The 115,343-nt window shown below is 31.5% G+C and carries 119 protein-coding genes, 1 tRNA gene and 1 riboswitch (1 of these 121 running past the window's edge); of the genes, 59 read left to right on the forward strand and 61 right to left on the reverse strand.

Translation table 11 applies throughout. The features are described 5' to 3' along the window. Positions 1 to 102: 102 nt before the first annotated feature. From dnaA to gyrB, 4 genes are read left to right on the forward strand one after another with little or no spacing between them, the layout of a single operon-like run. A complete protein-coding gene (dnaA, locus tag M9C80_00005; protein URQ69577.1) occupies positions 103 to 1,395 on the forward strand; it encodes a chromosomal replication initiator protein DnaA in 1,293 nt (430 codons plus the stop codon). Between the two features lies 1 nt (position 1,396). Beyond that, the gene (gene dnaN / locus M9C80_00010; protein ID URQ69578.1) at positions 1,397 to 2,500 is read left to right on the forward strand and encodes a DNA polymerase III subunit beta; all 1,104 of its coding nucleotides are present in this window, start codon (positions 1,397 to 1,399) and stop codon (positions 2,498 to 2,500) included. After that, a complete protein-coding gene (recF, locus tag M9C80_00015; GenBank protein URQ69579.1) occupies positions 2,500 to 3,567 on the forward strand; it encodes a DNA replication and repair protein RecF in 1,068 nt (355 codons plus the stop codon). The genes dnaN and recF overlap by 1 nt, the downstream gene beginning before the upstream one ends. A 2-nt stretch (positions 3,568 to 3,569) precedes the next feature. Further along, entirely contained in the window at positions 3,570 to 5,489 is a 1,920-nt protein-coding gene (gyrB, locus tag M9C80_00020; GenBank protein ID URQ69580.1) for a DNA topoisomerase (ATP-hydrolyzing) subunit B, read from the forward strand. A 4-nt stretch (positions 5,490 to 5,493) separates the two neighbouring features. On the opposite strand, the gene M9C80_00025 is transcribed toward gyrB, so the two are convergent. Both M9C80_00025 and M9C80_00030 read right to left on the reverse strand, forming a co-directional pair. Further along, positions 5,494 to 6,198, reverse strand: coding sequence for a 1-acyl-sn-glycerol-3-phosphate acyltransferase (locus tag M9C80_00025; GenBank protein ID URQ69581.1), 705 nt, complete (start codon positions 6,196 to 6,198; stop codon positions 5,494 to 5,496). A 3-nt stretch (positions 6,199 to 6,201) separates the two neighbouring features. Further along, positions 6,202 to 7,533 carry a glycine--tRNA ligase gene (locus tag M9C80_00030; GenBank protein URQ70212.1) on the reverse strand — a complete coding sequence of 444 codons (1,332 nt, stop codon included), beginning with the start codon at positions 7,531 to 7,533 and terminating at the stop codon, positions 6,202 to 6,204. 135 nt (positions 7,534 to 7,668) lie between these two features. On the opposite strand from M9C80_00030, the gene M9C80_00035 reads away from it, so the two are divergent. After that, complete coding sequence (locus tag M9C80_00035; GenBank protein URQ69582.1) at positions 7,669 to 8,523, forward strand: lipid A biosynthesis lauroyl acyltransferase; 855 nt, start codon at positions 7,669 to 7,671, stop codon at positions 8,521 to 8,523. On the opposite strand, the gene M9C80_00040 is transcribed toward M9C80_00035, so the two are convergent. Genes M9C80_00040 through def form a run of 4 tightly spaced genes read right to left on the reverse strand, consistent with a single transcriptional unit; the run spans position 8,524 to position 12,837 of the window. Then, entirely contained in the window at positions 8,524 to 9,957 is a 1,434-nt protein-coding gene (locus M9C80_00040) for a TrkH family potassium uptake protein (GenBank protein URQ69583.1), read from the reverse strand. Positions 9,958 to 9,962: 5 nt separating this feature from the next. After that, positions 9,963 to 11,312: a Trk system potassium transporter TrkA gene (trkA, locus tag M9C80_00045; protein ID URQ69584.1), complete on the reverse strand. Its 1,350-nt coding sequence runs from the start codon at positions 11,310 to 11,312 to the stop codon at positions 9,963 to 9,965. Positions 11,313 to 11,369: 57 nt separating this feature from the next. Beyond that, entirely contained in the window at positions 11,370 to 12,290 is a 921-nt protein-coding gene (gene fmt, locus M9C80_00050) for a methionyl-tRNA formyltransferase (protein ID URQ69585.1), read from the reverse strand. 52 nt (positions 12,291 to 12,342) lie between these two features. Beyond that, the gene (def, locus tag M9C80_00055; protein URQ69586.1) at positions 12,343 to 12,837 is read right to left on the reverse strand and encodes a peptide deformylase; all 495 of its coding nucleotides are present in this window, start codon (positions 12,835 to 12,837) and stop codon (positions 12,343 to 12,345) included. A 64-nt stretch (positions 12,838 to 12,901) separates the two neighbouring features. Between def and purE the strand changes: the two genes are divergently transcribed. From purE to M9C80_00100, 9 genes are all read left to right on the forward strand, one after another. Continuing rightward, positions 12,902 to 13,402 carry a 5-(carboxyamino)imidazole ribonucleotide mutase gene (gene purE, locus M9C80_00060; protein ID URQ69587.1) on the forward strand — a complete coding sequence of 167 codons (501 nt, stop codon included), beginning with the start codon at positions 12,902 to 12,904 and terminating at the stop codon, positions 13,400 to 13,402. Continuing rightward, positions 13,403 to 13,960: a Sua5/YciO/YrdC/YwlC family protein gene (locus tag M9C80_00065; GenBank protein ID URQ69588.1), complete on the forward strand. Its 558-nt coding sequence runs from the start codon at positions 13,403 to 13,405 to the stop codon at positions 13,958 to 13,960. 2 nt (positions 13,961 to 13,962) lie between these two features. After that, a complete protein-coding gene (hemF, locus tag M9C80_00070) occupies positions 13,963 to 14,868 on the forward strand; it encodes an oxygen-dependent coproporphyrinogen oxidase (protein URQ69589.1) in 906 nt (301 codons plus the stop codon). Further along, the gene (aroE, locus tag M9C80_00075; protein ID URQ69590.1) at positions 14,861 to 15,676 is read left to right on the forward strand and encodes a shikimate dehydrogenase; all 816 of its coding nucleotides are present in this window, start codon (positions 14,861 to 14,863) and stop codon (positions 15,674 to 15,676) included. Before hemF ends, aroE begins: the two co-directional genes overlap by 8 nt. Then, the gene (locus M9C80_00080) at positions 15,669 to 15,869 is read left to right on the forward strand and encodes a YheV family putative metal-binding protein (protein ID URQ69591.1); all 201 of its coding nucleotides are present in this window, start codon (positions 15,669 to 15,671) and stop codon (positions 15,867 to 15,869) included. Before aroE ends, M9C80_00080 begins: the two co-directional genes overlap by 8 nt. 128 nt (positions 15,870 to 15,997) lie before the next feature. Next, complete coding sequence (gene coxB, locus M9C80_00085) at positions 15,998 to 17,149, forward strand: cytochrome c oxidase subunit II (GenBank protein ID URQ69592.1); 1,152 nt, start codon at positions 15,998 to 16,000, stop codon at positions 17,147 to 17,149. 16 nt (positions 17,150 to 17,165) lie between these two features. Further along, the gene (gene ctaD, locus M9C80_00090) at positions 17,166 to 18,746 is read left to right on the forward strand and encodes a cytochrome c oxidase subunit I (protein ID URQ69593.1); all 1,581 of its coding nucleotides are present in this window, start codon (positions 17,166 to 17,168) and stop codon (positions 18,744 to 18,746) included. Further along, the gene (locus M9C80_00095; GenBank protein URQ69594.1) at positions 18,746 to 19,312 is read left to right on the forward strand and encodes a cytochrome c oxidase assembly protein; all 567 of its coding nucleotides are present in this window, start codon (positions 18,746 to 18,748) and stop codon (positions 19,310 to 19,312) included. The genes ctaD and M9C80_00095 overlap by 1 nt, the downstream gene beginning before the upstream one ends. Further along, a complete protein-coding gene (locus tag M9C80_00100) occupies positions 19,309 to 20,223 on the forward strand; it encodes a cytochrome c oxidase subunit 3 (GenBank protein URQ69595.1) in 915 nt (304 codons plus the stop codon). The genes M9C80_00095 and M9C80_00100 overlap by 4 nt, the downstream gene beginning before the upstream one ends. Here the strand turns inward: M9C80_00100 and M9C80_00105 are convergent, their stop codons facing one another. Beyond that, the gene (locus M9C80_00105) at positions 20,224 to 20,442 is read right to left on the reverse strand and encodes a DUF2909 domain-containing protein (protein URQ69596.1); all 219 of its coding nucleotides are present in this window, start codon (positions 20,440 to 20,442) and stop codon (positions 20,224 to 20,226) included. A 34-nt stretch (positions 20,443 to 20,476) separates the two neighbouring features. Between M9C80_00105 and M9C80_00110 the strand changes: the two genes are divergently transcribed. Genes M9C80_00110 through M9C80_00130 form a run of 5 tightly spaced genes read left to right on the forward strand, consistent with a single transcriptional unit; the run spans position 20,477 to position 24,183 of the window. Then, on the forward strand, positions 20,477 to 21,175 hold the full coding sequence (locus tag M9C80_00110; GenBank protein URQ69597.1) for an SURF1 family protein: 699 nt from the start codon (positions 20,477 to 20,479) through the stop codon (positions 21,173 to 21,175). Continuing rightward, positions 21,165 to 21,716: a hypothetical protein gene (locus M9C80_00115; protein ID URQ69598.1), complete on the forward strand. Its 552-nt coding sequence runs from the start codon at positions 21,165 to 21,167 to the stop codon at positions 21,714 to 21,716. Before M9C80_00110 ends, M9C80_00115 begins: the two co-directional genes overlap by 11 nt. Continuing rightward, entirely contained in the window at positions 21,716 to 22,690 is a 975-nt protein-coding gene (locus M9C80_00120) for a COX15/CtaA family protein (protein URQ69599.1), read from the forward strand. Before M9C80_00115 ends, M9C80_00120 begins: the two co-directional genes overlap by 1 nt. Further along, complete coding sequence (gene cyoE / locus M9C80_00125; protein ID URQ69600.1) at positions 22,687 to 23,547, forward strand: heme o synthase; 861 nt, start codon at positions 22,687 to 22,689, stop codon at positions 23,545 to 23,547. The genes M9C80_00120 and cyoE overlap by 4 nt, the downstream gene beginning before the upstream one ends. Further along, complete coding sequence (locus M9C80_00130; protein ID URQ69601.1) at positions 23,548 to 24,183, forward strand: SCO family protein; 636 nt, start codon at positions 23,548 to 23,550, stop codon at positions 24,181 to 24,183. On the opposite strand, the gene M9C80_00135 is transcribed toward M9C80_00130, so the two are convergent. The 4 genes from M9C80_00135 to M9C80_00150 all read right to left on the reverse strand — a co-directional run bounded on the left by M9C80_00135 (position 24,180) and on the right by M9C80_00150 (position 28,948). After that, positions 24,180 to 25,178: an NADPH:quinone oxidoreductase family protein gene (locus tag M9C80_00135; protein ID URQ69602.1), complete on the reverse strand. Its 999-nt coding sequence runs from the start codon at positions 25,176 to 25,178 to the stop codon at positions 24,180 to 24,182. The two genes, M9C80_00130 and M9C80_00135, sit on opposite strands and share 4 nt — an antisense overlap. A 9-nt stretch (positions 25,179 to 25,187) precedes the next feature. Next, the gene (gshA, locus tag M9C80_00140) at positions 25,188 to 26,681 is read right to left on the reverse strand and encodes a glutamate--cysteine ligase (GenBank protein URQ69603.1); all 1,494 of its coding nucleotides are present in this window, start codon (positions 26,679 to 26,681) and stop codon (positions 25,188 to 25,190) included. Next, positions 26,674 to 28,227, reverse strand: coding sequence for a phosphoenolpyruvate carboxykinase (locus M9C80_00145; GenBank protein URQ69604.1), 1,554 nt, complete (start codon positions 28,225 to 28,227; stop codon positions 26,674 to 26,676). Before M9C80_00145 ends, gshA begins: the two co-directional genes overlap by 8 nt. Before the next feature lie 202 nt (positions 28,228 to 28,429). After that, positions 28,430 to 28,948 carry a disulfide bond formation protein B gene (locus M9C80_00150; GenBank protein URQ69605.1) on the reverse strand — a complete coding sequence of 173 codons (519 nt, stop codon included), beginning with the start codon at positions 28,946 to 28,948 and terminating at the stop codon, positions 28,430 to 28,432. 30 nt (positions 28,949 to 28,978) lie between these two features. Here M9C80_00150 and polA point away from each other — a divergent pair, with 30 nt between their 5' ends. Beyond that, positions 28,979 to 31,651: a DNA polymerase I gene (gene polA / locus M9C80_00155; protein ID URQ69606.1), complete on the forward strand. Its 2,673-nt coding sequence runs from the start codon at positions 28,979 to 28,981 to the stop codon at positions 31,649 to 31,651. 23 nt (positions 31,652 to 31,674) lie between these two features. On the opposite strand, the gene M9C80_00160 is transcribed toward polA, so the two are convergent. The 3 genes from M9C80_00160 to yihA are packed head-to-tail and all read right to left on the reverse strand — an operon-like array spanning position 31,675 to position 33,717. Next, positions 31,675 to 32,583 (reverse strand): alpha/beta hydrolase, encoded by a 909-nt coding sequence (locus M9C80_00160; protein ID URQ69607.1) that lies wholly within the window; start codon positions 32,581 to 32,583, stop codon positions 31,675 to 31,677. Between the two features lie 54 nt (positions 32,584 to 32,637). Next, positions 32,638 to 33,135: a hypothetical protein gene (locus tag M9C80_00165; GenBank protein ID URQ69608.1), complete on the reverse strand. Its 498-nt coding sequence runs from the start codon at positions 33,133 to 33,135 to the stop codon at positions 32,638 to 32,640. A 3-nt stretch (positions 33,136 to 33,138) separates the two neighbouring features. Continuing rightward, positions 33,139 to 33,717 (reverse strand): ribosome biogenesis GTP-binding protein YihA/YsxC, encoded by a 579-nt coding sequence (gene yihA, locus M9C80_00170; GenBank protein URQ69609.1) that lies wholly within the window; start codon positions 33,715 to 33,717, stop codon positions 33,139 to 33,141. Positions 33,718 to 33,782: 65 nt separating this feature from the next. Between yihA and M9C80_00175 the strand changes: the two genes are divergently transcribed. Genes M9C80_00175 through M9C80_00185 form a run of 3 tightly spaced genes read left to right on the forward strand, consistent with a single transcriptional unit; the run spans position 33,783 to position 35,480 of the window. Further along, positions 33,783 to 34,442, forward strand: a complete 660-nt coding sequence (locus M9C80_00175; protein ID URQ69610.1) for a cytochrome c4 — start codon at positions 33,783 to 33,785, stop codon at positions 34,440 to 34,442. A gap of 52 nt (positions 34,443 to 34,494) precedes the next feature. After that, positions 34,495 to 35,055: a thiol:disulfide interchange protein DsbA/DsbL gene (locus tag M9C80_00180; GenBank protein URQ69611.1), complete on the forward strand. Its 561-nt coding sequence runs from the start codon at positions 34,495 to 34,497 to the stop codon at positions 35,053 to 35,055. A gap of 8 nt (positions 35,056 to 35,063) precedes the next feature. Beyond that, a complete protein-coding gene (locus M9C80_00185; GenBank protein URQ69612.1) occupies positions 35,064 to 35,480 on the forward strand; it encodes a c-type cytochrome in 417 nt (138 codons plus the stop codon). Here M9C80_00185 and M9C80_00190 read toward each other — a convergent pair. The 8 genes from M9C80_00190 to metK form a co-directional block, all read right to left on the reverse strand. Beyond that, complete coding sequence (locus M9C80_00190) at positions 35,475 to 35,708, reverse strand: hypothetical protein (GenBank protein URQ69613.1); 234 nt, start codon at positions 35,706 to 35,708, stop codon at positions 35,475 to 35,477. The genes M9C80_00185 and M9C80_00190 overlap by 6 nt on opposite strands. Continuing rightward, positions 35,698 to 36,408: an HAD family hydrolase gene (locus M9C80_00195; protein ID URQ69614.1), complete on the reverse strand. Its 711-nt coding sequence runs from the start codon at positions 36,406 to 36,408 to the stop codon at positions 35,698 to 35,700. Before M9C80_00195 ends, M9C80_00190 begins: the two co-directional genes overlap by 11 nt. After that, positions 36,405 to 37,301, reverse strand: a complete 897-nt coding sequence (locus tag M9C80_00200; protein ID URQ69615.1) for a tyrosine recombinase XerC — start codon at positions 37,299 to 37,301, stop codon at positions 36,405 to 36,407. Before M9C80_00200 ends, M9C80_00195 begins: the two co-directional genes overlap by 4 nt. A gap of 4 nt (positions 37,302 to 37,305) precedes the next feature. Beyond that, positions 37,306 to 37,929, reverse strand: a complete 624-nt coding sequence (locus M9C80_00205; GenBank protein ID URQ69616.1) for a DUF484 family protein — start codon at positions 37,927 to 37,929, stop codon at positions 37,306 to 37,308. Continuing rightward, positions 37,922 to 38,704: a diaminopimelate epimerase gene (gene dapF / locus M9C80_00210; GenBank protein URQ69617.1), complete on the reverse strand. Its 783-nt coding sequence runs from the start codon at positions 38,702 to 38,704 to the stop codon at positions 37,922 to 37,924. Before dapF ends, M9C80_00205 begins: the two co-directional genes overlap by 8 nt. Beyond that, complete coding sequence (gene lysA / locus M9C80_00215; protein ID URQ69618.1) at positions 38,697 to 39,935, reverse strand: diaminopimelate decarboxylase; 1,239 nt, start codon at positions 39,933 to 39,935, stop codon at positions 38,697 to 38,699. Before lysA ends, dapF begins: the two co-directional genes overlap by 8 nt. Positions 39,936 to 40,085: 150 nt before the next feature. Then, entirely contained in the window at positions 40,086 to 41,480 is a 1,395-nt protein-coding gene (locus M9C80_00220) for an adenosylhomocysteinase (GenBank protein ID URQ69619.1), read from the reverse strand. A gap of 21 nt (positions 41,481 to 41,501) precedes the next feature. After that, the gene (gene metK / locus M9C80_00225) at positions 41,502 to 42,656 is read right to left on the reverse strand and encodes a methionine adenosyltransferase (protein URQ69620.1); all 1,155 of its coding nucleotides are present in this window, start codon (positions 42,654 to 42,656) and stop codon (positions 41,502 to 41,504) included. Positions 42,657 to 42,765: 109 nt separating this feature from the next. Between metK and tkt the strand changes: the two genes are divergently transcribed. From tkt to M9C80_00250, 5 genes are read left to right on the forward strand one after another with little or no spacing between them, the layout of a single operon-like run. After that, positions 42,766 to 44,748 carry a transketolase gene (tkt, locus tag M9C80_00230; GenBank protein URQ69621.1) on the forward strand — a complete coding sequence of 661 codons (1,983 nt, stop codon included), beginning with the start codon at positions 42,766 to 42,768 and terminating at the stop codon, positions 44,746 to 44,748. Beyond that, positions 44,741 to 45,895, forward strand: a complete 1,155-nt coding sequence (locus M9C80_00235; GenBank protein ID URQ69622.1) for a phosphoglycerate kinase — start codon at positions 44,741 to 44,743, stop codon at positions 45,893 to 45,895. Before tkt ends, M9C80_00235 begins: the two co-directional genes overlap by 8 nt. Before the next feature lie 3 nt (positions 45,896 to 45,898). After that, a complete protein-coding gene (locus tag M9C80_00240; protein URQ69623.1) occupies positions 45,899 to 46,915 on the forward strand; it encodes a fructose-bisphosphate aldolase class I in 1,017 nt (338 codons plus the stop codon). Positions 46,916 to 46,918: 3 nt separating this feature from the next. Further along, the gene (dtd, locus tag M9C80_00245; GenBank protein ID URQ69624.1) at positions 46,919 to 47,356 is read left to right on the forward strand and encodes a D-aminoacyl-tRNA deacylase; all 438 of its coding nucleotides are present in this window, start codon (positions 46,919 to 46,921) and stop codon (positions 47,354 to 47,356) included. Then, positions 47,353 to 47,934, forward strand: coding sequence for a TIGR00730 family Rossman fold protein (locus tag M9C80_00250; protein URQ69625.1), 582 nt, complete (start codon positions 47,353 to 47,355; stop codon positions 47,932 to 47,934). Before dtd ends, M9C80_00250 begins: the two co-directional genes overlap by 4 nt. A 15-nt stretch (positions 47,935 to 47,949) precedes the next feature. Here M9C80_00250 and tatC read toward each other — a convergent pair whose 3' ends face one another. The 7 genes from tatC to rsgA are packed head-to-tail and all read right to left on the reverse strand — an operon-like array spanning position 47,950 to position 52,641. Further along, on the reverse strand, positions 47,950 to 48,651 hold the full coding sequence (gene tatC / locus M9C80_00255; protein ID URQ69626.1) for a twin-arginine translocase subunit TatC: 702 nt from the start codon (positions 48,649 to 48,651) through the stop codon (positions 47,950 to 47,952). After that, positions 48,644 to 48,889 (reverse strand): Sec-independent protein translocase protein TatB, encoded by a 246-nt coding sequence (gene tatB, locus M9C80_00260; GenBank protein URQ69627.1) that lies wholly within the window; start codon positions 48,887 to 48,889, stop codon positions 48,644 to 48,646. The genes tatC and tatB overlap by 8 nt, the downstream gene beginning before the upstream one ends. Positions 48,890 to 48,891: 2 nt before the next feature. Next, the gene (gene tatA / locus M9C80_00265) at positions 48,892 to 49,029 is read right to left on the reverse strand and encodes a twin-arginine translocase TatA/TatE family subunit (GenBank protein ID URQ69628.1); all 138 of its coding nucleotides are present in this window, start codon (positions 49,027 to 49,029) and stop codon (positions 48,892 to 48,894) included. Between the two features lie 38 nt (positions 49,030 to 49,067). Next, a complete protein-coding gene (gene ubiB, locus M9C80_00270) occupies positions 49,068 to 50,549 on the reverse strand; it encodes a 2-polyprenylphenol 6-hydroxylase (protein ID URQ69629.1) in 1,482 nt (493 codons plus the stop codon). Next, on the reverse strand, positions 50,546 to 51,052 hold the full coding sequence (locus M9C80_00275; protein ID URQ69630.1) for a hypothetical protein: 507 nt from the start codon (positions 51,050 to 51,052) through the stop codon (positions 50,546 to 50,548). The genes ubiB and M9C80_00275 overlap by 4 nt, the downstream gene beginning before the upstream one ends. After that, positions 51,042 to 51,782 (reverse strand): bifunctional demethylmenaquinone methyltransferase/2-methoxy-6-polyprenyl-1,4-benzoquinol methylase UbiE, encoded by a 741-nt coding sequence (gene ubiE / locus M9C80_00280; protein ID URQ69631.1) that lies wholly within the window; start codon positions 51,780 to 51,782, stop codon positions 51,042 to 51,044. Before ubiE ends, M9C80_00275 begins: the two co-directional genes overlap by 11 nt. Then, positions 51,775 to 52,641: a ribosome small subunit-dependent GTPase A gene (gene rsgA, locus M9C80_00285; protein ID URQ69632.1), complete on the reverse strand. Its 867-nt coding sequence runs from the start codon at positions 52,639 to 52,641 to the stop codon at positions 51,775 to 51,777. Before rsgA ends, ubiE begins: the two co-directional genes overlap by 8 nt. Before the next feature lie 41 nt (positions 52,642 to 52,682). Here rsgA and orn point away from each other — a divergent pair, with 41 nt between their 5' ends. Next, on the forward strand, positions 52,683 to 53,234 hold the full coding sequence (orn, locus tag M9C80_00290; GenBank protein ID URQ69633.1) for an oligoribonuclease: 552 nt from the start codon (positions 52,683 to 52,685) through the stop codon (positions 53,232 to 53,234). Between the two features lie 3 nt (positions 53,235 to 53,237). On the opposite strand, the gene M9C80_00295 is transcribed toward orn, so the two are convergent. Then, entirely contained in the window at positions 53,238 to 53,564 is a 327-nt protein-coding gene (locus M9C80_00295; GenBank protein ID URQ69634.1) for a DUF1820 family protein, read from the reverse strand. A gap of 50 nt (positions 53,565 to 53,614) precedes the next feature. Between M9C80_00295 and miaB the strand changes: the two genes are divergently transcribed. Genes miaB through M9C80_00325 form a run of 6 tightly spaced genes read left to right on the forward strand, consistent with a single transcriptional unit; the run spans position 53,615 to position 59,220 of the window. After that, positions 53,615 to 54,940, forward strand: a complete 1,326-nt coding sequence (gene miaB / locus M9C80_00300; GenBank protein URQ69635.1) for a tRNA (N6-isopentenyl adenosine(37)-C2)-methylthiotransferase MiaB — start codon at positions 53,615 to 53,617, stop codon at positions 54,938 to 54,940. Next, complete coding sequence (locus tag M9C80_00305) at positions 54,940 to 55,902, forward strand: PhoH family protein (protein URQ69636.1); 963 nt, start codon at positions 54,940 to 54,942, stop codon at positions 55,900 to 55,902. The genes miaB and M9C80_00305 overlap by 1 nt, the downstream gene beginning before the upstream one ends. Further along, positions 55,899 to 56,348 carry an rRNA maturation RNase YbeY gene (gene ybeY, locus M9C80_00310; GenBank protein ID URQ69637.1) on the forward strand — a complete coding sequence of 150 codons (450 nt, stop codon included), beginning with the start codon at positions 55,899 to 55,901 and terminating at the stop codon, positions 56,346 to 56,348. The genes M9C80_00305 and ybeY overlap by 4 nt, the downstream gene beginning before the upstream one ends. Beyond that, on the forward strand, positions 56,349 to 57,203 hold the full coding sequence (locus tag M9C80_00315) for a CBS domain-containing protein (protein URQ69638.1): 855 nt from the start codon (positions 56,349 to 56,351) through the stop codon (positions 57,201 to 57,203). Further along, a complete protein-coding gene (gene lnt / locus M9C80_00320; GenBank protein ID URQ69639.1) occupies positions 57,203 to 58,660 on the forward strand; it encodes an apolipoprotein N-acyltransferase in 1,458 nt (485 codons plus the stop codon). The genes M9C80_00315 and lnt overlap by 1 nt, the downstream gene beginning before the upstream one ends. After that, positions 58,642 to 59,220 carry a L,D-transpeptidase gene (locus tag M9C80_00325; GenBank protein URQ69640.1) on the forward strand — a complete coding sequence of 193 codons (579 nt, stop codon included), beginning with the start codon at positions 58,642 to 58,644 and terminating at the stop codon, positions 59,218 to 59,220. Before lnt ends, M9C80_00325 begins: the two co-directional genes overlap by 19 nt. A 25-nt stretch (positions 59,221 to 59,245) precedes the next feature. Here the strand turns inward: M9C80_00325 and M9C80_00330 are convergent, their stop codons facing one another. Then, positions 59,246 to 61,399, reverse strand: a complete 2,154-nt coding sequence (locus M9C80_00330) for a 3-hydroxyacyl-CoA dehydrogenase NAD-binding domain-containing protein (protein ID URQ69641.1) — start codon at positions 61,397 to 61,399, stop codon at positions 59,246 to 59,248. Between the two features lie 334 nt (positions 61,400 to 61,733). Between M9C80_00330 and M9C80_00335 the strand changes: the two genes are divergently transcribed. After that, positions 61,734 to 62,255: a glutathione peroxidase gene (locus tag M9C80_00335; protein URQ69642.1), complete on the forward strand. Its 522-nt coding sequence runs from the start codon at positions 61,734 to 61,736 to the stop codon at positions 62,253 to 62,255. A 1-nt stretch (position 62,256) separates the two neighbouring features. Here the strand turns inward: M9C80_00335 and rpiA are convergent, their stop codons facing one another. Beyond that, positions 62,257 to 62,895 carry a ribose-5-phosphate isomerase RpiA gene (gene rpiA / locus M9C80_00340; protein URQ69643.1) on the reverse strand — a complete coding sequence of 213 codons (639 nt, stop codon included), beginning with the start codon at positions 62,893 to 62,895 and terminating at the stop codon, positions 62,257 to 62,259. Positions 62,896 to 62,991: 96 nt separating this feature from the next. Here rpiA and ilvA point away from each other — a divergent pair, with 96 nt between their 5' ends. Continuing rightward, a complete protein-coding gene (ilvA, locus tag M9C80_00345; GenBank protein URQ69644.1) occupies positions 62,992 to 64,485 on the forward strand; it encodes a threonine ammonia-lyase, biosynthetic in 1,494 nt (497 codons plus the stop codon). Positions 64,486 to 64,487: 2 nt separating this feature from the next. Here the strand turns inward: ilvA and M9C80_00350 are convergent, their stop codons facing one another. The 4 genes from M9C80_00350 to M9C80_00365 all read right to left on the reverse strand — a co-directional run bounded on the left by M9C80_00350 (position 64,488) and on the right by M9C80_00365 (position 68,038). Continuing rightward, positions 64,488 to 66,767 (reverse strand): DUF5916 domain-containing protein, encoded by a 2,280-nt coding sequence (locus tag M9C80_00350; protein URQ69645.1) that lies wholly within the window; start codon positions 66,765 to 66,767, stop codon positions 64,488 to 64,490. A 31-nt stretch (positions 66,768 to 66,798) separates the two neighbouring features. Beyond that, a complete protein-coding gene (locus M9C80_00355) occupies positions 66,799 to 67,368 on the reverse strand; it encodes a 5-formyltetrahydrofolate cyclo-ligase (GenBank protein URQ69646.1) in 570 nt (189 codons plus the stop codon). Positions 67,369 to 67,575: 207 nt separating this feature from the next. Continuing rightward, positions 67,576 to 67,836 (reverse strand): cell division protein ZapA, encoded by a 261-nt coding sequence (locus M9C80_00360; protein URQ69647.1) that lies wholly within the window; start codon positions 67,834 to 67,836, stop codon positions 67,576 to 67,578. Positions 67,837 to 67,840: 4 nt separating this feature from the next. After that, positions 67,841 to 68,038 (reverse strand): hypothetical protein, encoded by a 198-nt coding sequence (locus tag M9C80_00365; protein ID URQ69648.1) that lies wholly within the window; start codon positions 68,036 to 68,038, stop codon positions 67,841 to 67,843. A gap of 58 nt (positions 68,039 to 68,096) precedes the next feature. On the opposite strand from M9C80_00365, the gene M9C80_00370 reads away from it, so the two are divergent. Next, positions 68,097 to 69,392, forward strand: coding sequence for an aminopeptidase P N-terminal domain-containing protein (locus tag M9C80_00370; GenBank protein URQ69649.1), 1,296 nt, complete (start codon positions 68,097 to 68,099; stop codon positions 69,390 to 69,392). Between the two features lie 4 nt (positions 69,393 to 69,396). Continuing rightward, positions 69,397 to 70,545, forward strand: a complete 1,149-nt coding sequence (locus M9C80_00375) for an FAD-dependent monooxygenase (GenBank protein URQ69650.1) — start codon at positions 69,397 to 69,399, stop codon at positions 70,543 to 70,545. 2 nt (positions 70,546 to 70,547) lie between these two features. On the opposite strand, the gene rpmB is transcribed toward M9C80_00375, so the two are convergent. Then, on the reverse strand, positions 70,548 to 70,784 hold the full coding sequence (gene rpmB, locus M9C80_00380) for a 50S ribosomal protein L28 (GenBank protein ID URQ69651.1): 237 nt from the start codon (positions 70,782 to 70,784) through the stop codon (positions 70,548 to 70,550). A gap of 54 nt (positions 70,785 to 70,838) precedes the next feature. On the opposite strand from rpmB, the gene M9C80_00385 reads away from it, so the two are divergent. Both M9C80_00385 and dut read left to right on the forward strand, forming a co-directional pair. Continuing rightward, positions 70,839 to 71,333, forward strand: a complete 495-nt coding sequence (locus M9C80_00385) for a histidine phosphatase family protein (protein URQ69652.1) — start codon at positions 70,839 to 70,841, stop codon at positions 71,331 to 71,333. Next, complete coding sequence (gene dut / locus M9C80_00390; GenBank protein ID URQ69653.1) at positions 71,330 to 71,785, forward strand: dUTP diphosphatase; 456 nt, start codon at positions 71,330 to 71,332, stop codon at positions 71,783 to 71,785. The genes M9C80_00385 and dut overlap by 4 nt, the downstream gene beginning before the upstream one ends. A 5-nt stretch (positions 71,786 to 71,790) precedes the next feature. On the opposite strand, the gene M9C80_00395 is transcribed toward dut, so the two are convergent. Next, on the reverse strand, positions 71,791 to 72,039 hold the full coding sequence (locus tag M9C80_00395) for a type B 50S ribosomal protein L31 (GenBank protein URQ69654.1): 249 nt from the start codon (positions 72,037 to 72,039) through the stop codon (positions 71,791 to 71,793). Between the two features lie 58 nt (positions 72,040 to 72,097). On the opposite strand from M9C80_00395, the gene priA reads away from it, so the two are divergent. Further along, on the forward strand, positions 72,098 to 74,086 hold the full coding sequence (gene priA / locus M9C80_00400; GenBank protein ID URQ69655.1) for a primosomal protein N': 1,989 nt from the start codon (positions 72,098 to 72,100) through the stop codon (positions 74,084 to 74,086). Positions 74,087 to 74,090: 4 nt separating this feature from the next. Here the strand turns inward: priA and M9C80_00405 are convergent, their stop codons facing one another. Genes M9C80_00405 through M9C80_00420 form a run of 4 tightly spaced genes read right to left on the reverse strand, consistent with a single transcriptional unit; the run spans position 74,091 to position 77,667 of the window. Next, positions 74,091 to 75,350, reverse strand: coding sequence for an N-acetylmuramoyl-L-alanine amidase (locus M9C80_00405; GenBank protein ID URQ69656.1), 1,260 nt, complete (start codon positions 75,348 to 75,350; stop codon positions 74,091 to 74,093). Next, positions 75,337 to 75,798: a tRNA (adenosine(37)-N6)-threonylcarbamoyltransferase complex ATPase subunit type 1 TsaE gene (gene tsaE, locus M9C80_00410; GenBank protein URQ69657.1), complete on the reverse strand. Its 462-nt coding sequence runs from the start codon at positions 75,796 to 75,798 to the stop codon at positions 75,337 to 75,339. The genes M9C80_00405 and tsaE overlap by 14 nt, the downstream gene beginning before the upstream one ends. Further along, complete coding sequence (locus M9C80_00415) at positions 75,795 to 76,634, reverse strand: NAD(P)H-hydrate dehydratase (protein URQ69658.1); 840 nt, start codon at positions 76,632 to 76,634, stop codon at positions 75,795 to 75,797. The genes tsaE and M9C80_00415 overlap by 4 nt, the downstream gene beginning before the upstream one ends. Next, positions 76,627 to 77,667 carry a hypothetical protein gene (locus M9C80_00420; GenBank protein ID URQ69659.1) on the reverse strand — a complete coding sequence of 347 codons (1,041 nt, stop codon included), beginning with the start codon at positions 77,665 to 77,667 and terminating at the stop codon, positions 76,627 to 76,629. The genes M9C80_00415 and M9C80_00420 overlap by 8 nt, the downstream gene beginning before the upstream one ends. Positions 77,668 to 77,752: 85 nt before the next feature. Between M9C80_00420 and M9C80_00425 the strand changes: the two genes are divergently transcribed. Further along, a complete protein-coding gene (locus M9C80_00425) occupies positions 77,753 to 77,986 on the forward strand; it encodes a hypothetical protein (protein URQ69660.1) in 234 nt (77 codons plus the stop codon). 19 nt (positions 77,987 to 78,005) lie between these two features. Here M9C80_00425 and M9C80_00430 read toward each other — a convergent pair whose 3' ends face one another. Beyond that, positions 78,006 to 78,896, reverse strand: coding sequence for an alpha/beta hydrolase (locus M9C80_00430; GenBank protein URQ69661.1), 891 nt, complete (start codon positions 78,894 to 78,896; stop codon positions 78,006 to 78,008). Between the two features lie 32 nt (positions 78,897 to 78,928). On the opposite strand from M9C80_00430, the gene M9C80_00435 reads away from it, so the two are divergent. Together M9C80_00435 and M9C80_00440 are read left to right on the forward strand one after the other, a co-directional pair. Beyond that, complete coding sequence (locus M9C80_00435; protein ID URQ69662.1) at positions 78,929 to 79,720, forward strand: NUDIX hydrolase; 792 nt, start codon at positions 78,929 to 78,931, stop codon at positions 79,718 to 79,720. 8 nt (positions 79,721 to 79,728) lie between these two features. Next, positions 79,729 to 80,535 carry an MBL fold metallo-hydrolase gene (locus M9C80_00440; GenBank protein ID URQ69663.1) on the forward strand — a complete coding sequence of 269 codons (807 nt, stop codon included), beginning with the start codon at positions 79,729 to 79,731 and terminating at the stop codon, positions 80,533 to 80,535. Here M9C80_00440 and M9C80_00445 read toward each other — a convergent pair. The 8 genes from M9C80_00445 to hemG are packed head-to-tail and all read right to left on the reverse strand — an operon-like array spanning position 80,510 to position 88,196. Further along, positions 80,510 to 80,881, reverse strand: a complete 372-nt coding sequence (locus tag M9C80_00445; protein URQ69664.1) for a hypothetical protein — start codon at positions 80,879 to 80,881, stop codon at positions 80,510 to 80,512. The two genes, M9C80_00440 and M9C80_00445, sit on opposite strands and share 26 nt — an antisense overlap. Beyond that, positions 80,881 to 82,788 (reverse strand): acetate--CoA ligase, encoded by a 1,908-nt coding sequence (gene acs / locus M9C80_00450; GenBank protein URQ69665.1) that lies wholly within the window; start codon positions 82,786 to 82,788, stop codon positions 80,881 to 80,883. Before acs ends, M9C80_00445 begins: the two co-directional genes overlap by 1 nt. Further along, positions 82,789 to 83,454, reverse strand: coding sequence for a deoxynucleoside kinase (locus M9C80_00455; protein ID URQ69666.1), 666 nt, complete (start codon positions 83,452 to 83,454; stop codon positions 82,789 to 82,791). It lies immediately after the preceding gene. Positions 83,455 to 83,482: 28 nt separating this feature from the next. Then, on the reverse strand, positions 83,483 to 84,718 hold the full coding sequence (gene pcnB / locus M9C80_00460; GenBank protein ID URQ69667.1) for a polynucleotide adenylyltransferase PcnB: 1,236 nt from the start codon (positions 84,716 to 84,718) through the stop codon (positions 83,483 to 83,485). Positions 84,719 to 84,754: 36 nt separating this feature from the next. Further along, a complete protein-coding gene (gene dksA, locus M9C80_00465; GenBank protein ID URQ69668.1) occupies positions 84,755 to 85,339 on the reverse strand; it encodes an RNA polymerase-binding protein DksA in 585 nt (194 codons plus the stop codon). Between the two features lie 56 nt (positions 85,340 to 85,395). After that, on the reverse strand, positions 85,396 to 86,397 hold the full coding sequence (locus M9C80_00470) for an adenosine kinase (protein ID URQ69669.1): 1,002 nt from the start codon (positions 86,395 to 86,397) through the stop codon (positions 85,396 to 85,398). Then, positions 86,398 to 87,687 (reverse strand): glutamate-1-semialdehyde 2,1-aminomutase, encoded by a 1,290-nt coding sequence (hemL, locus tag M9C80_00475; GenBank protein ID URQ69670.1) that lies wholly within the window; start codon positions 87,685 to 87,687, stop codon positions 86,398 to 86,400. It abuts the gene before it with no gap. Next, positions 87,684 to 88,196 (reverse strand): menaquinone-dependent protoporphyrinogen IX dehydrogenase, encoded by a 513-nt coding sequence (hemG, locus tag M9C80_00480; protein URQ69671.1) that lies wholly within the window; start codon positions 88,194 to 88,196, stop codon positions 87,684 to 87,686. The genes hemL and hemG overlap by 4 nt, the downstream gene beginning before the upstream one ends. A 95-nt stretch (positions 88,197 to 88,291) precedes the next feature. Here hemG and erpA point away from each other — a divergent pair, with 95 nt between their 5' ends. After that, a complete protein-coding gene (erpA, locus tag M9C80_00485; GenBank protein URQ69672.1) occupies positions 88,292 to 88,636 on the forward strand; it encodes an iron-sulfur cluster insertion protein ErpA in 345 nt (114 codons plus the stop codon). On the opposite strand, the gene M9C80_00490 is transcribed toward erpA, so the two are convergent. Both M9C80_00490 and M9C80_00495 read right to left on the reverse strand, forming a co-directional pair. Next, positions 88,629 to 89,723 carry an anhydro-N-acetylmuramic acid kinase gene (locus M9C80_00490; protein URQ69673.1) on the reverse strand — a complete coding sequence of 365 codons (1,095 nt, stop codon included), beginning with the start codon at positions 89,721 to 89,723 and terminating at the stop codon, positions 88,629 to 88,631. The two genes, erpA and M9C80_00490, sit on opposite strands and share 8 nt — an antisense overlap. A gap of 4 nt (positions 89,724 to 89,727) precedes the next feature. Beyond that, the gene (locus M9C80_00495) at positions 89,728 to 90,960 is read right to left on the reverse strand and encodes a peptidoglycan DD-metalloendopeptidase family protein (GenBank protein ID URQ69674.1); all 1,233 of its coding nucleotides are present in this window, start codon (positions 90,958 to 90,960) and stop codon (positions 89,728 to 89,730) included. Positions 90,961 to 91,038: 78 nt separating this feature from the next. On the opposite strand from M9C80_00495, the gene tyrS reads away from it, so the two are divergent. After that, entirely contained in the window at positions 91,039 to 92,226 is a 1,188-nt protein-coding gene (tyrS, locus tag M9C80_00500; protein URQ69675.1) for a tyrosine--tRNA ligase, read from the forward strand. Here the strand turns inward: tyrS and M9C80_00505 are convergent. Next, positions 92,216 to 94,315, reverse strand: coding sequence for a prolyl oligopeptidase family serine peptidase (locus M9C80_00505; GenBank protein URQ69676.1), 2,100 nt, complete (start codon positions 94,313 to 94,315; stop codon positions 92,216 to 92,218). The genes tyrS and M9C80_00505 overlap by 11 nt on opposite strands. A gap of 28 nt (positions 94,316 to 94,343) precedes the next feature. On the opposite strand from M9C80_00505, the gene M9C80_00510 reads away from it, so the two are divergent. From M9C80_00510 to M9C80_00535, 6 genes are all read left to right on the forward strand, one after another. Next, a complete protein-coding gene (locus M9C80_00510) occupies positions 94,344 to 95,021 on the forward strand; it encodes a hypothetical protein (GenBank protein ID URQ69677.1) in 678 nt (225 codons plus the stop codon). A gap of 47 nt (positions 95,022 to 95,068) precedes the next feature. Then, positions 95,069 to 95,146 (forward strand) — tRNA-Ile (locus M9C80_00515). Between the two features lie 27 nt (positions 95,147 to 95,173). Then, positions 95,174 to 96,484: an MHS family MFS transporter gene (locus M9C80_00520; GenBank protein URQ69678.1), complete on the forward strand. Its 1,311-nt coding sequence runs from the start codon at positions 95,174 to 95,176 to the stop codon at positions 96,482 to 96,484. 36 nt (positions 96,485 to 96,520) lie between these two features. After that, positions 96,521 to 96,620, forward strand: a riboswitch (TPP riboswitch). Continuing rightward, on the forward strand, positions 96,608 to 98,710 hold the full coding sequence (locus M9C80_00525) for a TonB-dependent receptor (protein URQ69679.1): 2,103 nt from the start codon (positions 96,608 to 96,610) through the stop codon (positions 98,708 to 98,710). (Overlaps the previous riboswitch by 13 nt.) A gap of 50 nt (positions 98,711 to 98,760) precedes the next feature. Next, entirely contained in the window at positions 98,761 to 99,294 is a 534-nt protein-coding gene (pnuC, locus tag M9C80_00530) for a nicotinamide riboside transporter PnuC (GenBank protein ID URQ70181.1), read from the forward strand. Next, the gene (locus tag M9C80_00535) at positions 99,281 to 100,105 is read left to right on the forward strand and encodes an aminoglycoside phosphotransferase family protein (GenBank protein ID URQ69680.1); all 825 of its coding nucleotides are present in this window, start codon (positions 99,281 to 99,283) and stop codon (positions 100,103 to 100,105) included. The genes pnuC and M9C80_00535 overlap by 14 nt, the downstream gene beginning before the upstream one ends. On the opposite strand, the gene M9C80_00540 is transcribed toward M9C80_00535, so the two are convergent. Further along, complete coding sequence (locus M9C80_00540; protein ID URQ69681.1) at positions 100,086 to 100,256, reverse strand: hypothetical protein; 171 nt, start codon at positions 100,254 to 100,256, stop codon at positions 100,086 to 100,088. The genes M9C80_00535 and M9C80_00540 overlap by 20 nt on opposite strands. Positions 100,257 to 100,385: 129 nt before the next feature. Between M9C80_00540 and M9C80_00545 the strand changes: the two genes are divergently transcribed. Further along, complete coding sequence (locus M9C80_00545; protein URQ69682.1) at positions 100,386 to 101,582, forward strand: NAD-dependent formate dehydrogenase; 1,197 nt, start codon at positions 100,386 to 100,388, stop codon at positions 101,580 to 101,582. Between the two features lie 2 nt (positions 101,583 to 101,584). Here M9C80_00545 and M9C80_00550 read toward each other — a convergent pair whose 3' ends face one another. After that, entirely contained in the window at positions 101,585 to 102,553 is a 969-nt protein-coding gene (locus tag M9C80_00550) for a nitronate monooxygenase family protein (GenBank protein URQ69683.1), read from the reverse strand. Between the two features lie 124 nt (positions 102,554 to 102,677). Here M9C80_00550 and M9C80_00555 point away from each other — a divergent pair, with 124 nt between their 5' ends. Further along, positions 102,678 to 103,391: an SDR family NAD(P)-dependent oxidoreductase gene (locus M9C80_00555; protein ID URQ69684.1), complete on the forward strand. Its 714-nt coding sequence runs from the start codon at positions 102,678 to 102,680 to the stop codon at positions 103,389 to 103,391. A gap of 57 nt (positions 103,392 to 103,448) precedes the next feature. On the opposite strand, the gene M9C80_00560 is transcribed toward M9C80_00555, so the two are convergent. Then, positions 103,449 to 104,201 (reverse strand): bacteriorhodopsin-like, encoded by a 753-nt coding sequence (locus tag M9C80_00560; GenBank protein ID URQ69685.1) that lies wholly within the window; start codon positions 104,199 to 104,201, stop codon positions 103,449 to 103,451. A gap of 196 nt (positions 104,202 to 104,397) precedes the next feature. After that, a complete protein-coding gene (gene katG, locus M9C80_00565) occupies positions 104,398 to 106,542 on the reverse strand; it encodes a catalase/peroxidase HPI (GenBank protein URQ69686.1) in 2,145 nt (714 codons plus the stop codon). Positions 106,543 to 106,644: 102 nt separating this feature from the next. Between katG and M9C80_00570 the strand changes: the two genes are divergently transcribed. Both M9C80_00570 and coaD read left to right on the forward strand, forming a co-directional pair. Beyond that, entirely contained in the window at positions 106,645 to 107,550 is a 906-nt protein-coding gene (locus M9C80_00570; protein URQ69687.1) for a LysR substrate-binding domain-containing protein, read from the forward strand. Between the two features lie 50 nt (positions 107,551 to 107,600). Beyond that, positions 107,601 to 108,086, forward strand: coding sequence for a pantetheine-phosphate adenylyltransferase (gene coaD / locus M9C80_00575; protein ID URQ69688.1), 486 nt, complete (start codon positions 107,601 to 107,603; stop codon positions 108,084 to 108,086). 1 nt (position 108,087) lies between these two features. Here coaD and mutM read toward each other — a convergent pair whose 3' ends face one another. Together mutM and M9C80_00585 are read right to left on the reverse strand one after the other, a co-directional pair. Beyond that, positions 108,088 to 108,897: a bifunctional DNA-formamidopyrimidine glycosylase/DNA-(apurinic or apyrimidinic site) lyase gene (mutM, locus tag M9C80_00580; GenBank protein URQ69689.1), complete on the reverse strand. Its 810-nt coding sequence runs from the start codon at positions 108,895 to 108,897 to the stop codon at positions 108,088 to 108,090. Between the two features lie 3 nt (positions 108,898 to 108,900). Then, positions 108,901 to 110,229 carry a TolC family outer membrane protein gene (locus M9C80_00585; GenBank protein URQ69690.1) on the reverse strand — a complete coding sequence of 443 codons (1,329 nt, stop codon included), beginning with the start codon at positions 110,227 to 110,229 and terminating at the stop codon, positions 108,901 to 108,903. Positions 110,230 to 110,371: 142 nt separating this feature from the next. On the opposite strand from M9C80_00585, the gene parE reads away from it, so the two are divergent. Together parE and parC are read left to right on the forward strand one after the other, a co-directional pair. Further along, positions 110,372 to 112,264, forward strand: a complete 1,893-nt coding sequence (parE, locus tag M9C80_00590) for a DNA topoisomerase IV subunit B (GenBank protein ID URQ69691.1) — start codon at positions 110,372 to 110,374, stop codon at positions 112,262 to 112,264. A 2-nt stretch (positions 112,265 to 112,266) separates the two neighbouring features. Next, positions 112,267 to 114,525, forward strand: coding sequence for a DNA topoisomerase IV subunit A (gene parC, locus M9C80_00595; protein ID URQ69692.1), 2,259 nt, complete (start codon positions 112,267 to 112,269; stop codon positions 114,523 to 114,525). On the opposite strand, the gene M9C80_00600 is transcribed toward parC, so the two are convergent. Next, positions 114,503 to 115,343 carry the 3' portion of an aspartate aminotransferase family protein gene (locus tag M9C80_00600; protein ID URQ69693.1) on the reverse strand. It continues 350 nt past the right edge of the window, so 841 of the gene's 1,191 nt are visible here — the last part of the coding sequence; its start codon lies off the right edge, out of view — the gene reads right to left on this strand; its stop codon occupies positions 114,503 to 114,505. The genes parC and M9C80_00600 overlap by 23 nt on opposite strands.

The raw sequence follows: 115,343 nt of genomic DNA on the forward strand, positions 1-115,343 counted from the left end.
TATCCACAGAAAATTCATAAACTTATACTGTAGATATCTTGTGGATTTTTTTATAGACTAGTTACTTCAAACTAAATCATTAATCCAAGCAGGGGAAACAGATTGAAACTTTGGAATAAATGTTCAGAAAACTTAGAAAACAAACTTTCTCAGGAAGAATTTAACACATGGGTAAGGCCTCTAAAAGCCAATTTTGATAAAAATATACTTGAAGTTTTAGCCCCCAATGATTTTATATTAAATTATGTAGAGAAAAATTTTGCAGATGATATTAAATTTATATTAAACAAACAATCAAAAAAAGACATAAGTCTGGTTTTTAAAACTCTTACAAAAGAAACATTTGTTGACAAATATAAAGATTCTAAATCTTCAAACTCGCAGCTTGTTGATAAATATGTCTTTGAAACCTTTGTGGAAGGTAAATCTAACCATTTAGCCCTTGCAGCTGCAAGACAAGTTGCATTAAACCCAAAGGGTGATTATAACCCGCTTTTTATTTACGGTGGCGTTGGTTTGGGTAAAACTCACTTGATGCATGCGGTTGGCAATGAAATCTTAATAAACGAACCAAACAAAAGAATTGTTTATGTGCATTCAGAAAAATTTGTTTCAGATATGGTAAAAGCCCTACAACTTGGCGCAATGAATGAATTTAAGACATTTTATAGAAACGCCGATGCATTGTTAATCGACGACATTCAATTTTTTGCTGGTAAAGAACAATCACAGGAAGAGTTTTTCCACACTTTTAATGCATTGTTAGATAGAAACAACCAAATGATTTTAACCTGTGATAAATATCCCAAAGAAATTGAAGGTCTTGAAGAAAGACTTAAGTCAAGGCTTGGCTGGGGTCTTCCTGTTGTTATTGACCCTCCAGAGCTTGAAACAAGAGCCGCTGTTTTGTTAAGCAAAGCATCGTCGATGGGTGTTGTTCTTCCAAATGACTGTGCAATTTTTATTGCTCAAAGAATAAGATCAAACATCAGAGAGCTCGAGGGGGCGCTAAAAAGAGTTGTAGCCAATGCTAGATTCACCAATCAAGAAATTGATTTAACACTAGTTAAGTCAGCGTTAAAGGATTTGTTTGTTATATCAGCAAAAATGATAAGTATTGAGAATATCCAAAAAACTGTTTCGGAGTATTATAATATTAAACTCTCAGACCTTTTATCTAAAAGAAGGAGTCGCTCTATAACAAGACCAAGACAGCTCGCTATGGCTTTAACTAAAGAGCTAACCAACCATAGTCTACCTGAGATAGGGGAGGCCTTTAATGGCAGAGATCATACAACAGTACTTCATGCGTGCAAAAAAATATTAGAGCTAAGAAAAGAAAGCCCATCTCATGAAGAGGATTATAGAAACCTTCATAGGGCTCTTACTAATTAAAATGGATTTCTTTATTGCAAAAGAAGAAATAGTTAATTCTCTTAATACTACTCTGGGTGTGGTCGAAAAAAGACAGACTCTTCCAATACTTTCTAATGTATTATTTGAAGTCGATGAATTATCTTTAAAACTAACAGCAACTGATTTAGAATCAGAAATTCTAACAGTTTCTACAATTTCTAATTTTAAAAGTGGTGGCAAAACTACTGTACCAGCAAAAAAAATAAGTGAATTATGTAGACTTTTGCCAGAAAATTCTGAAATACATATATATCTAGATGGAGAAAGTCTTAAAATTGAAACAGCTTCAGGAAAATATAATTTAGCAACATTGCCAAGCGAAGATTTTCCCGTTTTTGACCAAGAAGAGGCCTCATCGCCTATAAATATAACTTCTAAAAACCTTAAACGCCTTATAACAAAGACTTCTTTTGCGATGGGCAATCAAGATTGGAGGCATTATTTAAATGGTCTGTATCTATCTGTTGAAGACACTTATATTACAAGCGTTGCAACAGATGCACATAGACTTGCAACAGCTTCATTAAGTTTAAATGAGTCTGTCTCAGAGAGCATATCAGGAATAGTTCCAAGAAAGGCTATTAACGAAATAGCAAAACTAGTTAGTGAGGAGGGCGATAATATAATTCTAAGCCTAGGAAGCAACTCTATTAAAGTAGTTTCAGGCGGCACCACATTTATAAGTAAGTTAATTGAAGGAAAATTTCCAGATTATGAACAAGTTATTCCCTCTGGTGAAAGCTCTACTCTTAAAATAGGCAGAAAACTATTTTCAGAAAGCTTAAGCAGAGTAAGCGTTTTATCTAGTGAGAAATATAGAGGTGTTCGAATAGTTACAAAAAGCGATGAAATTAATTTATCAGCAAACAATCCAGACAAAGAGCAGGCTGAGGAATCTTTGGTATGTAATTATGCTGGCGAATCAATAGATATAGCTTTTAATGTAAATTATTTGCAAGAAATTCTTTCTAATGTTGATGATGATGAAATAGAGGTGCATTTTTTTGGTTCAGATAAAAGCTGTTTATTGACTTGTCCAAATTCTGAAACTTATAAATATGTTGTAATGCCTCTTCTGATATAGTGGCTTTATCAAAAATATCACTTAAGAATTTTAGGTGTTTTTCTTCTTTAAGTATTGATCTGTCTCCTGGAACTAACTTTTTTTATGGAAAAAATGGTTCAGGTAAAACATCAATCCTAGAAGCTATATATCTTTGCTCAAGTGGTAGCTCCTTTAAGAGTAGCAATATTCAATCATTAATATCACATTCTAAAAACGCTTTCGATATTGCTGGCTATGATGAAAGCTCAGGATACATATTAAATATTACCAAAAACAGAATTCAACCTATAAGCATTTCGTTAAATAATTCAAAGGCAACCCGTGCCGATCTAACCAAAGAATTTCCTTGTATGGCAATTCATAACAATACCTATTCTTTTGCATCCGCTTCACCAGATTTTAGAAGAAAGCTGTTAGATAGATCTTTATTTATTTGCGAACATGAATTTTATGAAGCGTGGTTTTCTTTTTATAGAGCTTTAAAACAAAGAAATGCTTTACTTAAATCAAACATGTTACAGGAGCTCGAGGCTTGGAACGAAAAGTTTTGTACTCTTGGAAAAAACCTTACGAATCTTCGTAATGTTTTTTTCCGTTCAACACTTTCAGAGTTAAAAATTCTTTTAGAAAAAATATATGAATTAACTAATAATAATATTTTAAATAAGATTTCTTTTGATTTTTATCAAGGATGGCCTATTGATAAATCTTTGGAGGATTCTTTAGATGCGGTTTACAGAAAAGATTTGGTAAGACGCACCTCGGCCGTTGGACCACATAAAGCTGATATAAGATTATTAATTGAAGGCCTTGATGCCAGGCAAATTCTTTCAAGGGGCGAACAAAAGCTCTTATCCATAATGTGGTGCTGTGCTCAAAATGAAGTACTCAAAAAAAAATATAATCTTAGCCCCACTCTTTTAATTGATGATATTAAATCTGAGCTTGATAGTCTTTCATTTGATAGCTTTTTATCAGTATTAAATGAGCTAAATAATCAAATTATCTTTTCCTGTATTGATGACCTTTTTAGTAGTAAAATAAGAACAAATATTAAAAAGTTCCACGTAGAACAATTCAAGTAAAAATGTCTAAAAAATCTGCTGATAACAAATACGACTCAACCAATATACAAGTACTCAAAGGCCTTGAAGCAGTAAAAAAAAGACCAGGAATGTATATAGGAGACACGGATGATGGTTCAGGTCTTCATCATATGGTTTTTGAAGTGCTTGATAATTCTATTGATGAAGCAATGGCAGGACATTGCTCAGAAATTTATGTGATAGTAAATAAAAATGGGTCAGTAACTATAAAAGACAATGGAAGAGGCATTCCTGTTGATAAACATAAAAAAGAAGGGGTTTCAGCCGCAGAATTAATATTAACCACACTTCATTCAGGTGGTAAATTCGATGATAATAGTTATAAAGTTTCTGGAGGTTTGCATGGAGTTGGAGTATCAGTCGTAAATGCATTATCAGATAAACTAATTCTTAAAGTGCATCGTGATGGCGGTGAATTTTTTCAAGAATATCAGAATGGCAAACCTAAGGCCAAACTAAAAAAAATTAAAACATCAAAATTATCAGGTACAGAAATAACTTTTTATCCATCAAGTAAAATTTTTACCTCAATTAATTTTGAAATAGATAGAATCTACAAACGAATTCAAGAATTATCTTTTTTAAATGCTGGAGTATCAATCAATGTCGAGGATATTCGAAGCGGTAAAAGCAAAAAGTTTAAAAACAATGGCGGCCTTTCTAGTTATGTAACTCATTTAAAAGGAAGGAAGCAAATTGTTTCAGAAATTTTTGAATGTTCAGCAAAGGAAAATGACGTTGGAGTAGAAATCGCTTTGCAATGGACAGATTCTTATTCTGAAAACGTATTATGTTATACAAATAATATTCCACAAAAAGATGGCGGTACTCATCTTGCTGGTTTTAGGGGTAGCTTAACAAGAGTACTAAAGGCTTTCATAAAAAAAGAAAATGCAAAGAAAGTCCCCTTAGATCTTCTTGGAGAAGACGCTAGAGAAGGTCTCACAGCAATAGTTTCAGTAAAAGTACCGGACCCAAAGTTTTCATCTCAAACAAAAGAAAAACTTGTTTCTTCTGAAGTTGAAAGTGTTGTAAGTACAATATTTAGTAAATACTTTAATGAATTCCTTCTTGAAAATCCTAAAGATGCCGCAGCAATTTTAGGCAAAGTTGCAGAAGCGGCCTTAGCAAGAGAAGCTGCAAGAAAAGCAAGAGAAATGACTAGAAGAAAAGGTGTTCTTGAAATTGCCGGCCTTCCTGGAAAGCTTGCAGATTGTCAAGAAAAAGACCCAGCTTTATCAGAAATATATATTGTTGAGGGAGATTCAGCTGGCGGATCTGCAAAACAAGGAAGAAATAGAAAGAATCAAGCAATCCTTCCACTAAAAGGAAAAATTATTAATGTTGAAAAAGCTAGAATTGATAAGGTGCTAGGCTCCCAAGAAGTTGGAACATTAATTAAGGCTCTTGGGTGCGGAATTGGTAAAGAAGATTTTGACATTGAGAAACTAAGATACCATCGAATTATAATAATGACGGATGCCGATGTTGATGGTTCTCACATACGGACCCTTCTCTTGACTTTTTTCTATAGACAAATGTATGAAATAGTAGATAAAGGCCATATTTACATAGCCTTACCTCCACTATATAAACTTTCAAAAGGAAAGGATTTTTTTTATGCTTCTAATGAAGAGGAAAAAGAAAAAGCTGTAAAAGAGCTTTCAAAAAATGGGACAAGAGGCCTAGAAGTTCAAAGATATAAAGGTCTGGGTGAAATGAATCCAGAGCAGCTATGGACAACTACAATGGATCCTAATAATAGACGAATGATGAGAGTTGACATCAAAGATGTTGTTGACGCAAATGAATCATTTGAAATTTTGATGGGTGACGATGTTGAGCCAAGAAGAGAGTTTATAGATGCAAATGCATTGTCTGTCACTGACTTAGATATTTAGACTACTACTTTAAAGCACTATACTGGCTTTTAACCCATTCTTCAGTAAGAGCTGTCATTTTTTTTATATCATTTGATTCAATTGGTTTGCCAATAACAATATCGATAATGCCAGGAACTTTACTAAATTTTCTATTTTTCCAATATTTGCCTGAATTGTGACATATTGGTATTAACGGCACATTATTTCTTAAAGAAAGCACCGAGCAACTTGATGAGAAACTTTTTATACCCTTTTCCGGCCTAGCTCTAGTGCCTTCAGGAAATATTATTATTGAAAAACCAGAAGATAATCTTTTTTTTCCTTCAGATAAGACTTTTTTAATACTTTTAATTTTATTTGATCTAGTAAGCGATATGGGTTTCAAGCATAATAAAGCCCATCCAAAAAAAGGTATTAGCAATAGTTCTCTTTTAATTATGCTAGAGCACGGTATAAAAAGTGTTTGCAAGAAAAGAGACTCCCATGGCCCTTGATGATTAGAAACCAAAATACATGGAGTTGAAGGTATATTTTCTATTCCTTTTATTCTCCATCTAACACCACAAATTTTTTTTAATGATTGTAAGATAAAATAAATCCATTTTGAGGTCACTATTTGAAGTTGTTTTGTCGAAAATAAAGGATACAAGAATAGAATACAAATAGAAGTTAATACTAATGTTGAATAGAAAATTAGATTAAAGAGAAGGCTTCTAATAACTTGCACATTTTATCCAATAATTAATTTTTTAAAAATATCACTAATTTCTTCTATTTGAACCCTTTCCTGTTCCATTGTATCTCTCGATCTGATTGTTATGGAGCTGTCCTCTAGACTATCAAAATCAATAGTAATGCATAAAGGAGTGCCTATTTCATCATGTTTCCGATAGCTCTTTCCAATATTTCCAGTATTTTCAAGTATTACACGGCCTAAAGATAATTTTTGTAGACTATTTTTTACTTTTTTTGAAAGTTTAACAATCTCCTTATTATTCTTTTTTAAAGGTATTACAGCTGCTTTTATAGGCGACAAATGAGGCATAAGTTTTAATAGAGTTCTTTTTTTTCCATCCTCTAAATCCTCAATCGTATATGATTCATTAAGAATTGCTAAGAACCCTCTTTCGACACCAGCCGATGGCTCTATGACATATGGCACAAGCCATTTACCAGACTCGTCTTGTATTGCTAATTTACTATTGGAATGTTTATTTTCAGTCACAGAAGCAGTTAAATTCAGATCTTCTTGATTTTTTGAATGTGACCCAAGATCAAAGTCAGTCCTATTTGCTATACCTTCAAGCTCTTCTAATCCATGTGGAAATTTATACATTAAGTCTATAGTTTTTTTTGAATAATGCGCAAGTTCATTTGATGGTACATCATATAACTCTATAGATTTTCGTGATATACCTTGATTTTCCCACCAATCAAGTCGTTTATTTACCCAATCATCATGAGCATTTTCATCATCTCCAGGCTTAACAAAATACTCTAGCTCCATTTGTTCAAATTCTCTTACTCGAAATATGAAGTTTCTTGGTGTTATTTCGTTTCTGAATGCTTTTCCAATTTGAGCTATGCCAAATGGTAAAGATTTTGAAGACGAATCAATAACATTTTTAAAATTTGAGAATATACTTTGGGCTGTTTCAGGTCGTAAGTATCCATAACTTGTATCATCCTCAATAGGACCAACATTTGTCTTAAACATTAAATTAAATTGTCTAGGCTCTGTTAGATCATCTTTTTTACATTTTTCAGGTACCTGATCAGCTCTAAATCTCAAATTACATGATTTACAGTCAATCATTGGATCAGAGAAAGTTTCTTCATGTCCTGAGTATTTTAAAATTAGTGGGTTTGTAAGAATTGAAGCGTCAAGACCTTCAATATTGTCATTTTCATAGACCATTGAGCTCCACCACGCATTTTTTATATTATTCTTGAGCTCAACCCCTAAAGGACCAAAGTCATAAATTCCTTGAAAACCGCCATATATCTCACTAGATTGATAAATAAAGCCCCTTCTTTTACATAAAGAAACAAGTTCTTCCATTGATTTAGCAGTCACAATTCGCATTCCTCATATTAAAGCAACAAATGTTGCTAATTAATTATATTGATATTATTTATTTATAAATAGGTTTATTAATCAATATTAAGTAAAATCATGTTTAAATTATAATATTACATGAAGTTACTATTTTATATTCTAACAGTTCCACCGATAGAATTTATCAATTTTATTTTAAATATAATATTTAGTTTAAATTTTGTTAAATCTACTGAAGCCTTTAAAGTTTCAAAAGTTAATTTAAAGATTGCTTATCCAAGCTTAAATAGTATCGAATTAGACAAGCTTGCAATTAAAAGTGTAAAGGAATCAATCATAAGCGGATTTGAGTCGATGTATTCATGGTCACGAGAGTCTAATAAATTATTATTTAGAATTGATAACAATTTTATATTGCAAAATAAAAAAAAATCGAACAAAGGATTAATGATTTTATCCCTTCATAACAGAAGTGTAGATACGCTTTTAAAATGGATCTGCTCTTTTCAACCAACAATAACACTTTATAAAAAAGTAAAAATTAACTTCTTAGACTCTTTCATAAAAAAACAAAGACAGCACAATAATAGTCAAGTCTATGAAACTAATATTAATGGTGTGAGACAGCTTTACAAAGCCTTGCTAAAAAATAAAGTTATTTGCATGGCTGTTGATCAAGTTCCACAAAAGGGTATGGGCGAATATGAAAACTTTTTTAACAGACCCGCTTATACAAATACACTAATGAGTTCGTTGGCTGTAAAAACAAATAAAGATGCAGTATATTGCAGTCTAAATAAACTTTCAAATAATAGACTCCATGTAGTAATAAAAGATAATAATAAAGGTTTATTTGACAGTAGTAAGTGCACACTATCTATGAATCTGACTCTTGAAGAACTTATTAATAATAATCCTTCTGATTATTGTTGGGAATATAAAAGATATAAAAGGCCACCAAATGGATTTAAAGATCCATATAAAGATTTATAATTATTTTTGCCAAAACATTGGTGTTAATAAAATCAAAAGAGTAAATATTTCTAACCTCCCTAATATCATAGCAAAAGATAATATAATTTTTCCGACAGAAGAAACGCTATTATAGTTTTGTGAGACCTCACCAAGTCCTGGACCTAAATTATTTAAACAAGCTCCAATTGCAGAAAACGCAGATTCAAAATCTAGTCCAGTTACCAGCAATGCTCCAAGTAAACATACAAATAAAATTACATAAATAGAAAAAAATCCCCATACAGAATTAGCAACGTCGTCTTCAACAGTTTTTGATCCTATTTTTAGTGATATTACTGAATTAGGATGAATTAAGCGCATCACGTTGACATATGCATAGTTGATCATTATTAATACTCGCCAAGACTTTATACCTCCTCCAACAGAGCCCGAGCAGGCACCTATAAATGCACCTATAAGAAGAATAAATCCAATTGAGACTGGCCATGACGCTGAATCTGTAGATGTAAAACCAGTTGTTGTAACAATAGAAACTGAATGAAATAGAATATCACCTATATTTATAATATTTTGGCTACCAAATATAGAGATCAACAAAGTTATAGCAATAATTATTAGTAATACTGTTATAAAAAACCTTAATTCCGCATCTTTTAAATATTTTAGAGGTTTATTTAAATATATTGCAAAATAATGCAAAGTAAAACTTAAGGCAGACACGAGCATAAAAATCATACATATAATTTCAATGCTAGCACTATTAAAATACCCAATGCTTTCGTCGTGTGTTGAAAATCCACCAATAGATACAGTGCTAAAGCTATGTGAAATAGCATCAAATAAGGGCATTCCTGCAAGATAATATAAAATTGCGCATAAAACGGTAAGTGATAAATAAATCAACCATAATGCTTGAGCAGTTTCTTTAATTCGGGGAGTTAATTTTTGATCTTTCATCGCACCAGGTATTTCGGTCTTATATAGCTGACCACCTCCTATACCTAGTAAAGGCATTATTGCAATAGCAAGAACAATTAAGCCCATTCCGCCCATCCATTGAAGCATTTGTCTGTAAAAAAGTATTGATTTTGGCAAATTTTCTAAATTAACAAGAGTAGTCGCACCTGTGGTTGTTATTCCTGACATTGATTCAAATATCGAATCAACAACATTCATGCCACTAAAAATAAAAGGTATGGCTCCTATTAAAGACAATACTAACCAGAAAAATGTAATTACTATAAAGCCATCTTTTGTATTAAGTTCTTTGGTATTTTTTCTTGTAAGAATCCATCCAATCCCGCCTGTAAACGAAACAATTAAAAATGTTTTGATAAACATATATATATTTGTTTCTGAATAAAAATAAGCTATTAATATTGGAAATATAAAGGAAAAACTGAATACTAAAATAAGTATGCTAAATAAATTAATAACAGATTTTAAATTCATTATTCTTATTTAAATAAAGCCTCAACCTCTTTTAGTTTGGTTTTGTCAGATAGAAAAATAATTAAATGATCATTTAGAGCTAAGTCTACATTTGAGCTAGGCATTATGACTTCGCCATGTCTTAATAAGGCTCCGATAGAAGCACCTTCGGGTAATGGGATATTTTCTATAGATTTGCCAAACAAGTCTGATGTAAGGGTATTTGCATGAACAATGCCTTCAAGCGCTTCAGCTCCGGTGTCTATCTTCAACATAACGTCCTGTGTAACATCCGATTCTCTAAGGTCTTGAAGAACAGAAGAAACAGTTAATCTATATGGCGCTACATATATATCTATAAATCCTGGCACCAAACCAAGATAGGAGGGATTGTTGAGAATAATCATAGTTTTTTTTGCACCCATTTTTTTTGCAAGCAAAGATGACATAAGATTTGTTTCATCGTCATTTGTTAATGCGCAAAAGACATCAATATTTGAAATATTTTCACTTTTCAAAAGATCTTCATCAGTTGCAGAACCATTTAAAACAATTGTTTTATTTAGTTTTTTAGATAATTTTTTACATATTTCAATGTCAGATTCAATAAGTTTTACTTTATAGTTTTCTTCAATCTGCTCTGCTAAGGATGAGCCAATCTTGCCCCCACCAATTATCATTATTCTTGAATGTGCATCTTCATGATGTCTGAATTCATCAACAATTTTATTTATATTTTCTGATGATGAAATAAAATATACCTCATCATTTTCTTTGATGACAGTATTCCCGTTTGGTATAAAAGGCTTATTTTTTCTATATATGGATGGTATGAAAGAATCAATATCTGGCATATCTTCTCTAATACCCTTGAGCTCTCTTCCAACAAGTTTACCCTTCTTTTTTGCTTTAACAGAAACTAATTTAATTTTTCCGGCTGCAAATTCTTCTATTTGTTCTGCACCAGGATGAACTATTAACTCTTTTAGATGATTAGTTACTTCATTTTCAGGATTAATTGCAACGTCAAGAGTATTTTCACCAAATGTAGATAAGTTATCTAAATATGATGAATCACTAAATCTACAAATGGTTTTTTTAACATTGAAGATTTTTTTGGCAATTTGACATGCAACAATGTTCACTTCATCATTTGAAGTAACTGCAATCACAATAGATTCTTCATTAATGCCAGACTTTTTGAGCGTTTTTGGATGAGACGCATAACCTTCAACGGTCATTAAGTCATGCTTATCGCCAAGTTCTTGAAGTACTGTTTTTTCACTATCAATAATGACAATTTCATAATCACTTGATGATAAATTTTTAGCTAAACTGCTACCAACACGCCCAGCCCCCAAAATAACAATTTTCATATATGCTAAATTAAACCTCTTTTGAGGTAATTAAAAGACTTACTCTCAAAATTTTTTTTAAATAAAAAAATCTCTATGTGAATTATATGCGTCTGAGGATGAAATTATATTTTTATTTGGGAATTGTAAGTAAGTAATTACTATTACTTTATCTATTGTATTTACGTATATTCCATCTGTTGAAAACTTATGAATCGTACCGGGCTTATCACTTGATTTAGTATCAGATATATGTAATTTATGTATTTTAATTAATATATCACTAAACAAAAAATTTGTTCCAGGCCATCCTTCAAACGCTCTATACCTGTTATAAATTTCAATAGAACCTTTACTAAAATCAATCATTGAATCATCTTTTACAATTTTTTTGCAGTAGGATGATTTGTTATTATTTTGTTTTTTGAGCTTGTATTTGTTTGATTTAATTAAATCAAATACTTCAGGAAATTTTTCAATAGATAGATCGCACAATTTTTTTTCTAGAGTAGACTTTTTATCTAGGAAATCTATTGCACATTTATAGGATTTAATTATTTCTCCAGAGTCTAATTCTGAATTTAACTTAATGAAAGTAACACCAGTTTTTTTATCATTATTAATTAATGCACTCTGTATTGGAGAAGCTCCTCTATATTTTGGTAGTAAAGAAAAATGAAGATTTATTGATAATAATTTTGAGCATTCAAGCAACCAATCTGGAATTTTTTTACCATAAGCAATAACCACTAAGCAATCAATCTCCATATTAATAATACGCTTTGTAAATTCATCATCATTTAGGTCAGTTGGTTTAAAAAGATCAATATTATTAGCTTTAGCAATTAACGAAACATTAGATTCAAGAGTTTTATTTCCCCTTTTTTGGGGTTTATCGGGCTTAGTTATTACCCCAATAACATTAATTGAGTTATTTTTTATTATGTTTTTAAGAATCTCGGCTGAAATTTGAGGCGAACCTGCAAACAAAATGTTCATATTTATCATTAATTTACGTTAAAATCTATCAAAATATCTTAATATCTTCTATTTACCTAGAAAGTTTTTTTCTAATTCGGTCTCTTTTTATAGGGCTTATGTAATCTACCATTAATTTACCTTCAAGATGATCAATTTCATGTTGAATACATACAGTGAGAATGCCTGAAGGCTTGTTCTTATGGGATTTTCCATCCAAATCTTGCCATTCAAGAATTATATTGTCAGGTCTGGTTATTTCTTCATTGAATCCGGGAACAGAAAGACAACCTTCTTCAAACGATAGTGTAGTATCAGTGCTAATGACCTTAAACTCCGGATTTACAAAAAATAAAGGATCATCTTTATTTTCACTTATATCAATAACAATTAGTCTAATATGATGATTTACTTGTGTGGCTGCTAAACCTATTCCATTTTGTTCGTACATAAGTTTAAGCATATCATTTGCTAGTTTTTTTAGACTTTTGTCGAATTTTGTTACTTTCTTTGCAACAGTTCTCAATCTAGGATCTGGAAAAGTCAAAATCTTAAGTTTTTCTATCATAAATGTAGTATTTCTATTATAATTTTGATGATTATAATCTATATTTTAAACATTTTTACTTAAAATGACTGATAACAGCTTAGATATTGCGATTTTAATGGGCTCAGACTCAGATTTGCCAATTGTAGAGGCTATTTTCCCGATTTTAGATGAATTTGAGATAAATTATACAAAAAATGTCCTTTCAGCCCATAGAACTCCCCATGAGGTAATGGACCTGATTAAAAAATCAGAACAAAATGGTTGTAAAGTTTTCATTGCCGCTGCTGGAATGGCTGCACATTTGGCTGGAGCCATAGCTGCTCACTCAATTAGACCAGTTATTGGTATACCAATCGAGTCTGGAGGTATGGGAGGAATAGATTCACTTCTCTCAACTGCAATGATGCCGCCAGGTGTTCCAGTTGCAACAGTTGCAGTAGGCAAAAGTGGAGCCAAAAATAGCGCAATTCTAGCGGTTCAAATACTTGCAACTTATAACGAAACTCTTTCAAATAAGTTACTAGATTATAGAAATAATATGAAAGAGGAAGTTCTTAAAAAAGACAAAGCACTAAATTCATAATTGAAACAAAAATTATTTAATTTAGATCAATCCATCGCTTGGTTGAAGCAATCCAATATCCTTATACATCCATCAGAATCTATTTGGGGTATAGGCTGTGATGCAGAGAATGAAAAATCAATTGATAAAATATATAAATTAAAGAAAAGGTCAAAAAATAAAAACTTTATTTTATTAACTTATTCAATCGAAAAAGCACTATTTTTTGCCGATAATATTAATGATGACAAATTGAATTTTATTTCATCTAAATGGCCGGGGCCAAATACATTACTAATCAAGTTTAACAACAAATTACCTAGTCATTTAAAAAATGAAACAGGAAAAATAGCAATAAGAGTAAGCGATTACTATCATTTAAATGCACTTGGTAAAGGTTACAAAAATTTTATGATTTCAACGTCAGCTAATATTTCGGGTAAAAAAGCTATCGCAAATCCAATTGATATTTTAAAAACTTTTGATGATCCTACCATTGCATATTATGATGCACCCTTGGGTGGAAACTTAAAACCATCTAACATTATTGATTTAGAAACAAGAAAAATTATTAGGTAAATATGAATAAAAATGTTGAATTGCTTTTTAGGCAAAATCATCAGTCTATTATTGATACTTTTTTATCTATAGAAGGTAAATCAAAAGCTATTATTACAAAAGATAGATGGAAAAGATCAGAAGGCGGCGGCGGAGTAACATTTGTTATTCAGGATGGGAAGTTCTTTGATAATTGTGCAGTAAATTTTTCTTCAATCAAAGGTAGATCACTACCAAACTCAGCTTTAGGCAATAAAATGATTCAATCTTCAAAATATGGTTTTCATGCAATAGGAATATCTGTAATTGCACATCCAAGAAATCCATATGTACCTTCAAGTCACATGAATATTCGTTTATTTTGTACTTTAACTAAAAATAAACAAATTAAAGACTGGTGGAGTGGAGGAGGTTATGATTTAACACCATATTTTGGCTTTAAAGATGATTGCGTCAAATGGCATAGCTCTGCAAAAAAAACTTTGGATAAGTATGATAAGCGTTTATATAAAAAGTTCTCTAAAAATTGTAATGAATATTTCTTTTTACCACATAGAAACGAAAGAAGAGGAATAGGCGGCATTTTTTTTGACAACTTTAAAAGAAAAACACTTAGTGAAACATCTGACATGCTTATGTCTGTCGCTAATCAATATAAAGAGTCTTATTTAAAAATTGTAAATAATAGAAACAAATTAAAATATGGTAAAAATGAAAAAGAATTCCAAAAGATTAGAAGAGGAAGGTACGTAGAGTTCAATTTGCTTAATGATAGAGGAACTGCTTTTGGACTTCAGTCAAAAGGAAGGACTGAATCAATACTCGCATCATTGCCAATTGAAGCAAAATGGAATTACAGTAAAAATGAGTATGTTACTAAAAATGAACGAAAGCTCTTAAAATTTTTTAATAAGAATTGGAATGACTAAGAAATATAAGTTGGGGGTTATAGGATCACCGATCGAACATTCCTTATCGCCTTTTATACAATCAAGATTTGCAAGACAAGAAAATATTTATATTGACTACAGACCTTTCAAGGTTGAACCAGATGATTTTGAATATTTTGTAAAAGATTTTTTTGCAGATAGTTCATCAAAAGGACTAAATGTTACTTTGCCATTAAAATCATTAGCATATAATTTGAAAGGAACTCTTTCTAAAGAAGCTTCGCAAATACAAGCGGTAAATACTATTAACAAGAAAGACAGAAAAATTTATCTTGATTCAACAGATGGTATCGGTTTTGTTGAGGATTTGAACAGAAAGAAGATTTTATTAGAAAATAAAAATGTGCTTATTATTGGTGCAGGTGCTGCAGTAGAAAGCATACTTTTTAATATTATCCAAAAAAAACCAAAAACTATATTTCTTATGAATAGAACAAAATCAAAGGCTGCTAAGCTCATAAAAAAATATGAGAAAAGCTTTGGCTTAAATATTTTTGACGATCATGAAAATTTATTTGATGTAATTATAAATGGAAGTTCTGCTGGTTTGACTGGTGAATTTAAGCCACCTAAATTAAAAGTTAGTAATAAACCAAGTTTTTATGATCTAAATTACTCATTAACATCAACACCATTTTGTCAGTGGGCAAAGGAAAAATCAGAATTTGTATTTGACGGAACAGGAATGCTTGTTAACCAAGCAGCGTACTCATTTAAAATATGGTTTGGCATAATGCCTTCTATTGATAAAGTATTGAACGATATGAACAATCTAAAAAATGACTAAATTCATTCAATTCATTGCTGGAGCTATATGTCCATCATGTAAAGCCATGGATAGCATCGCAATTAATAGAGAAAATGATCAGATTTATTGTGTTAAGTGTGATTATAAAGAAGATCGCCCAAAAGAAAAAAATTCCAAACAAGCAAACATCAATGTTATTAATCTTGAAGATTACAAAAAAACTAAACGCTAGTAATATAATCGACAAAAAGATATTATAAGCACCAAATTATTTAACAGAAAACTTTGGTTATTATATATAGATAGTTTATAATACATTATCATTAAACTTTATTTTTATAGCACTTTATATTGAGAAACATGAGTTATATAACTAAATCGATAAACAATCATATTGTAAAAATATTTGTTGTTCTATTATCTTACACAACAGATATTAATGCTGATTGGTCTGCTCTAAACATGACAAGAGGCGTCACAGGTGTAAGTAACGAAGTTTTTGAACTTCATATGCTTATATTCTGGATATGCGTTGCAATTGGTGTTGTTGTATTTGGAGTAATGTTCTATTCGATGTATGCGCATACAAAGAAAAAAAATCCAGTTGCGTCAACATTTCACGAAAGTACGAAAGTTGAAATTGCTTGGACAATAATTCCATTTTTAATATTAATTGCTATGGCAATACCAGCATCTAAAACCCTGGTTAAGATATACGATGATGAGGCTGGCGACATAAATATTCAGGTAACCGGTTATCAGTGGAAGTGGCAATACAGGTATTTAGAAGATGATGTAAGTTTTTTTGCAAACCTTTCTACTGACCTTGATGAGATATATAACTTAGTTCCTAAAGGTGAAAATTATCTTCAAGAAGTTGATGAGATGGTTGTCATACCTGTTGGAAAAAAAATAAGGTTTTTGATTACAGCAAATGATGTTATTCATTCATGGTGGATGCCAGCTTTTGCAATTAAACAAGATGCAATACCTGGATTCGTCAATACAGCTTGGACTATTGTTGATGAGCCTGGCACATATAGAGGTAAATGTACTGAGTTATGTGGAAAAAATCATGGCTTTATGCCAATCGTTGTAAAGGCCGTTGAGCAAGAAGAATATGATCAATGGATAAATGACAAAAAGCAAGCTGCAATGAAACTTGCAGAACAAACTACCAAAAATTGGACTACCGAAGAACTAATAGCAAAAGGGCAAGATGTGTACGCTGTTAATTGTGTTGCCTGTCACCAAACCAATGGAGAGGGCATAACAGGAATCTTCCCCGCCTTAGCAGGCAGTGATATTGTATTAAACAATAAACCAAGAAACATTGAAATACTAATGGAAGGAGTTCAGGGCGCAGCTATGAATTCTTTTGATTATTTATCAGAGGTAGAATTGGCATCAGTCATAACTTACACCAGACAGAGTTGGGGAAATGACGCTAAAGGAGATGGAACTGTTGTTTTACCTCAAGACATTGTGACATATAAAGAACCAAAAATTTAGATAAAGGAATTATATTATGAGTGCAGTAATAGAAAATCATCACGATGATCATCATGGACCAGCTAAAGGTCTTACACGATGGCTTTATACAACAAATCATAAAGATATAGGAACCCTATATTTGTGGTTTAGTTTCGCAATGTTCCTGATTGGTGGAGCCATGGCCATGGTTATTAGAGCAGAACTTTTCCAACCAGGAATGCAAATTGTTGAGCCCGAGTTCTATAATCAAATGATTACGCTCCATGGCTTAATTATGATCTTTGGAGGTGTTATGCCTGCATTTGTTGGTTTAGCAAATTGGTTAGTACCAATGATGATTGGTGCACCAGATATGGCTTTACCGAGAATGAATAACCTTAGTTTCTGGATTTTACCTTTTGCATTTTTTATTTTGTTGTCTTCACTATTTATGGAAGGAGGTGCGCCTAACTTTGGATGGACATTCTATGCACCGTTATCAACAACGTATGCTCCACCAAGTGTTACTTTCTTTATATTTTCAGTCCATATTATGGGAGCATCTTCAATAATGGGAGCCATTAATGTTGTTGTAACAATTATGAATATGCGAGCACCTGGAGTTACTTTAATGAAAATGCCATTATTTGTATGGTCATGGTTAATAACTGCTTATCTTCTTATAGCTGTAATGCCAGTTCTAGCTGGAGCAGTGACAATGATGCTTATGGATATTCATTTTGGCACAAGCTTCTTTAATGCTGCCGGAGGTGGAGATCCAGTTTTATTTCAGCATATATTTTGGTTTTTTGGACATCCGGAAGTTTACATAATGATATTGCCAGCATTTGGTATTGTTTCTCACATAATTGAAACATTTTCTAGAAAACAGTTATTTGGGTACTCCTCAATGGTATGGGCTATGCTATCAATTGCTATTCTGTCCTTCGTAGTTTGGGCTCACCACATGTTTACAGTTGGGATGCCATTAGCAGCTGAATTATTTTTTATGTGGGCTACTATGCTTATTGCAGTCCCCACAGGAGTTAAAGTATTTAATTGGGTCGCTACTATGTTTAGAGGGTCAATTACATTTGAAACGCCTATGCTTTTTGCTTGTGCCTTTGTTGTTCTTTTCACAATTGGTGGCTTTTCAGGCTTGATGTTAGCAATAGTTCCTGCAGACTTTCAATACCATGACACTTATTTTGTTGTAGCACATTTTCATTATGTTTTAGTGCCAGGAGCAATTTTTTCTATTATGGCTGCTGTATATTATTGGATTCCTAAATGGTCAGGGAATATGTATGACGAAAGATTAGGTAAACTGCATTTTTGGTTATCATTTATTGGCGTAAATGTTACTTTTTTTCCTCAACATTTTATAGGTCTTGCTGGCATGCCAAGAAGATACCCTGACTATTCACTACAATTTGCTGATTGGAATATGGTTTCTACAGTGGGTGCCTTCTTATTTGGATTCTCTCAATTATTGTTCTTATTTATAGTGCTTAAAACTGTTATGGGTGGTAAAAAAGCTACTGATCAGGTTTGGGAAGGCGCACAAGGTTTAGAGTGGACTGTTGCTTCGCCTGCGCCGTACCATACTTTTTCAACACCGCCAAAAATTGATTAATGAATAATAAAGGAAAAAAAACTTTAAGGAATCTTTTAATTGCAGTGCCCTTAATGTTTGCATTTGCTTTTGCACTTGTACCTTTATATGACGTTTTTTGTGAAGTTACTGGGATTAATGGAAAAGTTTTTCAATCAGAAGAAAACGATAAATTAGTTATCACAAACGGCAGAGACCTTTCCTTGCAATTTATTTCAACTAATAATGAAATGATGCCATGGGTATTTAAACCATCAGAAGAAGTAATGAAGATTAAAACCGGTCAATATTATACTGCCTCCTTCTATGTCAAAAACCCAACTGATAAGCCTATGATTGCTCAAGCAGTTCCAAGTGTTGCTCCATCAAATGCTGCTGCACATATGAAAAAACTTGAGTGTTTCTGTTTTGAACAGCAAGAACTAATGCCTGGTGAAGAGGCTCTTCTACCTGTAAGACTTTTAATTTCTGATGAACTTCCTAAGAATATTAAAAATGTAATACTCTCATATACTATTTTCGACATTACTAATTACAATGATGAGACTTTAGCTCATCACAAATCAGATATGGACCAAAAGTTATGAGTGGAGGAAGTTATTATGTGCCTGACCAAAGTAGGTTTCCAATCTTCATGGCAGTATCACTATTTATACTTGTTATGGGTGCCTCAAGCACAATTAATAATTTAGATAATCCCTCTAGTAATTCAGTTTATATACTTTATTCAGGTTTAGGATGCTTATTTTTGACTATGTTTTTTTGGTTTAGACAGGTCATAAAAGAACATCTTGCTGGACTAGATTCAAATCAACTTAAACAATCATATGTCTATGGCATGGCTTGGTTTATTTTTTCGGAAGTCATGTTTTTTGCAGCCTTTTTTGGTGCATTATTTTATGTAAGAACGCTTGCAGTTCCATGGCTAGCTGGTGAAGGTGAAAAAGGAATTGGCATTTCTGCAATAGAACTATGGCAGGGTTTTGAATCAACATGGCCTGTAATAGTTACACCAGACCAAGGTGATGGGTTTGTTCTCGCTGAAAAAAGTATGGCTTGGCCAGGATGGAATCATGCTCTCGAATGGTTACCTCTTTGGAATACAATAGTTTTGTTGAGCTCAAGCGTAACTGTACATTTTGCTCATTTAGGACTTAAGAATGGAGACAGAAAAAAATTTAATAGATTTTTAGGTGTAACAGTTACTCTAGCGCTTATTTTTGTAGGTTTGCAGGCAGCTGAATACTATGAAGCTTATGCTCACTATGGATTAACTTTAAATTCTGGTATATACGGTTCAACCTTCTTTATGCTTACTGGTTTCCATGGATTTCATGTAATGATGGGTGGTTTTATGTTAGCAATTATGCTTGGTAGATCTGTTTTTGCTGGTCATTTTGAAGAGCATGATCATTTTGGGTTTGAAGCTGCCTCGTGGTATTGGCATTTCGTAGATGTGGTATGGGTTATGTTATTTTTATTTGTTTATATTCTCTAATTAAGAATCTTCCCAAGGAACACTATTTCCAAGCTCTCCAGTGTAAAGACCAATTGCCACCAATGTTACTAATAAAGCTGCAAAAAATACTCTTAGACCGAGCAAATATACTGTCCTTTTTCTACCAGTATCACCTTTATCGACGAGTAAAAAAAATAAACCTCCAGCGAGAGATAGCAGTAAAAGTGTTAAAACAATATAGATAAGAATGGTAATCATAATAAAATTTTAAAGCATATATACTTTAATAGATATGAAAAAAAATAAATTTAATCCTGGAATAAAAGTCACAATATTTTTTGTATTTTTTTCCTGTGTATTTTTTTCATTGGGTTTATGGCAAATCGAAAGAGGTCAAGACAAACAAAGTATCTTAGATCAATTTGAGAATAATACTTCTAAAGCACCTTCAGTAATATCAGACAAATCACAAAAATGGGACAGAGTGAGAGTCAAAGGCACTTGGCAAAAGGAAAAACAGATTATTATTGATAATGTTATAAATAAAGGACTCGCTGGATATAAGGTTTTGACACCATTGCAAATTGCTAGTTCCAACCAATTTATTTTAGTTGATAGAGGGTGGGTGCCTCAGAATAAAAATAGAAATATAAAACCAAATATTAGTATAAAAAACGAAGAAGTAGTTGTTACAGGATTGCTTGAAAATCATGAATTAGGTTTTGTTCTATCTGATGATCTTGTTTACGGAGATTGGCCAAAAATATCTCAAACGAAAAATTTAGGTGTTATAAATAAAGCTTATGAAGTAGATTTAGTTCCATACGTATTATTGGCAGAACCTATTTTAAAAGATAGTCTTGAATACATTAAGCCAGTGCCAACTAACATGCTTCCTTCAAAGCATTATGGATATTCAGCGCAGTGGTTTACTATGTTAATTGCACTTGCTGCGATGTATTTATGGTGGGGATTTAAGAATGAAAAATAAAATATTCTTAGCATTGATTTTGTTAACACCCATCATTGTTGTTTCTTTATCAACACTATTTTTTTCATATGGATATGCCCCAGAAAATACAAAAAACAATGGTATTTTTTTTAAGAGTTATTTTAATTTTGATCAGTTTAATAATATTAGCTCAGAGAATCCTATATTGTCTTTTGAAGATGGAAAATGGATAGCTGCTGTATACATTACAGATACAGAAAAATCTGCTAAGTCATTGTATTTAATGAGGCAATTAAATATTGCGCTAAATAGAGATATTAATAAACTTAAGAGGGTTGCATTTTATTCAAATGCATCTATATCTAGTGATATTGAAATGTTAATAACAGAATTTCCTAGAACAGAATTAGTAAATGACGCGAATGGAGTTTTATTATCAGTGCTTCAAAAGAATTCTAAAATAGATATGAATATTGAGAATCCAATATTCATAATTGATCCATATGGAAGGGCAGTGATGTATTTTGATCCAAACATAGATCCAAAAAAAATATTAAAGGATCTAAAGGTATTAATTTAATGAAAAATATACAAAATTTATCTTTTTTTGGTGTTTGTTTGGCTTTTGTAGTTATTGCACTTGGTGCATGGACTAGGCTTGTTGATGCAGGATTAGGTTGTCCAGATTGGCCAGGATGTTATGGTTTTGTTGTATTTCCAACAAATGATGCTGAGATAGCGCTTGCAGAGTCAAGATATCCGTCCTTTCCTTATGACATAAATAAAGCAATACCAGAAGTTGTTCACAGATACTTTGCGGCATCTTTAGGCTTACTTGCAATTTTTTTAACTTATTTTTCGTTTAAGTTAAAAGAGAAAAACAACATAAAATGGTGGTCTCTTGGGCTTCTAATTTTCATATGTTGCCAAGGACTATTTGGTTATTTAACAGTTAGCTTAAAATTACTACCTATAATTGTTACTCTTCATTTATTTGGAGGGTTTACTACATTAACTTTATTTTTTTATATTTTTTTAAGATCTGGAAATTTCAAAAGCGTGGATGTTATGAAGATACCACACCTTAAAGTAATTTCAGCAGTTGCCTTTGTTGCTTTACTAATTCAAATATTTTTAGGAGTATGGACCAGCACAAATTATGCTTCATTGGCGTGTGCGGATTTTCCTACGTGTCAAGGTACTTATATTCCAGAAATGGATTTCAAAAATGGATTCAATCTTAATCAAGAGGTTGGACCTAATTATTTATATGGCCTCCTTGATAATCCTGCAAGAGTGGCAATTCATTATTCCCATAGGGTTTCTGCTATTTTATTAACAATAATCTTTTTAATTTTGATGTCTAAGCTGTGGTTTAGTGTTGCAGCTCCAATGGCTTCCACACTCGGTATACTCCTTTTAACTCAAATAACACTGGGTATTATCAATGTAGTTTATGTGTTGCCTCTATATGTTGCAATAGGACATAATCTTGTGGCCGCTTTATTATTGCTTGCAGTATTTTCAGTAAATCATTTAGCTTGGAAAAAATGAAAGTTATTAAAAGTTACTACGATTTGTGCAAACCAAACGTAGTATACATGATGCTCATTTGTGCTCTTGTCGGTATGTTATTAGCAGAAGATTCAGTGGCATCATACTCTTACTTATTAGTTTCATTGATTGGCATAGCTCTTTGCTCAGGATCGGCAGCAGCAATAAATCAAGTTATAGATAGAAAAGCAGATGCTGCAATGACAAGAACTGACCAAAGACCTATTCCTCAAGGGGAATTAAGCCCATTTCATGCTTCATGTTTTGCATTTTTTATTGGATCTTTAGGATCTCTCATTTTATTTATGTTTGTTAATACTTTAACAATGGTACTAACAATAGCTTCTTTAATTGGCTATGCATTTGTTTATACCATTTATTTAAAAAGAGCAACGCCACAAAATATTGTCATAGGAGGTCTGGCGGGTGCTGCTCCTCCTTTACTTGGTTGGTCAGCTGTGTCAAATACAATTGATCCATACGCTTTACTGCTTGTCTTAATAATATTTGTATGGACGCCTCCACACTTTTGGGCTTTAGCAATTTATAGAAAAGATGAATATGCAAAAGAATCAATTCCCATGTTGCCAGTAACTCATGGAGTTGCTTTTACAAAACTTCAAATAGTTTTATATACATTAATTTTATTTATAGTAAGCCTTTTACCATATGTAGTTTTAATGTCAGGTTTTATATATTTAATCTCAGCGATCATTCTTGGATTAATTTTTCTTTTCTATAGTATAAAATTATATTTAAGTGATGATATTGAAATTGCTATGCAAACATTTAATTTTTCAATTTATTATATTTTCTTAATATTCTTAAGTCTTTTGGTTGATCATTTTGTCTCATAAATGAACGCTATAAAAAAAAATATAATAATAATAATTCTTTTTATATTTGTGGTTCTTGCTTTATTCATAAATAAATTAACAACACCTAGAACTTTAAGTACAAATGACTTGTTAATAAATGGGCTTTATATTTTTGATGAACCTAAACAAATCTCTAATTTTGAATTTTTTACTTCAAACAATAAATCTTTTACAAAAGAGGACTTAATCGGTAAGTGGACATTAATGTATTTTGGTTTTTCCAGATGTCCAGACGAATGCCCAACTACAATGTACGAACTATCGAAACTAATAAAAATCTTAAGAGAAAAAGGCTCTAAACTTGACGACAAACAATGGATTTTAATTAGCATAGATCCAGAGAGAGATTCGCCTAACGAGATAGATACTTATGCCAAAGGATTTGATAGCAGTTTTATTGGAGCAAGCAGCTCAAGAGCTATGTTGCTAAGTTTAGCTACTCAACTTTCTGTTAATAATATTAATCCATCAAAAAATAGTACAGATCATTCTCATTTAGATAATCACGTTAATAATATTATTTTATTCAATCCCAATGGTGAATATGTTGGTATATTTCGACCACCATTCAGCACTCCAAGACTTTCCCTAACATACCAATCAATAACAAATTAAATTTTTATTATGACTTTGCCTTTTGCTTTCCTATCTTTTAAATGAGCAATTGCACTTGCACCATCCTCTAATAAAAATGAATCTGAAACTTCTGGATTAATTTTTCCTTGTGAATGCAGTTCAAAAAGCTCTTGAAAATTCTGTTTATTTTCTTCTGGGAACATTCCAACCCATGCACCCCAAAATACTCCAACAATCTTCATACCTTTTAAAAGAGCAAGATTAATCGGGATCTTTGGAATTTCCCCAGCTGCAAATCCAATTACTAAATATCTTCCATCCCAAGCCGTTGCTCTTATGCATGGCTCAGAATATGCGTCACCAATTGGATCATAAACAACATTCACACCAATACCTCCGGTTAATTCTTTAATCTTTGAAGAAAGTTTTTTTTGTTGATCTCTATCAAGATTTCCACTTGGGTAGATAAAACCCTCATCAGCACCATGCTTTATGCATAAGTCTATTTTTTCTTGAGTAGATGCTGCAGCTATAACCTTAGCACCCATAGCTTTTCCGAGCTCAACTGTTGCAAGCCCAACGCCTCCAGCAGCACCAAGAACAAGTAACGTTTCTCCTTCCTTTAATTCTGCCCTTTGTTTTAGAGCATATAAAGAAGTTCCATAGGTCATAGGAAGAGCTGCAGCAGTTTCATAATTCATTGTTTCCGGAATCCTTACCACTGAACTTTTGTGAACAACAATTTTCTCTGCAAAAGCTCCAAGACCAGTCATTGCAAATACTCGGTCACCAATCTCTATATTCTTTACCCCTTCGCCAATAGCAGAAACAATTCCTGAAGACTCGCCACCCGGGCAGAAGGGAAGTTCTGGTTGAAACTGATATAACCCTTGAATCATTAAAACATCAGGAAAATTTACACTTGCAGCTTTGTTATCTATTACAACATGATCTTGAATAGCTTTAGGTTCTGGAACGTCATTAACTTCTAGCTTTTCAGGCCCACCTAATTCTGTACATTGTAATGCTTTCATACCAACCCCCTACAATTTTGAATTGTATGTTTCTATAAATTTATCGATACTAATTTCATTTGAATTATTTATCTTATCAAATTTTTTAAGGGATTCATTAACCTTAATCTTGATATCATCATTAATATTAGATATTTTTTTTAATTCATTGAAATGCTCTTTTGATTTTTTCAATGCGTGATCATGGAAGCTAGTTCTTATTTTTAAATTGAATTTATTTATTGAAAGTTTTGCTACGGCTTGAATATATTTTTCATCTAAATTATTAGCAATAATACTTAGCTCATTTATATAATCTTCTCGCGCACTACTTAACTCTATATTTTTACCTTTATAAAAAGTTTTTATATTTTGCAATCTCCCAGAATTAATAATTTTTTCATCACTTTCTTTTATTTTTTGCATTTCTTCATTTGAAATTGAAGGACTAGGCAATAAAAGACAATGAAGAAGAATTAAATCTAGTATTCTAATTTGATCTTTTGAAATACCAATAATACTTTCTGAAGATAAATCAATCCCACGAACTTCAACGTATCCAATACCTTTTTCTTTCAAAAGCTCATAGGGTCTTTGCCCACTTTCGCCAGATCTTTTTGGCCTAATGGAATCATAAAATTCATTCTCAATTTGTAAAATACCCGATGAAATTTGTTGAAATTCCATATTTTTATCTCTTAATTTTAAATCATAAAATTTTTTGTATGGCGCGAGAATAGCTTCTTTAATCTTTATTAAAAATTCATCAAGAGAATTATATTTTATATTTAAATTTTTTTGAGCTTCACTTTGATAGCCAATTTCACTCATTCGTAGAGAGGTAGCACCTTCACTAAAAACATCTCCAAATTTGTTTATGTCTAAATTATGGTTTCGATTTTTTACAAACGATCCGTCAGCAATACTAGAATCACCAAATTCACTTAAAATAAACCAATAAACTCTTTTAAAATTTCTTATTAAGCTTAAATAAGCACTATCAATATCATCTTGTTTGTTACTATTAATTAACTTAACCATTGATTGCTCACTTATTGAAAAATTATAGTGAATACCTGCAACGCATTGCATGGTAGCTCCATACCGAACCTCTAGACCTTTTCTGTAAATATTTTTTAACTTTCCAATGTTACTGGTTCCATATTCAGCTATTCTTATTGAGCTTTCATCAGAAATTTTAGGTGGCATAGAAAATGCCCATAACAGTTCTCCATCTTTTAAATTTTTAACTGTATAAGAATGCAGTGAAAGTAAGAATTCATATAACTCATTAATGTCACTAAAAACTGGCGTAACAAATTCTATTAAAGCTTCGGCAAAATCAGTTGTTATATATGGATTTGTTAAGGAAGAACCAAGCCCGATCGGATGAGTCTTTTCAGAAATAGCACCATCTTTGTCAACACGCAAAGATTCTTTTTCAATTCCCCTTTGAATCTCTAAAGTACTAAAGAAGTCAATACTCTTTAAGTAGAGTAGTTTTTTTTTAAGTTCACTAGACATCAAAGCCAGGACCAGCAGATACTATCTCTGTCCCAACTTCGAACTTTTTAAAATTTTCTTGGAATTTAGCAACTAGTTTGCTGAGATATTCATTATACTTTTCTTGATCTTCCCATGTTTCGGCTGGATTTAAAAGAGATGATTCCACACCGTCTATAGCAACAGGTACTTCTAGGTTTAAACCTTTTATAAATTTTGTTTCAACTCCTTTAAGTTCTCCATTTTGAACAGCATTGATTATTCTTCTTGTTGTAGGAATATCAAACCTCGATCCAATTCCATAAGGACCACCAGTCCAGCCTGTATTAACTAAGTAAACTTTTGAACCAAACTTTTCAATTCTTTTCATTAACAATTTCGCATAAATTCCAGCGGGTCTTGGAAAGAAAGGCGCACCAAAACATGTTGAAAATGTTGACTCAATTGCACTACTTGAACCAATTTCTGTAGAACCTACTTTAGCTGTATAACCACTTAGAAAATGATATGCTGCTGCTTCTTTTGAAAGTATGGACACAGGAGGAATTAATCCTGTTAGATCACATGTCAAAAATATCACTGTTTCTGGCTCGCCTGCTGCATTTTCTTTTATGGCATCTTGGATATGTGTTCTTGGATAACAACATCTACCATTTTCTGAGAGAGATGTATCATCGTAATCAGGATTTAAATCGTCACTTAAAACAACGTTTTCAATAATACTGCCATGCTTAATGGCCTTATAAATAACTGGTTCATTTTTTTCTGATAAGTTTATTGTTTTGGCATAGCAACCGCCTTCAAAATTAAATACAGAACCTTCACTCCAACCATGTTCATCATCGCCAATTAAAGAACAGGATGGATCTGCAGACAATGTAGTTTTACCCGTGCCAGATAGACCAAAAAATAAACAAACTTTTGAATCTGCATTTACGTTTGCGGAACAATGCATTGGCAGAACATCTTTCTCCGGCAATAAGAAATTTTGTGCAGAAAACATAGATTTTTTCATTTCACCTGCATATTTCATTCCAGCAATTAAAACCTTTCTTTTTGCAAAATTTAATATTACACATCCCTCTGAATTAGTACCGTCTATTTCAGGATTACATACAAAGTTTGAGGCACTTAAAATTTGCCATTCCTTCTTATTAGAAGAATTGTATTGTTCAGGTACCACAAAGATCAATCTAGAAAATAGACTATGCCATGCAGTTTCAGTTTTAACATTAACTGGCAAATAATGATCTTCATGAGAGCCTACATGCACTTTTGACGTATAGCGATCTTTTTCTGCCATGTATCTCTCAACTTTATCCCACAAAACGTCAAATTTAACTTCATCGAAAGGTTTATTTACTTCACCCCAATCAATTAAATCAGATGTCGTACTTTCTTTTACAATAAATCTATCATTTGGACTTCTACCAGTTCGAGCACCTGTTGCTGTTGAGAAAGCTCCGTTATCTGCTATAACACCCTCATTGTTATCAACAGCTTTTTGAATTAGTTCGTCATTTGTAAGCTCATACACTATTGAGGTCGAGCTATTATCATCAGTCATTTATTATGTTTTTAATCCTTAAGGGGTGAGTAATTATAAGCAAGTAAGTCTAAATATGCTTGTATTTCAATAAATTTTATTAATTAATGTAGTGAAGTAAAGATTATTAACTAAAAAAAGTCAATATTTCTAATTAATAGCCTAGAAATAGGATATATCTATGTAATTTATGTAGTTTAAATACAAATATAGATGAGCTGCATTATTTAAAATGTGTCATGGTCTTAAATAGATTAGCAATAAAATAAACGCAAAAGAATATTAAACCCCATTCAGCAAAATTAAATATGAATCGCCATACTTCCAAAGCGCATGATGGACCACCTTTATAAACATTTGCAAGACCTTCAAAGAGTCCAAAATATTCAATCTGTGTTGCGAGGGGCATATCGCATCCTGGAGTTAACAACGCTATTTCCTCAGAGCTGAGGTTTTGCAGATAGATTAATTTAGATGAAATAACTATACCGTAAATAGATAAGCTTAATATCAAAAATCTAACTACATAATTCAATTTCTTTACAAAAAAGCCTACTAATGAAATCAAAGCTATCAACCCAAAAATATATCTTATTAAAATACACAATGGACATGCATTTAAATTTAGAAGATTGTCTAACAAAAGTGCTATCAAAATTATTAATGTTGCACATAAACAAGACGCTATTTCAAAATAGTTTTGGTAAACTATTTTAATTAACTTTAAAAGTTTCGTTATCATTATTCGGGAGTATACATATAAATTTTTATTATGAAAGATAGAATATTTGTAATTGATGGGTCTTCATATTTGTATAGGGCTTTTCATGCTATGCCACCACTTTCTACATCTACAGGTATTCCCACTGGAGCAATAAAAGGCGTCACAAATATGTTGATGACACTTAAAAAGGATTCTGAAGGGTCGCCTATCATTGTTGTATTTGACGCAAAAGGTAAAACATTTAGGAATGATATTTTTTCTTCATATAAAGCAAATAGACCACCTATGCCAGACGATCTTCGATCACAAATAGAACCAGTCAAACTAATTTGTAAGGCAATAGGATTTCCATTACTAATTATAGATGGAGTTGAGGCAGATGATGTAATCGCAACTGTTGCAGAAAAGGCAAAGAATAGAAATTTAAAATGTGTTATTTCTTCACTTGATAAAGATTTAATGCAATTAGTAGAAGATCCCAAGGTATCAATGATGAATACCATGACTCATCAAATTTTTGATGAAGAAAAAGTTTTAGATAAGTTTGGGGTAAAACCCACACAAATTAGGGACTTGTTAGCATTAACTGGCGACTCTTCTGATAATATTCCAGGCATACCAAAAGTAGGTCAGAAAACTGCTGCCAAATGGCTAAATGAATTCGAAAACATTAAAAATATTAAGTCCAATGCAGATTCCATAAAAGGCGTTGTTGGAGATAATTTAAGAGGATTTATAACTGATTTAGATAGAAATATTGAATTGGTGTCCTTAAAAAGAGATGTTGACTTAAAAGTTAAGTTTGAAGATCTCTTGATTGCAAATCCAAATGAAGACGAACTTGAACGAATTTTTAAAGAGTTAGAATTTACGAATCCTAATTCAGTTAAAGAAGCTCCTGCTACAAAGAAAGATAATAAATACGAGACAGTTTTAACTGAAAAAGAGCTAAATAATTGGATTTTAAAAATTAATGAATGTAATTCATTCGCAATTGATACAGAAACAGATTCTGTTCAAACTGTGTCAGCAAATCTTCTTGGTATTTCTTTATCAGTTTCTGAAAATGAAGGATGTTATATACCCTTAGGTCATCAATACGATGATTGTCCCAAACAATTGGAAATGGATTATGTGATAAAAAGCCTTGGCTCCGCGATAGAAGATAATCAAGAAAAAGCAATAGGACAAAATCTTAAATTTGATATTCCCATACTTGCAAGACATGGAATTAAGATTACAAAATTTCTAGCAGATACAATGCTTATGTCATATGTATTAAATAGCACCGCTACTAGACATGGAATGGATAGGCTGGCTGATTTTTATTTAAATTACAAAACAACAAAATATACTGATGTTACTGGAACAGCCTCAAAGCAAATAAGTTTTGCTGAAGTTAAGCTAGATGTAGCTACTGATTATGCTGCTGAAGATGCTGATATTACTCTAAGACTTTATAAGGTTCTTAATAAGTTGTTAAAAGAAAAACCAACACAGCAAAAGTTGTTAAATGATCTTGAATATCCTCTTGTACACGTTCTTTCAAGAGTCGAACAAAACGGAGCAAAAATTGATAAAAAAAAGCTATCCAATCATTCAAAAGAATTAAGTGAAAAAATTTCTGATTTAACATCACAAGCATTCAAAATTTCTGGAGAAGAATTTAATTTAGACTCTCCAAAACAGCTACTAGAGATCTTATATGAAAAACAAGGACTACCCGTTTTAAAAAAAACGCCGAAGGGTCAGCCCTCAACAAATGAAGATACACTTCAAAGATTATCTGAGGACTATGAACTCCCTAAGATTATTTTGCAATACAGAACATTGGCAAAATTAAAATCTACTTATACTGATAGTTTAATTAACATAGAAAATCCAAAAACAAAAAGAATTCATACGTCTTATCAACAAGCAATAACATCAACAGGAAGACTTTCGTCAACAGAACCAAATTTACAAAACATTCCAATCAAAACAGCTGAAGGAAGGAGAATTAGAGAGGCTTTTGTGCCTGAAAATGGAAATGTTTTAATTTCTGCTGACTATTCTCAAATTGAATTAAGAATAATGGCACACTTATCTGAAGACAAAAATCTTACGCATTCTTTTAATAATAATATAGATGTTCATTCATCAACTGCTGCAGAAGTATTTGGCGTATCAATTGATGATGTTAGTCCAGACCAAAGAAGAAGTGCCAAAGCAATTAATTTTGGATTGATGTATGGCATGTCAGCTTTTGGTCTCACGAGGCAATTAGGAATACCAAGAGGAGAAGCTCAAGAATATCTTGATACTTATTTTGCCAGATATACAGGGGTTAGGGACTACATGGACAATATAAAAGCTCAAGCAAAAGAAGATAAATATGTTGAAACCATCATGGGTCGTCGCCTTTATCTAAACGAAATAAATGCAGCTAATGGTCTTAGGAGACAAGCTGCAGAGAGAGCAGCTATTAACGCACCACTTCAAGGATCAGCGGCTGACATCATCAAAAAAGCAATGTTAGATATAGATGAACTTTTATTAAATGAATTGCAAGATGTACAAATGATAATGCAGGTTCACGATGAATTAGTTTTTGAGTGTCCAAAAAACAAAGCAGATGCAGTTATGAAAAAGATGAAAGACACTATGGAAGATACAGTAGAACTGAAAATTCCTTTAATAGCTGATGCAGCAATTGGTTTGAATTGGAATGAAGCTCATTAAAGCTCTTTTTATTATTACGCTTATTATTTTTTAATACTGTCTATGAATTCTTGAGCTATCTTTCTTTCAATACCAGTAGAAAAAAAATGACCACCAGAATATTTTTTAACTATTGGATTACTGTAGTTTTTAATAGCTTCTTCAATTAGTTTCGAATCTATTTCCATATCGTCTTCTGCATAGGCAAAATAGCTAGGGATAAAATTACTCCCAATAATATTATGATCGTAGAGCCTATTCCCCATAGCATTACCTAAAAAGAACTCTTTAAAAAAATTCTCTGTTCCTTTAACATCAAATTGTCCAATGTAATGATCTAATAACTTTTTATCCATTAAATCCTCATATTCATCTATTCTTTCTAAAACACCAGGAACTAAAAATCCTCTAACTAATAAGTCACCATATAAAGGAATTTTTACTATTGATAACAAAGGGACATTTGCAGAATTAATAAGTGGAACTTGGTAACCAATAAAGCTAATGTTTTTTAGGTTATTTGAGGCATATTTGGCTACAACTGCAGCACCAAAAGAGACCCCATACAATATTACATCTTCAACCTCACAATGCTCAATCAGCTCTCTAAGTTGTTGTTCCATAAGTTCAATGCTTACATTGTTTCGAACTCTATCTGAATAGCCTCTTCCATATTGATCATAGGTTATGACTCTATAGTTATTATTAAGAAAGACATTTACATATTCTTCATATGCAAGTGATCCAAAAGTAGCACCATGAACTAAAACAATAACTTTGTTATTTTTATCTCCAATATCTTTGTACGAAGTAATGCCCGCACTTAATTTAACCTCTTGATAACCAGAATTTAATCTAAATTCATCAATATCAATATTTTCCCTATCAAGAGCGAAATATAAAAAAGCTGGAATAACAATAAATATTAAAAAAAGATAGAGAATTTTTTTCATAAATATATTTCTTCAAATGACTTACTAATCATATTCAAAACATCTACCTTCATCTTATCTTTCTATATGCGTATAATTTAATTCTTCAGGAAGAAGAATTTTAATGCCATGCTCACTTCTTAAATCTGATATTTTTGCACCTAGATATTCCTCAGGCATTTTAAAGGGCCATTTCTTTTTCATCTTAAAAGCCCTAAACATAGTTTTTCTTTTGATTCCTCCAAGTTTCCAATATATTTTTAGAAAACCAAAAATACCAAACTCTTTAAAGAGATCTTTAAAAAGTTGCTTTATTTGAGGAAGACTTCGATAACCCCATATGTATTTCAATTTCCATTTACTACCCCAAATAACCCAAGTATCTAAAATAGCCTCTTGTTCAATAGAGGTATCAAGTCCAAAAATTACATGCGTACAGTCATGATCTCTTAACAAAGTTCCAGACTCTTCGTCATCTTCAAATATTTTGGTAGTGTTAGGAAAAGCTTTGTAATAACACTCCAAACCTTCTTGGAGGGTTAAATCACAATTCTGATTTTGATATTCCAACATTAATTAAGTATAACTTAGTATTTGTTTTGAGAGTTTTTCAAAGCCTATCTTATCTTTTGATGATATAGCGACAGGCTTTGATTCAGGGATCTTTTCTTTTATAAATGATACTGCTTTAGCAATATTGTTATTTGATAATTTATCACTTTTAGCAAGAGCTGGAATGAAAGGAACATTATAGTTCCTGCACAAATGAATCATCTCCCAGTCGCTTTCTTTGAGTGGATGACGAATATCCATAAATATCACCACAGCACCTAATGCTTTTCGTTTTTGAAAATATTCTCCAATTAACGGACTCCAATCTTTCTTTTTTGCTTTACTAGACTTTGCATACCCGTATCCAGGCAAATCAAGCAACATAAGATCATCATTAACTTTAAAAAAATTTATTTCTGTTGTTCTTCCAGGTGTTTTGCTTATTCTTGCTAATTTTGAGTTATCAGTTAATACATTTAACGCACTTGATTTACCTGCATTTGATCTACCAGCAAGCAATATTTCAAATCCTTGGTCATCCGGAAGATCTTTATATTTTGTAACACCAAAAACAAATTCTGTATTTTTAAAAAGGTTTTTCATTTTATTGTTTATATCATATCAAGCTACGTTTATAATACATTCACCTGTAGTAACACTTTTTTGACATGAGAATATCGCAAGTATTAATTATATCCTTTTGTATATCTTTTTATGCAATGTCGGCTGACAATTCTTTGAAAGAAATGCCAACCGATCTCAAATCAGGAGACCCTGATAACGGATCACAGCTTGTCCAAACATGTGCTGCATGTCACGGTCAAGATGGAAATAGCATTAATACAGAGTGGCCAAACTTAGCCGGACAAAATCAAAAATATTTGTATGAACAACTACTTTATTTCAAGTCAGGAGATAGAAATAACGTTCTCATGATGAGTGTTACGCCATATTTGAATAGCATCTCAGATGAAGAAATATTAGACATTGCAGCATATTATGCTTCACAAAAATCAAACATAGGTCAAGCTAAAGACGATCCAGATTTATTGAAATTAGGACAAGCTCTATATAGAAATGGAAATTTAGAAAAAGGCATTCCTGCATGCACTTCATGTCATTCAGTATATGGAGATGGTAATAGTCAAGCTGGCTTCCCAGCCATTGCTGGACAACAAGTTGGCTACTTAATATCTACTTTAAAAGCATATAGATCCGAGGAAAGAAACGCAGGCGAACAAGCTTTGGTAATGCAATCTATTGCTAAAAATTTAAACGATCAAGAAATTGATGCTCTTTCAAACTATATGCATGGACTTTATGAATAATTTTTTTCAAAAACATCTTTTTACTTTTCTAATAATATTCTCTATTAATATTATGTCAGACTATAAACTAGGAGTTGATTATAGACTTGTTGATAATCCTCTGCCTGTAAAACAGGATGGAATTGTTGAAGTGACTGAAGCATTTTGGTATGGCTGTGGCCATTGTTATTCTCTTGAGCCTGCTATCAATCAATGGAAATCAAATCTTGGTGACGATGTAAAATTTACTAAAATGCCAATTACATGGGGAGCAGTTCATCAACTTCATGCAGGATTATTTTATACAATAGATGCATTAAATTTAGATCAAACAACACATAAAGCTGTATTTGTTAGAATTCATAAAGAAGGTGATTTTTTACAAAATCCAAAAGCTATAGAAAATTTTTTGAAAAAGTTTGGCATTGCTCCAGAAATAACAAAACAATATCTAAATTCTTTTTCTGTTAGACAGAAAGTTAACAGAGGAATTAAAGTTGCTAAGCAATTAAAAATTTCAGCTGTCCCCATGATGATTGTTGACGGTACATATATTATTGAATCTAAAAGATCTTTTGAAGAGATGTTAAATGTAGTTGAGCATGTAATTGAAATTCAAAAATCAAACTCTTAGGATTGGATATGAATAGAAAACTTATAAATTCAAGAATATATTTGCTAGTGTTGCCATTAATAGTACTCTTTGTTTTTAATGGAAAAAAATACGATGCTGCTGTCATAGATAGAATTAATATACCTGTAAGAGTTTGTATTCAAGGTGAAGATTGTGGAGCCCCTCTCATTTCTGCATCTGACATGTTAGTAGACTCAAAGGGTACTAAGTTATACGCAGGGTGCATCGCATGTCATGGAACTGGTGGAGAAGGTGGAATAGGTCCATCATTTACTGGAAGAAGCGTTGATTATATTTCTGCAGCATTAATACAATATAAAAATAAAGAAGAAAGAGGCCCGCAGAGTGTTTTAATGTATGCTCAAGCAGCAGCTTTATCAGATAGTGATATACAAGAATTATCTGAATACATAATTACTCTATAATTTTTTTTCTAAATCAGATATTCTCTTTTCAAGATCCTTTACTAACTTATTTAAAAAATCATATTTTTCTTTTTTTATATACCCGCCTTTCTCAATAATTTTATCTATTTCTGGACCTAATTGATTTTCAATTCTTTTTAATAAATCATTTGGAAAAATTTTTACAAATCGAGAAGTTTCTTTTTCAATAATCTTTAAGATTATTTTTGTAAGATCATTATTTTTCATTTAAATCCTTAATTAATTTATAGCAATCATTCCAGTTTTTAAATTCATTAGGCTTCTTAAAATTTTGTTTCCATGTATCATTTTTTTTGTTGAACCATAAATGCTTAATGCCCAGCTCATACGCACCCAACATGTCATTTTTTTGATGATCTCCAATGTGAAGTACCTCCTCTTTTTTAACTCCAGCGTTCAATTCAAATATTCTAAGAAAATGTCCGCTATCTGGTTTATTGCTTTTCACATCGAAAGAACTAACATGGAACTTAAAAAAATTGTCTATGTTTAACTTTTTAATATTAGCATTACCATTTGTTAAAACTCCCAAAATATATTCTTTATTAAGTTTCTCAAGACACTCTAATACTCCATCATAAAAACTTATATCATGTCTTTTATCGATAAAAAAATCGTACGCCTTTGTAACTATTTCTTCACATTCATGTTTTTTATCCAAAATGGGACTTAATTTATATCTATATATTTCTTTTCTAAGAGAACTAATATCCCATTCAAGATTTGGATTTTTGAAAATTAACTCTTTTCTATAGCTTAAAAAATCTTCGAGATCACCCCATTCAATCTTTTTATTAATTTTTTTTTCAATCCAATTCCTTGTTTCGTATTCTGCTTTAAAAATTACTGATTCTATATCCCAAAAAGTGTCGTCAAGATCAAATGTTATTATTTTAATTTTGTTCATTTTTTAGCTCTTGGATGAGATTTATCATATATTTTAACTAAATGCTGATAATCTAACTTAGTATATATTTGAGTTGTTGATAAAGAGCTATGCCCAAGAAGTTCCTGAATAGTTCTAAGATCTCCACTAGATTCAAGCATATGCGTTGCAAAACTGTGTCTAAGCATATGCGGATTTACAGGTGGTAAACCTTGTTTTGTTGCTAATCTTTTTAATCTTAATTGAATACTTCTAACACTTAATCTCGAACCTTTTTTATTTATAAATAAAGCATTATCATCATTAGAATATTTGTCTCTTTCATCTACCCAATTATTAATAGCATTTATGGCATATCTTCCAATAGGCACAAGTCTTGTCTTCGATCCTTTTCCAAAAACACGCAAAAAAGCTTTATTTTCTTCAAAATGATCTATATTAATATTAATTGTTTCAGATACCCTTAATCCAGAAGAGTACATCAATTCAACTATCGCCAAATCTCTTATTTCTAAAGAATCTTTTGGTTTAAAATTAAGAAGTTGCTCTATATCTTCAGGCGAAAGGACTTCAGGCAAGTAACTTGGTGTTTTTGGAGATTCAATCAGTTCAAATGGAGAGCTAGAGATGACACCATTTTTTTTTAAAAATCTAAAAAAGCCTTTAGCAGAAGAAATATGCCTTTGAATAGTTCTAGGATTATTATTATTTGAAAACAAACTGCCAATCCAACCCATACAGGTATCATCATTAATAACTTTGTAGCTCTTTACTCCAATATCTTCAAGATAACTTGATAGCTTTTTTAAATCTCTTTTATATGAATTAGAAGTATTAGAGGATAGATTTTTTATTTCAGCAATATATTTTATATAGTTATCAATATCGTTTCGAACAAAGTATTTAATTAGCATTTATCTAAAATGAGTCAAATCTCTTTTCTAATATATCCCTAACATATTTTATAAATGTAGTATCTTCATCACCAAGATATCTCTGGCGATCATAGCTTCCAAGTTTGAGAAGGCCTATACCTTCTTTTGCTGCTACAACAGCAAGCACCATCGATTGTATTTTTGATGTTTTAAACAAAAATTTCATTTTTTCTTTTGAATAAGACCCACAATATATAGCACCTTTGTGAACTGACATGCTTGTTATCTCTTCAATTTGCTCAAGATCGTTTTTAGAATAAAAATTCATAAAACACTCATCTACGTTAAAATCTTTAATGAAGCATTCTTCAACTTTTTGCATAATTTCTTCCTTAGAATTCGCCTCTAAAATCGACAATGTCAGTTTTTTTGATTTATTAAAAAGATCTTCATTAAGATTTGCAGTTTTAACAAATGATTCAAGTAAAGCAATTAAATCTTTTTGTTCTTCTCTTAGTTTTTTTATTTGTCTTTCAAGCAAGGATGATGCTGAACTTGATGAATGTTTAAATTTAAGCTCAGAAACCAGGGCCTCTTTCTTTTCAAAAAAGTCCAAATTATCTAACAGATAAAGCTCGACTTCTTTTTCATTAATTTCTTTAGTCATTAATTATTCCAGAGCAAACGTTTTTCGCAGGTCCTATCATAATCATTTGCCCATTAACTTTCTTAAATTTTAGTTTACCGCCTTTTGAGCTTATAGTTACATAGTTATTTTTATTTTTAAGAGCTAGCATAGCAACTGATGCTGACGCAGAACCGCATGATAAAGTCTCACCAACACCATTTTCATAGGTTCTAATTTCAAAATTATTACTGTCTAATTTGTTATATATCGATAAGTTGACGTTATGTGGTTTAATTAAAGTTTCTAATGAGAAATATAAATTTTCAAGATCAAATTTCTGAATTGATTCCTTTTTAATACAAAGATGAAGGTTGCCTGCATTAACAAAAGTGAAACTATCTTTACATATTTTTTTTATTGCTTTTTTTATATCTAATTTTTTAAGTTCTAAAGGTTCATCAAATAATACCTTAATGTTCTTGTTATGACTTTCACATCGAAGGACACCTTTTTTGGTATTAAGATTAAGAACTGTTTTTGGATGAAACTTTTCCTCCCAAACATAACGAGCAGCACATCTTATTCCATTAAGACACATGTCTGCTTGACCACCATCTGCATTATAAAATGCTATATCAAATGAATGATTTTCATTTTTTGGAGGTGATATTAAAATAAGTTGATCGAAACCTATTCCAAGTTTCCTTTCGCCATATTTTTTTATAAATGATTTTTTTGGTTGGAAACCTGTTTCCAAAGAATTAATCATTAAAAAATCATTGCCGTTTCCATGCATTTTTTGGTACTTAATCATTTGGAATTGTCTCCATTCCAATTAGATCTTGAATATTTTCTCTTCTTCGAATCAAATTAAAAGTTTTACCATCCACAAGCACTTCAGCAGATCTTAATCTAGAATTGTAATTTGACGACATTACAAATCCATATGCTCCTGCAGTTTTTATACATAAAAGATCATCTTCAGCGATATCAAGTAAAATATCTTTTCCTAAAAAATCTGAGGACTCACATATTGGACCAACTACATTATACTTTTTCATAGCATTGGTTTTATTTTTAAGGTTCCAGATATCATGTTTAGCACCATAAAGAGCAGGTCTTATTAAATCATTCATAGCGGCATCAACTATCGCAAAGTTATCTTTGATATATTCAACTTTGGTTAATAAGACACCTGCATTGGCTGATATACTTCTGCCAGGCTCCAATATTAACTTTTCATTTCTATTAACGAAAACCTCTTCTAGCATTGATATTAGTTCTTTAGGGTGAGGCGGCGATTCATCTAAATAAGGAACACCAAGACCGCCACCCATGTCAAAAAACTGGAGATCAATTCCAAGCTTATTTATTTTAGTAGCAAGATCTATAGTTTTTTTTGAAGCTATTTCATAGCTTTTTAGATTTAAAATTTGTGAGCCGATATGACAAGCTAATCCAACCATTTCAAGGTTTTTTGAATCTCTTATGTATTTTGCTAATTCAATAGTTTCATCTAAATTATTAATCCCAAACTTATCACCTTTTCTTCCAGTTGTAATATAGTCATGACCTCCTGAGTCTATATCTGGATTGAATCTTATTGAAACTGGTGCAATTTTCTTTAAATTACTAGCTACGGTCTCTATTTTTTTTAATTCAGCTTTTGATTCAATATTAAAAGATAAAATCTCATTTAAGATTCCATCTTCTATTTCATTTTTTGATTTTCCTACTCCAGAAAAGATTATTGATTTAGGATCTGCGCCAACTGAAATAGCTCTATGAAGCTCGCCGCCAGAAACAATATCAAACCCGCATCCTTTATTCTTAAGAATATTTAAAATGGCAATATTGCTTAAAGATTTTACTGAAAAACATATTTGATAATCTTTGCTTGTAAATGAATCCATATAGGCATCTATATGAAGATTTAACGTTTTTGAAGAATAAACATAAGTAGGTGTTCCAAAATTTTCTGCAATTTCAATAAGATTTACTTCTTCACAAAAAAGCTCATCCTTTTTGTATTCAAAAAAATCCATTTAAATTATCCTTGTATTGTCTTCCGATACGACAGGACCTTTAACACCGCATGATACTAATGACATTAGTATTAAGATAGAAATTATAACGTTACATGTTTTCATAGTGCGTATTATGGGCAATTATGCCCATAATTGCACAAAATTAAATTAATATTTGTAGCTTTCTTCTTTAAATGGACCGTCTTGAGGAACGTTAATATAATCAGCTTGATCTTTTGTAAGCTTTGTCATTACTCCACCGAACCCAGCAACCATTAATGAAGCAACTTCTTCATCAAGTTTCTTTGGAAGAACTTCAACTGTTATCATCTCTGCTTTTGTTTCAGCATCATTAATATTTGCAAAACCTTGTTTGTACAAATGAATTTGAGCCAAAACTTGGTTTGCAAAAGAACCATCCATAATTCTACTTGGATGCCCTGTAGCATTTCCAAGATTTACTAATCGACCTTCAGCCAAAAGAATAAGATAGTTTTTGCTTGACAAGTCAGGCGTTCCATCAGGTTTAGTATCTCTGAAGATTCTATGAACTTGAGGTTTGATTTCATCCCAGTAGTAATTATCCCTCATAAAAGCAGTATCAATTTCATTATCGAAATGACCGATATTACATACTACCGCTGTATTTTTTAATGTACTTAGCATTGCTGAATCACAAACATTTACGTTACCAGTTGTTGTAACTATTAAATCAGTATTGCCCATAACCTGCATATCAATATCCTCTACATTTCTTGAAACGACGCCATCTTTATAACAGGATACTACTGTGAAGCCATCCATACAGGCTTGCATAGCACATATAGGATCAGACTCAACAACGCTTACTATCATTCCTTCTTGAGCAAGACTAGCTGCAGATCCTTTTCCAACATCTCCATAGCCTATTACAAGACCTCTTTTACCCATGAGAAGCATATCTGTTCCTCTTTTAAGAGCATCATTAAGACTGTGTCTGCAGCCATATTTATTGTCGTTTTTGGCTTTAGTAACTGAATCGTTTACATTGATTGCTGGAACCTTCAGCTCTCCTTTTTCAAGCATTTCTTTAAGTCTATGAACCCCAGTCGTTGTTTCTTCTGAAACACCATGAATAGTATCTAACATGTCAGGAAATTTTTCATGAACCATAGCTGTTAGATCACTTCCATCATCAAGAATCATATTTGCATCCCAAGGTTTCCCATCCTTACAAATTGTTTGCTCAATACACCATTCAAATTCTTCTTCTGTTTCGCCTTTCCATGCAAAAGTTGGAATTCCTTTTGCAGCCATAGCAGCGGCAGCATGATCTTGGGTTGAAAAGATATTGCATGATGACCATCTCAGCTCAGCACCAAGATCAATCAGTGTTTCCATTAATACAGCTGTTTGGATCGTCATGTGTATGCAGCCCATGATTTTAGCACCAGCAAGCGGTTGCTCAGATCTATATTTGTCTCTTAAAGCCATTAATGCAGGCATTTCATTTTCTGCAAGTGAAATTTCTCTTCTTCCAAATTCTGCAAGATTAATATCAGCTACTTTATAATCGTTTTCCATTTTTTTTCCTTAATTTTTTTATTATTGTGAAATATCTGAAGCTTTATCAGTTCTTTCCCATGAAAGATCAATGTCAGATCTACCAAAATGACCATAAGCTGCAGTCTGCAAGTATATAGGTCTTTTTAGATCAAGCATATTAATTAAGCTTTTTGGCCTTAGATCAAATTCTTCTTCAACAATTTTTACTATAGCTTCTTTAGATATCTTTTCACTATTGAAAGTTTCTACGTGAATAGATGTCGGTTTTGCTACACCAATAGCATATGAGACTTGAATTTCACAATAATCTGCAAGTCCAGCAGCAACGATATTCTTAGCAACATACCTTGAAGCGTAAGCTGCAGATCTGTCTACTTTTGACGGGTCTTTGCCAGAAAAAGCTCCACCTCCATGCCTTGCCATTCCTCCATATGTGTCTACAATTATTTTTCTTCCAGTTAGCCCACAATCACCAACGGGACCACCGATAACAAATTTACCAGTAGGGTTGATATAAATATTTGTAGAGTCAAGAATCCATTCTTGAGGAACAATTGGTTTGATAATTTTATCCATTACTTCTGATTTGATTTCTTCTTGTGAAACATCTTCATCATGTTGAGTAGATAGAACAACAGCTGATAATCCCTCTATTGATTTACCATCATCTGAGTAAATTACGCTTACTTGACTTTTAGCATCTGGTCTCAGCCATTTAATTTCTCCACTTTTCATAACATCAGCTTGTTTTTTAACTAGTCTATGAGATAGATCTATTGGAAGAGGCATTAATGATTCAGTCTCTTTACAAGCATAGCCAAACATTAATCCTTGATCACCAGCACCTTGTTCTAGATTTTCCCCCTCACCTTCAGTTACTCCTTGAGAGATATCAGGCGATTGCTCAAAAACAAGATTTGTAAATTCGCAAGTGTCACCATTAAAGCCATATTCATCAGAGTTGTAACCGATATCATTAATCGTTTTTCTAACAATTGGCTCAAGATCTGGACTACCAAGTGATGTGATTTCACCAGCTATATAGACCATGTTATTTTTTATCATCGTTTCGCAAGCTACTCTACTGTTTGGATCTTCAGCAAGATAAGCATCTAAAACAGCATCTGAAATTTGATCACAGACTTTGTCTGGATGTCCACCTGAGACAGACTCGGATGTAAAAATATAACTCATAAAATACCCCTAAAATAAACAGTTCTACATTTTATAATAAAAAGGTAACACTAAGCTATGCTTTGTATGTAAAATATTAATAGTCAAAAATCTAATAGGAAGTATCTAGTTGTCAGAATCAGTAAATGCGCTAAGATTTTTATCTATCGACGCAGTTCAAAAAGCAAATTCCGGTCATCCAGGAATGCCAATGGGTATGGCTGAAATAGCAACAGCCTTATGGAGTAATCATTTAAGGCATAACCCATCAAATCCTCGCTGGTTTAATAGAGATAGATTTGTGTTATCTAACGGACATGGCTCAATGCTTTTATATAGCCTGCTTCACCTAACAGGTTACAATTTGACAATAGAGGATATAAAAGATTTTAGACAGCTAAAATCAAAAACTCCTGGACATCCGGAGTATGACATTGAAATTGGAGTTGAAACTACAACAGGTCCATTAGGTCAAGGTATTGCAAATGGAGTTGGAATGGCAATTTCAGAAAAAATACTAGCTGCAGAATTCAATGAAGAAGATATAAAACCTGTTGATCATTTTACATATGTATTTCTTGGCGATGGCTGTTTAATGGAAGGTATTTCTCATGAGGCATGCTCATTTGCTGGAACTCATAATCTTGGAAAGCTAATATGTTTTTATGATCAAAACGGAATTTCAATAGATGGAGAAATTAAACATTGGTTCACAGATGACTCTGTAAAGAGATTTGAAAGCTATGGATGGCAAACCATTTGTGTAGACGGTCACAACATCGAAGAAATTGATAAAGCTATTTCTGAGGCAAAAATTGAATTAAATAAGCCATCGATGATTTTTTGTAAAACAACAATTGGTTTTGGTTCACCAAACAAACATGGAACAGCAGATGTTCATGGAGCACCCTTAGGAGAAGAAGAAATAATAAAAACGCGAGAATCTCTTAACTGGAAATATGAGGCTTTTGAGATACCACAAGATATTTATAATTTTTGGAATGCAACTGAAAAAGGAAGTGCATTGAATTCAGATTGGGATTCACTTTTGAAAAAATATGAAGAAAAATATCCTGAAAAATCAAATGAACTTCAAAGAAGAATTAAAGGATTACTCCCTAAAAATTTTAATAAAAATTTCGAAGATTTTTTATCCAGCTGTAACTCAAATAATTCTTCAATGGCAACAAGGAAAGCTTCTAAATCATGTTTAGATTTCTTTGTTCAAGAATTGCCTGAACTGGTTGGCGGCTCTGCAGATTTAACACCATCTAATAATACTTTTTCTTCGTCAAGTTCTACATTTTCAAATGAAAATCCTGCAGGTAATCATATTAATTATGGGGTAAGAGAATTTGGAATGTCTGGCATTATGAATGGAATGGTGCTTCATGGCGGTATTAAACCATATGGAGCAACATTTCTTGTCTTTACTGACTATGCAAGAAATGCAGTCAGATTATCCGCATTAATGGGACTACCAAATATATTTGTTTATACACATGACTCAGTAGCGCTTGGTGAAGACGGACCTACCCATCAACCAATAGAGCACATGGTTACATTGAGAGCAACTCCAAATTTAAATAATTGGAGGCCTGCTGATTTAGTTGAGGCTGCCGTAGCTTGGAAAGAAGCAATTACTTCAAAAGAAACTCCAACATGTTTAATATTTAGTAGACAAAGCACATCCCCAATATCGCGAACCCCGAAAAAAATATCTATGATTAGTATGGGTGGTTACTTGCTTGAAGAAAATGACAATCCTGATATCACTATCATTGCTTCTGGCAGCGAAGTACAATTAGCTCTTGATGCAGCAAAAGATTTAAAAAATGATTCAGTTTTGGCTAATGTTGTATCAATGCCTTCACTAGATATTTTCTTGCAACAATCGAAAGAATTTCAAAACGATGTTATCAAGCAGGATAAACCTATACTTGTTGTTGAATGTAGCCATCCAAATTCTTGGTATAGGATTTTAAATAGAGATGATAAGGTAATTGGAGTCGAAGGTTTTGGAGAATCTGCTCCAGGCAGCGAGTTGCTTGAACATTTTGGCTTTAATAAAGCAAATGTTGTTAACACGGCTAAATCATTGCTTAATGATTAATTTATCATCTTTAAATATAGCAAATAAAAACCTTGTTATTCGGGTTGATATGAATGTGCCAATAAAAGATGGCAGGATTCTTGATTCAACCAGGATAGAAGCTTGTATACCCACAATTAATTATGCGCTGAAAAATAATGCAAAAGTTTTATTAGTAAGTCATTTAGGTAGACCATTGGAAGGTAATTTTGAAGAAAGCTTTTCTTTAAAACCTGTAGCAAATTTTTTGGGTGAAGTAATTAAAAGTTCTATAGATGTAATTGATAAATTGGACTCGGTAGATTTTTTTAAATCTTCATCAAATATTCAAATCTTAGAAAACGTAAGATTCTTTGATGGAGAAAAAAGAAACTGCGAGAAATTAGGAAAGAAATTAGGCTGTCTTGGAGACATATATGTCTTTGATGCATTCGGAACAGCACATCGAGAACAGGCTTCAACACACTCAGCAATTGAAAATGCTTATATTGCCTGCGCTGGCCTATTGTTAGAAAAAGAAGAAAAATTTTTATCACAAGCTCTAAAAAAATATGACAGGCCTTATCTAGCAATTATTGGTGGAGCAAAAGTCTCAACTAAGCTTGCGCTATTAAAACAAATCAATGAAGTTGCTGACTATATTATTGTGGGCGGCGGCATTGCAAATACTTTCTTAAAATCTTCAGGTTTAAATGTTGGTAATTCACTTGTTGAGGACTCAATGCTAGAAACAGCTAAGACAATTCTTGAAAAAGGTAAGATTGTGCTTCCAAAAAAAGTAGTTACATCAAAAACATTTGAAGGAGAAAACATAAAAGAGGCTACGATTAACGAAGTGAATAATGATGCAATGATCTTAGATTTATTTCTAGAACAGGAATCAAAAGCTTTAATTAAAAATGCCAAGACTATACTTTGGAATGGTCCTATGGGAGTATTTGAAAATATTTATTTTGAAAAGGGTACTAAAGAGCTTTCTAAAGAAATAGCAAAGTCTGACGCTTTCTCTTTGGCTGGAGGTGGCGAAACATTATCCGCAATTAATAAATATATTAAATTAGATGATGTATCATACTGTTCAACAGGTGGAGGAGCCTTTTTAGAATTTATGGAAGGCAAAATTTTGCCGTCAATTAAAGCATTAAACGCAAAACAAACTGGGAGTTAAACTATGTCACTAAACAGTATAGAAGATATTGCAACTTATATAGTTGCAGATGGTAAAGGAATACTAGCTGCAGATGAAAGTAATCCAACCTGTGGAAAAAGATTTGACTCTATAGGAGTCGAATCAACTGAAGTTAACAGAAGAGATTACAGAGAAATGCTTTTTAGATCTAAAGGAATGAAAGGAAATATAGGTGGAGTTATATTATTTGACGAGACTATTAGACAGTCAGCTGATGATGGAACTTTGTTGAGAGATTTAATATCAGATCAAGGCGCCCTTCCTGGAATTAAAGTTGATAAAGGCCTTCAGCCTATTGAAGACTGCCCAGGAGAAACGGTAACAGTAGGTCTCGAAGGACTTGACGAAAGGCTGAAAGAATATTCAACTATGGGTGCAAAATTTACTAAATGGAGAGCTGTAATAAATATTGGGGATGGAATTCCAACTAATAAATGCATCGATGCGAACATGGAAGCTTTAGCAGATTACGCAAAATGCGCTCAAGATAATGGTATGGTGCCTATTGTAGAGCCCGAAGTGCTCATGGATGGCAATCATTCTATTGATGAATGTTATGACGCAACTGAGCGCTCATTGAAATCTCTATTTTCTTACCTTAAAAAAAAAGGTGTCAACATCAAGGGCACGCTATTAAAGCCAAACATGGTAACTTCTGGAAAAGACGCTGAAGAGCAAGCTGGAATTAATGATGTTGCAGAAAAAACATTAGACTGTTTAATAACAAATGTTCCGTCGAGTCTTCCTGGAATAACATTTTTATCTGGTGGTCAGTCTGATGTCTTAGCCACTGCCCATTTAGATGCAATGAACAAAATTGGTGGCTTTTCATGGAAATTAAGTTTTTCTTACGGAAGAGCACTTCAAGCACCTGCTCTAAAAGCTTGGGGAGGAAAGTTAGAAAATATATTTATTTCTCAAGATGAACTATCACATAGAGCAGAAATGAATAAATTAGCTTCTCTTGGTCAATGGGAAGAAAAATTAGAAGATAGATAGAATTTGTTAGCAACTGTTCAAAGGGTTTTAAGTGCAAAAATAATTATTGATGATCAAGTTTTTTCATCTATAGATGAAGGATGTTTAGTATTTATTTGTTTTGAAAAAAATGATCTCTCTCAAAACATAATTAAAATGGTGAAAAAGATTATAAATTTTAGAATGCTTGATGGACCAAAGGGGTTAACATCTCTGGCACTTCAAAGTTCCAATGAAGAAGTTCTAATAGTTAGTCAATTTACTCTAGCCGCCATTACAAATAAAGGGAACAAGCCTAGTTTTCATAAAGCTGCAAAACCAGAGGATGCTAAATTGATGTATGATAAATTTGTTAGTGAATTTAAGAATTTATTGCCAAAAGTTAAAGAAGGAAAGTTTGGATCATACATGCAAATAAGTTTGGTAAATAAAGGTCCTATGACATTTAATTTTAAGATATGAAAAATATTTCTATTTTTTGTGGAGCTCATAAAGGTAAAAATCCTAAATATGCTGAATCAGCCAAGACTATTGCAAAATATATAGCTAAAAAAAACATTAATATAGTTTTTGGTGGAGGCAATGTTGGACTAATGAAAATCATCTCTAACACCGCCATAGATAATGGAGTTGAGGTTCTAGGAATTTCTTTAAAGTCTCTACATGCTTTAGAATTAGCTAACCCAAGGCTAAAAGAGATAGTTGTTTCAGATACTCTGCTTAATCGAAAACATGAATTTATATCAAGATCAGATGCATTTATTGTTCTTCCAGGTGGCGTTGGATCACTAGATGAGCTAGCAGAAATTATGGCAAGCAATCAATTAGGGATAATTAATAAACCTATTGGTATTCTAAATACAGATGGATACTATAATCATCTTTTAAAATGGTTTGATAAGGCCGTTGATGAAGGATTTATATCATCAGCAAATCTAAAAGAGCTAATAGTTTCTGATGATCCTTGTAAGCTTGTTGAGATGGTAGTTAATCATAAAAAACCAACAGATGATAATTGGACTAAAAGACTTGGTCTTTAACAACTGATTTTGTAACTATTTATTTTTAGATAGCAGTATGCCAATCTCAAATAGAAGCCACATAGGAAATGCCAAAAATAATTGTGAGAATATATCGGGTGGCGTCAGTAACATTCCTATAATAAGAAACACTACTATTAAATAAGGCCTTGCTTTTGTTAATGATCTTTTGGTTACAATTTTACTATTTACTAAAAGAACAGTTGCTACTGGTATCTCAAAAGCTATACCAAAAGCAAAAACTAGCTTAAATATAAAACCAAGGTATTCGTTTATGTCAGTCATAACTTGTATCGAGCTTGGCGCCATTCCAATAAAGAACTTAAAGATAATTGGACAAACTATAAAAAACGCAAAGCTTACTCCACAAAAAAATAAGATGATTGTTGAGGCCATAAGTGGAGCAGTAAAGCTCTTTTCGTTTTCATACAATCCAGGAGATATAAACATCCATATTTGAATAAATAACCACGGCATTGTAAACAACAAAGCTACATATAAAACTAGCTTTATGGGAGCCATGAACGGTGATGCAACTCCAGTTGCAATCATGGAAGTGCCTGCAGGCAGAGTTGCAACTAGTGGATCTGCAACAAAGCTATAAATTTCAGCAGCAAAAGGAATTCCAATAATCGATAGTACACTAAATAAAATAATTACCTTTAGTAGTCTTGATCTTAATTCAAGCAAATGACTTGAGATTGAATCGTTAGTCATTATTAGATTCTTTCGTTTCTTCTAGCTCTTCCATTCTAAGCTCATTAAACACATCTTTCTTAATTTCATCTGCTCCAATATCTTCTTCAATGTCTTTTTTAAAAGCATTAAATTTATTTTCAATCTTTTTATAGATTTTTATAGTTGTTTTAATTACAACAGGAAGTCTTCTTGGACCGATAATTAAAAGGCCAAATATTAAAATGATTAGAATTTCTAAAAAACCAATTTGAAACAATTTTAATCTTCTTTTTCTTTAGAATCTTCGTCTTTTACTGATTTCTTAAAGCCTTTTATGCTTGAGCCTAAATCTGAGCCGAGTGATTTAAGCTTTCCACTACCAAATATAAGAACAACAACAAGTAAAATTATTAACAATTGCCATATACTTATTCCACCAAAACCCATAAATTCTCCTAACTAACTATCAATATAATAGATATAACTACTATTATACCAATACCAAACGCTTTATTAATTATATTTTGTTTATATAATTTTCTTTCTAATTCTTTAACCCTGTCATCGTCCTTTTTTTTGCTATTAGAAAAGCTTCTTATTTCATCTAAAGTTTCAAAAATAATTGATGGAATCTCTGACGCTTTAAGAAATATATCCTCTTTATTTTCTAAAATATAGTCCTTTAATTTTAATGGACTAAATTGTTCATTTAACCAACTATCAAGATAAGGTTCAGCGATTCCCCAAAAATCTAAATCAGGATATATCTGCCTACCCATTCCTTCAATATGAATTAATGTTTTTTGTAACAATACTAGTGAGGTTTGAAGAGACAAACCATATTGTCTTGTACTTTGAAAGAGATATAAAAGCAATTTACCAAATTCGATCTCGGATAATGGTTTTTCAAATATAGGTTCGCAACATGCTCTTAATGTATTCTCAAGTTCAATATTATTTGTTTTAGCATTAACCCATCCTGAACTTATAAATAAATTTGCTAAATTTTTGTAATTTTGTTTAAGAACAGATTGCAACATTCTTGCGAGGATGTATCTTTCTTCATTAGACAGCGAACCCGTTATAGCGCAATCTACTGCTATATATCCTGGATTTTCAGTATTCTTTTTTGAAACAAATATATTTCCAGGATGCATATCAGCATGAAAGAAATTATCTCTAAACACTTGATTGAGAAATATCATTACTCCATTCTCAGCAAGTAATTTTTTGTTTATCCCATGCTTTTCAATTTCCTCGATATTGGTACAAGGAATTCCATCTATTTTCTCAAGAACCATAATATTAGAAGTTGTGAAATCCCAATAAACTTTTGGTATGTATAGTTCATTTGAATTCAAAAAATTTTTTCTAGTGAGATTTGTATTAGATGCCTCAAGCTTCAAATCTAGTTCTTTCATTATTGTAGATTCATAATCTTGAACAACCTCATTTGGTTTTAACCTATAACTTTCCTTATATATATAAGAAAAAATTTTTGCAGCTGATTTAAGAAGACGAAGATTTTTTTTAACTTTCTTCTTTATGTTTGGCCTAAGAACTTTTATTACAACATGATCACCATTTTTAAGAATTGCTGAATGAACTTGAGCAAGCGATGCTGCTGCGAGAGGCTTTTCATCAAACGATTTAAAAATATTATTAATCGAATCACCAAGCTCTGATTCAACAATATTTTTTAGTGTATTAACATCAAAAGGATTACAGTTATCAGTTAAGCTTTCTAGTTCTTTTGCTGTTTCAACATCAAGAACATCGGTTCTAGTGGAAAGAAGCTGACCAAATTTTATAAAAATTGGCCCTAATGCTTCTAAATATTTTGATGCTTTCTTTCCATTAGGTTTTATGAATATGTTAAATCTGATTCCTAATAGAATCATTCTTAATAACTCAACTATCAAAATAATAGCATTCATAAATTTTTTGAAGCCTCCATCCTGTCAACTTTTATAGAAAGCTCTCTTATTTTTTTATGAATTTTATTGTTATTAGTATTTATTTTAGTTTGTCTTGATTGAGAAATCTTTTTCTTAGCAAAATATAAAATTAACGCTGTTGAGCTCCCAAAATATTTATCAATTAGATATGTTAAATCAATATCAGATTTCAACACGGTGTTTATTAAAACAAAAGCTAATTCAATATCCCCTTTTATTAGCTCTTTTTTAATTTTTCTTGAAGAGATAGCTAAAACTAAATCTTCAATACTAGCTTTAATTTCGAAATCAATATGATTTAGTTTGTCTAGCGATATTTTTTTTGAATTTTTTTCCAAATTAACATATATATTTCCATAATTATTCAAATTTAATTTAAATTTTACTGGATATATTTCTTTCAACTTTTCTTTAGCATTAGGAGCAGAGTTCTCAATATCTTTAATGAAGCTGTTTAAATATTTTTCTAATTTATTTTTCATAAGCAATATGTATGGAAACTATACCGTTTAGAAGATTATAAAATTGACACTTTTTAAAGCCTGTAGATAAAATCATTTCTTTAAGTTTTTCTTGATCAGGATGCATTCTTATCGATTCTGCTAAATATCTATAACTATCTGAATCATTTGCAATGATTGAACCAAGTCTTGGCAAAATATTAAAGGAGTACCAATCATAAATTTTTGAGAAAACATGGTTTTTAGGTTTTGAGAATTCTAAGATAAGTAATTTACCATTCTGCTTTAGGCATCTTCTCATTTCCTTAAGGCCTTTTTCTTTATCTGTAAAATTTCTTAATCCAAAGCCAACTGTTATCAAATCAAATGTTTTATTTTTGAATGGTATTAATTCACCACTTAGCTGACAAAAATGACAATTAGAGGAAAAATTTTCATTTATAGCTCTATTTCTTCCCTCTAGGAGCATATCAATATTTATATCAGTCATAAATATTTCAGTATCTTTGTAGTTTGAATTTATGATTTTTGGAATATCTCCAGTACCACTTGCAATATCCAAAATAACATCATTTTTTGAAATGCCACAAAGCTCAACAAGCACTTTTTTCCACAATCTATGCATGCCCATCGACATTGCATCATTCATCAAGTCATAATTAGTTGCTACCGAAGTAAAAACATTTCCAACATGTTCTTCTTTATCCTTAATATCTACATCTTTAAAACCAAAATGTGTTTTTTTATTCATCAAGAAAGTCCCTAAATTTTATGAAATTATTGTATCTAGTTTCATGAATTTCTCCATTTTTTAAAGCTTGAAGTACTCCACAACCTTCTTCTGAAGTATGACTGCAATTTTTAAATTTACAATTTTTTGCGTGTTCAAATATTTCTGAAAATCCTATAATAATTTTTTCTCTTCCCCATCCTGCTATGGTTACATCTCTCACTCCTGGACTATCTATTATTTTAGTATTACCAGGAATTTCATAGAGAGTAGATAAAGAAGTTGTATGAACACCCCTATCATTTGAAAGAAAATTAGTCTTAATATCCTTACCAGTAATAGATTTGGTGAGAGTTGACTTACCAGCCCCAGACTTACCAACAAATAAAACGCTCTCGTTCCTGAGAAAATCTTTTAATTTAGCTAAATTTATTTCTTCTTTAGAGGATATATCGATAACTTTAATATTAATTTCTTTGTATATGTTAATTTTAGATCTATATTCTTTATCCTGATTAAGATCAATTTTGTTATTTATTATAAATGGTTCTATATTTGAAAGTTTGGCTGTAATTATCCATTTATCAATAAATTTCTCATTTGTTATTGGTTTTGGTGAAACTATAATCCCAACTTTGGAAATGTTAGCAGCAAAAATTTTTGATCTATACCCATCTTTTTTTTTAATAGATGATATTCTAGGAAGCAAATTAATGATTTTTCCTTTAATTTCATTGCTGTCTTGAATAACTTCAATCTCAACCATATCACCAACAACCACTCCTTTAATCGCAATACATTTTAAATTTGTATCACCAACCTTAACCAAACAACTATTTGAATAGAACTCAATAACTAATCCTGTTTGAACTTTTTTCATATAAAGCACAAAATACACTAAACAGAGTAATATAAAAAGCTATGAAAACCATGCAATCAAAACAAAATCTTATTTGGATTGACCTTGAAATGACAGGATTAGATCCAGAATCTGAAAGAATTATCGAAATAGCGACATTAATTACGGATTCTAATCTAAATCTTGTTGCAGAAGGCCCTAATTTAGTTATTTCCCAGCCCGGAAGCTTAATTGATAACATGGATGATTGGAATAAATCCCAGCACAGTTCATCTGGTCTAATCGAAGAGGTCAAAAAAAGTATAATTACTGAGCAAGCAGCAGAAATAGAGACACTAGAATTTGTATCTAAATATGTTTCTGAAAAACAATCTCCAATGTGTGGAAATACTGTTTCCCATGACAGGCGCTTTTTAATAAAGTACATGCCTCGGCTAGAATCATATTTTAATTATAGGCATATTGATGTGTCTTCATTTAAAGAGGTCGCCGTTAGGTGGATGAATGAAGCACAAACCTATGAAAAGAATGGATCTCATAGAGCTTTAGGAGATATAAAGGAATCCGTTGAAGAATTAAAATTTTACAAAAAATTGTTTTTGCCTGAGGATTAAATTTTACTCTTTTTTATTTGCAGGTTGAATATTTAAAGGAAAAGGACTTACCTGACTGCTATTTTTTTTAATTTTTGCTTCTCCAGATTCAGAAACTTCATCTATTCTTATAATTGCATTGATGGGGATATAACTTCTCTCAACATTTACAAACTCATTCTTTAATTTTTCAGAAGATGGATCGACAACTAGCTGTTTATCTTTATTAAATATATACTCTTCAACCTCTATGAAACCATACATATCACTTTGGTAAATCTGTTTAGCAAATACTTCATAGATTTCGCCAAGTTGAATGAATATAATTTTATATATATTGTTGGATTTCATAATTAATTATATGGGTATATTTTTTTATAACAAAAGATAAAAAGTAAATTATGTCAAAAAAATTATTTGTAAAAACTCATGGCTGCCAAATGAATGAGTATGATTCAGCAAAAATGATTGATCTTTTGCAAGAAAATGAAAAATTTGAAATTGCTGAATCAGAAGACAAAGCTGATCTTTTAATACTAAATACCTGTTCGATTAGAGAGAAAGCTCAAGAAAAAGTATTTCATCAAGTTGGAAGATGGAGGAAATTAAAAGAAAAAAATCCAAATATTAAAATTGCTATTGGAGGTTGTGTTGCCTCACAAGAAGGCAAAGAAATTATTAAAAGAGCGCCTGCAGTTGATATTGTATTTGGCCCTCAAACATTACATAAACTTCCTGAGCTATACAACAATAGAATTAAAAATGATGAAAAACAGATTGATATATCTTTTCCTAAGTTAGAAAAATTCAATTATCTACCTATAAAAGGCATTGGTGAACCATCTGCATTTGTTTCAATTATAGAGGGATGCAATAAGTATTGTTCATTCTGTGTTGTTCCAAAAACTAGAGGTCATGAAGTTTCAAGAAGTGTAGAGGATATTCTCAATGAAATTTCAAAGCTTGCAGACAACGGAACAAGAGAAATCCATCTTTTAGGCCAAAATGTAAATAATTTTAAGGGCACATATAAAAATGAAAAATCATCACTAGCGAAACTTATTGAACTAACTTCAAAAATTGAAAATATTGAGAGAATAAGATATACGACTAGCCATCCATATGAATTTAAAGATGATCTCGTAGATATTTACGATAAAGTTCCTGAATTAGTAAGCCATGTTCATTTACCTGTTCAAAGCGGCTCAGATAGAATATTAAAATTAATGAGAAGAAGATATACGATAGACAGCTATTTAAGTTTAGTTGATAAAATTAAGAAAGTTAGATCTGACATGAGCTTTTCATCTGATTTTATTGTTGGATTTCCAGGAGAAACAGCAAATGATTTCGAGTTAACAATGAATTTAATCAATGAAGTCCAGTTTGATGAATCATATAGTTTTATATATAGCCCACGCCCAAACACAACTGCCTCTGATATGGACGATGATGTAACAAAAGATGAAAAAAAAGAAAGATTAGATATTTTACAAAATAGATTAAATCAACTTTCTTTTGGGTATAGCAGAAAAAAAGTGGACACACTTCAAACTTGTCTAGTGTATGGCCAATCAAAAAGGGACCCTGGCCAACTTCAGGCTAGAACAATTTGTAACAGAATTGTTAATTTTTCATCATGTGATATTGATTTAATTGGCCAAATGGTTAATATTCAAATTAATGAAGCATTACCAAATAGTCTTAGAGGCACATTAAGTAATTAATGCCAAAAGATTCATCTTTAAAAAAAATAGAACTTAAACCTTCAAATGCAGATGCATTGGTTAGGTTTGTGGGTGAATTAAACCAAAATCTAAAATTTGTTGAAAAAACTTTTGACGTAAAAATATTTCAAAACGGTAATAATTTAAAAATTAAAGGCAAAGAAAAAGATGTTCAACTATCTGCCGATGCGCTTAAAAGACTTTATGAGGCAGCCGGACAAGGAGTTGAAATAACAAAAGAGTCTTTGTATCTTTATATTTATGATTCAGAAGATTCAATCAAAGATGAATCATTTATCATTGAAACGCCAAAAAAAAGAATTATTCCTAGAGGGAGCAATCAGAGCAGTTATATTAAAAACATTAAAAATTTTGAAGTAAATTTTGGAATTGGTCCAGCTGGAACAGGTAAAACATATCTTGCTGTAGCGGCTGCAATTGATGCGCTTATTAATGAAAGTGTTAAGAGAATAATTTTAATTAGGCCTGCAGTAGAGGCTGGTGAAAAACTCGGTTTTCTTCCTGGAGATTTATCTCAAAAAGTTGATCCTTATTTGCGTCCTTTATATGATGCACTCTATGCCATGCTTGGTATTGATAAAACAGAAAAACTTTTGCTTAAAGGAATTATAGAAATTGCACCTTTAGCATATATGAGAGGGAGAACACTAAACGATGCCTTTATAATTATGGATGAAAGCCAAAACACTACTGAAGAACAAATGAAAATGGTCCTTACAAGAATAGGATACGGATCTCATCTTGTGGTAAATGGAGATTTAACACAAATAGATTTACCTAAAAATATATCATCAGGTTTAAGTCATGTTGCTAAAGTTTTAAAAAATACAAAAGGCATAGGATTTACAATGTTTTCATCAAAAGATGTGATTAGACATCCAATAGTTCGAAAAATAATAGATGCATATAAAAAATTTGAAGATAATTTAATTAGAAAGTGAGTCTATCAATTGCATTTGAAAAAAATTATTCCATTGAGAATTCATTAGCTAAAAAACTAATTAAAGCTTACGAATTTATCTGTGCAGAAGAAGGTATACATGAGTCATCTATAAACCTTATGATATTAGGAGACAAAGAGATTACTGCTCTTAATAGCAAATACAGAAATAAGAAAAAGCCCACAGATGTTTTGTCATTTACAAATGATGATATTTCAAAAACTCACACAAATAATTTAGGTGATATTGCAATTAATATTGAATTTGTAAGACGTGAATCAAAAGAAATTAATAAATCTTTTGAAAGTCATATGATTCACATGTTAGTTCATGGCATATATCATATATTAGGATATGATCATGAAATGGATGATAAAGCTATAATTATGGAAGAAAAAGAAACATTGGTATTAAAAAGTATTGGAATATCCAATCCTTACACATAAATGAAAGATCATCAGAAAACAGATGATAGTCACCCTCCTTCGGGACTATTAGATAAGTTAAAAAAATATTTTAGAAATCCTTTCTTTATAAAGACTCAGTCTTTGTCTGAAGTTACAGATTTTTTAAAAGATGCTGTTGATCAAAATATAATCGATAAAGAAGCTGAATCTATAGCTAATAAAGCAATAAGATTAAAGGATATTACTGTTAAAGAAATAATGGTACCAAAAGTAGATATGGTAACTGTTGAAATCGACGAAGATACAGATGTTATTATTAAAAAGATTATTGAATCAGGTCATTCCAGATATCCTGTTCTTGGAAAAGAAAGGGATGAGGTAAATGGAATCCTGCTAGCAAAAGACTTGCTACCAAAACTTTTTTCTGGGTCGACTGACTTTGATATAGTAAATATGTTACGCGATCCTAATGTTGTACCTGAAACAAAAAAAGCTGACTCCCTTTTAGAAGAATTTAAACAAGATAGATCCCATTTAGCAATTGTGATTGATGAATACGGATCAATCTCTGGTCTTGTGACTATTGAAGATATATTAGAAGAACTTGTTGGAGAGATTGAAGATGAGCACGATATAGAAGAAGAGGAAATTATTCAGATTAGCAAAAATAAATATAGTGTTGATTCAAAAGTAGAACTAGAAGAATTTATCACCTATTTTAATATTGAAATTGATCCTCTAAGCATAGATGCAGAAACATTAGGCGGTCTATTTATTTCGAAATTTGGAGTTCTGCCAAAAAAAGGCGATCAAATAAAGCTAAGTAATTTAAAAATCAAAGTCTCTGATACAGACGCAAGAAGAATCAAGACATTTTTAGTCTCAAAAGAGTAATGTTTTTTAAAAATTATCTATACCCATTCTTCTTTGGTTTAGTAGGCATCTTTGCATTTGCGCCCTTTTCAATCAAACCTTTAATTTTTGTTTCCTACTTCTATTTAATCAACAGCCTAATCACAACAAAAAAAAATTTTTCTCAAATTTTAAGCTGGGGTATAGGCCATTGGAGTTTTGGAATGTCTTGGTTAATAGTAAGTATTTACTACTATGGAGAAACAACCATAGCAACTTCTTTAATAATTTATATTTTATTAATTTTGTTATTAACATTAGTATTTACCTTACCATTGTTAATTATTAATAAGATTTTAAAATGGTTAAATAACTCAAGAAAAGTATACGATGTTGTATTTGTTTCAATTGCATTCCTTATTAGCGAATGGTCGAGATATTATTTTTTAAATGGTGTTCCATGGCTAATACCTGGCAACATTTTTTTAGACACTTACATACAAAATAGTTATCCGATTCTTGGGGTATTTTTTGGCTCATTAATAATTTATTTATTTTCATCATCTTTTGTTTTTTATAACAAAAACACGCAAACTCTTATCGTTCTAATTTTATTATCAGCTTTAACAATCTTTCCTGAAAATAAAATTAACGAAGACGATAGTTATGATTATCAGATATCTATTGTTCAACCAGCATCTGATCCTTTTCTTAAATACGAAGAAAATTATTTTAGATTAATTGAAAATAATATAATTGAATTATTATCAAAGGTACCAAAAAATACGGATCTAGTTATACTTCCCGAGGCTGAATTACCATATGCGATAAATAGCGTTAAATTTGATCTTTTTCTAGATAAACTATCTAAGTCTAAGGGACTTATAATGGGTGTATGGCTTTTTGATAAAAATAAACTCTATAATGCTATTTATAACTTAGATAATAAAAATTTGTACAAAAAACAGCATTTAGTGCCATTTGGTGAATATATTCCTTTTTTACCGAAGTTGCGTGGTTTAATTCAATTTTTTGAATTACCCATGTCAAATGTGAGTCATGGAGGCATTAATCAGGAAAAATTTTCCATTTTAGATAATATAGAAGTTGCAACACCTATATGTTTTGATATAGCTTTTGCAAAAACTGTTAGAAAAATAAACAAAAGTTCTAAAATTATGATTAATATCAGCAATGATACATGGTTTGGCGATTCTATTGGCCCACATCAGCATTTAAGCATTACAAGAATAAGAGCTCTTGAAAATAATAGATGGGTTATTAGAGCAACTAATAATGGCATTTCAGGAATAATTGACAATAAAGGAACTATTGTCGATATTTTAGATAAAGGTAAAAAAGGATTACTTAACGGTAATGTTAATTTGGTTGATCATCAAAGTATATACAATAAGTTTGGTTATATGATTGTAGGAGTAGTCTCATTTATTTTTATATTAATCTTATTTATAATGAGAATATGCAAAAATCTTTATTAAAAACTACGATTTTACTGCTTATTCTCGTATCACCACGTGATTATACTAATGCAAATGATCAAATTGAAAAGCCGGAATTAAAAATAAAAATCTTAGTTGACATATCAGAACAAAGGCTCTATCTGAAAAGTGGTGAACAAACCCTGGTGAGCTATCCAATTTCTACGTCTAAGTATGGTGAAGGCAGTAAAGAAAATTCATTTAAAACCCCCTTAGGCAATCATATTATTAAAGAAAAAATAGGAGAAAATGCCCCTATTAATACAATATTTATTTCTAGAATAAATACTAAAAATATTGCATCAATTGAGAATAAACCAAAAAATACAGAAAATGATTATGTAACTTCAAGGATTATGTGGCTTGAAGGAGAAGAGAATGGAGTTAATAAAGGCCCTGGTATTGATTCTTATGAAAGATACATCTATATTCATGGTACTCATGAGGAGGGCTTAATTGGCGTCAAAGCATCTCATGGATGCATAAGAATGTTTAATGTTGATGTGATTGATTTGTATGATCGTATATATAATGGGACAAAAGTCATTATTAGGGCATAAAGTTAATACTTAATAAGTCTATTAATTAGAAATTATTAGCAACTGAAGACATCTCAAAGTCTAATTTTTCCTTTCTATCTTCCATCTGTGGTGCTTCACCTAGTTTTTTACCGTCTTTAGCAAGTTTTATCAATAAATCACTAGCTTTGTATGTATCATACCCAGTTTCTTTGTAATATTTATCAAGTTTTTCTATCACTTGTTGTAATCCCATTGCATTTGCGTGATGCATTGGCCCGCCTCTCCATATTGGGAATCCATAGCCATTTATGTATACAACATCTATATCTGATGCTCTTTGAGCGACTCCTTCAGATAAAATATCTGCCCCTTCATTTATTAAGGCTAAAATACATCTATCAACGATTTCTTCATCAGTTATATCTTTTCTTTCGAAACCATTCTCTTCAGATATTCTTTTATAAACTTCTTCATTTTCAGGAGCAGGGCTTGGTGCTCGCGATCCCTCATTGTAATTGTAATAGCCCTTTGAACTTTTTTGACCAAATCTATCATTCTCACACAACTCATCTCCAATTTTTGCATGAAGTGGTGATTCTTTACCGCCAAGCTTTCTTGCTCTCCATCCTAAATCCAAACCAACTAAATCCATCATTCTAAATGGACCCATATTTAAACCAAAGTTCTCTAAAGCTTGATCTATTTGATGAGGAAGTGCACCTTCTAATAAGAGCATATTTGCTTGCGCCGTATATTTAAATAGCATTCTATTTCCAATGAAACCTGGAGCGTTTAAGGATACTACTGCAGATTTTTTTAACATTTTCCCAATCGACATTACTGTTGCTAAAGTTTCATTAGAGGTTTTATCACCTCGAACAACTTCTAATAGTCTCATAATGTTTGCAGGACTAAAAAAGTGAGTACCTACTACTAGCTCAGGTCTATTAGTTACTGATGCAATAGAATCAATATCTAAACCTGATGTATTACTTGCAAGTATTGCGCCAGGCTTAACTTGCTCGTCTAGAGACTTAAATATTTTTTCTTTAAGGTCTAGATTTTCATAAACAGCTTCAATAACAATGTCGCAATCTTTTAGATCAGAATAGTCTAAACTTGAATCAACTAAACCAAAAACAGCATCTTTTTGATCACTTGTTAATCTTCCTCTTTTAACCATAAAATCATAATTTTTTTCTATTACTGAAATACCTCTTTTTAAATTATCTTCATCTTGATCGATTATGTGTACAGGTATGCCTGCATTTGCAAAACACATTGCAATACCACCACCCATTGTTCCCGATCCAATAATGCCTGCTTTTTTTATATCAATTAGTTTGGTATCTTTTGGTATATCCGATACTTTAGATGCAGACCTTTCACCAAAAAAGATATTTATCATTGCTTCTCTTTGAGGATGAAGTAGACATTCAATAAAATACTCTTGTTCTTTCTTAAGCCCCTCATCAAAATTATCACAATTTATAGCGGATTCAACACACTTTATTATTTGTCCAGGGGCAAATTGTCCCTTTCTAGTTTTTGCAACAAGTGATCTTGCTTCTGTTAAAACGTTATCATCGCCTCTAGAATCTATTATTTTATCGTTTAAATGACGAACAAGAGGGTGCTCATTTGTATCTTTTGCTATTTTTTTTGCAAAATCTATAGATTCTTGGACAACATTTTCGGATAATGAATCCAAAATTCCCATTGATAATGCCTTTTTAGCATTAATATGCCTACCCGTTAACATCATTTTTAAAGCTTCTTCTGGTCCAACAACTCTAGGCAGTCTTTGAGTACCACCACCACCTGGTAAAAGCCCCAAATTTACTTCAGGAAGGCCTACTAAGGCTGCTGGAGAGCCAATTCTATAATTACAGCACAGTGCTGTTTCTAAACCTCCGCCAAGGGCAACACCATTAATTGCTGCAATAACAGGTTTTGAACAAAATTCTATTTTAGAAAATACTGTATGGAGATCCGTACCAATATCTTGTGCACCAAATTCAGATATATCAGCACCAGCAATAAAAGCCTTTCCTTGTCCTGTCAGAACAATACCTACAACATTATCATCATTCTCAGCTTTAATAATTCCATCATGTAATCCTTTTCTGACACCCTCACTTAAGGGATTTACTGGTGGATTATCAATGGTTAAGATAGCTACATCATCATTTACTTCATATAAAACTGTGCCTTTCAATTTATTCTCCTTTTTATCGCTAAGAGGGGCATTATACCTAAAAAAATATCAAAATTTTGCTGCAAATCCGTCTTTTTTAATAAAAATTACAATTAATTTATCATTTCTATTGATAATTAAATATAAATAATTATAATAATGTTGTCAGCACTCCTCTCCCCCTATTATTTTGCTGACAAATCTGAAATTGTGGAGGGTTTTTTAACCCTCCTTTTTAGGCATATTATGAAACATAATTATAGAGACATTTTTGAAATATTATTTTTAACTTGTTTGTTTGTAACTTCTATCTCTGCAATTACCCCTATATAGCATTTAATATATAATAGGTATCATGAAATATATATATTTTTTATTTGTATTTTTTTCATCATTTTCGTATGCATGTTCTAGTCTATTGAACACTGATATGAAAATATTGGATTCATCTCAATATGAAAATTTTTGTAAATACGAAGATAAAGTAATGCTTGTGGTAAATGTAGCAAGTCGATGTGGCTATACTTATCAATATGAAGGCTTACAAAATTTGTATGACAAATATAAAGACAATGGTTTAGTAGTTGTAGGAATTCCATCCAGAGACTTCATGCAAGAATTTTCTGTTGAAAAAGATGTTGCAGAATTTTGTTCTACCGAATACGGAGTTGATTTTCCTATGTATTCAACTACAAAAGTTCGAGGAAAAAAAGCACATCCATTTTATAAAAAATTATTTGCAGAATCTGGCGTAAGCCCAGGTTGGAATTTTTATAAATATTTAATATCGAGAGAGGGTAAAGTTATTAAATCATATAATTCGGGTGTGAAACCAGATTCTGAAGAACTATTAAATGATATAGAGAACCTTCTCTAGATTATTTTCCAACCAATATTTCACTAGGTTTATTAACAGCAAATATTCCATTTTCAACAACACCAGGTATATTATTTAATTCCATTTCAAGATTCATTGGATCAGAAATATCTAAATTTTTTACATCAATAATTTCGTTACCTTGATCTGTTAAGAATCCACTTCTATAAAGTGGAATGCCCCCCATAGAGACTATCTTTCTTGATACAAGGCTTCTGCTCTCAGGAATAACTTCTATTGGCAAGGGGAAAGCCCCAAGTTGATTCACTAATTTTGATGAATCAACGATACATATAAAATAATTGGCAGCTGAGGCGACAATTTTTTCTCTTGTATGAGCACCACCTCCACCTTTAATTAAATAATTGTCTTTAGATACTTCGTCAGCCCCATCAATATAGAACTCAATTTCTAATACTTCATTAAGATTGTATGTTTGAATTCCAGAATCATTAAGCAGTTTTGTTGAAGCGTTTGAAGAGGAAACCGCACCCTTAAAAAGATTTTTATATTTCTTAAGCTCGTCTATAAAAAAATTAACAGTTGATCCAGTACCAATTCCAATAATGGTTTCTGGCGTTATTTTTTTTTCAATTAATTTGACTGCTTGCTTTGCAACATTTATCTTTGGAGTATTCATGCAGTTATAATACAAGAAAATTACATAGAGATAGTTAAGTTGAGACTAAAAATTAAAAAAACAGGTTCTTTTAAAAATTCAAAAAAGTACCTTAACATGATTGAAAATGCATCTGTGTATGACGTAGCAATTAATTCGCCTATAACTTTTGCATCAAATCTTTCAATGAAAGATGGCAATAAAATTTTCTTAAAGCGAGAAGACTTACAGCCAATATTTTCTTTTAAAAATAGAGGCGCATATAACAAAATTTTCAATCTCCCAAGCGAACTTAAAAAATGTGGCATTATTGCTGCTTCTGCTGGAAACCATGCACAAGGCGTTGCAAACGCTTGTAAAAAACTAAAATTAAAATGTTTGATAGTTATGCCAGTAACATCTCCAGAAATAAAGATTAAAGCAGTAAAAAATATGGGTGCCAAAGTTACTATGGCTGGTGATAATGTCAGTGAAGCTATTAATCATGCCGTTAAGATGTCAACAAAAAATAAAATGACTTTTATACACCCTTTTGATGATAAGTTCACAATAGCTGGCCAGGGAACAATTGGAAAAGAAATTCTTGAAGACAACAATGACTTTGATGTGATATTTGCTCCTGTTGGAGGAGGTGGTATTCTTGCAGGTATCTCTGCATGGATAAAGCAACATGTTAAAAAAGTTAAGATTATTGGTGTTGAAGTAGAAGATTCTGCCTGCTTGTATGATGCTATTAAAGCTAATAAAAGAACACTTTTAAAAGAAGTAGGTCTTTTTGCAGATGGAGTTGCGGTCGCTCAAGTTGGAAAAAACAATCTTGATGTCATCAAAGAATGCGTTGATGAAGTAATGACAGTCTCAGTAGATGAGGTTTGCTCTGCGGTAAAAGATATATTTGAAGATACAAGAGTTCTTTCAGAACCAGCTGGAGCTGTTGCTCTTGCTGGTCTTAAAAAATATTCTAAAAATCTTAAAAATAAAAAGTTGCTTGCGATAAGTTCTGGCGCAAACTTAAATTTTCAAAGACTCCCTTACATTGTTGAAAGATCCGAATTAGGTGAAAAAAGAGAAAAAATATTAAGCATTAAAATACCTGAAATTCCAGGAAGCTTCCTAAACCTATGTAAAATATTTGGAAACTCACAAATAACTGAATTTAATTACAGAAAGTCTAATAACAAAGATGCTTTTGTTCTAGTTGGCATTAGAACAAAAACTGATAAGTCATTTGAAATATTAAAAAATAAGCTAAACCGAAAAAACTTTAAATTCAGTGATCTTTCAGACAATGAAATTGCTAATGATCATTTAAGACATATGGTTGGTGGAAGAAATTCAAATGAAAGCGATGTCCATAACAAGGAAAGAATATTTAGAGGAGAATTTCCGGAAAAACCAGGTGCGCTTCTAGCTTTTTTAGAGAAGTTTGGTACTAAGTGGAATATTTCGTTATTTCACTACAGAAATTTGGGCTCAGCTTTTGCAAAAATTTTAGTTGGTATAGAGGATCAAAGCAAAGATAAAAATTTATTGATCAAACATCTAGGAAAATCTGGGACAATTTTTATTGAAGAAACTTCAAATAAGGCCTATAAAAACTTCTTAAAATAGATTCAGAATTTTAATCTAATTTTTACCGAAAGAACTTCGTTAGCAGCATCTTCCCATGGATCTTTAAATATTTGTTTCGTATCTCTTTCATTATTATCCTCATATACATTCCCGCCTTTTGAGTAAACTAGGTATAAATAAGAAAGAGGAGCTATTTCATACTTATATCTAACTTGAAATGAGGTAATTCCATCAGAAAAAGAAGCAACATCATTTGAACCACTTGATAGATATCCCAAGGAATCAACAATTAGACTTTTAGGATTTCTTGCCTCAAGAGCAACAAATTGGCTTTTGAGTCTTATTTCATGTTTATTTCCTCTAAACCAATTCATATCAATTGAAATAATTTTTTGACTTAAGCTATATACTGCAAGTTCATTTCCTTGTATCCAGTTCAGCCATTCATCTTCAGTTCTTATTCTGAACTGTGATTTTATTAAAATGTTTTCAGTTGGGAAAAATGAACCTGCTATTTTTGCAAATTTTCTTTCATAGCCTTCAGAATCCCAGGTACTATATTTATCGCCGTTTTCGTATCCTATACGCCAATCATAGGTCCATTTTTTAAAATACGGAGCTTCGTAATCTAGATTAAAACTCACACTTCCAGTTTTTTTAACGAAAGGGTAGGTCTCATTCTTTCTTGTAATTGTTGTATTTTTTCCAGACGTTTTAAAATCCCATGAAAATTGAAATTTTGAAGTATCTTTGAATGTAAATTCATTTTTTTGGCTTATTCTTATTGGATTAGAATTACCTGAAGTATCAGCATCATAATTTATGTCCATACCAAATTCAAATTCATTCAAAGGACTTTCTGGAGAAAATTTGTTTAATGTATTATCACCACCAACTCCTAAATGAAACCAGTCACCTCTTTTTAAATATCCAAAATCATTAAGTTTAAAATTATCTTCAAAGAAGAGTAAACTTCCAGTGGCCTTGCTTAAAATAGTTGGTTTATAGACAAATTGCGATCGCAATCCTACACCTGTTTGCCCATCTTTCTCAGAGGCAAGAACGTCGTTATAAAGTGTAAGTTTATTTGATTTAACATTGCTATAATCAAAGACTCCCACTGTTGAACCTTCATTCAAAAAATTATCTTCAACATGCGTCAAGAAGTGACCAAAAGTTTTTGTTCCAACTTTTGTTTTCGATCTTAGTGCAATATAGTCACGACCTTTTGTAAATGATTCGTCTGCTTCTTTTGCAACAAAAATTCCAAAATCTTTGTTGTTAACTTTTTGCGTAAATCTTAATGCAAAATCAATATCGGTATATGTTTTTCTAGATCTATTGCACGCCTCTTCATTAATTGAGGAAGAGCAATCATATGATGATGCTGAACCAATCCTTCTAGTATTAATGATTCTATATCTATCATAATGTGAGAGATTAAATAAGGATTGATTCTCATTAAAAAAGGCTCTTTTTTCTGAATAAAAAGTTTCTTGTGCAGAAAAATTAATTATCACTTCATCACTTTCAGCTTGCCCAAAATCAGGATTAATAGTTAAGTTAACTTGTTTCCCTGTACCTGTATTATAAAACACCTCAGTTCCGATTTTATCTTCATCAAAATCTGTAACTGAGTTATATGTTTTAGATATGTATGGAAAAAAATTAAGCTTGCTTTTTGTATAATTATCCACTTTGATTGTTTTCATATTTGATAAAAAATTTGATCGAAATCCATTCGTTTTTGAATCATTAAGCCAAGTTTGATCTCTTGCGATATATCTAAATGTTGTAATATTAATTTCTCTTTTTTCAGTATCAACATTTTTCATTAGTACCACATTCCAAGGAATATAGTACTCAGATACCCAATAACCATTATATTTTTTTGTTTTTACTTCCCAGTCACCGTCCCAATCATATTTTGGAAAACTTCCTAAAGCTCTTATACCATCTGCTTTAATATCAGCTAAAGTAACTTGAAACATGTATGCTTTCGATCTATCTCCATCAAAATCTATAGCAACTCCATTTTGATCACTTGTATTAGGTGTTTCATCTCGCATAGACTTTTGAGCAAGCATTGATGAATTTTCTTGATAGTTTTTGAAGCCTATATATATTCCATCCTTGTTAGAAAATATTAAGGCAGCTGTTTTTTCTTTTGCTGGCTCTCGAGTATAAGGTGAAACCTCAAAGTAATCATTTATAACTACAGCATTTTTCCACTCAGATTCATTCAGGTCTCCATCTACAACTATCTCCTTACTGTGAATAGTTAACACAAGAAGAAAAACTAGATATGGGAATTTTTTCATTATATTGAATATATGAAAAGCATTGTATATATCAGCTAAAAAAATGTATATCTGTTTCTGTTATAACAATATCATATTTAATATCATGATCTTCACCAATATTTTGTTTAAGAATCTGATATTCATATCCAAGACCAATGATAGTAGGCTTATTATTATTTTTTTTGAGATTGCTTAATGCTCTATCGAAATAACCACCACCATATCCAAGTCTTTTTCCATTGATGTCAACTCCAACAAATGGCACAAACATTGTATGAAATAAAGATGGATCCAAATAATTTTTATTTCTTAACTCGTCAATTCCATAAACATTTTTTGTAAGAGATTCATTTTTATTATAAAGATTAAATTTCATTTTTGATTTAGTGAAAATTCTCGGCATGTAGACACTGCATGAATATCTATCAAGTTTATCCAGAATAATATCAATACAGATTTCGTTTCTAAAGGGAAAATATAAAAGTGTATTAAATGATGACTTTAAATCAATCTTTTCTATTGCTGACATTTGAATACTTTGGCTAGCTTTTTTTATGTATTCATTAGATAAAAATTGCCCCTGCTCAAAGAGTGATTTTCTTATTTTATTTTTCACCATATATTGTGCCGAGGCTAACAAACCAAATCACCGCCATGTGTCGTACCTGAACCGAAAGGTCAGGTGGTGAATTTCATACCAAATCAGGCTTCCCTTAATAGGTATTGCTCAACAATGGTAGGGGAATATCACCTATTTAATTGTATCGGTTCAAATTTATTAACACATAAGCGAATGAACCAGAATGTATAAAAAAGTATAAATTAGTTATAAAACAGAGTCTATTTTTTTTATCAGACTTTCAATTTCTTTATTATCGACTTTATCAGAAACATTTTTATCTGAGAGTAATTTATTTGCTAAAGATAAACCTGCAATTATTAATGCATTATTTTTATCATTAATTGAATCGAGTTCTTCATTGAAGAGTTTAGATGCTTCTAAGAGATTATCTTTCTCATTGGCAGGACATGACAGAGTTAGATCTCTTCCAAATATTCTTAATGAAACTGTCTCTAATTTCGGCATTTAATTACTTTACAGACCTTAGCTTTTTTATAGTTTTTTTTAAATCTTTGATTTCTTTATTATGAAGCACTTTTGATTTCTTCCAATCTCTTTCTCTTTCTATATAAGAATCAATAATCCCTTTTTGTTCTTCAAAACGTTTGATTAGTAGATCAACTTTCTGTTCTAGAGAATCACTAGAGAAATCATTTTTTTTTGTCATTTATTAATTGTACTCGATTGAATTGGAAAAATTTATAAATAAAATAGTAAAATAGATCATGATTAATTCAATATATTCCAAAAGAAGAGAGAAACTAAATAATCTTCTACCAGATAATACTGCTATTTTAATTCCTGGTGCAGATCTAAAATTAAGAAACTCCGACTCATCATATGCATTTAGACAAGATAGTACTTTTTATTATTTTTCAGGATTTGAAGAACCTTCGTCATTAATTTTAATTATAAAAAAAGATAATCAAATAGAGTCAATAATTTTTGTACCAAAAAAAGATAAGTTAAAAGAAATTTGGGATGGTTTTAGAGAAGGCCCTGAAGGAGCTGTCAGTAATTATAAATTTGATAGTGCTTTCAATGTTGATGAGATACATGAAATTATTCCAGACCTTTTGCATGGTAAACATAAAGTTTTTTATGCTTTTGGCAAAAAAGAGGGTTTTGATGAAGACGTTATTGATTGGACACTTAAAGCGAATAAAAAAGATAGACATAGTCAGTCAATAGAGCTAGCAGATAGCACATCAATTATAGGTAATATGAGATTAATAAAAGATGATCATGAAATTAATATAATTAAAAAAGCTTGTGAAATATCTGCTGATGCACATATTACAGCAATGAAATCTGTTAAACCTGGTTTAAATGAGCAAAGCATAGAAGCATTATATTTATACGAGTTTAGTAAAAAGGGTGGGAGATATCCTGCCTATACTCCTATAGTTGCTGGTGGTGAAAATGCATGCATTCTTCACTATGTTAAAAACAATCAAAAATTAAATGACTCTGATTTGCTTTTAGTTGATGCCGGTTGTGAGTACGAAATGTATGCTTCAGATATAACTAGGACCTATCCAATTAATGGAAAATTTTCTGAGGAGCAACTAGCTATATACAAAGTGGTTTTAGATGCCCACAAAGCTGCTACCGATGCTGTGAAGAGTGGCAATAATATTATGCAACCACAAAAAGTTTCAGAGTCTGTGATCACAGAAGGTTTGATAGCTCTTGGAATTTTAAAAGGTGAGAAAAATGAACTAATTGAAAAAGATTCTTTTAAAGATTTTTATATGCATAAAGTTGGTCATTGGCTAGGTTTGGATGTTCACGATTCTGGTGACTATATGGAAAATGGTGAACACATGACATATAAGCCAGGCATGATTACAACTATAGAACCCGGTATTTATATCAGTAGCAGCTTGGATGTTGAGGAGAGATGGAAAGGAATTGGTATTAGGATTGAAGACGATATTCTTGTAACAGAATCTGGAAATATTAACTTAACAAAAAAAGTTCCAACAGATCCCAAAGAAATAGAAGCATTAATGGCATAAACAAATGCATGTACCAATAATTATTTCAGGATCAGGTGTCATTGGGAATTACATTTCATTAAGACTTAAAAAAAATAATATCTCATCCATAATTATCGAAAAACTATCAAACTCCTCAAATCAAGTGCAGAGTATCAGAACTGTAACCCTCAATAGCTACTCTATGGCGTTATTAAAAGATATGAATATTGAGGTAAAAAACCAACCCGTTACAAAAATAAGTGTTAGAGATGGAGAGGGTTCTGGTGCAATTGATTTTGATGCAAAAGATATAAACGAAAAAAATCTGTCGTATGTTGTGATGTTTGATGAGCTAAAAAATAAACTTTCTTGTCATAACAAGGAGAATACTTTTTTTAATGCAGAAATAAACGAAATTAATTTTCAAGAAGATAATAATTCAACTGAGGTTATATTAATTGATGGAAAAAAATTTACTACTAACATTGTTGCTGCTTGTGATGGAAGATCTTCTAGAGTTGCTAAATTATCATTGCTCAAAAGTTTTAATAGTAATTATGAACAAGTTGCATTCACGTTTTTAGTCAAAGCTGAAAATTATGACGAAAGCATTGCAAAACAAATTTTTTCTGAAAGAGGAATATTTGCCCTTATGCCTTCTCCAAAAGATAACAACATGACTGTTGTTTGGTCCGTAAAAAATAGGGATTTAGAAAAAAAAGACTACACCGATTACGTTAACGAGAATTTAAGTTATTTTGAAAAAAAATTAAATACAAAGTTAGAAATAACATCATCAATACTCAATTTTAATTTATCAAAACATTATTATAAGAATTATGTTAATAAGACAATTGTATTGCTTGGAGATTCAGCACATTCTATTCACCCTCTAGCAGGACAGGGCATTAATTTAGGATTTGCAGATGCAGACATATTCTGTGAAGAGATTATAGATAATTATAAGAAGGGTTCTAATCTCAGCGAAAAGATTGCTCTGAAAAGGTATGAAATTAGAAGAAAGTCTTTAAATTTAGTAATGCTTAAATCTATGGATTTCTTTGTTCACTTATTTGGTAATGAGAACTTATACTTAAAATTGATTAGGAATTGGGGATTAAGTTCGGTAAATAAAAATAAGTTTTTAAAAACTTTTTTTATGAAACACGCATCCGGTTTTAATAAGATTTAGGTTTATACTTTTTCGCCTTTAGCTCTAATCTCTTTTAAAACTTGGGTAATGCCTTTTTTATCTATAATCCTCATGCCTTTGGCTGAAACTTTTAGATTAACAAATTTATTTTCAGATTCTACCCAAAATTTGTGTGTGTGGAGATTTGGAAAGAATTTTCTTTTAGTTCTATTATTAGCATGGGAAACATTGTTTCCTGCTTGTGGCATTTTTCCTGTTACTTGGCATTTTTTACTCATAGAATCGCGATTTTATAGAACAGAAGCTTACTTATCAATACTATAATGAATATTATGAAAGAAATATTTATTCTAAGGCATGCAAAATCTTCGTGGAAGGACTCTTATCTCTCAGATTTTGATAGACCCCTTGCTGATAGAGGTATAAGAGAAGCCAAAAAATTATGTGGCTTTATAAAAAAAAATAGTTTTAATATTGATAAAGTGATTTGTTCAAATGCAAAAAGAGCTTTGGAAACATTTTATTTAATAGCTGATGGCTTTAATTTTGAAATAGAAAAAGCAACTTATACAAATAATTTATACTTTGGTGAGGTAGAGGATATTGTAAATACAATTAATGAATTAGGTGATGATATAAAAAAGATCTTAATAATCGGACATAATCCAACCTTACATACGCTAACAGAAATGCTCACAAATGAGCACATTAATAGGTTTACAACATGCAATCTAGCGAAAATAAGCTTTGAAGGAAAATGGAAAACTCTTGCGCCATCAAAATGTAGTTTAATATCAATTATAAAACCTAAGGAAATGATAAATTGATAGACATAAAATTAAAAATAATTAGTCCGCTTATTGGAAAAAAAATACCACTACCAAAATATGAAACTAAAGGTTCTGCAGGACTTGATCTGCGAGCATGTATTGAGGATAAGTTAATTTTAAATCCAGGCAAAACAGAACTTATACCAATGGGTTTTGCAATGCATCTAGCAGACGAAGGTTTAGCGGCGCTTGTTGTTCCAAGATCTGGACTTGGTTCTAAGCACGGAATAGTGCTTGGAAACTTAGTTGGATTAATAGATTCTGACTATCAAGGCGAGCTCATGGTTCCAGCTTGGAATAGGTCTGACCAAGAGTTTACAATTCATTCAGGTGATCGAATAGCACAAATGATTATTGTTCCTGTATTACAAGCGAACTTTGAAATTGTTGAAGAATTTATAGAATCAAAAAGGGGTAATAAAGGATTTGGGAGTTCAGGTGTAAATTGAGATCTTTATTTTTTCTTACCAAACCTTTCTTCAAATTTCTGTACTCTACCACCTGTATCAATAATTTTTTGCTTACCAGTGTAAAAAGGATGAGAAGCAGATGATATTTCAACAGGATAATATGGATAGGTTTTTCCATCATCCCACTCTTTTGTTTGAGTAGTTTCTAATGTTGAACGAATGAGAAAATATTTATCCGCTCCAGTATCATGGAACAACACTTCACGGTATTCAGGATGTATGTCTTTTTTCATAATAAATTCAAATTAGGATGAGAACTATATCAAAAATTAAATCCTTTACAATTAAAAAATGAATATTTTTTATTACGATATTGCTATAGGACTACCTTTAAGACAGTGTTTTACATATAAGTCTAATGTTGAATTAAAAAAAGGTATTAGAGTACTAGTTCCTTTTGGAAATAAAAAACTTGTAGGAATAGTGGTAAAAAAAAATATAAATTCTCACTTAATTGAAAAATCAGAATCTATTAAAGATGTAATATCAATAATTGACAACCATACATGCTTCAATAGCTCAATTTTTAATACCATTTTATGGGCTTCAGAATATTATCATCATCCAATTGGAGAAGTATTCTTCTCTTTCATCCCACCAATTCTTCGAAAAGTAAATGATAAAACTATTAGTGCATTAGGCGAGACCTCAAAATATAAAATCAATGAACAAGATAAAATATTTAAATTAACGGATGAGCAAAAAAGTATTTTATTAAAATTAAGTAAAATCAGAAAATTTAAACCTTCGTTAATATATGGAGTAACTGGGTCGGGCAAAACTGAGATTTATCTTCAATTGGCAGAAAAATTTTTATTAGAAAATAAATCTATATTAGTTTTAGTTCCAGAAATTAATTTGATTCCTCAACTTGCAAAAAGATTTCAAAATAGATTTGATGGAGATATAGGAATTTATCATTCTAAACAAACTCCAAATCAAAGATTAAAAGTATGGCTAAAATCAAAATTTGGCGACATTAAAGTAGTTATTGGAACTCGCTCGAGCGTATTAATGCCTCTTCAAAATCTTGGAGCAATAATTGTTGATGAAGAACATGACCAATCTTACAAACAATCTAAAGGTTTTAAGTTTTCTGGAAGAGATTTATCTATTAAGCGTGCTCAACTTGAAAACGTGCCAATTTTTCTTGGATCAGCAACTCCGTCTCTTCAAACTCTCAAGCTTGTAAAAGAAAAGAAATATGAAAGATATGATCTGCTTCGAAGAGTAGACGGTAATAAACCACCAAAGCTCATTTCTTTGGATATAACTGATACCCCTCTAACAGGAGGTATTGCAGATGAGAGCATGGAGATTATTGAGTCTGTTCTTAATAGAGGTGAGCAAGTATTAGTATTTATTAATAGAAGAGGTTTTGCGCCTCTATATGAATGTGATAACTGTGGATGGGTAGCGAAATGTAATTCGTGTGATTCTAAGCTTGTCTATCATAAATCAAAAAATAGATTGATATGCCATAAATGTGAATCTGCTTTTCAGGTTAATAAGCATTGCCCCGAATGTAATTCAGACAATTTGAATATTTTCGGAAATGGTACAGAAAGAGTTGAAGAGGTCTTAAAAAATACCTTCAAAAAAACACCAATCATAAGAGTAGATTATGATTCAACAAGACTTAAAGGATCTATTGAAGCCATTTATGACAAAGTAAATAAAAGTAATGAAGCTATTTTAGTAGGCACACAAATGTTATCTAAAGGCCATGATTTTTCAAAAGTAACTTTATGCATAATTTTAAATGCTGATGGTGGATTAATAAGTCCAGAAATTAATTCCGTTGAAAAAATCTCGCAGCAACTTATTCAAGTTTCAGGAAGAGCCGGCAGAAATAATAATCTTGCCAAGGTAATTATTCAAACGCGATATCCAGAGGATGTTAACTTAAAAAAAATTAAAACCGGTGATTATAAATTAATTGCTGAAGAGTGTTTAAGAGTAAATAAAAAGCTTGATATGCCACCATATTCAAGTCTTTGTATTTTGCGGGCTGTCTCACCAAATTCGAAAAGTTCTTTTGATTTTTTGAGAAGGGCGAGTAAGTTTTTGGATAATAAAAAGGATATCTCTACAACAGGACCTTTGCCTTCAATTCCATTTAAAATTAATGGCAATACTAGAAATCATTTAATAATAAAATCCTCAGCCAAAGTTTATCTAAATAAAATATTAAAAAATTTAACTAAAGAGATTGAGAGTTGGCCAGAAAGAAAAAAAGTAAAATGGTCCTTTGATATAGATCCTTATGAAATGACTTGATTAATTAAATTTTTATCCTGATTAGTTGTCCTGGAAAGATAGATTTATTAAAAAGATTGTTTGATTCATTAATCGAATCAACTGTAACACCAAATCTAATTGCAATCTCAGACAAAACGTCTCCTTTTTGTATTTGATACTCCAGATATTCTGGATAATTTTCAAAATAAGATCCTAAAAGAGGCTTTTCTTTATAATATTCATTTATTCCAAGGAAGATTGATCTTGCAAGCATTCTTCGACCAGCTTTACTTTTTAATCTTTTTGCATCCTCTGGATTTGTAAGGAAACCAGATTCGATGAGAACTGAGGGTATATCAACAGATTTAAGGACCCTGAAATCAGCAAATTCAACATTTTTTTTGTGTATTTTTGTAAAGGGATCACTCTTAAACTGATCTAAAATTTTTTCACCTAAAAGCTTACTTCTATCAATTTTTTCTTTATAGGCATTTGGATAAAGTTCTCTTGCAACATCCTCATCAAAATCATAAGATTCAATATTTTTTATTTGAGCTTGAATTCTTTTTCTCTCTTTTTCAGATAAATTTCTTGCAACGCTACTAGATGAATTCTCTGACCATACAAAAACTGATGCACCTTTTACGGATGCAAGCCTAAAACCATCAGCATGTATGGATATAAATATATCCGCCCCATATTTTCTTGCACTTTTATATCTATCATTTAGGCTTAAAGAATTATCATCATCTCTAATCATAATTGCTTGATATCCTTTAGTGTCTCTTAGAGTTCTCTCTAGTTCTCTTGATATCAATAGAGTCACATCTTTCTCTAGTACGTTATTGCTACTAACTGCCCCTGGATCTTTACCGCCATGGCCAGCATCAATAGCAACTATAATGTCCCTGGCATTAGCATTAAGACCTTTAACTTTATTTATCTCAATATTTAGTACTACCTTGCCGTCTTTATATATTTGAGTGGGTTTTTTCCATTCAACATACTCATACAAATCCAAGACAATTTTAGTAATACCGTTAGATGTTGCCGCCCTTATTTTTTTAATAGGATAGTCGTATGCTTTATCCAGATTTGTTAGTAGATTGCTGTCATAAACCTCAAAGACAAGTCTTGATGGACTTTCAAGAGAATATGATTTTATATACGAAATTTTCTCTAAAAAAAATGAAACAGTAAAGGAGTTTTTTTTACTTTCTACAATTTCGTTAAAAGATATTTCATTAGCTTTTACAATAGTAGATAAAGTTAATATGGTTATTACAAGCTTAATTATATTCATTAATTAAATCTTCAAATGAGTTAATTTTTGTTTCTATATTTAATTCTCTTCCATTATTAATATGCTTGAAAGATATTTTTATATCAAATTTTCTTTTTACAGTAAGTCTTTCAGGCCACTCAATTACAATAACTTTTTTTGAGTGGGTATTTCTCTCCAAATCAAATAAAAGTATATCTTCTGGTTCATTAGTTCTATAAAGATCAATATGAAGGAAAATAAGATCACCTAATTCGTATTCTTCACATAATGTATATGTTGGACTTTTAACATGATCACTCCAGCCACAGCTCTTAATTATTGATCTTGTTAAAAATGTTTTACCAGAACCCAAATCACCTTCAAGATGTATTTCGATAGATCTTTTATCTAGTGCTAATATTTTAGATGCGATTAATTGACCAAATTTATTTGTTGCATCATCGTCTTTGAGAATAATTTTGTTCATTGATTAAGGATCTTTCTCGCAATAGGTATCAATGAGGATGCATTAAGACCGACCTCACCAATTTCTTCTCTAAATATTTTACCTGCTCGAGCATGAACAGCAACTGAAAGAATGCATGCATCAATATTGGATAAATTTTGTGCTACTAATGCTGAAATTATTCCTGCAAGAACGTCACCCGTTCCACCTGTTGACAACTCAGGACCTCCATCGGAACACCTGAATAATGCTGAATCTTCTTTTGAGTAAATAATAGTTTCACTTCCTTTTAAAATTACATCGGCATCATATTTTTTTGCAATTTTTTTTGCAGATTCAGGCCTATTTGATTGAATATCATCAATAGAAATATCTAAAAGCTTACTAGCCTCGCCAGGATGAGGAGTTAATATCAATTTATCACTCTTACAAAATTTATCTCTGTATTTCGTTAAAAAGAGGAGTGCACCAGCATCAAGAATAATGGTATTTTTAGTTTTTTTAGAGATCGACTTCTTGAAAACAGTATCAGACCATTTATCATTTTTAAGTCCTGGACCACATAAAATTATATTCATATCATCCACTATTTTGTATTCAGAATTAATTCCTACGGCCATAACTTCAGGATTTCTTTTTAGACTTGCTTCTACATTTGAAGAATGTGTATGTAAATAAACTAGTCCTGCGCCACAAAATAAAGATGCCTCAGATGCAAGAATTGCTGCACCTCCCATTCCATTTGAACCTCCGTATACTAGTACTTTTCCAAAATTACCTTTATGTGATTCTTTAGATCTTTTAGGGATTTTTATTTTTATAGAGTCTAAATTAAAATTTTTAATCACTTCATTCATTAATGTTTATTACTCCAATTCGATCTGATCGAAAAGAGCCTATATATAGTTTTTTATTAATTGGAACAGCAACAGTTGGGAGACCAAAGACAGTTTTAGAAAAAGAGTACTTGTTCTGCAATGATAATGAACTTTTATCTAATTCGTATATGGAAAACGGAGCTGAACAATTTTTACCAACTGTACAATCTCTTAGATCATTTGCTTTAGCATCGAGTGATGTTACCCATATTGAATTATTTGCAATATATGGATTATCTGGTGACTCAACATTATAACTTGCTATTTTTTTTAATTTATTTAGATCAAATTTAACTAATTTATCGCCTTTGTTGTAGCTAATGTAAATTATGTTTGAGTCTTCATGAAAAGCTATACCATTTGGTCCACTTCCTTCAGAATTATGAATTTTCACAAATTCTTTTTGATTCCATTTAACTAAATACCCAGTATTGATTTTCAAAATTGACTGAATTAGCCATTTATTAAGAGTTATATTTCTTTGATACATATGAGATGCAAAAAGATCACCATTTTTCTTAAGGCTAACATCATTAAAGTAGTATTTTTCTGGCACATCTATGCACCCTCTCCATATAATTGACCATCCATTATTTTTAATTAATTCAAACATTTCTATGGTCTCGTTCGGATAATGATTGATAACAGCTATCTGAAATCTACCATCATTTCTTTCTATAAGATCAATTCCATGAGGTCCATACCGATCTTCTTGTTTACGTTCACAATTTGAGTTACCCCATTCATTATTTTCGATTTTGATGTTTGGTATTATTTTTGTATTAGTATCAATTTCAAGAAAAGCAAAATAGCCTGGTTTATGTTCTTCAAATGGTTGAACACCGCCAAATTCAGAAATAAAAAGATATTTATTGTCAGGCGTAATAACAATATCCTCGGGATTTTGAAAGTTGCATATTACTGAAATGCTCCCATCAGATTGGCAATTACTAATATCTTTTTTAGGACCGATATAATCAGTAGAAACAATTAAAAAGGCTAGAAAGATCATAGTCGCCGATATAGGAAGAGAAATCTTATAATAGTGTTTTAATAATATTGGCAGCATTTTTTTTATATTTTTGAGAAAAAATATAATGAAGAAACTCCTTATCAAAAGAAGAATACCAAGAATTAAAGTTACCACCATCCACAATCTTTCATACCACAAAGATTGCATTAAACTAAAGCATGTAAGTGAAATTCCTATAATAAAAGTTATAAGACCAGTTTTATTTAGTTTCTCTGATTTCATTATCCAATCTGAAATAGACTTTATGATGGATTTAAATAAAATTATTACTGATAGGGATAGGAAGAAAAAGAAATAAAAATAATCCATATGAAGATTTAAAATAATCTATTTTTTATTATATCAATAACTTCTAATGGTTTATCCAAGGGAACATGATGCGCAGCATTGGCAACTTCGTTAAAGTCCATAATTCCAGAATACATTTCTTTAATATTTGTAAGAATATTTCCTGACATCAAAAGGCTGTTTTTTCCATGTATAAATAAAGCAGGACAACTAAATTCAAATTTATAACCAAATAGTCTCTCAAGACTGCTAAACATATTATCATCAAATTTCCATCTCCAACCTTTATCAGTTTGAGTAATTGAATATTCTGCAATGTATCTTAAGAACCATGTATTTAAACATTCTTGTTTTGGCATTAATCTGAATCTATTAAGAATAGCGGCTTTGTCACTGTAATACTTGATCATTCTTAGCGGTCCACCCTGGTGTTGTTTTGGGTCATAATTGGGAGGCATTATGAATGTATCTATCATTATTAAACTATTGATTAGATCTTTTTTTTCTGTTGCTACATAAGCAGCTACTTGACCTCCAAGTGAGTGACCAATTATAAAAATATTTTCAATATCATTTATTTTTTTTTCCCTTTTTATAATTGAAATAACACATTTTCCAAAATCTTTAATGCTATAGCTTTCTCTAAAATTTGAATCGCCCATTCCAGGAAGATCAAGAGCTATAACGTGAGATAAATCTAGAAATTGAGGTGCAATCGGGTCCCACCACTTTTTATGAGCTCCTGTACCATGAATAAAGATAATAAGATTTTTAGAATCTTTTTTTGCTGACCATTTGGTATAAGAGACCTTGCCTTTTGGGTCATCAATAATTATTTCATCACTTCTAGACTTGATTGCTTCTTTAAACCAATCAGGTGCATTTGATATATCGTCTTTTAGATTGTCAGTAATTATCATAAGCAGTATTCTAAGCTATATCTAAATTAAATATGAATAATAATTTAATACTAGCATCAACAGTCTTAGTTCTTAGAGATCTAAATAATAAATTAGAGGTGTTGATGGTTAGAAGATCAAAAAAACCACCATTTCAGAATTTACACGTTTTTCCTGGCGGTAAAATTGATCATGATGACTCAATCAAAGAGCTTGAAGCTTTTACTGATGGCATAAATGACGAAATTGCATCAAATATTCTAGGAATAGAAGATGGCGGCCTTAGTTTTTGGATTGCATCGATTAGAGAATGTTTTGAAGAGGTTGGGATATTATTAGCTCAAAAAAAATCTGGAGAAAAATTAGACTTTATCTCAAGCGAAAAAACAAAATATGAAAATTACAGAAAGATGTTAGTTAAAAATGAGATCAACCTTTTAGAGATTTGTCAAAAAGAAGATTTAGTCTTATCAACTGTAAATATTGCTCCACTTTCTCATTGGATAACGCCTAATATAGAAACTAAAAGGTTTGACACAAGGTTTTTTATTGCATATTTGCCTGAAAATCAAATTGTGAAACACGATGAAGTTGAGTTAACACAGAGCATCTGGATTAATCCATTGGATGCAATTAAAAAAGCCTACGAGGGAGAAATGCATATGATTATGCCTACAATTAAAAATTTGGAACAATGCAGCAAACATAAAAATGGAGAGGAATTTCTTAGACATCAAAAGAGCCTTTCTCATAAAGACTTCCCACCGATTTTGCCAAAGTTTTTTAAAAAAAATGACAAGTGGACCAGTCTATTACCAGGTGATCCTGATTATGAAAAATATTAGAATATATTATGGAAATTATAAAAAAAATTACAGCGCCTAATCCAGGAGTCTTTACTGGCGCTGGAACTAATACATATTTAGTTGGAAAAAAAGACATTACTCTAATTGATCCTGGACCCAATGACGTTGATCATATAAAAAATATCTTAGATTTAGGAGAGGGTAATATTAAAAGAGTACTTGTTACTCATACTCACAAAGACCATTCACCTGCAGCAAAACCAATTGCAGAGAAATTAAACGTCCCAAAACTAGGTCAATTAGTCCATGGAGATTCTATTTTTGAGGATGAAACTTTTTTACCTGATCAGGTTCTCAAAGATAAAGATATATTAGAGACAGAAGAATATACAATTGAAGTCATTCATACGCCAGGGCACGCATCCAACCATTTATGTTTTCTAATTAAGGATCTAAACTGTTTAATTACAGGAGATCATATAATGGATGGCTCAACAGTTGTTATTGCTCCACCTGATGGTTGTATGTCAGGCTATATTCAATCTCTAAAAAAATTAATAAATTATGAAATTAACTACCTTGCACCGGGTCATGGCGAATATATGTATGAGCCATACACAGTTATTAAATCAATAATAGAACATAGACTTAAAAGGGAAGAAAAAGTACTAGACAGATTAAGAAAAAATAATGAATCTAAAATTGAGGACCTTGTTCTATCTGTTTATGATGATGTTGATTCAAGACTTCATCCTATTGCGCTTTTAAGCTTAGAAGCTCATTTAATAAAATTAAAAAATGATCAGAAGATTATGTTTTGTGAAGATTCTAGTCTTTGGAAGAGTCAAGATTAATAATTTCTTTTTCTTCTATCTTTTTCTCAAGTCTTTTTATATCTATTTCTGAATCTAAAGATACATTAGTTATTTCCATGGGAAAGTCTTTTTCATTTTCATTTTCTACTCTTAATATAAACAAATCCATGTTGCTCCTTTCAATGCACTCATCCATGTCTTCGTTGGAGATTGAGACAATACTACCCTCTCTTACATATATCTCTTGAACTCTTGCAGGCTGTTGCATACAGCGTGCCATAATCATTCCATGTGGCGTCTTATTTGAATCTGGCATGATGTCTTTTTCTGTATTTGAAACACAGCTACTTAACGTTAAAAAAGATAGTAAATAAAGTAAACGCATTATAAATTTTGTTTATTTTCAATTAATGAATCTACTACCAAAGGATCAGCAAGAGTGGTAGTATCTCCAAGATTTGAGAAATCACCTTCTGCAATTTTTCTAAGTATTCTTCTCATTATTTTTCCAGATCTAGTTTTAGGTAAACCTGGAGAATTTTGTATTAGATCGGGCCGAGCTATTGAACCAATTTCATTCACAACAAATTTTTTTAACTCGTTTAACAAGTCTTCGTTGAAATTTTCATCATGCATTAAGGTAACAAAAGCATAAATACCTTGACCCTTTATTGGATGTTCAAAACCTACTACCGCAGCTTCAGCAACTTTTGGATGAAGAACAAGAGCACTCTCAATTTCAGCTGTTCCTAGTCGATGCCCTGAAACATTTAAAACATCATCCACACGACCTGTAATCCAATAATATCCATCTTTGTCTCTTCTGGCGCCATCACCGGTAAAATATTTATTCGGGTACATTGAAAAATATGTATCTATCATTCTTTGATGATCGCCATAAACACTTCGTATTTGACTCGGCCATGATTTTTCTATTACTAAGTTACCCGATGCTTCACCTTCAAGAACATTACCACTTTCGTCATAAAGACTTGGTATAACTCCAAAAAAAGGCAGAGTTGCAGATCCCGGTTTTGTAGGTGTTATACCTGCTATTGGAGAGATTAAAACTGAACCAGTTTCAGTTTGCCACCAAGTGTCAATTATGTCGCATTTTGAGTTTCCAACTACTGAATAGTACCATTCCCATGCTTCTGGATTTATTGGTTCTCCAACAGTACCTAAAACTCTTAAAGTTTTTCTTTTTGTAGACTGGACATATTCGTCTCCTTGAGCCATTAAAGCTCTTATGGCTGTAGGAGCTGTATAAAAAATATCCAATGAGTACTTATCACATATTTCCCAACACCTTGATGCAGAAGGATATGTTGGAACACCTTCAAACATTAAAGATGTTGTTGCATTTGATAAAGGACCATAAAGTATATAAGTGTGACCAGTTATCCAACCTACATCAGCAGTACACCAATATTTATCGTTAGGTTGAATGCCAAATAAGTATTTAAAACTCATGTGTGCACCTAGCAAATACCCAGCTGTGCTGTGAAGAACACCTTTAGGTTTTCCAGTCGAACCAGATGTATAGAGGATAAATAAAGGGTCTTCAGAATCCATTGGTTCAATTGGACAAATGTTTTCTGCATCCTCATAAAGATCCTCATACCAAATATCAATATTTGGATTCCAATCTATATTACCGCCTGTTCTTTTAATAACAAGATTGTTGCAAACATCAGGACAGCCCTTTAAAGCTTCATCCACATTTCTTTTAAGAGGTATTTTTTTGCCGCCTCTCAAACCTTCATCAGCTGTAATCACAAGTCTACAATCAGCATCAAGAATTCTGTCCTTCAAGGATTCAGGAGAAAAGCCTCCAAATACTACAGAATGAATTGCGCCAATTCTTGTACACGCTAGCATAGCGTATGCAACCTCAGGAATCATAGGCATATATATACATACCCTTGAACCTTTTTTTATTCCAAGGCTTTTTAAAACATTTGCAAACTTACATACCTCATCATGTAACTCTTGGAAAGTAATATTTTTCGAGTTATCTGGATCATCTCCCTCCCAAATTAATGCAATTTTTGTTGCATTCTTTTCTAAATGTCTATCAATACAATTAAGAGAAATATTAGTTTTACCTCCCTCAAACCATTTTGAATCACAAAATTCATTATTATGAGTTTTTGAAAAAGGTTCTATCCAATCAAGATTTTCTTGAGCTAGTTCTGCAAAAAATTTTGAGGGGTCATCAACAGATTTTTTATACAATTCTTTATAATGATCAAAGTCCCTTATGTGAGGATTAAATACATTATCTTTCATTTAAATTATAGAAGGCTGAGGATTTATAAAATTTTTACCTTTTGGATTAGACATTATTTTTGTAATGAGATGTTCATAGTCATTTTCATTTGACTCAAGATTTATATCCGCAGCATTTATTATTAACAATGGAGCAGATTGATAATCCAAAAAAAACTTTGAATAGGCATCATTTAATCTTTCAAGATAATCAAGCGTTAAATATTGTTCATTTATGTTTCCTCTTTTTGTAATTCTATTTTTTAATACATCAATTGGAGCTTGCAGATATATAACAAGATCAGGAGTTGGTGCATCTATAGTTATATGTTCATAAACCTTGTCATATAAAGCCATTTCTTCAATTGAAAGATTAACCTCTGCAAATAATCTATCTTTTTCAATAAGAAAGTCAGCTACTCTTACTGTTTCAAATAAACTTCTCTGTTTTAAATCTTGGATCTGCTGCATCCTTTGAAACAGAAAAAAGAGCTGTGTCGCTAAAGCAGATTGACTAGGGTTCTTATAAAAATTCTTAAGAAATGGATTTTCTGCAGGTTGCTCTAAAAAAGCATCGTAATTGAAAGTTTCTGCAAGCTTATTTGCTAATGTTGTTTTTCCAACTCCAATCGGACCTTCAATGGCAATATATTTTGGGAGTGGCGTTTCTTCTATTGCAGGTTTCATAAATAAATTTTTTTATTTATACAATAGATTATCGCAACTCTTCTAAGAAACCAAATACTTTAGAACTTTCATTAAAATTATCTTTTTTTAAATTACCAATGAATTTTTTTCTTAAATCTTGATCATTTCTTTGAAAACTGGTCCACCAACTGCCAAGCTGTTTTTTATCATTTGAAGCTTTTTCTCTAATAAGCAAAAAGTCATATGCAGCTCTAAATCTAGGGTGCTTTAATAATTTATAGGGCTGACTTCCAATTCTGCTATGAAGCTTAAGCTGAAGAATCCATATATCTTTTATATATGAATGAAATTTTCTAGGGATAGCTGTTAATTGTTGTTGATTTTTTAAAATATTGTCCATTGATCTGAAAAATATTCTTATATTTATCTCGTTATTTTTTACACATTTCTTAAGAAGACTTGGCCATAAAAGGGCTGCAATCAAAAAACCCGGAGTCACCGAAAGACCATTTTTTATTCTATTGTCCGTATTTCTTAGAGCCTCATCAATAAGATTTTCTGAGAACTTTGACATATTGTGATTAGCATAAACTAAATATTTATTTAAATTAAAAGTTTTAAGCTTTGAAAAGTTTTTTTCTGCTGATCCATATAAAAATATTTTGCAGAACTCATCAAACATTCTTGCATTAGAAATATTTGATAGGAGATTACCTTTTTTATATATAGCATCTTTAATTCTGTTATCTATTTTAAAATTTAACTTAGTACTAAATCTTATTGCTCTTAAACTTCGTACAGGATCTTCTTCAAATCTTTTTTTAGGATCGCCAATTGAAACTATTATTTTTTTTATTATATGTTTGGTTCCATTATGACGGTCCTCAATTTTTTTTGTCACTGGACAGTAATATAGTGCGTTTAAAGTGAAATCTCTTCTTTCACAATCATCTTCTAGACTGCCCCAAATATTATCTCTAAGTATTTTGCCCGATGAATCAGTAATTAAATCGTCCCCTATAATAGTTTTTTTTTCTCCTGATCTAAAAGTTGCAACCTCTAATAATTCACTTCTATTAAATACGTGAACTAATTTAAATCTCTTTCCAATTATTCTGGATGCTTTAAAAATTTTTCTTATTTGCTCAGGAGTAGCATCTGTTGCTATATCAAAATCTTTTGGATCAATACCTGAAAGAATATCTCTTATACAACCTCCAACAAGGAAAGCTTGAAATTTATTTTTTTGAAGATCTTTTACAACGGATAGAGCAAACTTACTTATTTTCTTATTATCTATCAAACCAAAACCTGATATAGACGATAATATTTTATATTTTTATCCTGTAAGTTGCTTTTCTTTAATTTCATCTAAAGTTTTACAGTCAATACAATGAGTTGCTGTTGGCCTTGCTTCTAATCTTTTAACACCAATTTCATCTCCGCATGATTCGCACCAACCATATTCATCTTGTTTGATTTGTTCAATGGAAACGGCAATTTTATTAATCAACTTCCTTTCACGATCTCTAGTTCTTAATTCAAAAGCAAACTCCTCCTCTTGAGAGGCTCTATCAATTGGGTCAGCGTATGTTTCGCCTTTAGTTTTTAAATGATCAAAAGTTTTTTGCATCTCTTCTTGTAAGTGTTCTTTCCAATTCAGTAAAACTGCTGTGAAATGCCTTTTCATAGCAGCACTCATGTATTTTTCATTTTTCTTTGTCTTATATGGAGCAATCTTAGATTTGTTATTTGCAATCTTAGTTACAGTAGTAGTTTTTTTTCTTACAACTTTTTTGTTTTTTGGAGCTTTTTTAGCAGCTGTTTTCTTTGCAACTGGTTTAGCTTTAGTTTTTGCCTTAATTTTACTTACTACTTTTTTCTTTGCAGGCTTTTGAACTTTTCTTGATTTTTTTTCTGGCATTTAATACAAGTAAATATATTTAGGTTGGGAAAAATATCAGATAGTAGAAAAATAAGCTAGCTTTTTCTTAATTTTTTTAAAACTTCTTGATACCCTTCATTTGAAAGTCTTGGCCCAAAGGTTTGCACAATTTTCGATGATGCATAGTTACTAAAGTTAGCACACTCAATTAATGGAAATCCATTCAAATATGCATGCATAAATGATCCAGCAAACATATCGCCTGCACCATTAGTATCAATTGGATCAATTTTCTCAGCTTTTGAAATATGTTCCTTACCATCGCTCACTATAGTGCTACCCTCAGCACCTTTTGTTATTGCAATCATATAAGATTGTTTTTTATAAAACTCTATTGCTTGATTTAAATTATCTTTGCTAGAAAATGCAATTGCTTCATCATCATTACAAAATATCATATCAATACCATAAGATAGAATTTGATCAAACTTATCTTTGAAAGCATTAACAATACCAGCATCAGATAATGAAAGAGCTTTAAGAGTATTTTTATCTTCTAAATGCTCCAAAACAGAGATCACCGCACCAAAGTTTTCTTCACTTGTTACCATATAACCTTCTATATAAAAAATTTTTGAATCATCAATGACATCAAATTTAATATCCGATGTCGCCAAAAATGCACTTACTCCTAACATACTGCTCATGGTTCTTTTTGCATCTGGAGTAACTAAAATTAAACACTTTCCTGTTGGCATATCAGATTCTTTTGAACTCACTCCAATATGATCTACTCCTGCTGATCGAAGGCTCTCAAGATATTTTTTTCCGTCAGCATCATCAGATACTCTACAAACATGATGACACTTTGAGCCATAGTTTGATGCTGCAATTAATGAATTTGTAGCAGATCCTCCGCAATCTGAGACAGATTCAGAACCCATATCAATTAATTTTTTTATTATAGGAGCCTGCTCTTCAGCAGAAGCTAAAGTCATTGAATCAGCTTCTAACCCTATAGATTCTAAAAATTCATAATCCACCATATATTGAGTATCTACTAAAGCGTTTCCAAGAGCACTAATATCATATTTCATTTAAAAGTCCTTCTTAATAATTGTTTGAATTTTTTCTAATGTTAATTCTATGTCTTTTTTTGTATGTTTGCTTGAAATAAAGCCTGCCTCAAATTTTGATGGAGCAAAATATATTCCTTTTCCAATACATAAATTAATAAATTTAATAAAGTTACTATCATTTGAACCTACGACATCGCTAAAATTTTTTGGTAAAGTTTTTGCAAAGAAAAAACCAAACATACCTCCAATTTGTGATGAAGAAAATTCAATATCTTTAGTTTTCATTATTTTTTTTATACCATTTAGCAAAGTTTTTGAATTTGTTTCTAGCTTGCTATAAGGATTATTTGCAATTAGTAGTTCAAGAAGGGCCTTTCCTGCAGCCATGGCAAGAGGGTTCCCTGATAATGTTCCAGCCTGGTATACAGGACCTTCTGGAGCGAGATAGTTCATAATTTTTTTATTTCCACCAAAAGCTCCAACTGGAAGTCCTGCACCAATGATTTTTCCTAAACAAGTTAAATCTGGTTTGATACCATATATTTCTTGAGCTCCACCAAGCGATACTCTAAACCCTGTCATTACTTCATCAAAAATTAAAATAGTTTTATTTTCTTTAGAAACTCTTCTTAAAAGCTTTAGAAAATCTTTATCAGCAGGTATAAAACCCATATTACCTGCAATAGGCTCAATTATAATTGCAGCAAGATTTTTTTTGACTTTTTCAAATGTTTTAAGAAACTGTTCTTTGTTATTGAATTCACAAACATGTGTATGTTTTGCTAAATCACTTGGTATCCCAGGAGAATCCGGCAAACCAAAAGTAGAAACTCCAGAACCTGCTTTAATTAAAAGTGAATCGACATGCCCATGATAACAACCATTAAATTTTATAATTTTGTCCTTTTGTGTATAGCCTCTGGCAAGTCTGATTGCACTCATAGTGGCTTCCGTTCCTGAATTTACCATTCTTATTTTTTGTATAGAAGGCACACATTTTTTTATAAGTTTCGCGGTATCTGATTCTATGCTTGTAGGAGCACCATAGCTAGTCCCAAGCTCAAGCTGTTTTGATACTGCTTTAATAATTTTTGGGTGCGAGTGACCCATTATCATTGGACCCCATGAACCTATGAAATCGATATACTTATTATTATCTTCATCAAATAAATAGGCACCTTTAGCTTTTTTAAAAAAAATGGGATTTCCATTTATATTTTTAAAAGCTCTTACAGGAGAGTTAACGCCACCAGGCATATGTAACTGAGCTTCCTTAAATAGCTCTATAGATTTTTTTATTTTACTCATAGATTTAAATCTTTAGCAAAAGTCTCTACTTTTTTCCAATCAGTGAAATCATACGCTTGGGAGGTGTCAGTAGGTCCGTTTGTGATCCACATGATAAATTTTATTGCATATTTATCAATAAATTTATATTTAGGATAGTCTATCTTACCAGCAAAAACTGCAATATTTTTTGGTTTCCATTTAATTTGCTTTAAAAACTTAATCACATAGGGATTAGTTTTAGATGAACTTTTTTCAACCTTTCTTGCAACAGCATTGACAGAAAAAAAAGAATTTTCCATAGATTGCAGTAAATTAATATTATTTTTAATGAAATCAAAAACCTCTTTTCTATATTTACCATATCTAATACTTGCACCTATAACTATTGATTTGTAGTCACTTAAATCATTTATCTGAGATATTGGAATAACTTCAACATTTTGATTTGCAGAATATTCAGCTATTTTCTTACAGATAAGTTTCGTGTGACCATCAACTGTTGAGAACGTTATTAAAGATTTTTTCATTACTTATATCTTAAAAATTAAATTGAATCACTTAAAAAAATAGAGAATTGTACATAATTATATTTTATACTGATACTTAAATTAACTATAAATTTATGGAAAAATTAAATAATCAATCTTTAGTTTTGACTGATAGTGCCCTTTCTAGAATTAAAACTATCATGAATTCTAACCAAGAACTAAGTTCAAAATTTAGAGTTTATGTAACTGGAGGAGGCTGTTCCGGTTTCCAGTATGGTTTCAAATTTGATTCAGAGATAGCATTCGATGACGATATCATTGAATTTGAAAATTTTTCTGTGCTTCTAGATTCTATGTCTTATCCGTATTTATACGGATCAACCTTAGATTTTGTTGAGGATTTATCAGGAGCAAAGTTTGTTGTTAAAAATCCAAATGCAAAAACAACTTGCGGTTGTGGAGAATCTTTTACTATTTAAATTTAACCACGTTGCCAAGAAGGCCTTTCGCATTTTCTTTGCTTTTAGTTTGTATTGAAAGAGGTTTATTATTAATCCTTTTATAACCAAACCATGCGAATGCCATTGATTCTATTGCTTTTGACTCAAAACCTATCTCACTAGATATCACACATTCTTTTTTTGCATGAAAATTAATCCTTTCCACTAGCATTTGATTTTTTGTACCGCCGCCACAAAGGATTATTTCTTTATATTTATGATTATTTTTTTTAATTGAATCAATTATAGAGATAGCGGATAAATCGCATAAGGTTGCTAAGACGTCCTCAGGAGAATGTTGTAATAAGCTTTTTGGTATAAATAAAAAATTAAATAATTCTTTACCTGTTGATTTAGGAAAAGATGACTTAAAAAATTGGTGGCTAAGCATTTTTTTTAATTCTTTCTGTATTATTTGACCTTTTAATGCAATCGCTCCATTTTTATCAAAAGGAATCTTTAGCTTTTTTGAACAATAAGCATCCATGAGTGAATTTGCTGGTCCACAATCTGAACCCCAAATACTAGTTTTTGAGGAAACATAAGAATAATTAGAAATACCTCCTAGATTTACCACAACTCTTGGCTGATTTTTTTTGTAGAACAATCTTGTATGAAACTCAGGTACTATTGGCCCGCCCTTACCACCTAAAGCGATATGCATCTTTCTAAAATCATTTATTATTGTGAGCTTAGTTTTAGCAGCAATAATATTTGGATCACCTAATTGAATTGTGAAAGGTTTTTTTGAATTAGGACTATGCCATATTGTTTGGCCAGATATAGCAACACAGCGTATGTTTGATTTATTAATTTTTGTTTTGTTGATAGCTTCATTAATTGCATTTCCAAAAACTTCGCCAATTTCTTTATCCAAAGATCCATATTTATCTAGAGATATTTTTCCTAGAGACATCGCTTCCTGAATTTTTAATTGCATTGAAGAAGATATTTTTTTGCTATGAAAGGCTTTTAATTTAATTGAATTAATAACTTCTATGAAAGATACATCGACAGAATCATGACTTGTTCCGCTCATCGCACCAACATATATATTGTTATTCATGTATTTATAGTCTACTAAATTCTTCTAACATTGATTTATTTTTTTCAATGAGTCTATTAAATGATTCTTTATAGTTCTGTTTTATGCCCTCAGCAGATGGCAAGTTTACTTTTACAGGATCTGTATGTTTTTCACCAATTTTGAATTCATAGTGAAGGTGAGGACCTGTAGCCAAACCAGTGCTGCCAACATATCCTATTGTTTGGCCTTGTTTTACCTTTTTTCCATTGTTTAAATTCTTTGCAAAGCCTTCTAAATGACAATATCTTGTTGAATAGTCATTAGAATGCTTAATTAGAATTTCATTACCACAACCACTTTTTCTACCAATAAATAATATAGTTCCATCACCAGTTGACCTTACCGGTGAGCCTCTTTTTGCTGCATAATCTACACCATTATGGGCTCTTATGGTATGAAGAATCGGATGCATTCTATTTGGATTAAAATGAGAACTTATGTAAGAAAATTCTAATGGCGCCCTTAAAAAAGCTTTTTGCATATTATTACCATCGTTGTCAAAATATTGTTTCTTACTATCTTGTACGAATCTATTTGCAAAATATACCTTTCCTTTATTTACAAATTTTGCAGCAATTATGTCGCCAGTATCAATCCTTTCACCATTTGAAAAACCTGTTTCATAAATTACAAAAAACTCATCGTTATCTCTAATATCAAAGACAAAATCAATGTCCCAGCCATATATGTATGCTAAATCCATTATGATGCTGTCTGGCATTCCAGAATTCTGAGCCGTTTCATAAAAAGAATTTTCTATTATTCCTTTCTTATATGATTTGAAATATTCAATATTTTCAACTATTTCTGATATTGATATATTTTCATCAATTTTTATTAAAAGAGAACTTGTATCAGTTTTATTTATTTTAATATTTATTAAATCATCACCCAGGTAATTAAATACCATCTCATCGCCAGGTTTAATATTTGTTAATTGACCTTTTTTATCTAATCTAAATATTTTATAGGCTGTATTGAGAGGCACTTTAAACTTTTCAAAAATAATTGATATATTTTCACCATCCGCAACTTCGTAAAAGGCACTACTTTTTATAATATCTATTTCATATTTAGTACTTTCTGTTTCTTTAATTATTTCAGATGGAAGAGGTTTATGTGATGAGTCATCTATATAAATTAGAAATATTAGAATTACAGATATTGTAAAAACTATGAATATTAATTTTTTTGGTATTTTTTTAAAGCCAATCATTTTAATTATTTTAATATTATGTAATTTTCAAGCAACTTTGAGATTTTACTAAATCAATAAAAATACTATGATAGTGTTATGAATGATAATTTAAAGTATATCAAACGCGGAACAGATGAGATTCTTAATGAATCTGAATTAAAAAAGAAATTATTATCCGGAAAAAAACTCACCATTAAAGCTGGCTTTGATCCAACAGCTCCTGACCTGCATTTAGGACATACTGTTTTAATAAATAAACTTAGACATTTCCAGGATTTGGGCCATAAAGTTATTTTTTTGATTGGTGACTTTACTGGAAAAATTGGAGATCCATCTGGAAAAAATAAAACAAGACCTTCTCTTAGTGAGAATGAGTTAAACAAAAATGCTAAAACTTATGAAAAACAGGTATACAAAATTCTAAAAAAAGATTTAACAGAAATAAAATTTAATTCTGAGTGGTGTAATAAACTTGGTGCCGATGGAATTATTTCTTTAGCATCTAAGTATAATGTTGCTAGAATGCTAGAAAGAGATGATTTCAATAAGAGATATACTTCTAATCAAAGTATTGCCATTCATGAATTTTTATACCCATTAGTTCAAGGTTATGATTCTGTTGCTCTAGAAGCCGATGTTGAATGTGGAGGCACTGACCAAAAATTCAATTTGTTAGTTGGTCGTGAACTTCAACGTAATTTTGATCAAGAACCCCAAGTAGTTCTAACTGTTCCAATACTAGAAGGTTTAGATGGAACAAATAAAATGTCAAAATCGTTGGAAAACTATATTGGTATAAATGAGGAGCCAAATGAAATGTTTGGAAAGATTATGTCAATTTCTGATGATCTTATGTGGAGATGGTTCGAACTTTTAAGTTTTATACCTGAAGAAGATATTTCTAATTTAAAAAAAGAGGTTAAAGATGGTAAGAATCCAAGAGATGTAAAATTTATCCTTGCAGAAGAACTTGTGGATAGATTTCATGATAAAGGTGATGGTCAAAAGTGTATGAAGTCTTTTTTAGAAAGATTTCAAAAAGGCAATCTTCCTGAAAAAATTGAAAGTATTTCTTTAAGCATTGACTCAGAAGAAATTCCTTTAGTAAATCTCCTAAAAGAGTCAAAAATGACATCAAGCACCTCTGAGGCGCTTAGACTTATTGAGCAAGGAGGAGTAAAGATTGATTCCAATAAGGTTACTGATACCAAATTAAAAATTAAGAAAAATTCAGAAGCTACATATCAGGTAGGCAAAAGAAAATTCCTTAAAATTAAGATTTAATAACCTTCAAGGCGTATCCATATATTTCAGCAATTTGATTAATTGACTTATCTTTTGGTGTTCCAGAGCCATGCCCCGCTCTAGTTTCAATTCTAATAAGTATAGGATTTCTACAAGCTTGTTTTTCTTGAAGCCTTGCTGCAAATTTAAACGAATGTGATGGAACAACTCTATCATCTCTTTCAGCAGTGGTAATTAGAGTAGTTGGATAACAAACGTTTTGAATATTATGAAAAGGGGAATATGCTAAGAGATTTTCAAATTCATCTTTGTTTTTTGATGAACCATAATCACTTTCCCATGCCCACCCAATTGTGAATTTATTAAATCTAAGCATATCCAATACACCAACCTGTGGAATAGCTACCTTAAAAAGATCAGGGTTCTGCAACATCGTTGCTGCAACTAATAGTCCGCCATTTGATCTCCCATCAATAGCTGTAGTTTCGGGAGAGCCAATGTTTTGTGAGTGTAAAAATTTTGCTGCATAAGCAAAGTCATCAAAAACGTTTTGTTTATTAAATAACATGCCAGCCTCATGCCAAGCATCTCCATATTCAGCTCCTCCTCTTAAGTTCGCAACTGCAAAAACCCCATTTTGATTTTTCCATGCAGTCTGACTTTTACTAAAATTAGGAAGTATTGAAATGTTAAATCCTCCATAACCATAAATTAGTAATGGAGTAGTTTTATCAATTTTAAGATTCTTTTTATGACTAATATGAATTGGGATCTCTGTCCCATCTTTTGACTTATAAAATTCTAATTTAGACACATAATCATTAGGGTTATACCCGTAAAGCTGATCCTTCCAAAAAAGTTCAAAAGATAAATTTGAAAGATCTATTTTATATATTTCTTTTGGAGTAATGTAGTTGCTGATTGCAAAATAAGAATTTGATTCATCAATACCTCCACTAAATCCGCTTACTGTTCCTTCTTTTGGCAATGAAAGTTTTGAAATTAATTTACCAGATAGATCAAAAATACTAATCTTCGAGAAAGTATTTTCTAAGTAATTAACCACGAAAGAATTATTTACAATATTTACTGACCTGATAGCATTTTTGGATTCTGATATCACTTCATTCCACACAAAAGAGTTATTTTTTATTTCTAAATTTACAATCTTGCCATTCGGTGCATTTTCAGTAGTATAAAACCACAAAATATTATCTTTACTGTCAATGAAATTATATGCACCAAATAAATCATCAATAATAGGCACAAAGTCACCATTTTTTTTCAAACTTAAATAAATTCTATTTCTTTCATCAGTGCCATCAAAAATTGACAAAACTTTTATATCACTATCTTTTAAGACACTGATTCCAAAACTCCATCTTGGCTTATCAGAATTTTCATAAATCAAAATGTCATCAGATTGATCAGTGCCAACTTTATGAAACATTAGTTGAGGAGACTCATTTATTTCAATCAAAAGTTCTTCATCTGGTTTTCTATATTTTCTGTAATAAAATCCACTATCATCACTTTCCCAAGTAGCACCAGAAAATTTTGCCCATTTAATCTCATCTTCGAGAACTTCACCTGTATCTATATTTATAATTTTCCAAGTTCTCCAATCAGATCCTCCATCAGAGATTGCAAATGCCGCGTGACTTGCATTATTGCTAACACTTATTCCGCTTAAAGATATGGTTCCATCATCTGAAAAAGTATTTGGATCAATTAAAACTCTGGCTTTACATTCCTCACAATCTTTAATCATTAACTTGCTTTGTTGAAAAGTGCCATCGTTGAAATAATAAAAAATCTTTCCATTAACAACAAATGGAGTTGATATAGATTCGTTCTCCCATATCTTATTTAGGTAGTTTTCAAGATTTTCTTTATACTTATTTTTTTTAATAAAGTTTTCAGTAAAATCGTTCTGTCTATTAATCCAATCAATTGATTCAGCGCTTGTAAAATCTTCAAGCCATCTATAAGGATCACTTATTTCAACTCCATGAAGAATTTCAGTAAAATTTATTTTTTTTGATTTAGGATATGTAAAGTCCTCACTATTACTAGAACAAGAAAGCACAAAACTTATGATGAATAGTTGAACAATAATTTTTTTCATTTAACAGATATTACTTTATAATCCACTAATGAATCAATTCAAAGAGTCTTGGCATTTCTTGTTAAATAATTTTCAATATTTAATAGTATTAGTTATTCCGGTATTAGCTGTGGATATTGCAGTTGCAATGATAGTAGCACCTCTTGAAGGTATGTCCCAACCGGAAGATATTTTGGCTTACTTCGAAGGAAACTCTTCTTTATTTTTTGTAGGACCATTATCTCTTATTATTGGAATTGCATATGTTGGTGGTATTTATAAAGGATTTGATAGTATCACAGGCTCAAATTACGTTAAGCCATTAGATGCTCTTTTATTGGCTCTTAAGAAGTTTTTCCCTTTGTTAGGCGCAGTCATATTATCAACAATATTAATAATGCTTGGGTTTTTACTTTTAATTCTTCCTGGAATATATCTTATGGGTAGATTTTCACTTTATGGTTGTTACATAATGCTTGAGAATAAAGGAGCAATGGAAGCACTTCGTTTATCATGGGACAACACTGACGAACATGGAGGAAAGCTCTTTAAGTTTACTCTTACATTTTTAGCTTTGCTTATGATATCTACTCTTATTGTAAATTCACTAATAGATACTGGTATAGTAAATATTGCAATTTTAGCTTCTTTAGAATATCTATTTATGATTCCACTAGCTTACATATACTTTACTTTATACAAATCCTTTAAAACTTCTCAAGATTAATTGTCGAAAAAACAATTCGAAGGTAGAATGCATCTTCCCATCTAAATGGGTCTGTAGCTCAGCTTGGTTAGAGCGCACCCCTGATAAGGGTGAGGTCGGTGGTTCGAGTCCACCCAGACCCACCATTCATAATTTGATATAGTAACCTATTCATGAGTAATAAAAACCAAAAAAATAACATGCGCAAAGTGGCACTTACTGCGTTAGCTGGAACTAGTATTGAATGGTATGATTTTTTTCTCTACGGAGCTGCCGCAGCACTTATATTTCCAACAGCTTTTTTTGGAGAAACGACTCCAAATACAGCCCTAATCTTGTCTTTGTTAACTTTCGCAGCAGGCTTCATTGCAAGACCAATTGGAGGTATTGTTTTTGGTCATTATGGCGATAGAGTTGGAAGAAAAAAGACACTTGTAATGGCATTAATTTTAATGGGCGTCTCATCAACCTTGATAGGACTTTTGCCTACCTATGCCATGATAGGTGTTACAGCACCTATATTATTAACTTCACTTAGATTTGCTCAAGGTCTTGCGATAGGAGGTCAGTGGGGTGGAGCCATGCTACTAGTTACAGAAAGTGCGCCATCTAACCAAAGAGGTTACTATGGAGCTTTTGCACAGGCTGGAGCGCCTGTTGGTGTTATCTTAGCTAACCTTGCTTTTATAGTTACAAGCTCACTCGTCTCAGAAGAATCTTTTTATTCTTGGGGGTGGCGAATTCCTTTTTTAGCAAGCGCGGTTTTAATTGCTATAAGTATGTATATTCAACTCAATTTAGAGGATACCAAGGCTTTTAAAGAGTTAAAATTATTAAGAGAAAATAGTAACGAAAATGTTAAAGTAACTAAAAGGTCTCCAATCATTGAGGCATTAAGAAAGTATCCTAAAAGAATTGCCTTAGCAGCAGGAGCTTTTCTTTCAATTCAAGTAACTTTTTATATTTTAATAGCTTTCCTTCTTGCATATGGAGCATCAAGTGAGAACATTTCAAGAGATGATATGTTAACTGCTGTTTTAATAGCATCAGCTATTATGGTTCCAATACAATTTGTTTTTTCTTCGTATTCTGATAGAAACGGAAGAAAAGGAATATTCATGTTAGGAGCAATTCTTACTGGTATATGGGCTTTTGCAATATTCCCACTAGTTGATACTGAAAACTTTTGGCTTATAGTATTAGCAATAACTGGTGGTCTTATATTTCTTGCAATGATGTATGGACCTCAAGCAGCTTTCTTCACTGAATTATTTAGTACTGAAGTAAGATACTCAGGTGCAACCCTTGGTTATCAATTTGGTGCAATTCTTGGGGGAGCATTTGCTCCAACAATTGCTGCTTTGTTGTGGAATGATTTTGGTGTGATTTGGGTATCTGTATACATCGCCTTTGCATCATTTTTAACACTATTATCTGTTATGGCTTTAACGGAAACATATAAAAATAATTTAAATATAAAATAGTCATTTCTTTTTTTTAAAAAAAATAATATTATTAGGTCAACTGCAAAGGGGTGGTCATAAAGACCTGAGATCTTAAACGAAACTCTTTGAACCTGATCCATATAATAGTGGCGGAGGAATTGCATGAAGATCACTAAATATAGTTTACTATTTTCTTTTTTTATCATAACTTTTAGCTTTGAGATTATCCCTAATGAGATAGAAGAAGTGGTTGTAAAAGGCCAATGGAGGGAAAATCTTATCTCTCAAGAGGATTCTAGTATTTTTGTCATAGACAGCCAGGTTGCAGAAGATCAAGCAATTAAACATTTTCAACAGTTAACTTATTTAATTCCTAATTTAAATTATGCTGCTTCAGATTCGAGAGCAAGATATTTCCAAATAAGGGGAATTGGAGAGAGGTCAGGATATCAAGGTACACCAAATTCATCAGTAGGATTCTTAATTGACGATATTGATTACTCTGGTCAGGGGAGCATTGCTACAACTTTTGACATTGATCAGATTGAAATTTACAGAGGACCTCAGGGCTCAAGAACTGGAGCAAATGCTTTAGCAGGATTAATTTATATAAAAACAAAAGATCCTACTGATAAGTTTGAAAGATTGACTGAACTAACGCTTGGTGAATATGGCACTCAAAATATTGGTATTGCTTTTGGAGGTCCAATCAAAAATAATAAATTAAAATATAGAATGGTACTAAGGTCAGACTATTCTGATGGTTTCAGAAAGAATATTTATCTAAACAAATCAGATACATCAAAAAAAGACGAATTAACTTTGAGATATAAATTACATTGGGATCTCAATCAAACCACTAAAATAAAATTACTTTTTTCTCAAGTTGATATTGATGACCCTGCTGATATTTGGACAATAGATGGAAGCTTGAATACTCTTTCTGATCGCCCTGGTATGGACTCTCAAAAGACAGATTCCTTTGGATTAAAAATATTTAAGGACCTTGAACATTTTGACATTCAAAGTTATACGAGTGCGACCAATACAGATGTAGTATTTAGTTATGATGCAGACTGGGGTAATCCAGAGTCACATTATCCTTACACATATGATTATTTTTCTGAAACATTTAGAAAAAGAGACACTTTGAGACAAGAATTAAGAATTTTGTCTAAAAGTAAAGATTTTTCATCAAAAAGTCGACTTAAATGGGTATTTGGCGTTGATTTTAATAATTTAAAGGAAACAAATTTAACTAATGATGATGGTATTTATGGAGATCCCTCAGATCCATTTAGCCCATATTTAAGTGAATCGTCAATTTCAAGAGATTATGAAGCTGATAATTTTTCTTTATTTGGAAATATCGATTATTTTTTAAGTGAAAATTATCTTTTTACTTTTGGCCTGAGACGAGAAAATTGGGATTCAAAATATAATGATTCAAATAAGGAATCATTTAACCCATCCGATAGTATGAATGGAGGCAAGGCGTCATTAATTAAAAATTATGATGATAGTTCAAATATTTATTTTTCTATTGCAAGAGGATATAAACAAGGTGGTTTTAATTTGAATCTTGATGCGCTAGATATTGATTCAAATAATTCTCTCATTTATGATCCAGAATTTTTAACAAATTATGAGATTGGATTTAATTCAAATATAAATTTGTCTTTAAATTATTCAGCTATTTTATTTTTTTCCCAAAGGGATGACCAACAAGTATTAATTTCAAGACAAGTAGATCCAAATGATCCAAATACATTTTCTTTTCTTACTCAAAATGCTGCTGAGGGAGAAAATTATGGTTTTGAATTTAGTTCTAAATTTATGTTTACGAACGATATAATGTTATTTGCAAATCTAGGGTTATTAAAAACAAAAATTAAAAATTGGGAATCAAGGCCAGATCTAGAGGGAAGGGCTCAAGCTCATTCACCTGAAAGATCCTACTCGATCGGCATGAATGCTAATTTAACACCTAACATTAATTTTAAAATTAATTTTAATGGTAAAAGTAGTTTTTATTATTCTGACTCTCATGATAACAAATCAGATAGTTACGTTCTTACTAATATAACTTTAAGTTATAAAAAACAGAATAGCTCAATCAATATTTGGGCGCGAAATATATTCAATAAATATTATTCGACAAGAGGATTTTATTTCGGGAATGAGGCACCAAATTTTGTTGATACTCTTTATAAAAGACAAGGCGATCCAAAAATTGTTGGTATATCCATAAGACATAATTTTTAAAAATTGTGCTAAATTTAGTGTTAGAAAGTTTAGCTGTTGTAACAGCAATAATGTATCTAATTTTGGCAGCAAAAGAAGACGTAAGATGCTGGTATGCTGCACTAATTAGTTCTATTTTATATTTCTATATAATGTTACAAGCTGGACTTTTAATGGAAGGAGGCCTTCAAATTTTTTATGTATTCATGGCAGTATATGGATGGATGCAATGGAAAGATACGAATAATAAAACATCTTCTCTTAAAATTTCATCATGGAAAAAAACTACCCATTTAATAATTATAAGTTTTGTAATAACCTTATCACTAATCTCTGGAATATTTTTAGAAAAATTTACAAATGCTGCCTTGCCATTTTTAGATGCGCTTACGACATGGGGCGCAATTGCTTCAACATATATGGTTGCAAAAAAAGTCATTGAAAATTGGTTTTATTGGTTTGTTATAGATTCAATTTCAATATATCTTTTCATATCTCGCGAACTTTTTTTAACAGCTTTTTTATTTTTAATATATTTAGTAATAATTATTTATGGATATAGATCTTGGAAAAAATTATTGAAAAATTCTTATGACAATATTTAAAGAAACTCTCATAGAAAAAAAAATAAAAATAAAATCTTTAAAAAAAATAAGAATTGGTGAAACATCAAAAACTTATATAGGCGAATATAAAAATCAAAAAGTTATAGTTAAATATTTTCTTCAAAATAAACTTAATAAAGTTACAAATCATTTTTTAAAAAATAAAATTAGAAGTCAGATTATTGCTAAAAAATTATTCCCGAAAATTTTGTATGCAAATCAAAAAGATGGCTTATTGATCTATGAATTTTTTAAGGAAAGTGCATATAAAAAAAATAGAGTTAATTATATAAATAATATTGGAATTAAATTAAAAGAACTCCATTCAATTAAATTACCAAAAAATATTTTATCAATTGATGATCAATTAACTTTTTATAAAAAAATTTTAACTAAAAATTCAAACTTATTGGTATTAAATGAATTCCAAGAATTTTTTAAATTGATCAAGCGCTCTGATTCGAAATATGTTTTTTCACACAATGATTTAAATTCTGCAAATATTTTATATTCTGATGATGATGATGTTTGTTTCATTGATTATGAATATGCAAGTTTAAATAGCAGATATTGCGATTTATCTAAAATAATTGAAAATTTAAGTCTTAATAAGTCTGAGATCAATGCATTATTTAATGGTTATGGGCTAAAAATTAGCAAAAATACCCATAATTCCATTAGAAATTGGGTAATTATGAATAATTATATTGAACTTATATGGTTATGCGCCTTTAATGAAATCAAAAAAAATTACTTTAAGACCAGCCATATTAAGAGATTATTGGACAAAATTAAACGATTAAAGCAATAAAAAAAGCAATAACAACAATTATTAATGGAATAAATTTATCAATCTTTTCAACTAGATCTTCTTTGTTGGGAAAATTCATTGATTTAATTGAAAAAAAAGAAAGTTTACTGTTTTTGTTGTTTGTAGAATCTTTTTCTCCTGTTTTTTTCATAATACGCAATTATATTCTTTATTTAAGAAAGATAGATCTATTTTTAAAATAATTTATCAAATATATTTGTTGTTTTTAATTCTATTTGTTTTAACATTAATTACTTTTATATTTTTGTGAGGAGATTGTATGAAAATTTTATGTATACTTTATGACGATCCAATAAACGGAATGCCAGAAAAATATGCTCGGGATGATTTACCAAAGTTAGATAAATATCCTGATGGTATGACTCTTCCTTCACCAAGCGAAGTTGACTTTACACCAGGTGAGCTTCTTGGTTGTGTATCAGGTGAGCTTGGATTAAGAAAATTTCTTGAAGATGCAGGACACACATTAGTTGTTACTTCTGATAAAGATGGAGACGATTGTGAAGCTGATAAAGAATTAGTTGATGCTGATATTGTAATATCTCAACCGTTTTTTCCTTACTATTTAACACGACAAAAAATGGAATCTGCACCCAATTTAAAAATGGCAATTACAGCTGGTATTGGTTCAGATCACGTTGATTTGCAGGCCGCAATGGATAACAACGTTGATGTTGTTGAAGTTACTTATTGTAATTCTAGATCTGTTGCCGAGCATATTGTGATGATGATTCTATCAATGGTCAGGGATTATCATAATCAACATAGAATAGTAAAAGAGGGCGGATGGAATATAGCTGACGCTGTGCAAAGGTCTTATGATGTAGAAGGCATGCATGTAGGGACTGTAGCTGCAGGAAGAATTGGCATTGATATGCTTAGAAAAATGAAACCATTTGATGTTCACTTGCATTATTTTGATATTCATAAACTCTCTGATGAAGTTGAAGCTGAATTGAACCTTACTTACCACGACTCTGTAGAATCATTAGTTGCTGTTTGTGATGTTGTAAATATAAGTTGCCCTTTACATCCTAAAACTGAACATTTATTTAATGATCAAATGATTAGTAAAATGAAACGAGGAGCATACATTGTCAATACAGCTCGAGGCAAAATTTGTGATAAAGATGCAATTGCTAGAGGACTAGAGTCAGGTCAGTTAAGCGGTTATGCTGGTGACGTATGGTTTCCTCAACCAGCTCCAAACGATCATGTATGGAGATCGATGCCTAACCACGGTATGACTCCGCATACTTCAGGTACATCTCTTTCTGCTCAAGCTAGGTATGCAGCTGGAGTAAGAGAAATTCTCGAGTGCTTCTTTGATAACAAACCAATTAGAGAACCATATTTAATTGTTCAAAATGGAGATTTAGCTGGAATGGGGGCTCATTCGTACACCAAAGGTACTGCTACAGATGGTTCTGAAGAGGCCGCTGAGTATAAAAAATAATATTACAATTTTTGTAATCTATTATTAATTATCTCATCTGCTTGAGACATAATGCTGTCTATAAGCTCTTGAACTGTTGGTATGTCATTGACCAGTCCTGCCACCATTCCGCATGACCAGGCACCTTCATCCATAGTACCCTCATGCATTATTTTTGGGTAAACTCCTGCAACTTCATCAAGAATATCTTCAAAAGTTAATTTATCGCCCAAGGCTTTTTCTTTTTCTATTAATCTTTCAACTGCTTCGTTATTTAAAACCCTTTCAGTATTAGTTAAAGAGCGCATAATTAATCTTGTGTCTAACTCAGAAGCATTCACAATAGCATTCTTAACATTTTCATGAACAGGAGCATCTTGAGTAGCAATGAATCTCGTTCCCATATTCATTCCTTCCGCTCCCAAAGAGATTGCTGCTACTAAACTTCTTGCATCAGCCATACCTCCTGATGCAACAAATGGTATTTCTAATTCATCTGCAGCTCTTGGTAATAAAATAAAGTTAGGTATATCATCCTCACCAGGATGACCTCCACACTCAAAACCATCAACTGAAACAGCATCACAGCCAATAGATTGAGCTTTCAAAGAATGTCTAACCGACGTACATTTATGAATAACTTTTATGCCAGCATCTTTAAGTGATGGAAGATATTCAGCAGGATTTCTGCCTGCCGTTTCAACAACAGGAACTCCTGCATCAATAATCACTTTTATAAGACCAGGATAATCTGGCGGAGTTAGAGAGGGTAAAAAAGTTAGATTAACTGCAAAAGGTTTATCTGTCATTTCCTGGCATCTTGAAATCTCATTAGCTAGTTTTTCTGGTGTTCCCTGAGTTAAGCCTGTGATGGTTCCTAATCCACCCGCATTCGAAACAGCCGCAGCCAGCTCTGCAAATCCAACGTGATGCATACCACCTTGAATAATTGGATGTTTAATATCAAACATTTCTGTAATTTTTGTTTTCATTTATTTTTCCTGACGTTGATAAAAATTATTATAGACATATATAGGAGGTTAACAACATTTTGATTACTAAATAAAAAAGATACATATAATTTATGCAATCATTAACTAAAAAATTTTTTTTTACATGAAAAGATTAGTCATCATTGGAGGAAGTGGGTCTATCGGTAAAGCTTTTGTTAATTTCTACAGCAATCAAGTTGATGTCAAAAAGATATACTGTTTTTCAAGAACTGATCAAACCCACAGCTCTGAAAAAGTTATAAATAAAAAAATAGATATTGAAGATGAAGAAAGTATCAAAAATGCCGCTATTAAAATTGGTGAAAATAAAATTGATTTAGTAATTGTTGCAACAGGACTTTTACACACAGAAATTTTTGGCCCTGAGAAAAGTATCAAAGAAATTGATCTCAAAACATTCAAAAAAATATTCAGCGTTAATGCTTTTGGTCCTGCTTTGATTGGTAAACATTTTCTACCTCTTCTATCTAAAAATAGTAGAAGCGTTCTCGCATTCTTAAGTGCAAGAGTCGGAAGCATATCAGAAAATAAAATTGGAGGATGGTACTCCTATCGATCTAGCAAAGCTGCTTTAAATCAGCTAATTAAAAATTTTAGTATTGAGGCTAAAAGAATCAACCCTAATGCAATTATTCTTGGGCTTCAACCAGGAACTGTTGATAGTAATTTAAGCAAGCCATTTAAAAAAAATGTTACTAAGGATAATTTATTTTCTGCAGATTATAGTGTGAAAATGCTTGTAGATGTAATTGAAAAGTCTACAGTTGAGGATTCAGGTGAACTTCTTGCTTGGGATGGATCAAATATTAAACCCTAATTTAAAACAAAAAAACCCAGCTTTATAGCTGGGTTTTAAATTTTTAAAGGCTATCTATTAGGCAGATTGTGATTCTTTCACAGCTACATGCCAAATTATTAAACCAAATAGAATCTTGTTAACAAAGTCAGCAAGGTTATAAATGATGTTTAAATTTGATGCATATACGCCTTCACCGCCCATGAGGTAACCAGCAAAGTATCCAGCAGGATAAATTGCCCAACCAAATACGATAATTGCCATCATAGCTTTATAAGCAGAATTAACAGCTACGCTAGCTGTTGAAACCGCAGATTTTCCTTCACCTAAGTAAAGCTCATATATCATATATAGCCATCCTGCCATTCCGATAATAAACGCTGGCCATACTGCCATCACACCTGCTTCACCTAAGAAACCACCAATTAACATAACCAAAGAACCAAATAATAGTTTTCTAAATAATGAACCTGCGACAGCAGTACATGCTGCTAGGATTAAATAGAATTCAATCATTTGTAATGGAACTGTTAATAACCAGTCAATATATCTAAATACTGTTGGTGTTGCACCTTCATCCACCCATACACCTCTCATGTATAGATAGTGCCAAAATGCGATACCACATATTAAACCAGCTACTGTTAGTGATGTTTTCCATTTTCCATTTACATTGTCTCTTTCAACAAAAAAGAAAACAGTTGCAGCAAGCATAGCTGCAGTAACTAACCAAAAAGAGATTCCTGTAGGATCACTAATTGACAAGTCTCCGCCACTTGCAGCAAAAGAAGGCATCGCCATAACTGCTGTTAAAGCTAATAAGTTTTTCATAAAATACTCCTTTTTCTAGGAGCTAAATTAACAATATTGCTCCCCCTATTAAAATTTGAACTTTGATGATAACAAAAATCTTTTTAAAACTACAAGAAAATAAGCAAAAAATTGCAGTTTTTTTTATTTGTCTAAAAGAAGAAAAACACAAAAAAACGAATTAATTCATTTTTTTGTGTTTATTTATGACAGGAGCTTAATTGATATCAAATCTATCAGCATTCATGACCTTATTCCATGCTTTGATAAAATCTTTCGCAAACTTATCATTAGAATCATTGGATGCGTATACCTCTACCAATGATCTTAGTTGAGAATTGGATCCAAATACAAGATCTGCTCTTGATGCACTTCTTACTTTATCTCCACTAACTCTATCAAACGCTTCAAATGAATTGCCTGTTCCATTTGGTTTCCATTTTACTGACATATCTAGTAATGTGTCGAAATAGTCATTTGATAATTGATTTGGATTTTTTGTAAATACTCCAAGACCATTTGAACTTATACCTAATGATCTCATTCCACCAATAAGCACTGTCATTTCAGGAGCTGTTAAATTCAATAATTGAGCTTTATCTAACATAATTTCTTCAGGAGAGATATTCACACCAGTTCTATGATAATTCCTAAAGGCATCTGATACGGGTTCCATAACAGCAAATGACTCCGCATCAGTTTGATCTTGTGATGCATCACCTCTACCAGGAGTAAATGGAACGCTTAATCCAGATGCTTGTTCGATAGCTGTATTTCCTGCTAAAACAATAACATCAGCAATTGAGGCTTTAGTTTCTTTGGAAATACTTTCATAAATCTCAAGAACTTTTTGAAGTTGTTCTGGTTTGTTAGCCTCCCAATCTTTTTGTGGCGTAAGCCTAATTCTTGATCCATTAGCTCCTCCACGCATATCAGAACCACGGAAAGTAGAAGCACTGGCCCATGCAGTTTCGACCATTTCTTGAATTGATAAACCACTTTCAAGAATTTTTTCTTTAACAGAATCAACATCATAACTAGAGTTACCAGCTGGAACAGGATCTTGCCAGATTAATTCTTCATCAGGTACTTCAGGACCCATATATCTTGTTTTTGGACCCATATCTCTGTGCAGTAGTTTGAACCATGCTTTAGCAAAAGCGTCTGCAAATTCATCAGGATTCTCATGAAAATGCTTTGAAATCTTGTTATATGCAGGATCTTCACGCATTGCCATATCAGCAGTTGTCATCATTGTTGGAACTTTCTTAGACGCATCTTCAGCATCAGGTGCCATATCTTCTTCTTTTACATCAATAGCATGCCAAACTTTTGCTCCTGCTGGAGTATCGACTAGTTCCCATTCGTATCCAAAAAGAAGATCAAAATATCCGTTATCCCATTGTGTAGGGTTTGCAGTCCATGCTCCTTCAAAACCACTTGTGATGGTATCGCTTCCCTTACCAGACCCAAAAGAACTAGACCAACCAAATCCCATTTCTTCAAGTGATGCTCCTTCCGGTTCTGTACCAACACTTTCTTCTGGACCAGCACCATGACCTTTACCAAAAGTATGACCGCCGGCTACTAAAGCAACAGTTTCATAATCATTCATAGCCATTCTACCAAAAGTAGTACGAATATCATGTGCACTTGCTTTAGGATCAGGATTGCCATCTGGACCTTGAGGATTTACGTATATAAGACCCATTTGAACTGCGCCTAAGGGATTATTCAAAGATTCTCTTACCTCATTATTTTCGTATCTATTGTTTTCAAGCCATTCATTTTCTAGTCCCCAATGAATGTCTTCTTCTGGAGCCCATATGTCTGGACGGCCTCCACTAAAACCAAATGTTTTACCACCCATTGATTCAATAGCTACGTTACCTGCCAGAATTAATAAATCTGCCCAACTGATTTGCTTTCCATATTTTTGTTTAATCGGCCAAAGCAGTCTTCGTGCTTTATCTAAATTACCGTTATCAGGCCAGCTGTTTAATGGCGCAAATCTTTGAGCTCCAGTACCTCCACCACCGCGTCCATCAGTACTTCTATATGTTCCAGCTGCATGCCAAGTCATTCTAATAAAGAATGGTCCATAATGACCATAGTCCGCAGGCCACCACTCTTGTGAATCTGTCATAAGATCATTCAAGTCTTTTTTTAGTGCTTTGTAATCAATTTTTGCAAACTCTTGACGATAGTTAAATCCCTCATCCATAGGATCAACTTTTGTATCTTGCTGATGAAGAATATTTAAATTTAATTGATTAGGCCACCAATCTCTGTTTGATGTACTTCCACCGCTATTAGATGTAGCTGCACCATGCATAACAGGGCATTTATTTTTATTTTCCATTATTAAACCTCCAAAACATAATGTGTTTACATTATAACTAAGTTTTATGTTTTATTAAATATGTTAAAAATAAACTTTATGTTTTATAATATTGAACATTAAATGATTACTTTAAAACAAATAACTTATTCATTAGCAGTTCAAAAAACCTTACATTTTAAGAAAGCCGCTGAGCTTTGTTTTATTTCTCCTTCAAATCTTTCTAATGCGATTAATGAAATGGAGCTTCAACTGGGATTTCAAGTTTTCGAAAGAACTAATAAGCAAGTCATGATCACAGCTTCAGGTAAATCTTTTTTAAAAAAAGCTAAAGAAATTAAATTGCATCTGGATGATATTTCTTTGATTGGCTCGGAAAACCGCTTACCGTTAAGTACTCCAATTTCTATAGGGATAATTCCAACAATAAGTCCTTACCTACTACCAATTGTTTTACCAACATTAAAAAAAAAATATCCCAATCTAAAGTTAAATATAATAGAAGCCCAGTCCAAAGAGCTAATTACAAAAGTTAAAAATGGAGATATTGATACTGCAATTCTAGCTTTACCATATAACTTAGATGGTTTGTTAGCATTTAAATTTTGGCAAGAGGACTTTTACTTTGTTACTCATATTGACAATAATAATTTTGATTTTAAGAATTCAGAAATAAAAGCAAAAGAGCTAGAAAAATCAGAATTAATGCTTTTAGAAGATGGGCATTGTTTGAAAGAACACGCATTGACAGCATGTAAAATTTCTAATGAGGGTCAATATACAATGAAAGCATCAAGCCTAAATACTCTTATTCAATTAGTAGCCGGGAAAATGGGATCCACTCTTATTCCTCAAATGGCATTAAAGCAGCTTTTAAAATCTAATGATTTTCTTAAAAGAGCTCATCTCAATGAGCCAGGTCCTCATAGAGAAATTGCATTAATAATTAGACCAAACTATGCAGGCGCTAAGAATATAGAATTACTATGTAATCTTTTCAAAAAGGAACTTACAAAAATTGAATTATAAAAATGCTGATCTTTTTTGATTAATTCACAATGTATTAGTATTATTCACTTATGAGAGTAGCTATTTATCCAGGTTCATTTGATCCAATAACATATGGACATATGGATATTATTGAAAGAGGTTGTAACTTATTTGATAAAATAATTGTTGCTATAGCTAAAAGCGATGCAAAAAAACCCTTATTTACTTTAGAGGAAAGAATAGCTCTATCATCTAGCATTTTTGAAGATAATGAAAAAGTTGAGGTGGTTGGTTTTCCAAGGCAGCTAACAGTTGATCTAGCGAGAGAACATAATGCATCTGCAATAATTAGAGGCTTGAGGGCGGTATCAGATTTCGAATACGAATTTCAATTAGCCACCATGAACAGATCTCTTGCACCAGATATGGAAAGCATTTTTTTAACTCCTAAAGAAAGTCTAATATATGTTTCATCCAGCCTTATTAAAGAAATATCTGATTTAAAAGGAGATGTTTCTAAATTTGTTCATCCAAATATTGAAAAAGCTCTAAGAGCAAAATTAGATTCTCATTAAATTAACTCTGACAGTTTGCACAAAAATATGCTGCCCTATTATTCAAAACTATTTTTTTAATTTTTGCTTTACAATTATTGCAGATCTCATTATCTCTGCCATATACGTTTAAATTTATTTGAAAATATCCTTGGTTTCCATCTGCCGAATAAAAATCTCTCAAAGTAGTCCCACCTTTTCTAATAGCTGATCTAAGAACTTTTTTTGAATTATTAATAATTTTTTGACATTCGTTTTTTGAAATTCTGCCAGCTTTTCTTGTTGGCCTAATATTAGACAAGAAAAGAGTTTCAGACGCATAAATATTTCCAATACCTACAACATTTTTTTGGTTCATTATAAAATTTTTAATATTTGTTGCCGAATTTCTGGTTTTTTTATAAAGGTAATTTAAATTAAATTCAGAAGACAATGGTTCTGGTCCCAGAATTTGAATTAAAGGATGATTATACAAATCATTAGATATATGAATTGATCCAAATCTTCTGGGGTCATTAAATATAATTTTTTCATCATTAAATATAAACTCTGCATGATCATGCTTTTTAAAAAAATTATTCTTTATTTTTTGTATTCGTAAACTTCCTGACATTCCTAGATGAAGAAATAAATCGAAATTATTAAAACTAAAGATTAAATATTTTGCTCTTCTGGAAATATTTATAATTGTTTGATTTTTTGTTTTACTTTCAACGGTTTCTTCGACCTTCCATCTAAGATTTCTGTTATGTATCTTGATTTCTTTTAAATCACATTTATTAAATTTACTAATTGCTCTGAGGGTTGTTTCAACCTCTGGTAGCTCAGGCATTTTTTATTTCAGGAGATTATTGATATTTAATATGTCAGAAGGTTCAAGAGTTCCAGATGCGAGACCTAATCTTAAATTTGCTAAAATATAATCATATTTCGCGTTAGCTAAATTTTTCTCCGCGGCGTATAAGTTTTTTTCAGATTGTAATAAATCCACAACATTTCTCGTTCCTACTTTGTAGCCAACTTGAGTAGCCTCAAGAGCACTTTTTGCTGAGACAACTGCTTGTTTTTGTGCAGTTACATTTGCCACTAATGTAAGGACGTTTGAGTATTGTGATCGAACTTCTTGGATAACTTTTCTTTCTGCAAATAGAGCATTTTCATCTGCTTCATTGTATTGTGCATATGCCTGTTTTCTTCTTGAATTAACTGCTCCACCTTGAAAAATAGGCATACTAAACTGTATTGCATAATTTCTTCTGCCAGTAATTTCAGGAACAGGAATACCTTGCCCATCAATATTAATACCTTCGAAATTAAATTGATTGGTTTCAGATTCAGATTTTGATCCAACAATATTAATTTTAGGGAGATGACCGGAGGCAGCCCCCCTAGCATTGTTTCTTGCAGCTTGTTTTCTCATTTGGGAAGCTTTAAGTTGGAAATTATTTTTAAGAGCGATTTCAACCCATTTCTCTTTAGAGTTTGGAGAAGGTTCAGTAACTATAAGATTTTCACCAAGCTCATCCAAGCTAAAAATTTCACGTCCAAGCAAAGCATTTAAAGCTTCTTTGGCAGAAAAAAGAGCGCCTTCGTTGTTAATTCTTGAAGCTCTGCTTAAATCATATGCTAATTGTGCTTCTTGAACACCAGTAATTGCAGATAAACCAACCTCATATCTTTGTTGAGCTTGATCTAGCTGTTGTTTAATAGCCTTTTCCTCAGATAAAGCAGCACTTAGATTATCAATTTGTCTTAGAACACCAAAATATAATTCTGCAGTTCTTAAAATTAAATTTTGTTGTTCAAAAGCAAATTCAGCTTCAGCTGCATTTTTTAACGATTTTGACTGCCTAAATTGAAACCAAGTATCTAACCTAAATAATGGCTGAGAAATATTCGCACTTGAAGAAAAAGAGTTGTACTCTTGCTGAAGTTTCTTATTTTGATAATACTCATTCCAATTAGTTGATCCGTTTATAGATATGCTTGGAAGAAGAGCAGCTCTTCCTTGAACCAATATCTCCTTATCTGCTAAAAAAGAATATTCAGCAGCTTTATAGGTTGGATCATTTTTTAAGGCTTCGTTATATATCTCTAGGATATTTTCACTTTCTATAAAAGTTGTAAGAAAAATAATACTTAATAAATGAATTTTAATTTTCATGTACTAATTTTAACTCATATAAATGTTTACAATGAAAACATTTATGAATATTTTTGCCATATTTGAGTTTTAATAGAGTTTTTCATATTTCTTGGAGTAGAATAAGTAGATATTAAATGAATCAATTATAAGGCAATACAAATTGGCAAAAAAATCATATGATTCAAAAGCAATTGAGGTTTTATCCGGACTAGACCCTGTCAGGAAAAGACCGGGCATGTACACAGATACGTCTAATCCAAATCATCTCATTCAAGAAGTTTTAGATAATTCCATTGACGAGGCTCTATCAAGTTTTTGTTCCGTGATTCAGATTTCAATTCTTAAAAATGGTTTCATAGAGATTTCAGATGACGGAAGAGGTATGCCAGTTGATATCCATCCTGAGCATAAAGTTTCTGGAGTAGAGTTAATAATGTGTAAGCTTCATGCTGGTGCAAAGTTTTCTGGTGAAGATTATAACTTTTCTGGAGGTCTTCACGGCGTTGGTGTTTCTGTAGTTAATGCGCTATCTGAAAATCTGGAAGTAAGAATTAAAAGAGACTCTAAAGAGTACAAAATTTCGTTTAGTAATGGAGAAAAAAAAGAGGATCTTGAAGAAATTGGTCAAGTTGGTCCAAGAAATACTGGAACCTCAGTAAAATTTATACCCAATCCAATTTATTTTGAAACTATTGAGGTTCAGCTTAAAGAACTAAAACATCTTCTCAAAGCAAAAGCAGTTTTGTGCCCTGGCTTAAGAATAAAATTTTTTTATGAAAAAAAGAATGAAAGAGAGGATTGGATATACGAGGAAGGCTTACAATCTTACTTGAAGGAATCAGTTGATGAAAATGATTTAATTTTAAATGAATCTATCTTAGATTCAAAAAAGTCAGAATCACAAGAGATTCAATTTGCAGTTAACTGGTCTAATAAAAACATAAAAAATAAAATTAGTGAAACTTATGTAAATTTAATTCCAACGTCGCAAGGAGGTTCCCATTTAAATGGATTTAAATCAGGACTATTAGACGCTTTAAAAGAATTTTGTGATTATAGAAGTTTATTACCAAAAGGCTTAAAAATAAATGCTGACGACGTAATAAGTCATGCTATATTTGTAGTATCTTCTAAATTACAAAATCCACAATTTTCTGGACAAACTAAAGAAAGATTAGATTCAAAAGATCATGCATTATTTGTAGCAAATTCTACAAAAGATATTTTAAGCATATGGTTGAATACACATACAGAAGAGGGAGAAAAAATTGCAGAACTTGCAATAGATTCTGCACAAACAAGAGCTAAAGTATCTAATATTGTTCAGAGGAAAAAAACTTTTAAGGGTCCAGCATTACCAGGAAAATTGTCAGATTGTAATAGCGAAGATCTTAACGAAACTGAACTTTTTTTAGTTGAAGGTGACTCAGCTGGAGGTTCTGCGAAACAAGCTCGAGAAAGATCTTTTCAGGCCATAATGCCATTAAGAGGCAAAATATTAAATACTTGGGATTTAGAAAGCAGTGAAATAATTAAATCTCAAGAGATTAAAAATCTTTCTACTGCAATTGGAGTTTTACCAGGAACATCTGACGTAGACAATTTGAGATATGGAAAAATATGTATATTAGCAGATGCTGATTCCGATGGACTTCACATAGCAACTCTTTTATGTGCTTTATTTCTGCGTCATTACAAGCAACTTGTTGTTGATGGAAGAATATATATCTCTATGCCACCACTTTTTAGAATCGATTGTGGCAAAGAAGTTTTATATGCGTTGCATGAGCAGCAAAGAGATGAAATTGTTAATAAGTTTAAAAGCAAAAAAGGGAAGCCTAAAATTAATATACAAAGATTTAAAGGTCTTGGTGAAATGAATCCATCCCAATTAAGAGAAACTGTTATGGATCCAAACACACGACAACTTGTGCAATTATCAATAAGCGCATCTGATAACGCTAATTCCATGATGGATTTATTACTTTCAAAAAAAAATGCATCGGCTAGAAAAGAATGGCTTGAGAAAAAAGGATCTTTAGCAAAAGTATAAACATGAAAAATAATGAAAAAATATCATCATTAAGTTTAAAAAATTATGCTGAAGAGTCATATCTCAACTATGCAATGTATGTAATTTTAGATAGAGCTCTACCTAATATTGGAGATGGACTAAAACCAGTTCAAAGAAGAATTCTTTATGCAATGTCCGAATTAGGACTTGATGCATCTTCAAAATATAAAAAATCTGCAAGAACTGTCGGTGATGTAATAGGTAAATTCCATCCTCATGGAGATACCGCAGCATATGAAGCAATGGTCTTAATGGCACAAAATTTTTCTTTTAAATATCCACTTGTCGATGGCCAGGGAAATTGGGGTTCTCAAGATGATCCTAAATCTTTTGCTGCAATGCGATATACAGAATCAAAACTAACTAGTTTTGCAAACCTTTTAATTTCAGAATTAAAATCTGGCACGGTGGATTGGCAACCAAATTTTGATGGTTCACTTCTTGAACCAGTTATTTTCCCATCAAAGTTACCATCAATTTTGCTTAATGGAACTTCTGGAATTGCTGTTGGTATGGCAACAGATATTCCATCTCATAATATAAATGAAATTATTGAGGCTGTTGTTCATATCATTGACAATCCCAAAGCTGGCCTTAAAGATTTACTAAAAATAATAAAGGGTCCAGATTTTTCTAATAATGCTTCAATTGTTGCAACTAGCGAAGAGCTTTTTGAAATGTATTCAACAGGTAGAGGCGGTTTTAAAATACAAGCAAACTGGAGACAGGAAAAAAATCAAATAATTGTTGATGCGCTACCTTATCAGGCATCAGGATCAAAAATCTTAGAACAGATCTCTGAGCAAATGGTAAAAAAGAAACTGCCAATGGTTGTTGATTTAACTGATGAAGGAGATCATTTGGAGCCTATAAGACTTGTAATCACTTTAAGATCAAATAGAGTAAATGCTAACGATGTGATGAATCACCTTTATGCATCAACTGATCTTCAGAAAAGTTACAGATCGAATATGAATTTAATTTCCTTAAAAGGGGGGCCAAAAGTATTTGCCTTGGACGAACTATTAAAAGAATGGCTTAAGTTTAGACAACAAACCGTAACAAGAAAACTTGAACATAGATTAGATCAGGTAAATGATAGGCTGCATATTCTTCAAGGCTTTCTGATAGTTTATTTAGATTTAGATAAAGTGATTAAAATTATAAGAGAGTCTGATAATCCTAAAAAAGAAATAATCAAAGAATTTAAATTATCTGACTTGCAAGTGAATGCTATCTTAGAAATTAGGCTCAGACAATTGGCAAAATTAGAGCAAGAAAAATTAGAAAGTGAAAAAACTAATCTCGACAATGAAAAGAAAGAAATTGAAAAAATACTTAATTCAAAATCTAGACTAAAAACAACTATTAAAAATGAATTAAAACAAATAAAAGAAGATTTTGGTGATGAAAGAAAATCAAAAATAATAGAGATCTCTGAAGCAAAAATTTTTTCAGAAGAAGAAACGATTACTACAGAACCTGTTTCAATTATTCTTTCAAAAGCAGGCTGGATAAGAAGTGCAAAAGGCCATGAAATTGATCCAAATTCACTAACCTATAGGGGAGACGATTCTTTGCAAGACTTTTGTAGAGGAAAAAGTAATCAACTAGTCGTATTTTTAGATTCAACAGGAAAATCTTTTTCTCTTCAAGCACATTCTTTACCTTCAGCAAGAGGTATGGGAGAGCCTTTATCAGGCAGAATATCAGCAGACTCAGGAGTAAGCTTCATATCATGTGTTTCTGGTAATGATGGTGATGACAAATTTATGATTATGAACACAGCTGGATATGGCTTTATATCTGAATTTAAAAATATGACATCAAATAAAAAAACTGGAAGGGCTTTTATGAAGTTACCTGATAATGCAAGATTATTAAAAGCGATACCAATTAGAAAAGATCACACACACATCGCTGCAGTATCAAGCATTGGAAAACTTCTTATATTTAGAATTGATGAATTGCCAATATTAGGAAAAGGAAAAGGCAATAAAATAATAAATATTCCTAAAGCTAAATTTAATTCTAATGAAGAATTTATGGCACATGCACAATTATTATCAGATGAAAGTACTTTAAGGGTTATAGTTGGTGACAGAAGCGTAAGTCTTAAACCAAAAGACTGGGCAGATTACATCCTCACAAGAGCTAAAAGAGGAAAAAAAATTGGTAACCTTAAAAATGTCGATCGGTTGATTGAAGAAATCGAAGTCAATTCATCAACTGAAAAATAGACTTTTTAAAAATTTCTAGGCCGGCATCAATAATTTTATCTTCAATTATTAAACTTGGAGAAAATCTAACCATCGAATCATTTGCTTTAAGTATCATCAAGCCATTTGAATGACATTTATCAATTAGATCATCAACAGTAAAATTATCTTTTTTTAGCTCAATACTTAGCCACAGTCCTGAAGAACTGAAGTTCGAAAAACAATCAAAGCTGCTGTTAATTTCTTTTATTCTTTGTATAAATATTTTTTCTTTTTTGCGAACACCATTTAGTAATTTTTTACTTGAAACAATTTCAAGCACTTTTGATCCAACTGCGCAGACTAGGGGACCTCCACCAAATGTTGTTCCATGTGAACCAACATTCATTCTGCTTGATATTTTATGTGTTGTTAAAATACCTCCTATTGGAAGTCCATTTGCCAAACCCTTTGCAAAACATAAAATGTCAGGCTTAATTTTATACTTTTCATATGCAAATAATGATCCTGTTCTCCCAATGCCTGACTGAACTTCATCTATTATCAAAAGTGCTTTATATTTTTTACATAACTTAATAATTGTTTTAACAAATTTATTTTCTGCACTAATAATTCCTGATTGCCATTGCACCAATTCTAAAATAACTGCGCATGTATTTTTGGAGAATTTTTTTTCAAGATCTTTTATTTCATTAAATTTATGATTTTTAACACCTTTAGGTAGAGGTGCAAACCCATCAGTGAGTGATTTATTATTTGATAATGCTATAGCCATCATTGTTCTTCCATGAAAGGAGCCAGAGAATGAAATAATTTCGTTTTTACTTTTTTCTTTTGAA

The organism is SAR86 cluster bacterium (assembly GCA_023703615.1).
In the GTDB taxonomy this organism is placed as follows: Bacteria; Pseudomonadota; Gammaproteobacteria; order Magnimaribacterales; family D2472; genus MED-G85.

Excerpts from the sequence above, each read along its gene's own strand:
- dnaN (URQ69578.1), top strand. The coding sequence starts at position 1,397 with ATGGATTTCTTTATTGCAAAAGAAGAAATAGTTAATTCTCTTAATACT.
- gyrB (URQ69580.1), top strand. The coding sequence starts at position 3,570 with ATGTCTAAAAAATCTGCTGATAACAAATACGACTCAACCAATATACAA.
- M9C80_00030 (URQ70212.1), bottom strand. The coding sequence starts at position 7,533 with ATGGAAGAACTTGTTTCTTTATGTAAAAGAAGGGGCTTTATTTATCAA.
- M9C80_00035 (URQ69582.1), top strand. The coding sequence starts at position 7,669 with ATGAAGTTACTATTTTATATTCTAACAGTTCCACCGATAGAATTTATC.
- M9C80_00040 (URQ69583.1), bottom strand. The coding sequence starts at position 9,957 with ATGAATTTAAAATCTGTTATTAATTTATTTAGCATACTTATTTTAGTA.
- trkA (URQ69584.1), bottom strand. The coding sequence starts at position 11,312 with ATGAAAATTGTTATTTTGGGGGCTGGGCGTGTTGGTAGCAGTTTAGCT.
- fmt (URQ69585.1), bottom strand. The coding sequence starts at position 12,290 with ATGAACATTTTGTTTGCAGGTTCGCCTCAAATTTCAGCCGAGATTCTT.
- def (URQ69586.1), bottom strand. The coding sequence starts at position 12,837 with ATGATAGAAAAACTTAAGATTTTGACTTTTCCAGATCCTAGATTGAGA.
- purE (URQ69587.1), top strand. The coding sequence starts at position 12,902 with ATGACTGATAACAGCTTAGATATTGCGATTTTAATGGGCTCAGACTCA.
- hemF (URQ69589.1), top strand. The coding sequence starts at position 13,963 with ATGAATAAAAATGTTGAATTGCTTTTTAGGCAAAATCATCAGTCTATT.
- aroE (URQ69590.1), top strand. The coding sequence starts at position 14,861 with ATGACTAAGAAATATAAGTTGGGGGTTATAGGATCACCGATCGAACAT.
- M9C80_00080 (URQ69591.1), top strand. The coding sequence starts at position 15,669 with ATGACTAAATTCATTCAATTCATTGCTGGAGCTATATGTCCATCATGT.
- coxB (URQ69592.1), top strand. The coding sequence starts at position 15,998 with ATGAGTTATATAACTAAATCGATAAACAATCATATTGTAAAAATATTT.
- ctaD (URQ69593.1), top strand. The coding sequence starts at position 17,166 with ATGAGTGCAGTAATAGAAAATCATCACGATGATCATCATGGACCAGCT.
- M9C80_00095 (URQ69594.1), top strand. The coding sequence starts at position 18,746 with ATGAATAATAAAGGAAAAAAAACTTTAAGGAATCTTTTAATTGCAGTG.
- M9C80_00100 (URQ69595.1), top strand. The coding sequence starts at position 19,309 with ATGAGTGGAGGAAGTTATTATGTGCCTGACCAAAGTAGGTTTCCAATC.
- M9C80_00105 (URQ69596.1), bottom strand. The coding sequence starts at position 20,442 with ATGATTACCATTCTTATCTATATTGTTTTAACACTTTTACTGCTATCT.
- M9C80_00110 (URQ69597.1), top strand. The coding sequence starts at position 20,477 with ATGAAAAAAAATAAATTTAATCCTGGAATAAAAGTCACAATATTTTTT.
- M9C80_00115 (URQ69598.1), top strand. The coding sequence starts at position 21,165 with ATGAAAAATAAAATATTCTTAGCATTGATTTTGTTAACACCCATCATT.
- M9C80_00120 (URQ69599.1), top strand. The coding sequence starts at position 21,716 with ATGAAAAATATACAAAATTTATCTTTTTTTGGTGTTTGTTTGGCTTTT.
- cyoE (URQ69600.1), top strand. The coding sequence starts at position 22,687 with ATGAAAGTTATTAAAAGTTACTACGATTTGTGCAAACCAAACGTAGTA.
- M9C80_00130 (URQ69601.1), top strand. The coding sequence starts at position 23,548 with ATGAACGCTATAAAAAAAAATATAATAATAATAATTCTTTTTATATTT.
- M9C80_00135 (URQ69602.1), bottom strand. The coding sequence starts at position 25,178 with ATGAAAGCATTACAATGTACAGAATTAGGTGGGCCTGAAAAGCTAGAA.
- gshA (URQ69603.1), bottom strand. The coding sequence starts at position 26,681 with ATGTCTAGTGAACTTAAAAAAAAACTACTCTACTTAAAGAGTATTGAC.
- M9C80_00145 (URQ69604.1), bottom strand. The coding sequence starts at position 28,227 with ATGACTGATGATAATAGCTCGACCTCAATAGTGTATGAGCTTACAAAT.
- M9C80_00150 (URQ69605.1), bottom strand. The coding sequence starts at position 28,948 with ATGATAACGAAACTTTTAAAGTTAATTAAAATAGTTTACCAAAACTAT.
- polA (URQ69606.1), top strand. The coding sequence starts at position 28,979 with ATGAAAGATAGAATATTTGTAATTGATGGGTCTTCATATTTGTATAGG.
- M9C80_00160 (URQ69607.1), bottom strand. The coding sequence starts at position 32,583 with ATGAAAAAAATTCTCTATCTTTTTTTAATATTTATTGTTATTCCAGCT.
- M9C80_00165 (URQ69608.1), bottom strand. The coding sequence starts at position 33,135 with ATGTTGGAATATCAAAATCAGAATTGTGATTTAACCCTCCAAGAAGGT.
- yihA (URQ69609.1), bottom strand. The coding sequence starts at position 33,717 with ATGAAAAACCTTTTTAAAAATACAGAATTTGTTTTTGGTGTTACAAAA.
- M9C80_00175 (URQ69610.1), top strand. The coding sequence starts at position 33,783 with ATGAGAATATCGCAAGTATTAATTATATCCTTTTGTATATCTTTTTAT.
- M9C80_00180 (URQ69611.1), top strand. The coding sequence starts at position 34,495 with ATGTCAGACTATAAACTAGGAGTTGATTATAGACTTGTTGATAATCCT.
- M9C80_00185 (URQ69612.1), top strand. The coding sequence starts at position 35,064 with ATGAATAGAAAACTTATAAATTCAAGAATATATTTGCTAGTGTTGCCA.
- M9C80_00190 (URQ69613.1), bottom strand. The coding sequence starts at position 35,708 with ATGAAAAATAATGATCTTACAAAAATAATCTTAAAGATTATTGAAAAA.
- M9C80_00195 (URQ69614.1), bottom strand. The coding sequence starts at position 36,408 with ATGAACAAAATTAAAATAATAACATTTGATCTTGACGACACTTTTTGG.
- M9C80_00200 (URQ69615.1), bottom strand. The coding sequence starts at position 37,301 with ATGCTAATTAAATACTTTGTTCGAAACGATATTGATAACTATATAAAA.
- M9C80_00205 (URQ69616.1), bottom strand. The coding sequence starts at position 37,929 with ATGACTAAAGAAATTAATGAAAAAGAAGTCGAGCTTTATCTGTTAGAT.
- dapF (URQ69617.1), bottom strand. The coding sequence starts at position 38,704 with ATGATTAAGTACCAAAAAATGCATGGAAACGGCAATGATTTTTTAATG.
- lysA (URQ69618.1), bottom strand. The coding sequence starts at position 39,935 with ATGGATTTTTTTGAATACAAAAAGGATGAGCTTTTTTGTGAAGAAGTA.
- M9C80_00220 (URQ69619.1), bottom strand. The coding sequence starts at position 41,480 with ATGGAAAACGATTATAAAGTAGCTGATATTAATCTTGCAGAATTTGGA.
- metK (URQ69620.1), bottom strand. The coding sequence starts at position 42,656 with ATGAGTTATATTTTTACATCCGAGTCTGTCTCAGGTGGACATCCAGAC.
- M9C80_00235 (URQ69622.1), top strand. The coding sequence starts at position 44,741 with ATGATTAATTTATCATCTTTAAATATAGCAAATAAAAACCTTGTTATT.
- M9C80_00240 (URQ69623.1), top strand. The coding sequence starts at position 45,899 with ATGTCACTAAACAGTATAGAAGATATTGCAACTTATATAGTTGCAGAT.
- M9C80_00250 (URQ69625.1), top strand. The coding sequence starts at position 47,353 with ATGAAAAATATTTCTATTTTTTGTGGAGCTCATAAAGGTAAAAATCCT.
- tatC (URQ69626.1), bottom strand. The coding sequence starts at position 48,651 with ATGACTAACGATTCAATCTCAAGTCATTTGCTTGAATTAAGATCAAGA.
- ubiB (URQ69629.1), bottom strand. The coding sequence starts at position 50,549 with ATGAATGCTATTATTTTGATAGTTGAGTTATTAAGAATGATTCTATTA.
- M9C80_00275 (URQ69630.1), bottom strand. The coding sequence starts at position 51,052 with ATGAAAAATAAATTAGAAAAATATTTAAACAGCTTCATTAAAGATATT.
- ubiE (URQ69631.1), bottom strand. The coding sequence starts at position 51,782 with ATGAATAAAAAAACACATTTTGGTTTTAAAGATGTAGATATTAAGGAT.
- rsgA (URQ69632.1), bottom strand. The coding sequence starts at position 52,641 with ATGAAAAAAGTTCAAACAGGATTAGTTATTGAGTTCTATTCAAATAGT.
- orn (URQ69633.1), top strand. The coding sequence starts at position 52,683 with ATGAAAACCATGCAATCAAAACAAAATCTTATTTGGATTGACCTTGAA.
- M9C80_00295 (URQ69634.1), bottom strand. The coding sequence starts at position 53,564 with ATGAAATCCAACAATATATATAAAATTATATTCATTCAACTTGGCGAA.
- miaB (URQ69635.1), top strand. The coding sequence starts at position 53,615 with ATGTCAAAAAAATTATTTGTAAAAACTCATGGCTGCCAAATGAATGAG.
- M9C80_00305 (URQ69636.1), top strand. The coding sequence starts at position 54,940 with ATGCCAAAAGATTCATCTTTAAAAAAAATAGAACTTAAACCTTCAAAT.
- M9C80_00315 (URQ69638.1), top strand. The coding sequence starts at position 56,349 with ATGAAAGATCATCAGAAAACAGATGATAGTCACCCTCCTTCGGGACTA.
- lnt (URQ69639.1), top strand. The coding sequence starts at position 57,203 with ATGTTTTTTAAAAATTATCTATACCCATTCTTCTTTGGTTTAGTAGGC.
- M9C80_00325 (URQ69640.1), top strand. The coding sequence starts at position 58,642 with ATGCAAAAATCTTTATTAAAAACTACGATTTTACTGCTTATTCTCGTA.
- M9C80_00335 (URQ69642.1), top strand. The coding sequence starts at position 61,734 with ATGAAATATATATATTTTTTATTTGTATTTTTTTCATCATTTTCGTAT.
- rpiA (URQ69643.1), bottom strand. The coding sequence starts at position 62,895 with ATGAATACTCCAAAGATAAATGTTGCAAAGCAAGCAGTCAAATTAATT.
- ilvA (URQ69644.1), top strand. The coding sequence starts at position 62,992 with ATGATTGAAAATGCATCTGTGTATGACGTAGCAATTAATTCGCCTATA.
- M9C80_00350 (URQ69645.1), bottom strand. The coding sequence starts at position 66,767 with ATGAAAAAATTCCCATATCTAGTTTTTCTTCTTGTGTTAACTATTCAC.
- M9C80_00355 (URQ69646.1), bottom strand. The coding sequence starts at position 67,368 with ATGGTGAAAAATAAAATAAGAAAATCACTCTTTGAGCAGGGGCAATTT.
- M9C80_00360 (URQ69647.1), bottom strand. The coding sequence starts at position 67,836 with ATGCCGAAATTAGAGACAGTTTCATTAAGAATATTTGGAAGAGATCTA.
- M9C80_00365 (URQ69648.1), bottom strand. The coding sequence starts at position 68,038 with ATGACAAAAAAAAATGATTTCTCTAGTGATTCTCTAGAACAGAAAGTT.
- M9C80_00370 (URQ69649.1), top strand. The coding sequence starts at position 68,097 with ATGATTAATTCAATATATTCCAAAAGAAGAGAGAAACTAAATAATCTT.
- M9C80_00375 (URQ69650.1), top strand. The coding sequence starts at position 69,397 with ATGCATGTACCAATAATTATTTCAGGATCAGGTGTCATTGGGAATTAC.
- rpmB (URQ69651.1), bottom strand. The coding sequence starts at position 70,784 with ATGAGTAAAAAATGCCAAGTAACAGGAAAAATGCCACAAGCAGGAAAC.
- M9C80_00385 (URQ69652.1), top strand. The coding sequence starts at position 70,839 with ATGAAAGAAATATTTATTCTAAGGCATGCAAAATCTTCGTGGAAGGAC.
- M9C80_00395 (URQ69654.1), bottom strand. The coding sequence starts at position 72,039 with ATGAAAAAAGACATACATCCTGAATACCGTGAAGTGTTGTTCCATGAT.
- priA (URQ69655.1), top strand. The coding sequence starts at position 72,098 with ATGAATATTTTTTATTACGATATTGCTATAGGACTACCTTTAAGACAG.
- M9C80_00405 (URQ69656.1), bottom strand. The coding sequence starts at position 75,350 with ATGAATATAATTAAGCTTGTAATAACCATATTAACTTTATCTACTATT.
- tsaE (URQ69657.1), bottom strand. The coding sequence starts at position 75,798 with ATGAACAAAATTATTCTCAAAGACGATGATGCAACAAATAAATTTGGT.
- M9C80_00415 (URQ69658.1), bottom strand. The coding sequence starts at position 76,634 with ATGAATGAAGTGATTAAAAATTTTAATTTAGACTCTATAAAAATAAAA.
- M9C80_00420 (URQ69659.1), bottom strand. The coding sequence starts at position 77,667 with ATGATCTTTCTAGCCTTTTTAATTGTTTCTACTGATTATATCGGTCCT.
- M9C80_00425 (URQ69660.1), top strand. The coding sequence starts at position 77,753 with ATGAAGAAACTCCTTATCAAAAGAAGAATACCAAGAATTAAAGTTACC.
- M9C80_00430 (URQ69661.1), bottom strand. The coding sequence starts at position 78,896 with ATGATAATTACTGACAATCTAAAAGACGATATATCAAATGCACCTGAT.
- M9C80_00435 (URQ69662.1), top strand. The coding sequence starts at position 78,929 with ATGAATAATAATTTAATACTAGCATCAACAGTCTTAGTTCTTAGAGAT.
- M9C80_00440 (URQ69663.1), top strand. The coding sequence starts at position 79,729 with ATGGAAATTATAAAAAAAATTACAGCGCCTAATCCAGGAGTCTTTACT.
- M9C80_00445 (URQ69664.1), bottom strand. The coding sequence starts at position 80,881 with ATGCGTTTACTTTATTTACTATCTTTTTTAACGTTAAGTAGCTGTGTT.
- acs (URQ69665.1), bottom strand. The coding sequence starts at position 82,788 with ATGAAAGATAATGTATTTAATCCTCACATAAGGGACTTTGATCATTAT.
- M9C80_00455 (URQ69666.1), bottom strand. The coding sequence starts at position 83,454 with ATGAAACCTGCAATAGAAGAAACGCCACTCCCAAAATATATTGCCATT.
- dksA (URQ69668.1), bottom strand. The coding sequence starts at position 85,339 with ATGCCAGAAAAAAAATCAAGAAAAGTTCAAAAGCCTGCAAAGAAAAAA.
- M9C80_00470 (URQ69669.1), bottom strand. The coding sequence starts at position 86,397 with ATGAAATATGATATTAGTGCTCTTGGAAACGCTTTAGTAGATACTCAA.
- hemL (URQ69670.1), bottom strand. The coding sequence starts at position 87,687 with ATGAGTAAAATAAAAAAATCTATAGAGCTATTTAAGGAAGCTCAGTTA.
- hemG (URQ69671.1), bottom strand. The coding sequence starts at position 88,196 with ATGAAAAAATCTTTAATAACGTTCTCAACAGTTGATGGTCACACGAAA.
- erpA (URQ69672.1), top strand. The coding sequence starts at position 88,292 with ATGGAAAAATTAAATAATCAATCTTTAGTTTTGACTGATAGTGCCCTT.
- M9C80_00490 (URQ69673.1), bottom strand. The coding sequence starts at position 89,723 with ATGAATAACAATATATATGTTGGTGCGATGAGCGGAACAAGTCATGAT.
- M9C80_00495 (URQ69674.1), bottom strand. The coding sequence starts at position 90,960 with ATGATTGGCTTTAAAAAAATACCAAAAAAATTAATATTCATAGTTTTT.
- tyrS (URQ69675.1), top strand. The coding sequence starts at position 91,039 with ATGAATGATAATTTAAAGTATATCAAACGCGGAACAGATGAGATTCTT.
- M9C80_00505 (URQ69676.1), bottom strand. The coding sequence starts at position 94,315 with ATGAAAAAAATTATTGTTCAACTATTCATCATAAGTTTTGTGCTTTCT.
- M9C80_00510 (URQ69677.1), top strand. The coding sequence starts at position 94,344 with ATGAATCAATTCAAAGAGTCTTGGCATTTCTTGTTAAATAATTTTCAA.
- M9C80_00520 (URQ69678.1), top strand. The coding sequence starts at position 95,174 with ATGAGTAATAAAAACCAAAAAAATAACATGCGCAAAGTGGCACTTACT.
- M9C80_00525 (URQ69679.1), top strand. The coding sequence starts at position 96,608 with ATGAAGATCACTAAATATAGTTTACTATTTTCTTTTTTTATCATAACT.
- pnuC (URQ70181.1), top strand. The coding sequence starts at position 98,761 with ATGTATCTAATTTTGGCAGCAAAAGAAGACGTAAGATGCTGGTATGCT.
- M9C80_00535 (URQ69680.1), top strand. The coding sequence starts at position 99,281 with ATGACAATATTTAAAGAAACTCTCATAGAAAAAAAAATAAAAATAAAA.
- M9C80_00540 (URQ69681.1), bottom strand. The coding sequence starts at position 100,256 with ATGAAAAAAACAGGAGAAAAAGATTCTACAAACAACAAAAACAGTAAA.
- M9C80_00545 (URQ69682.1), top strand. The coding sequence starts at position 100,386 with ATGAAAATTTTATGTATACTTTATGACGATCCAATAAACGGAATGCCA.
- M9C80_00550 (URQ69683.1), bottom strand. The coding sequence starts at position 102,553 with ATGAAAACAAAAATTACAGAAATGTTTGATATTAAACATCCAATTATT.
- M9C80_00555 (URQ69684.1), top strand. The coding sequence starts at position 102,678 with ATGAAAAGATTAGTCATCATTGGAGGAAGTGGGTCTATCGGTAAAGCT.
- M9C80_00560 (URQ69685.1), bottom strand. The coding sequence starts at position 104,201 with ATGAAAAACTTATTAGCTTTAACAGCAGTTATGGCGATGCCTTCTTTT.
- katG (URQ69686.1), bottom strand. The coding sequence starts at position 106,542 with ATGGAAAATAAAAATAAATGCCCTGTTATGCATGGTGCAGCTACATCT.
- M9C80_00570 (URQ69687.1), top strand. The coding sequence starts at position 106,645 with ATGATTACTTTAAAACAAATAACTTATTCATTAGCAGTTCAAAAAACC.
- coaD (URQ69688.1), top strand. The coding sequence starts at position 107,601 with ATGAGAGTAGCTATTTATCCAGGTTCATTTGATCCAATAACATATGGA.
- mutM (URQ69689.1), bottom strand. The coding sequence starts at position 108,897 with ATGCCTGAGCTACCAGAGGTTGAAACAACCCTCAGAGCAATTAGTAAA.
- M9C80_00585 (URQ69690.1), bottom strand. The coding sequence starts at position 110,229 with ATGAAAATTAAAATTCATTTATTAAGTATTATTTTTCTTACAACTTTT.
- parC (URQ69692.1), top strand. The coding sequence starts at position 112,267 with ATGAAAAATAATGAAAAAATATCATCATTAAGTTTAAAAAATTATGCT.